The 89,282-nt window shown below is 69.7% G+C and carries 76 protein-coding genes and 1 tRNA gene; 31 read left to right on the plus strand and 46 right to left on the minus strand.

Annotated features, from left to right (window positions below; translation table 11 throughout):
- Positions 1-91 precede the first annotated feature (91 nt).
- The 6 genes from pqqB to ACZ63J_RS26845 form a co-directional block, all read right to left on the minus strand.
- Complete coding sequence (gene pqqB / locus ACZ63J_RS26820) at positions 92-925, minus strand: pyrroloquinoline quinone biosynthesis protein PqqB (protein ID WP_465439653.1); 834 nt, start codon at positions 923-925, stop codon at positions 92-94.
- Positions 922-1,986: a pyrroloquinoline quinone biosynthesis protein PqqE gene (pqqE, locus tag ACZ63J_RS26825; RefSeq protein ID WP_465406450.1), complete on the minus strand. Its 1,065-nt coding sequence runs from the start codon at positions 1,984-1,986 to the stop codon at positions 922-924. Before pqqE ends, pqqB begins: the two co-directional genes overlap by 4 nt.
- Positions 1,977-2,243 carry a pyrroloquinoline quinone biosynthesis peptide chaperone PqqD gene (gene pqqD, locus ACZ63J_RS26830; RefSeq protein WP_465406448.1) on the minus strand — a complete coding sequence of 89 codons (267 nt, stop codon included), beginning with the start codon at positions 2,241-2,243 and terminating at the stop codon, positions 1,977-1,979. Before pqqD ends, pqqE begins: the two co-directional genes overlap by 10 nt.
- Complete coding sequence (pqqC, locus tag ACZ63J_RS26835) at positions 2,240-2,929, minus strand: pyrroloquinoline-quinone synthase PqqC (protein WP_465336321.1); 690 nt, start codon at positions 2,927-2,929, stop codon at positions 2,240-2,242. Before pqqC ends, pqqD begins: the two co-directional genes overlap by 4 nt.
- Before the next feature lie 3 nt (positions 2,930-2,932).
- On the minus strand, positions 2,933-3,028 hold the full coding sequence (gene pqqA / locus ACZ63J_RS26840) for a pyrroloquinoline quinone precursor peptide PqqA (protein WP_465312752.1): 96 nt from the start codon (positions 3,026-3,028) through the stop codon (positions 2,933-2,935).
- A gap of 117 nt (positions 3,029-3,145) precedes the next feature.
- The gene (locus tag ACZ63J_RS26845) at positions 3,146-4,510 is read right to left on the minus strand and encodes a WS/DGAT/MGAT family O-acyltransferase (protein ID WP_465406446.1); all 1,365 of its coding nucleotides are present in this window, start codon (positions 4,508-4,510) and stop codon (positions 3,146-3,148) included.
- An 80-nt stretch (positions 4,511-4,590) separates the two neighbouring features.
- On the opposite strand from ACZ63J_RS26845, the gene ACZ63J_RS26850 reads away from it, so the two are divergent.
- From ACZ63J_RS26850 to ACZ63J_RS26875, 6 genes are all read left to right on the plus strand, one after another.
- Complete coding sequence (locus ACZ63J_RS26850; protein ID WP_465406445.1) at positions 4,591-5,769, plus strand: NAD(P)/FAD-dependent oxidoreductase; 1,179 nt, start codon at positions 4,591-4,593, stop codon at positions 5,767-5,769.
- A gap of 71 nt (positions 5,770-5,840) precedes the next feature.
- Positions 5,841-7,445, plus strand: a complete 1,605-nt coding sequence (locus ACZ63J_RS26855) for a thiamine pyrophosphate-binding protein (RefSeq protein WP_465406456.1) — start codon at positions 5,841-5,843, stop codon at positions 7,443-7,445.
- Positions 7,442-9,475 carry a hydantoinase/oxoprolinase family protein gene (locus tag ACZ63J_RS26860; protein WP_465406443.1) on the plus strand — a complete coding sequence of 678 codons (2,034 nt, stop codon included), beginning with the start codon at positions 7,442-7,444 and terminating at the stop codon, positions 9,473-9,475. Before ACZ63J_RS26855 ends, ACZ63J_RS26860 begins: the two co-directional genes overlap by 4 nt.
- Entirely contained in the window at positions 9,472-11,172 is a 1,701-nt protein-coding gene (locus tag ACZ63J_RS26865) for a hydantoinase B/oxoprolinase family protein (protein ID WP_465406441.1), read from the plus strand. The genes ACZ63J_RS26860 and ACZ63J_RS26865 overlap by 4 nt, the downstream gene beginning before the upstream one ends.
- Position 11,173: 1 nt before the next feature.
- The gene (locus tag ACZ63J_RS26870) at positions 11,174-11,959 is read left to right on the plus strand and encodes an SDR family NAD(P)-dependent oxidoreductase (protein ID WP_465406440.1); all 786 of its coding nucleotides are present in this window, start codon (positions 11,174-11,176) and stop codon (positions 11,957-11,959) included.
- 4 nt (positions 11,960-11,963) lie between these two features.
- Positions 11,964-12,644, plus strand: coding sequence for a GntR family transcriptional regulator (locus ACZ63J_RS26875; protein WP_465312746.1), 681 nt, complete (start codon positions 11,964-11,966; stop codon positions 12,642-12,644).
- Here ACZ63J_RS26875 and ACZ63J_RS26880 read toward each other — a convergent pair.
- On the minus strand, positions 12,596-12,850 hold the full coding sequence (locus ACZ63J_RS26880) for a hypothetical protein (protein ID WP_465406438.1): 255 nt from the start codon (positions 12,848-12,850) through the stop codon (positions 12,596-12,598). The genes ACZ63J_RS26875 and ACZ63J_RS26880 overlap by 49 nt on opposite strands.
- An 83-nt stretch (positions 12,851-12,933) precedes the next feature.
- Between ACZ63J_RS26880 and ACZ63J_RS26885 the strand changes: the two genes are divergently transcribed.
- A complete protein-coding gene (locus ACZ63J_RS26885) occupies positions 12,934-13,911 on the plus strand; it encodes a helix-turn-helix domain-containing protein (RefSeq protein ID WP_465406436.1) in 978 nt (325 codons plus the stop codon).
- Between the two features lie 3 nt (positions 13,912-13,914).
- Here the strand turns inward: ACZ63J_RS26885 and ACZ63J_RS26890 are convergent, their stop codons facing one another.
- Positions 13,915-15,888 carry an NPCBM/NEW2 domain-containing protein gene (locus ACZ63J_RS26890; RefSeq protein WP_465406434.1) on the minus strand — a complete coding sequence of 658 codons (1,974 nt, stop codon included), beginning with the start codon at positions 15,886-15,888 and terminating at the stop codon, positions 13,915-13,917.
- A 154-nt stretch (positions 15,889-16,042) separates the two neighbouring features.
- Between ACZ63J_RS26890 and ACZ63J_RS26895 the strand changes: the two genes are divergently transcribed.
- A complete protein-coding gene (locus ACZ63J_RS26895; RefSeq protein ID WP_465406432.1) occupies positions 16,043-17,227 on the plus strand; it encodes a CaiB/BaiF CoA transferase family protein in 1,185 nt (394 codons plus the stop codon).
- 3 nt (positions 17,228-17,230) lie between these two features.
- Here the strand turns inward: ACZ63J_RS26895 and ACZ63J_RS26900 are convergent, their stop codons facing one another.
- Complete coding sequence (locus ACZ63J_RS26900) at positions 17,231-17,839, minus strand: hypothetical protein (RefSeq protein ID WP_465406430.1); 609 nt, start codon at positions 17,837-17,839, stop codon at positions 17,231-17,233.
- A 142-nt stretch (positions 17,840-17,981) separates the two neighbouring features.
- Here ACZ63J_RS26900 and ACZ63J_RS26905 point away from each other — a divergent pair, with 142 nt between their 5' ends.
- On the plus strand, positions 17,982-19,241 hold the full coding sequence (locus tag ACZ63J_RS26905) for an aminotransferase family protein (RefSeq protein WP_465406429.1): 1,260 nt from the start codon (positions 17,982-17,984) through the stop codon (positions 19,239-19,241).
- A 3-nt stretch (positions 19,242-19,244) separates the two neighbouring features.
- On the opposite strand, the gene ACZ63J_RS26910 is transcribed toward ACZ63J_RS26905, so the two are convergent.
- A complete protein-coding gene (locus tag ACZ63J_RS26910; RefSeq protein WP_465406427.1) occupies positions 19,245-19,412 on the minus strand; it encodes a VOC family protein in 168 nt (55 codons plus the stop codon).
- 54 nt (positions 19,413-19,466) lie between these two features.
- On the opposite strand from ACZ63J_RS26910, the gene ACZ63J_RS26915 reads away from it, so the two are divergent.
- Positions 19,467-20,948 carry a recombinase family protein gene (locus ACZ63J_RS26915; protein ID WP_465406425.1) on the plus strand — a complete coding sequence of 494 codons (1,482 nt, stop codon included), beginning with the start codon at positions 19,467-19,469 and terminating at the stop codon, positions 20,946-20,948.
- 108 nt (positions 20,949-21,056) lie between these two features.
- Here the strand turns inward: ACZ63J_RS26915 and ACZ63J_RS26920 are convergent, their stop codons facing one another.
- From ACZ63J_RS26920 to ACZ63J_RS26945, 6 genes are all read right to left on the minus strand, one after another.
- The gene (locus ACZ63J_RS26920; RefSeq protein WP_465406424.1) at positions 21,057-22,829 is read right to left on the minus strand and encodes an AAA family ATPase; all 1,773 of its coding nucleotides are present in this window, start codon (positions 22,827-22,829) and stop codon (positions 21,057-21,059) included.
- A gap of 414 nt (positions 22,830-23,243) precedes the next feature.
- Positions 23,244-25,649: an FtsK/SpoIIIE domain-containing protein gene (locus ACZ63J_RS26925; RefSeq protein ID WP_465406423.1), complete on the minus strand. Its 2,406-nt coding sequence runs from the start codon at positions 25,647-25,649 to the stop codon at positions 23,244-23,246.
- The gene (locus ACZ63J_RS26930; RefSeq protein ID WP_465406421.1) at positions 25,642-26,553 is read right to left on the minus strand and encodes a hypothetical protein; all 912 of its coding nucleotides are present in this window, start codon (positions 26,551-26,553) and stop codon (positions 25,642-25,644) included. Before ACZ63J_RS26930 ends, ACZ63J_RS26925 begins: the two co-directional genes overlap by 8 nt.
- Positions 26,550-26,888 (minus strand): hypothetical protein, encoded by a 339-nt coding sequence (locus tag ACZ63J_RS26935; RefSeq protein WP_465406420.1) that lies wholly within the window; start codon positions 26,886-26,888, stop codon positions 26,550-26,552. Before ACZ63J_RS26935 ends, ACZ63J_RS26930 begins: the two co-directional genes overlap by 4 nt.
- Positions 26,885-27,217, minus strand: coding sequence for a WhiB family transcriptional regulator (locus tag ACZ63J_RS26940; protein WP_465406418.1), 333 nt, complete (start codon positions 27,215-27,217; stop codon positions 26,885-26,887). Before ACZ63J_RS26940 ends, ACZ63J_RS26935 begins: the two co-directional genes overlap by 4 nt.
- 397 nt (positions 27,218-27,614) lie before the next feature.
- The gene (locus ACZ63J_RS26945; RefSeq protein WP_465406416.1) at positions 27,615-29,111 is read right to left on the minus strand and encodes a hypothetical protein; all 1,497 of its coding nucleotides are present in this window, start codon (positions 29,109-29,111) and stop codon (positions 27,615-27,617) included.
- 245 nt (positions 29,112-29,356) lie between these two features.
- Between ACZ63J_RS26945 and ACZ63J_RS26950 the strand changes: the two genes are divergently transcribed.
- Complete coding sequence (locus tag ACZ63J_RS26950) at positions 29,357-29,797, plus strand: Imm1 family immunity protein (RefSeq protein ID WP_465406414.1); 441 nt, start codon at positions 29,357-29,359, stop codon at positions 29,795-29,797.
- Between the two features lie 932 nt (positions 29,798-30,729).
- Positions 30,730-31,017 carry a helix-turn-helix domain-containing protein gene (locus ACZ63J_RS26955; RefSeq protein WP_465439698.1) on the plus strand — a complete coding sequence of 96 codons (288 nt, stop codon included), beginning with the start codon at positions 30,730-30,732 and terminating at the stop codon, positions 31,015-31,017.
- 137 nt (positions 31,018-31,154) lie between these two features.
- Here the strand turns inward: ACZ63J_RS26955 and ACZ63J_RS26960 are convergent, their stop codons facing one another.
- The 7 genes from ACZ63J_RS26960 to ACZ63J_RS26990 form a co-directional block, all read right to left on the minus strand.
- Positions 31,155-31,574, minus strand: coding sequence for a VOC family protein (locus tag ACZ63J_RS26960; RefSeq protein ID WP_465406455.1), 420 nt, complete (start codon positions 31,572-31,574; stop codon positions 31,155-31,157).
- On the minus strand, positions 31,574-31,771 hold the full coding sequence (locus tag ACZ63J_RS26965; protein WP_465312740.1) for a hypothetical protein: 198 nt from the start codon (positions 31,769-31,771) through the stop codon (positions 31,574-31,576). The genes ACZ63J_RS26960 and ACZ63J_RS26965 overlap by 1 nt, the downstream gene beginning before the upstream one ends.
- A 133-nt stretch (positions 31,772-31,904) precedes the next feature.
- Positions 31,905-32,408 carry a GNAT family N-acetyltransferase gene (locus ACZ63J_RS26970; RefSeq protein ID WP_465406410.1) on the minus strand — a complete coding sequence of 168 codons (504 nt, stop codon included), beginning with the start codon at positions 32,406-32,408 and terminating at the stop codon, positions 31,905-31,907.
- Positions 32,409-32,439: 31 nt separating this feature from the next.
- Entirely contained in the window at positions 32,440-33,225 is a 786-nt protein-coding gene (locus ACZ63J_RS26975; protein WP_465406453.1) for an IclR family transcriptional regulator, read from the minus strand.
- A gap of 121 nt (positions 33,226-33,346) precedes the next feature.
- A complete protein-coding gene (locus ACZ63J_RS26980) occupies positions 33,347-34,042 on the minus strand; it encodes a 3-keto-alpha-glucoside-1,2-lyase-like domain-containing protein (protein ID WP_465406409.1) in 696 nt (231 codons plus the stop codon).
- A gap of 79 nt (positions 34,043-34,121) precedes the next feature.
- Positions 34,122-35,672 carry a PH domain-containing protein gene (locus ACZ63J_RS26985; RefSeq protein ID WP_465406407.1) on the minus strand — a complete coding sequence of 517 codons (1,551 nt, stop codon included), beginning with the start codon at positions 35,670-35,672 and terminating at the stop codon, positions 34,122-34,124.
- Positions 35,672-36,181, minus strand: a complete 510-nt coding sequence (locus ACZ63J_RS26990) for a PH domain-containing protein (protein ID WP_465406405.1) — start codon at positions 36,179-36,181, stop codon at positions 35,672-35,674. The genes ACZ63J_RS26985 and ACZ63J_RS26990 overlap by 1 nt, the downstream gene beginning before the upstream one ends.
- Before the next feature lie 174 nt (positions 36,182-36,355).
- Here ACZ63J_RS26990 and ACZ63J_RS26995 point away from each other — a divergent pair, with 174 nt between their 5' ends.
- Together ACZ63J_RS26995 and ACZ63J_RS27000 are read left to right on the plus strand one after the other, a co-directional pair.
- Positions 36,356-37,273: a proteasome assembly chaperone family protein gene (locus ACZ63J_RS26995; RefSeq protein ID WP_465312734.1), complete on the plus strand. Its 918-nt coding sequence runs from the start codon at positions 36,356-36,358 to the stop codon at positions 37,271-37,273.
- A complete protein-coding gene (locus ACZ63J_RS27000) occupies positions 37,273-38,004 on the plus strand; it encodes a class I SAM-dependent methyltransferase (RefSeq protein WP_465406403.1) in 732 nt (243 codons plus the stop codon). Before ACZ63J_RS26995 ends, ACZ63J_RS27000 begins: the two co-directional genes overlap by 1 nt.
- A 19-nt stretch (positions 38,005-38,023) precedes the next feature.
- Here ACZ63J_RS27000 and ACZ63J_RS27005 read toward each other — a convergent pair whose 3' ends face one another.
- A complete protein-coding gene (locus ACZ63J_RS27005) occupies positions 38,024-39,004 on the minus strand; it encodes an MCE family protein (protein ID WP_465406401.1) in 981 nt (326 codons plus the stop codon).
- A 69-nt stretch (positions 39,005-39,073) separates the two neighbouring features.
- Entirely contained in the window at positions 39,074-40,264 is a 1,191-nt protein-coding gene (locus ACZ63J_RS27010) for an FAD-dependent monooxygenase (RefSeq protein ID WP_465406399.1), read from the minus strand.
- 149 nt (positions 40,265-40,413) lie between these two features.
- Here ACZ63J_RS27010 and ACZ63J_RS27015 point away from each other — a divergent pair, with 149 nt between their 5' ends.
- On the plus strand, positions 40,414-43,488 hold the full coding sequence (locus tag ACZ63J_RS27015; protein WP_465406398.1) for an NACHT domain-containing protein: 3,075 nt from the start codon (positions 40,414-40,416) through the stop codon (positions 43,486-43,488).
- Between the two features lie 72 nt (positions 43,489-43,560).
- Complete coding sequence (locus ACZ63J_RS27020; RefSeq protein ID WP_465406396.1) at positions 43,561-44,208, plus strand: TetR/AcrR family transcriptional regulator; 648 nt, start codon at positions 43,561-43,563, stop codon at positions 44,206-44,208.
- On the opposite strand, the gene ACZ63J_RS27025 is transcribed toward ACZ63J_RS27020, so the two are convergent.
- Positions 44,203-44,478, minus strand: a complete 276-nt coding sequence (locus ACZ63J_RS27025; RefSeq protein WP_465312730.1) for a YggT family protein — start codon at positions 44,476-44,478, stop codon at positions 44,203-44,205. The two genes, ACZ63J_RS27020 and ACZ63J_RS27025, sit on opposite strands and share 6 nt — an antisense overlap.
- 231 nt (positions 44,479-44,709) lie before the next feature.
- On the opposite strand from ACZ63J_RS27025, the gene ACZ63J_RS27030 reads away from it, so the two are divergent.
- The 3 genes from ACZ63J_RS27030 to fxsT are packed head-to-tail and all read left to right on the plus strand — an operon-like array spanning position 44,710 to position 51,631.
- The gene (locus ACZ63J_RS27030) at positions 44,710-46,203 is read left to right on the plus strand and encodes a VMAP-C domain-containing protein (protein WP_465406394.1); all 1,494 of its coding nucleotides are present in this window, start codon (positions 44,710-44,712) and stop codon (positions 46,201-46,203) included.
- The gene (locus ACZ63J_RS27035; protein WP_465406392.1) at positions 46,200-47,237 is read left to right on the plus strand and encodes an AAA family ATPase; all 1,038 of its coding nucleotides are present in this window, start codon (positions 46,200-46,202) and stop codon (positions 47,235-47,237) included. The genes ACZ63J_RS27030 and ACZ63J_RS27035 overlap by 4 nt, the downstream gene beginning before the upstream one ends.
- Positions 47,234-51,631 carry an FxSxx-COOH system tetratricopeptide repeat protein gene (gene fxsT, locus ACZ63J_RS27040; protein ID WP_465406390.1) on the plus strand — a complete coding sequence of 1,466 codons (4,398 nt, stop codon included), beginning with the start codon at positions 47,234-47,236 and terminating at the stop codon, positions 51,629-51,631. The genes ACZ63J_RS27035 and fxsT overlap by 4 nt, the downstream gene beginning before the upstream one ends.
- A 27-nt stretch (positions 51,632-51,658) precedes the next feature.
- On the opposite strand, the gene ACZ63J_RS27045 is transcribed toward fxsT, so the two are convergent.
- From ACZ63J_RS27045 to ACZ63J_RS27110, 14 genes are all read right to left on the minus strand, one after another.
- Positions 51,659-53,425, minus strand: coding sequence for an HEXXH motif domain-containing protein (locus ACZ63J_RS27045; RefSeq protein WP_465406387.1), 1,767 nt, complete (start codon positions 53,423-53,425; stop codon positions 51,659-51,661).
- A gap of 60 nt (positions 53,426-53,485) precedes the next feature.
- Positions 53,486-53,662: a hypothetical protein gene (locus ACZ63J_RS27050; protein WP_465406385.1), complete on the minus strand. Its 177-nt coding sequence runs from the start codon at positions 53,660-53,662 to the stop codon at positions 53,486-53,488.
- Between the two features lie 156 nt (positions 53,663-53,818).
- Positions 53,819-54,259 carry a sugar 3,4-ketoisomerase gene (locus tag ACZ63J_RS27055; protein ID WP_465312723.1) on the minus strand — a complete coding sequence of 147 codons (441 nt, stop codon included), beginning with the start codon at positions 54,257-54,259 and terminating at the stop codon, positions 53,819-53,821.
- Positions 54,260-54,290: 31 nt separating this feature from the next.
- Positions 54,291-55,832: an amino acid adenylation domain-containing protein gene (locus tag ACZ63J_RS27060; RefSeq protein ID WP_465406383.1), complete on the minus strand. Its 1,542-nt coding sequence runs from the start codon at positions 55,830-55,832 to the stop codon at positions 54,291-54,293.
- Between the two features lie 26 nt (positions 55,833-55,858).
- Entirely contained in the window at positions 55,859-56,938 is a 1,080-nt protein-coding gene (locus ACZ63J_RS27065; RefSeq protein ID WP_465406381.1) for an acyl-CoA dehydrogenase family protein, read from the minus strand.
- Positions 56,931-58,118 (minus strand): acyl-CoA dehydrogenase family protein, encoded by a 1,188-nt coding sequence (locus ACZ63J_RS27070; protein ID WP_465406379.1) that lies wholly within the window; start codon positions 58,116-58,118, stop codon positions 56,931-56,933. The genes ACZ63J_RS27065 and ACZ63J_RS27070 overlap by 8 nt, the downstream gene beginning before the upstream one ends.
- Positions 58,115-58,369, minus strand: coding sequence for an acyl carrier protein (locus tag ACZ63J_RS27075; protein WP_465312719.1), 255 nt, complete (start codon positions 58,367-58,369; stop codon positions 58,115-58,117). The genes ACZ63J_RS27070 and ACZ63J_RS27075 overlap by 4 nt, the downstream gene beginning before the upstream one ends.
- Before the next feature lie 2 nt (positions 58,370-58,371).
- Positions 58,372-59,679 carry a type III PLP-dependent enzyme domain-containing protein gene (locus ACZ63J_RS27080; protein WP_465336350.1) on the minus strand — a complete coding sequence of 436 codons (1,308 nt, stop codon included), beginning with the start codon at positions 59,677-59,679 and terminating at the stop codon, positions 58,372-58,374.
- On the minus strand, positions 59,672-61,180 hold the full coding sequence (locus ACZ63J_RS27085; RefSeq protein ID WP_465406377.1) for a class I adenylate-forming enzyme family protein: 1,509 nt from the start codon (positions 61,178-61,180) through the stop codon (positions 59,672-59,674). The genes ACZ63J_RS27080 and ACZ63J_RS27085 overlap by 8 nt, the downstream gene beginning before the upstream one ends.
- Positions 61,177-62,244 (minus strand): acyl carrier protein, encoded by a 1,068-nt coding sequence (locus ACZ63J_RS27090; protein WP_465406376.1) that lies wholly within the window; start codon positions 62,242-62,244, stop codon positions 61,177-61,179. The genes ACZ63J_RS27085 and ACZ63J_RS27090 overlap by 4 nt, the downstream gene beginning before the upstream one ends.
- A gap of 264 nt (positions 62,245-62,508) precedes the next feature.
- A complete protein-coding gene (locus ACZ63J_RS27095) occupies positions 62,509-63,705 on the minus strand; it encodes an ABC transporter substrate-binding protein (protein WP_465406374.1) in 1,197 nt (398 codons plus the stop codon).
- Complete coding sequence (locus ACZ63J_RS27100; protein WP_465406372.1) at positions 63,702-64,946, minus strand: acyltransferase family protein; 1,245 nt, start codon at positions 64,944-64,946, stop codon at positions 63,702-63,704. Before ACZ63J_RS27100 ends, ACZ63J_RS27095 begins: the two co-directional genes overlap by 4 nt.
- A 138-nt stretch (positions 64,947-65,084) precedes the next feature.
- Positions 65,085-66,833: a DNA polymerase III subunit gamma/tau domain-containing protein gene (locus ACZ63J_RS27105; protein WP_465406370.1), complete on the minus strand. Its 1,749-nt coding sequence runs from the start codon at positions 66,831-66,833 to the stop codon at positions 65,085-65,087.
- Between the two features lie 1,236 nt (positions 66,834-68,069).
- A tRNA-Arg gene (locus ACZ63J_RS27110) sits at positions 68,070-68,142 on the minus strand.
- Positions 68,143-68,291: 149 nt separating this feature from the next.
- On the opposite strand from ACZ63J_RS27110, the gene ACZ63J_RS27115 reads away from it, so the two are divergent.
- Together ACZ63J_RS27115 and ACZ63J_RS27120 are read left to right on the plus strand one after the other, a co-directional pair.
- A complete protein-coding gene (locus tag ACZ63J_RS27115) occupies positions 68,292-69,380 on the plus strand; it encodes an epoxide hydrolase family protein (RefSeq protein ID WP_465406368.1) in 1,089 nt (362 codons plus the stop codon).
- Positions 69,381-69,557: 177 nt separating this feature from the next.
- On the plus strand, positions 69,558-70,478 hold the full coding sequence (locus ACZ63J_RS27120; protein ID WP_465406366.1) for a cation diffusion facilitator family transporter: 921 nt from the start codon (positions 69,558-69,560) through the stop codon (positions 70,476-70,478).
- Here the strand turns inward: ACZ63J_RS27120 and ACZ63J_RS27125 are convergent, their stop codons facing one another.
- Both ACZ63J_RS27125 and ACZ63J_RS27130 read right to left on the minus strand, forming a co-directional pair.
- Entirely contained in the window at positions 70,479-71,171 is a 693-nt protein-coding gene (locus ACZ63J_RS27125; RefSeq protein ID WP_465406364.1) for a DUF305 domain-containing protein, read from the minus strand.
- The gene (locus ACZ63J_RS27130; RefSeq protein ID WP_465336357.1) at positions 71,168-71,968 is read right to left on the minus strand and encodes a DUF3105 domain-containing protein; all 801 of its coding nucleotides are present in this window, start codon (positions 71,966-71,968) and stop codon (positions 71,168-71,170) included. The genes ACZ63J_RS27125 and ACZ63J_RS27130 overlap by 4 nt, the downstream gene beginning before the upstream one ends.
- A 196-nt stretch (positions 71,969-72,164) precedes the next feature.
- Between ACZ63J_RS27130 and argS the strand changes: the two genes are divergently transcribed.
- The 8 genes from argS to prfA all read left to right on the plus strand — a co-directional run bounded on the left by argS (position 72,165) and on the right by prfA (position 82,465).
- Entirely contained in the window at positions 72,165-73,826 is a 1,662-nt protein-coding gene (gene argS, locus ACZ63J_RS27135; RefSeq protein ID WP_465406362.1) for an arginine--tRNA ligase, read from the plus strand.
- Positions 73,827-73,829: 3 nt separating this feature from the next.
- Positions 73,830-75,260: a diaminopimelate decarboxylase gene (gene lysA / locus ACZ63J_RS27140; RefSeq protein WP_465406360.1), complete on the plus strand. Its 1,431-nt coding sequence runs from the start codon at positions 73,830-73,832 to the stop codon at positions 75,258-75,260.
- A 6-nt stretch (positions 75,261-75,266) separates the two neighbouring features.
- A complete protein-coding gene (locus ACZ63J_RS27145) occupies positions 75,267-76,580 on the plus strand; it encodes a homoserine dehydrogenase (protein WP_465336360.1) in 1,314 nt (437 codons plus the stop codon).
- Positions 76,577-77,638, plus strand: a complete 1,062-nt coding sequence (gene thrC, locus ACZ63J_RS27150) for a threonine synthase (protein WP_465406358.1) — start codon at positions 76,577-76,579, stop codon at positions 77,636-77,638. Before ACZ63J_RS27145 ends, thrC begins: the two co-directional genes overlap by 4 nt.
- Positions 77,635-78,519, plus strand: a complete 885-nt coding sequence (gene thrB / locus ACZ63J_RS27155; protein WP_465406356.1) for a homoserine kinase — start codon at positions 77,635-77,637, stop codon at positions 78,517-78,519. The genes thrC and thrB overlap by 4 nt, the downstream gene beginning before the upstream one ends.
- A 410-nt stretch (positions 78,520-78,929) precedes the next feature.
- Entirely contained in the window at positions 78,930-80,903 is a 1,974-nt protein-coding gene (gene rho / locus ACZ63J_RS27160) for a transcription termination factor Rho (protein ID WP_465406354.1), read from the plus strand.
- A gap of 181 nt (positions 80,904-81,084) precedes the next feature.
- Positions 81,085-81,315, plus strand: coding sequence for a 50S ribosomal protein L31 (rpmE, locus tag ACZ63J_RS27165; RefSeq protein ID WP_086863515.1), 231 nt, complete (start codon positions 81,085-81,087; stop codon positions 81,313-81,315).
- A gap of 79 nt (positions 81,316-81,394) precedes the next feature.
- The gene (gene prfA / locus ACZ63J_RS27170; protein ID WP_465312703.1) at positions 81,395-82,465 is read left to right on the plus strand and encodes a peptide chain release factor 1; all 1,071 of its coding nucleotides are present in this window, start codon (positions 81,395-81,397) and stop codon (positions 82,463-82,465) included.
- A gap of 13 nt (positions 82,466-82,478) precedes the next feature.
- On the opposite strand, the gene ACZ63J_RS27175 is transcribed toward prfA, so the two are convergent.
- Genes ACZ63J_RS27175 through ACZ63J_RS27190 form a run of 4 tightly spaced genes read right to left on the minus strand, consistent with a single transcriptional unit; the run spans position 82,479 to position 85,772 of the window.
- Entirely contained in the window at positions 82,479-82,859 is a 381-nt protein-coding gene (locus ACZ63J_RS27175; protein ID WP_465406352.1) for a VOC family protein, read from the minus strand.
- A 22-nt stretch (positions 82,860-82,881) separates the two neighbouring features.
- Positions 82,882-84,342 (minus strand): glycan biosynthesis hexose transferase WsfD, encoded by a 1,461-nt coding sequence (gene wsfD, locus ACZ63J_RS27180; protein ID WP_465406350.1) that lies wholly within the window; start codon positions 84,340-84,342, stop codon positions 82,882-82,884.
- A gap of 18 nt (positions 84,343-84,360) precedes the next feature.
- On the minus strand, positions 84,361-84,792 hold the full coding sequence (locus ACZ63J_RS27185; protein WP_465336365.1) for a GtrA family protein: 432 nt from the start codon (positions 84,790-84,792) through the stop codon (positions 84,361-84,363).
- Positions 84,789-85,772 (minus strand): glycosyltransferase family 2 protein, encoded by a 984-nt coding sequence (locus tag ACZ63J_RS27190; protein WP_465406348.1) that lies wholly within the window; start codon positions 85,770-85,772, stop codon positions 84,789-84,791. The genes ACZ63J_RS27185 and ACZ63J_RS27190 overlap by 4 nt, the downstream gene beginning before the upstream one ends.
- A 235-nt stretch (positions 85,773-86,007) precedes the next feature.
- Between ACZ63J_RS27190 and prmC the strand changes: the two genes are divergently transcribed.
- Positions 86,008-86,874 (plus strand): peptide chain release factor N(5)-glutamine methyltransferase, encoded by an 867-nt coding sequence (prmC, locus tag ACZ63J_RS27195; protein ID WP_465312698.1) that lies wholly within the window; start codon positions 86,008-86,010, stop codon positions 86,872-86,874.
- 322 nt (positions 86,875-87,196) lie between these two features.
- Entirely contained in the window at positions 87,197-89,167 is a 1,971-nt protein-coding gene (locus ACZ63J_RS27200; RefSeq protein ID WP_465406346.1) for a M6 family metalloprotease domain-containing protein, read from the plus strand.
- The last annotated feature ends 115 nt before the right edge of the window (positions 89,168-89,282 follow it).

Genomic DNA, 89,282 nt, shown 5'->3' on the forward strand with positions numbered 1-89,282 from the left:
CACCCGCTACGCCAAACGCGCTGCTTACTACCAGGCCGAACTCACCATCGCAGCGATCGTTCTTTGGCTCCGATGACTTACAGGACAGCGCCTAGAGCGAAAACTCCGTGCCGTCCGCCGGGAGCAGTGCGCCGGCGGTCAGCACTGTGGCGTGCTCGGGGGATGTCGGGTCCAGCACCGGGTTCGTGTTGTTAACGTGCGTTAACGCCCAGCGTGGTCCTGGCCGCTCGGTGATGTGGGCCAGGCTCGCGGTGATCGGGAGATGCCCCATCGCGAGCTGGTCCGGCCCGTCGACACCGGCCATTTCGTCCGGCGCGTAGAACGTGCCGTCGAGCAGCACCAGAGATGCACCCTCCACGAACGAGTCGAAGCCCGGCGGCCAGCTCTTCAGGCACGGCGCGTACACCAGCACACCGCCGGTGACGGGGTCCTCGATCCGGTAGGCGACCACCCACGGGCCGTCCTGCGCGGCTGCGTACTTCGGCCGCTTGTCACTCACCGGAAGGCACGCGACGCGCAGTCCCGGCAGGTCCTCCGGCGGCCGCCAGTCCCAGCCGCCGTAGCTGTCGAGGATTGCGCGCACCGGCGAGAGCCCCTGCCGCACCGCGTCGGGCGCCCACACCGGGAGGCCGCCCGACTCGCGCAGCATCAGCAAACCCAGCGAGTGGTCCAGCTCGGCGTCGGTGAGCAGCACCCCGCGCACCGGGATCTCGCGCGGGCCGGGCCCGGCCCGCAACGCCGGCGTGGAAAGGATCTGGGACCGGATGTCGGGTGAGCAGTTGAGGAGGTACCAGCCGGCGCCGTCGGCGCTCACCGCGACGCAGTCCTGCGTGCGCGGCGGGAGTCCGGACGTGCACAGCCGGCACGCGCAGTTCCACTGCGGACACCCGCCGCCCGCGGCGGTGCCGAGCAGGATGACCTTCACCGGCGCATGACCAGCTCGGACGTGCCCGGCCGGGACAGGATCAGGTCGACGACGTCGCGCCGCGGCGACCGCGAGCACACCGGGTCGGTTGCCGCGGCGTCGCCGGTGAGCAGGAACGCCTGGCAGCGGCAGCCGCCGAAGTCGAGCCCGCGGCGGTCGCACGTGCGGCACGGCCCGGCCATCCAGTCCTCGCCGCGGTAGGCGTTGAAGGACTCGGAGCGGTACCAGATGTCGGCGAGCGGGGTGTCCCGTACCGAGGACAGCTGCAGTGTCGTGATCGCCGACGCCGCCGGGCAGGGCAGCACGGTGCCGTCCGGCGCGACGGTCAGCTGCCGCGCGCCCCAGCCGTACATGCACGGTTTCGGGTACGGCTCGTAGTAGTCGGCGACGACGTAGACGATCTCCATCGTGCCGCGCAGCCGCGCGACGGCCGCGCGCACGATCGGCTCGGCGGCCTCGAGCTGGCCCGGCGTCGGCATCAGCGCGTCGCGGTTGCGCAGCGCCCAGCCGTAGTACTGGGTGTTCGCCAGCTCCAGCCGGTCGGCGCCCATCCGCTCGGCCAGGGCGATGATCCCGGCCAGCTCGTCGTGGTTCTGCCGGTGCAGCACGACGTTCAGCGACAACGGCAGCCCGGCCGCCTTCACGAGCGCGGCCGCGGCGAGCTTCCGGTCGTGCGCCTTGGCTCCGGCCAGCAGGTTCGCGCGCTCCCGCGTCGCGCCCTGCGCCGACAGCTGGATGTGCGCCAGGCCGCGTTCGACGAGGTCGTCCAGCCGTGCCGCGGTGAGCCCCAGCCCGGAGGTGACGAGGTTGACGTAGCAGCCGAGTTCGCTGGCGTGCGCCACCAGCTCCGGCAGGTCGGGGCGGGCCAGCGGTTCACCGCCGGACATGTGCACCTGCAGCACGCCCAGCTCACGCGCCTGCGAAAGCACCGAAATCCAGTCCTCGGTGGACAGCTCGGCGTCGCGCGACACGAGTTCAAGAGGATTGGAGCAATAAGGACAATGCAACGGGCAACGGTGGGTCAGCTCGGCGAGCAGGCCGAGTGGCGGGGTCACGTCCATGCGACGACCCGCCGTTCACCCAGCCGGGACAACACGTCGAGGACGTCGTCGGCCCGGACGCCGGAAAAGCGCTTTCCCAGGACCGTCGTGATTTCGGTGACGGATCGCGCTCCGTCGCAGAGTTCGAGCACTGCGGCCGCCGTCGCGTTCGGCACCAGGACACCTTCGGGGAACAGCAGCACGTGCGTCTCCCGGACGTGGTCGAAAGACAGCCGCACACCGCGGCGCAGCTGCGGGACGGACGCCGCGGTGATCATCCTGCCGCCCGTTCGATCGCGTCCAGCATGGTCCACAGGACGTCGCACTTGAAGGCCAGTGCGGCGATCGCGCGGTCCTGCTGCTCGCGCGTGACGCAGTGGCGGACCACGATGTCGAGAGTGTCCTTGCCCTCGCCGGAGACCTTGTCGATCCGGTTGGTGAAGTAGGCGAGGTCCGCGGGCGCGATCCACGCGTAGTTCGCCAGCATGTCCGCGACGCGCTGCTGCATCAGGTGCCCGGCGAACATCTCGGTGAGGCCGGAGGCGACGGCCTCCCACCACGGCTTGGTGCGCGCGAAGTTCACGTAGGCGTCGACGGCGAAGCGGACACCGGGGACGACGTGGCGCTGGTCGAGCACCTCGTCGCGGTCGAGGCCGACCGCGGCGCAGAGGCGCAGCCAGCGTTCGGCGCCGCCGTCCCCGGCGGTGGTGCCGTCGTGGTAGACGATCCGGTCGAGCCAGTGCCGCCGGATCTCCGGCAGGGGGCAGTTGCTGATGATCGCCGCGTCCTTCTGCGGCAGCGCCTGCTGGTAGTACCAGCGGTTGGCCGCCCAGACGCGCAACCCGCGCTCGGTCAGCTCACCCGCGTGCAAGCGGTGGTGGAACGGGTGCGTGCCCCAGTACCGGCCGGAAAGACCGCGCAGCTCAGCTGTGAATGCGCTTTCCGGCAATGGCTCGACGGTCATGGTTCAGTCCGCCATGCGGGCCGCGTAGGCGGTCACCTCCATGGGAGTTTCGTATTCGACGAAGTCGGGCGTGGTCCACACTTCGGTGCCTTCGGTCATTTCCTGCTCCTCTCGCGGAACTGATCTCCGCCACCGTAGGAGCGTGGAGAGCGAACTGGCCAGAGCAGTTCGGAAACTTTCCTTCCTATGGCCGAGTGTGGGTGCCGCTCACCGGTGCTACCTGACCGCGGCCTCCAGCTCGACCAGCGCCGTGTCGAGGTGCGTCAGGATCCGCTGCAGGTGCGGCACGCTGCGGCGGCAGCCGGTGACGCCGAAGTCGAGGTTGTCGCCGTTGCTGGTCAGCGTGATGTTGACGGCCTGGCCGTCGAGCAGCACCGACGCCGGGTAGATGCCGTCGAGCTGGGCACCGTTCCAGTACATCTGCTTGCGCGGGCCGGGCACGTTCGAGATCACCAGGTTGAACGGCGGGCGCGTGTTGTTCACGACGCCCGGGATGGGCGAGACGCCCAGCTGCGCGACGTTAACGGCCGATAACAACAGCGTCTGCAACGGCGTCAGCTCCGAGAACAGCCGCTTGCCGTTGCGCATGGACTGGTGGATCGTGACGAGCCGCTTGCCCGCGTCCGGCAGGTCGGTGGCGAGGTTGCACAGCAGCGCGCCGATGTTGTTGCCCGACGCTTCGCCGGGGTCGTTCTGGCGGCGCAGCGACACCGGCACCATCGCGACGAGCGGCGCGTCCGGCAGCGCGCGCTGTTCGATGAGGTAGTCCCGCAGCGCGCCGGAACACATCGCGAGCACCACGTCGTTGCGCGACACTCCGCCGGCGGTGGCGACCTTCCGGACGCGGTCGAGCGACCACGACTGTGCCGCGAACCGCCGCGCGCCGCCGATCGGGACGTTGAACATCGTCCGCGGCGCCTGCCCCGGCAGGGTCACCGTGTGCTCGCTGAACGCCTCCCGCGCCACCTTCATCGCGGCGGGCGCCAGGCCGGCGAGCTGGTTGACGGTCTTGCCCGCGGTCTCGAGGAGCGAGCGAGGGCTCTTGGCGGGCTTTTCACCGGGTTTGCGCCGGCTGCCCCACCACGGCGGGCAGTCCAGGTCACCCGGGTCGTCCGACAGCGTGCCCTGCAGCTGGCGCAGCGCGGAGACGCCGTCCATCAGCGCGTGGTGCACCTTTGTGTAGACGGCGAAGCGGCCGTCGGCCAGGCCTTCGATGAGGTGCGTCTCCCACAGCGGGCGGTGCCGGTCGAGGAGGGTGCTGTGCCAGCGTGACGTCAGCTCCAGCAGCTCGCGGACGCGGCCCGGCTGCGGCAGCGCCGAGTGCCGGAAGTGGTAGTCGAGCTCGAGGTCGGTCTCGGTCGTCCAGGCGACGTGCCCGAGTGTGTTGACCGGACGGGCCGGGCGGCGCCGGAACACCGACCGCATGTTGTCCGATTCGAGCAGGTTCCGGCGGACGTCGCGCAGGTAGTCCGGGCCCGCGCCGTCCGGTTTCTTGAACAGCTGCAGACCGCCCACGTGCATCGGATGCTCGCGCGTTTCGACCAGGAGGAACATCGAGTCGGTCACGGGCATCATCGCCATGGGACATCACCTTCCGCACTCGGCACGCCGACTCTACGCGCTCGGCGACCGTGGGTGGATCACGTTCTACATTGGCGAGTATGACCGTCCGCGGCGCTGGGGAAACGTCCTTGCCACCGATGGCCGAGTGCGTCGTGATCGGCGGCGGGGTGATCGGGGTGAGCTGCGCGTTCCGGCTGGCCGAGGCCGGAGTGGACGTCCTGCTGCTGGAGCGCGACGGCCTGGGCGAGGGCTCGACGGCGAAGGCGGCCGGCGGCATCCGCTCGTCGTTCACCAGCGGTGTCAACGTCGAGCTGGGCCTGCGCGGGCTCGCGGCGTACAGCGCTTTCTCCGACGACTTCGGCGTCGAGATCGACTTCAGGCGGGACGGCTACCTGTACCTGCTCACCGACCCCGCGGACGTGCCCGCATTCGGACATTGCGCAGAGCTGCAACAGGCGCACGGTGTCCGGAGCTACCTGCTCGAGCCCTCCGAAGCGAAGAGCGTCATGCCGCTGCTGGAGACGGACGGGCTGGTCGCCGCGCTCTGGTCGCCGGGTGATGCGAAGGCGACTCCGGACGCGGTCGTGCAGGGCTACGCGAGAGCTGCGCGCGCGAAAGGCGCGGAGCTGCGCACCGGCGTCGAGGTCACCGGCATCGAGCGGGACGGTGACCAGTTAACCGGCGTTAACACGACGGCGGGGTTCGTCCGGACCGGTGCGGTCGTGTGCGCTGCAGGTGCGTGGTCAGGGCGCGTCGGGGAGCTGGCCGGGCTGGACCTGCCGGTGCGTCCCTTCCGGCGGCAGGTCGTCTTCACCGGACCTGTGCCCGACCTGCCGGAACAAGTGCCGCTGACCATAGAGATGCCGTCCGCGTTCTACTTCCACCGGGAGGGTGCAGGTCTGGCGATGTCCGTTTGCGACGACGACGGCTTCCCGGGCTTCGACACCCACTACGAAGCCGGCGAGTGGCTGCCGCGGCTGGTCGAGGTGGCCGGGCGGCGGATTCCGGCCGTGCTCGACGCCGGGGTCCGGACCGCCTGGGCCGGGTTGTACGAAATGACGCCGGACCGCAACCAGATCATCGGGGAAAGCGTCCTCCTGTCGCGGTTCTTCTACGCGACCGGTTTCTCCGGCCACGGCTTCCAGATGGGCCCGGCCGCCGGGGAGCTCGTCCGGGACCTCTACCTGGGGCGACCGCCGGCCGTGGACATCGCCGGGCTCGACGTCCGGCGGTTCGAAGGCGCCGATACCGCACCGGCCGAGCGCAACATCGTCTAGGGGCTGATTGCCAGATCGTTCAACGATCTGGCAGTATCCGGGCCGTGGCTGTGAGTGGTGCTCGGGAGCTGGTGGACGCGCTGAAAACGCTCGGGACCGAGATCGTCTTCGGGCTCCCGGGAGTGCACAACCTGCCGTTGTGGGAGGCGCTCGCCGAGACCGACATCAAGCTCGTCGGGGTCCGGCACGAGCAGACCGCCGGCTACGCGGCCGATGGGTACGCCCGCGCCACCGGCAAGCTCGGCGTCGCGCTGGTGACCACCGGGCCGGGCGCGGCGAACACCCTCGGCGCGGTCGGCGAGGCCATGGCGTCCGCGGCTCCGGTGCTGATCATCGCCACCGACATCCCTTCGACGCTGCGGCGTCCGGGTGTTGTGCGCGGGGTGCTGCACGAGACGTCCGACCAGCAGGCGATGTTCGCGCCGGTGACCAAGGGCGGTTTCACCGTGCGGGCCGCCGACCAGATCGGCACCACCGTGCACCGCGCGGCGCGGCTCGCGTTGCAGCCGCAGAGCGGGCCCGTCTACCTCGGCGTGCCGACCGACTACCTGCGCGAGACGGTGCCGCACCGGCGTCCGCCCGCGCCGCACCGCAAGCCCGAGAGCGACGTCCCCGATCTCGCGCGGGCCGAAGCGATGCTGTCCGACGCGCGCAACCCGCTGATCTGGGCCGGGGGTGGCGCGCTGCGGTCGGGCGCGGGGGACGCGATCGGCGCGCTCGCCGAGAAGATCGCCGCGCCGGTGATCACCACCTTCGGCGCGCGCGGCCTGCTGCCGCTCGACCACCCGTGCCTGGCGCCGAACCCGGTGCACACGCCGGAGGTCGGGGAGCTGTGGGACGAGGCCGACGTCGTGCTCGCCATCGGCACCGACTTCGACGGCCTGATGACGCAGAACTGGCTGATGCCGAAGCCGCGGCAGCTCATCGCGGTCAACGTCGACGCCGACGACGCCGCCAAGAACTACCCGCCGGACCTGACGCTGGTCGGGGACGCGCGGGCGATCGTCGAGCGGCTGCTGCCGAAACAACGGCCGGGGCTGAACGACATCACGTTGCGGCTGGCCGGGATCGGCCGCCGGGTGCGGCAGCGGATCCGCGAGGAGGAGCCGCAGGCCTACGACTTCCTGTCCACTTTGGACGAGGTGCTGCCGACGAACGCCGTGCTCGTCTCCGACATGTGCGTCGCGGGGTACTGGATCGGCGGCTTCCACCGGGTGCGGGCGCCGCGCAAGCTCGCCTACCCGATGGGCTGGGGCACCTTGGGGTACGGCTTCCCGGCGTCGCTCGGCGCCGCCGCCGCGGGGGTCGGGCGCGCCATCTGCATCACCGGGGACGGTGGTTTCCTTTACGCCTGCGGAGATCTCGCGACGCTCGCGCAGGAACAGCTGCCGGTCACGGTGGTCCTGGTCGACGACGGCGGGTACGGCATGCTGCGCTACGACCAGGAACGCGAGGGGCTCCCGCGTCGCGGGGTCGACTGGGACAGCCCGGACTTCGTCGGCCTCGCGCGGTCCTTCGGGGTGCACGCCGACCGCGTGTCCGGGTTCGGGCGGGCGTTCCGGCGGCTGCTCGGGGAGTTCGTCGAGTCGGACGAGCCGAACGTGCTGGTGGTGAAGGCCAAGCTGAAGCCGCCGCTCAACACCTCGCCGCGGTGGTACCGGAAGGCCGCGGGATGAGGATCGGCGTCGACATCGGCGGCACGTTCACCGACCTCTGCGCGGTGGACGAGACCGGGATCGTTGCGGTCGGCAAGGTCCTGACCACGCACGACGAGCCGGCCCGCGCGATCGCGCAGGCACTCGACGCGCTGCTGGCGGACGCCGGGATCGTCGCCAAGGACGTCGAGCAGGTCGTGCACGGGACGACGCTGGTGACCAACGCGCTGATCGAGCGCAAGGGCTCGCGGACCGCGCTGCTCGCGACGGCGGGCTTCCGCGACGTCCTGGAGATGCGGCGCGAGCACCGGTACGAGCTCTACGACCTGCACCTCGAACTGCCCGCGCCGCTCGTGCCACGGCACCTGCGTTTCGACGTCCCGGAGCGGATTCTCGCCGACGGGTCCGTCCACACCGGACTCGACGAGGCGCACGTCGCGCGGCTGGGCCGGGAGCTCGTGGCACGCGGCATCGAAGCGGTCGCGGTCTGCTTCCTGCACTCGTTCACCAACCCGGCCCACGAACGGCGCGCCGCCGAGATCCTGGCCGAGGCGGCGCCCTCACTCAGGGTGGCGTTGTCGTCGGACGTCGTCCCGGAGATCCGCGAGTTCGAGCGCGCCTCGACCACGGTCGCCAACGTCTACGTCCAGGACCTCACCGAACGCTACCTGCGGGACCTCGAAAACCGGCTGCGGCGGCTCGGGATCAGCGGGGCGCCGCTCATCATGCTGTCCAACGGCGGTCTGGCCACTGTGGACACCGCGGCCCGGCACCCGATCCGGATCCTCGAGTCCGGCCCGGCGGGCGGGGCGCTCGCGGCGGCCGCGATCGGACCCGGCGACCTGCTGGCCTTCGACATGGGCGGCACCACGGCGAAACTGTGCCTGATCGCCGGCGGCGCGCCACTCGTGACGCACCAGTTCGAAGTGGACCGCAAGTACCGGCTGCTCCCGGGATCGGGGCTGCCGGTGCAGGTGCCGGTCACCGACATGATCGAGATCGGCGTCGGCGGCGGCTCGATCGCCCGGATCGACGCGCTCGGCCTGCTGACCGTCGGGCCCGACTCGGCGGGCTCCGAGCCCGGGCCGGTCTGTTACGGCCGGGGCGGCGCCGAGCCCACCGTGACCGACGCCGACCTGGTGCTCGGTTACCTCGACCCGGGGTACTTCCTCGGCGGCAGCATGACACTCGACGCCGCGGCCGCGCGGTCGGCCGTCGCGGAAAAGATCGCCGCGCCGCTCGGCGTGAGTGTCGAAGAGGCCGCCTGGGGCATCCACACGAGTGTCAACGAGGACATGGCGAACGCCGCGCGGGTGCACGCCGTCGAGCGTGGCCAGGACCCGGCGAAGCTGCCGATGTACACCTTCGGCGGCGCGGGCCCGGTGCACGGCGTGGGTGTCGCCCGCGCGCTCGGGGCGCCGTCGGTCGTCGCGCCGCCCGCCGCCGGAGTGCTCAGCGCGGCCGGGTTCCTCACCGCTCCGCTCGCGTTCGACTTCGTCCGGTCGGCCCGCGCGGCCGTGCACGACCTGGCGTGGGAGCAGGTCGACGCACTGTTCGCCGAGATGGAGGCCGAGGGCGCGGCGTTGCTCGCGAAGTCCGGTGTGGACGAAGTGACCCATCGCCGGATCGCCGAGATGCGCTATTCCGGGCAGGGGTACGAAATCCGCGTGCCGGTTCAGGACGGCAGCTGGCCGGACACCCTCATCGAGGAGTTCACGGCCACCTACCGCGCGCTCTACCGGCGCACCGGGCCCGAGGTCGGCGTCGAGGTGCTGAACTGGCGGGTCGTCTCGAGCGGGCCCGCACCGGACGTCACGTTGCGGCTCAAGACACGAGTGACCAGCGGTGACGCGCGCAAGGGCACCCGCAAGGCCTACTTTCCCGCCGCCGGGGGATTTGTCGACACGGCGGTCTTCGACCGGTACCGGCTCGAACCGGGCGTGCGGATCGACGGACCGGCCATTGTGGAAGAACGAGAGTCCACTGTGGTCGTCCCACCCGGCGCGCACTGCGTCGTCCGGGAGGACGCCGCGCTGGAGGTGACGGTGTGAGCGTCGACCCGATCCTGGTCGGACTGTTCGGCAACCGGCTGCACTCGATCCTCGCCGAGCAGCAGAACGCGCTGGTCAACACGGCTTTCTCCGCGGTGGTCCGGGAATCGCTCGACCTGGCCTGCGCGGTGTTCGACTCGCGCGGGGAGATGATCGGCCAGTCCGTCGGCGGCACGCCCGGCCACATCAACGCGATGGCCACCGGCATGCACCACTTCGTCGCGGCCTACCCGCCGGAGACACTCGAACCCGGTGACGTGCTGCTCACCAACGATCCGTGGCAGACCGCCGGGCAGATCAACGACATCACCGTCGCGACGCCGGTGTTCCGGCGCGGCCGGCTCGTCGCGTGGTTCGCGTCCTGTTGCCACGCGCCGGACATCGGCGGCAGGCTCGTCTCCGCCGAGGCGCACGAGGTCTTCGAAGAGGGCCTGCGGCTGCCGATCCTCAAGTTCCTGCGCGTGGGTGAGGTCAACACCGATCTGGAACGGCTGATCCGCGCCAACGTCCGGACGCCGGAGGAGACCATCGGCGACCTGTACGCGCAGGTCACCGGCAACGAGGTCGGTGCGGCGAGCCTGCTGCGGCTCCTGGACGAGTTCGGGCTCGACTCGCTCGACGACGTCGCCGCGGAGATCATGAACCGGTCCGAGAAGGCTCTGCGCGACGCGCTGCGGGAGCTGCCGGACGGCACGTACACCAACGAGATCGCTACTGACGGCTTCGACGACGAAGAAGTCGTCCTGCGGGTGACGGCCACTGTGGACGGTGACGAGATCCACCTCGACTTCGCAGGTTCGTCGCCGCAGAGCCGCCGGGGGATCAACGTCGTCCTGAACTACACGCGCGCGTACGCGTCGTTCGCCGTCAAGGCGGCGATCTCGCCGGAGGTGCCGCACAACGCCGGGTCGTTCCGGCCGGTGCACGTCACCGCGCCCGAAGGTTCGGTGCTGAACTGCCTGCCTCCCGCGCCGGTCGCGTCGCGCCACCTGATCGGGCACTTCCTGCCGTCGCTGCTGATCGGCGCGCTGCCCCGCACCGCGATCGCGCCGAGCGCCGACGCGCTGTGGATGACCATCTGGCGTGGTCCCGGGTTCATGCTCAACGTCTTCCAGACCGGCGGGACGGGCGCCCGGGTGGACAAGGACGGCCTGAACACCACCGGTTTCCCGAGCGGGCTGCGGTCGACGCCGACCGAGGTCATCGAGACGATGGCGCCGCTCGTCCAGCACACTCGGGAGCTGCGGGCAGACTCCGGCGGCGCCGGACGGTGGCGCGGCGGTCTCGGTCAGGTGACCACGATGGCGGTCCGTGGCTCGGAAGCGTGGAGTGTCAACGGGAACGTCGACCGGGTGCGCGCCGAAGCGTCCGGAGTGGACGGCGGCAGGCCGGGCGCGGTCGGCCGGTTCGGGCTGCGCGAAGGCGACGACTTGCCCGCGAAGAGCCGGGTGACGCTGGCCGCGGAGTCCGTTGTGGACGTCACGCTGCCGGGCGGCGGCGGGTACGGGCCGCCGTTCGAGCGGCCGGTGACAGCAGTGCTCGCCGACGTCGTCGAGGGGTACGTCTCGGTGGCGGCGGCGCGTGCGGTGTACGGCGTCGAGGTGCGTTACCTCGGGGAACCGGACGCGCTCGTCCGGCTGCCCGAGGACTACGAGGTGGACGACGAGCGGACAGCTCGGCTGAGGGCAGGGGAGTGACATGAGTCGGTTGGCCGGCAAGGTGGCGGTCGTGTTCGGTGGTGCGCGGGGCATCGGCCTCGCGACGGTGAAGGAGTTCCTCGCCGAAGGCGCCACAGTGTTCGCTTCGGACATCCGCGAACCCGCGGAACGGATCGACGGGTACCGCCACTCCATTGTGGACGCCACGGACGAGGACCAGGTCGCGGCGTTCGTCGACGGTGTGATCGCCGAAACCGGGCGGATCGACGTCCTGTTCAACAACGTCGGCGGCCACCTCGGCAAGCCGCTCGCCGACACGACGCTGGCCGAGTTCGACGGCATCTTCGCGCTCAACGTGCGCGCCGCCTTCCTCGGCACGCGCGCCGTGCTGCCGCACATGATCGAGCGTAAGGCCGGCAGCATCGTCACGACGTCGTCGAACGGCGGGGTGATGGGCCGCCCCGGCGACCCCGTCTACAACGCCACCAAGCACGCGCTGGTCGGGCTGACGAAGTCGATCGCCGTCGCCCACGCCCACCAGGGCATCCGCGCCAACACGGTGAACCCCGGCGCGATCGACACGGACATGCTGCGCGGCACGCTCAACTCGCCGGAGGAGTTCGAAACCAAGCAGCACCAGCTCGTCGCGAGCACCCCCGCGGCGCGCGTCGGCGAAGCCTGGGAAGTCGCGAAAGCGGTCGTCTTCCTGGCGAGCGACGAGTCGCGGTTCATCAACGGCGTGGTGCTCCCGATCGACGGCGCGAAGGCCGCGGGCGCGCTGCCGGGTAACCGCTACAGCCTCGATTTCGAGCTCGGCGTCAGGTAGCGCCGTGTCCGTCGATGCCTCGGGGCTGGAGAGCGAGCGGCACCAGCTCGAACGCAGTGGCACCGCCGAGCGGGTCGCCGCGATCCTGCGCCAGTACATCACCGACGGCGTGTTCGCCCCCGGTGAACGGCTGTCCGAGCCGGTGATCAGCTCGGCGCTCGGCGTCTCGCGCAACACGCTGCGCGAGTCGTTCCAGCTGCTGGCCCACGAGCGGCTGGCGGTGCACGAGCTGAACCGCGGGGTGTTCGTGCGCGAACTGACCGTCGAGGACATCGAAGACCTGTACGTCGTGCGCCGCGCTACCGAATGCGGGGCGCTGCGCCGCGCGGCCGAGCTGCCCGCGGTGGACCTCGGCCCGGTCGAGCAGGCCCTGCGGGACGGCCGGACGGCGGCGCGGGCCGCGGACTGGCCGGCGGTCGGCACCGCGAGCATCCACTTCCACCAGGCCCTCGTCGACCTCGCGGGCAGCGAGCGCATCTCCGCGACCATGCGCCAGGTGCTCGCCGAAACGCGGCTGTTCTTCGTCCTCAACGAGAACACGCGGGAGTTCTACGAGCCGTTCCTCGACTGCCACGAGAAGATTCTGCGCGACCTGCGGCGAGGCCGGTTCGCCGCGGCGGAGTCGGCGTTGGACCGCTACCTGCGTGACGCCGAAGCCCGGCTGCTCGCGCTCAGCGAGTCCTGAACCGTCGGGTAAACGATCGTTAACGTGTACAGCTCGCGGGACGTGACGGCCCGGTACGTCCCGTCGGCGCCGGCGGACCAGTGGTGCCGGGTCACCGTGCCGACGACGTGGGTGACCGCGTAGCCGAGGGGACGCGCCTCGGCGGCCGGCGCCCCGGCGAGGACCAGCGCGGCCACGGCGGCGGTGGTCTTCGCGCGGGCGAACATGCGTCCACTGAACCCTCCGCGAGCACCGGACCGGAAAGGATTCGAGCCGGTTCAAATCGGGCGGCCGGTGTTACCGTCGACCGGTGTTCACGCTGCGGGTCGACGCCGAGACGGTGGCCAGGACCCGCTTTTCGCCGTCCCCGGCTTCGGAGTCCCTGGCGTGGCTGAAGCTCACCGCCGCCGCGGGACGCCACCCCGTGTTCGGCGATCCCGGCCCGCTCGCCCGCGCGGCGCTCGCGCACCCGGACGTCGCCCTGCTCGCGGGCCTGCTGCCGCGCCCGGGTGACGTCTACACGCCGGACCTGCTCACCCCGCAGCCCGGCGCCGCCACCCGGCCCCGCGACCTGCTCGACGAGCAGCTCGCGCGGATCGAAACGACCGCGCCGGACGAGCTCGAGGAGCAGGTCTTCACCTACACCCGGGCGCACTGGAGCCGGCCGCTGCCGGTCACGACCCGCCGCGTCGCGGACTCGGGACGGCTGGCGCGACGGCTGGCCGCCGGCCTCGCGCGGTTCTGGCGGGAGGCCCTGGCCGAGGGCTGGGCCGAGCTGAACTCGATCATCGAGCAGGACATCACCCACCGCGCGAACACCATCACCCGCCACGGGATCGGCGGTGTGCTCGGCAGCCTCCACCCCGGCATCGGCTGGACGGGCCGCACGATCACCTTCGCCGCGACCTGGAACGGCGAGATCGACAGCACCGGCCGCGACTTCGTGCTCGCGCCCGGGGTGCTGAGCTGGCCGGGCTTCGCCGTGCAGGTCGACGTGCCCGGCCAGCTCGTGCTCTACTACCCCGCCCACCGCGTCGGGACCGGCCGCGACCACCGGCGCGGCAAGCTGGCGCAGGTGGTCGGCGCCGCCCGGGCGGCCCTGCTGGCCGACCTCGAGACCGCGAGGTCGACCGCGGAGCTCGCCACCCGGATCGGCTACGCGCCCGGCACCATCTCCTACCACCTCGGCGCGCTGCACCGCGCCGGGCTGGTCAGCAAGGTCCGTGACGGGCGGTTCGTGCTCTACCAGCAGACGCCGCAGGCCGTGGTGCTCCTGGAAGAGGCCTGAGACTCAGCAGGTAACTGTGGCGTTCGCCCAGTCGGCGTGGTCGTTGGTGTTGCCGTCCCCGCCGTCGTTCACCTCCAGCTCCAGCACCTGGACGCCGGAAAGCTGCGCGTCGAGCGGCTGCGCTTTGTCCCCGGGATGCATGACACCGGTGGCGGCCAGCTCCTTGCCGTCGCCGAGGAGGCGGAAGCCCGCGCTGCCGCCGGAGTTCTCGTCGTCCATGCCGACCAGCGCGCTGACCGAGGTGCAGGACGCGCCGACGTAGATCCGGACGCTCGACGGCGCGTGCGCGCCGATGCCGTCGTCGTAACCGGTGCCGGCGATGGTGATCCGGTGGCCGTCACCCGCCTTGCTCTCGCCGTTGCTGGTCCCGCGTTCGACCGGGCCCCAGCCGTTGTCGGAGGACATCCACGCGGCCTTCGACAACGCCGTCGTGCCCGCCGCGGGCCGCGTGACCAGCGGTGACGTGCCTTCCGACGTCAGCTCGCGCTTGCCCCACGCGGTCAGGTAGCTCGTCTTCGCGGTGAGTGTGACCCGCTCGCCGGTCGGGCCGGCGGGTTTGAAGGTGACGTCGTGCTGCCAGGACTTCCCGGGCAGGACGAACGGCGTGGTGAAGGAGCCCGGGCCGGCCAGCTGCCAGCCCGCGGGCGCCGTGATGCTCGTCCGGACGGCCGCGATCGGCGTGCTGCCGTCGTTGGTGACCTTCAGCGTCGCGGTCAGCGGCCGGTCGGCGGGCACGTAGTCCGGGGCCGGGAGGGCGAGCGTGGTCATCGGCGCCGCCGCCGGGTGCGTCGACGGCCAGACGCGGAAGACGGCCGAGCCGTGCGACGGGACGGCGGCGCGGAGAGTGCCCGCGGTTTCGGACTCGGTGCCGCTCCAGAGGTCGCGGACGCGATAGGTGTGGCTCTTGAGACCGAGGTCCTTCGCCGTGGTGCGCAGCTCCGCCGTCGCCGAGCCGCGATTGAACAGCACCACCGCGGCCGAGCCGTCGGACATCGGCTTCGCCCAGACCTCGGTGTCGCCGTCGTCGCGTATCTTGTGGCCCTGCGTGCCGGCCCAGTCCTGGTCCAGCGCGATGACGTCCCGGTTCTCCAGGATCTTCTTGGTGGCCGGCGACATCGCGGGCAGGTCGTTGCCGGCCAGCAGCGGCGCGTTCAGCAGCGCCCACAGCGCGAAGTGCGAGCGGTACTCGGCGTCGGTCATGCCGCCGTTGCCGACCTCGAGCATGTCCGGGTCGTTCCAGCCGCCCGGTCCCGAGTACTTCTCGAGCCCGACCTGCTGGTCGAGGATGCCGGTCATGCTGCCCCAGTTGTCGCTGATGTCGCCGGTGGTGCGCCAGAGCTGCGCGCCCGCGTCGCGGCCCCAGGTCCACGGGTCGTTCTCGCCCCATTCGCAGAGCGCGTAGATCATCGGGTGACCGGTCTTCTTGATCGCGTCGCCCATCTTCGTGTAGCGCTCGATCGCGTCGCGGCCCTCGTTGTTGCAGTTGTCGTACTTGAGGTAGTCGACACCCCAGTCGGCGAACGACTGCGCGTCCGCCTCCTCGTGGTCGAGCGCGCCGGGCATCGTCTTCTGGCAGGTCAGCGTGCCCGCGCTGGTGTAGATGCCGAGCTTGAGGCCGAGCCCGTGGACGTAGTCGGCGAGCGCCTTGATGCCGTGCGGGAACTTCTCGTGGTTGGGCTCGAGCTTGCCCTCGGCCGTGCGGTTCTGTTCGGCCCAGCAGTCGTCGATGTTGACGTACTGGTAGCCCGCGTCCTTCATGCCGGACGACACCAGTGTGTCCGCGGCGCCGCGGATCAGGTCCTCGTTGATGTCACAGCCGAACTTGTTCCAGCTGTTCCAGCCCATCGGCGGGCGCTCGCCGACGCGCTGCGCGGCGAAGTACTGGGGTTCGGCGGCCTGGGCGGGCGTGGCTTGGGCGACGGTGACGACGGTGGTGCAGGCGGCGAGCGTGGCCGCCAATCCAACAAGACGACGCATAGGTCCCTCCGGGAGTGCGCAACTTTGCACAGACTCACTCAACAATGAACAGGATGGGAGTGACTGTCGTCTACGTCCGTTAGTAGGTAATCCATTTCCCGGTCAGCGGGAGGTAGAAAGGGGGCCGGACGCCGAGCCCGACGAGGAGCCGTTGATGACCCCTGCCCCCTTCCGCCCGCTGGACGGGATCAAGGTCGTCGACCTCTCGCGCATCCTCGCCGGGCCGTACTGCACGCAGTACCTCGGCGAGATGGGCGCGGACGTCGTCAAGGTCGAGCCGCCGGGCCACGGTGACGACACCCGGGGCTGGGGGCCGCCGTTCGTCGGCGACGAAGCCGTCTACTACCTGGCGGCGAACCGGAACAAGCGCGGGATCGTCCTGGACCTCAAGAGCGACCGCGGGCGCGAGGCCCTGCGTCGGCTCGTCGCGGACGCGGACGTGCTCGTCGAGAACTTCCGGCCGGGGACGCTGGAGCGGTGGGGGATCGACTACGCCGCGTTGTCCGCGCTGAACCCGCGGCTGATCCACGTGTCGATCACCGGCTTCGGGCAGACGGGGCCGTACCGCGACCGCGCGGGTTACGACCTGGTGGCGCAGGCCCTCGGCGGCGTCATGTCCCTGACCGGCGAGCCCGACGGCGCGCCGGCGAAGGTCGGGCTGCCGGTGGCGGACCTGAACGCGGGCACGTGGGCGATCATCGCGGTGCTGATGGCGCTGCAGGCCCGGCACACGACCGGCCGCGGCCAGTACCTCGACGTGTCCCTTTTGGACAGTCAGCTGGCTTGGCATGTTTACGCGGCGGGCGCGTCGTTCTACGACACCCCGCGGCCGCGGCGGATGGGCTCGGCGCACCCGAGCATCGTCCCGTACCAGGCGTATCAGGTGGCCGATGGCTGGTTGATCATCGCGGTGGGCAGCGAGAAGCTTTGGCTCGCGTTCTGTGGGGTGCTGGGGTTGGACATCGCTTCGGACGCCCGGTTCTTGTCGAACGCGGCTCGGTCGGCGCACCGGGATGTGTTGAACGCGCTGCTGGAGCCGGTGCTGGCGACCCGCACGGCGGCGGACTGGCTGAAGGATTTCGACGCGGCGGGGATTCCGGCGGCTCCGATCAACTCGATCGATGATGTTTATGCGGATCCGTGGGCGGTGGCGCGGGAGCAGGTGGTGCGGCTGCCGCATCCGACCGTGGGGACTTATGTCGGGACGGGGTTTCCGGTGAAGGCTTCGGAGACTCCGGCTCGGGCGACGTCGGCTCCGCCTACCTTGGGGCAGCACACTGCTGAGGTGCTGGGCGAGCTCGGGTATTCGGCGGAGGAGATCGCGGAGTTCCTGGAGTGAGGTTCAGCCTGGGACGGGTCTCCAGTGGAGGAAGTCGGTCACGGTCCGCCGGTTTGCCGCCGTCCAGAGGAGCCGCAGGCTGAGCACCGTCAGGACGCCGCCGATCACCCAGGCGGCCAGCCCCGGGCCGACGGCCGGGTCGGACCAGGTGCGGCCGGAGTGCAGGAACCACCACGCGACGCAGCTGAGGGCCAGCACGGCGAGTGCGGGGAAGATGATTCCCATCGGGCTCGCTTGTGCGTATCGGATCATGCGCCGGAGGCCCAGTGGCTCATCGGGGGTTCGGCGAAGCCATTTCTCGTAGCCGATTCCGCCGGGCACCTGCGGATCGAGCTCGGTCCTGATGTACAGGGACACTCGCTCGATCAGCTGCGAGCACCCGACCCAGCGGGACGCGAGGATGTTGCTGCTGAACGGGATGATCAGCAGCAGCGGAATCCGGCTGGCCGAGGTGAAGGCGAAGCCGAACACCGCACCGCTCGTCGTGATGAGGAAGGCGGTCACCTTCCACTGCTGGTCCATCAGGTGGATGATCTCGGAACGCAGGGCCGAATACTCCGCCAGCGGGCCGAGGTGGGCGTCGTCGCTTCGTCGGCTGAATGGAATGCGCACCCACACCAGGTCGGCGAGGCCGCGTGGCTGTTACAGGTTGCCTTGCCACTCCGGCCAGCTCCGGCCGTCGAACTGTGCACGATGGAGTGTTCGCGCTTCCTGCTTCGCCCTGGTAGGGATGGGGCAGGACTGAGGAGGACCGATGTCAGCACAGCACGCCCTTTGGCACCCCTTCGCCGATATGGGCGCCGTCGACGGGGATCGGATGGTCATCACCCGGGGTGAGAGCTCGTACGTCTGGGATGACGCCGGGCGGCGGTACTTCGATGCCACTGCCTCGCTCTGGTACGCCAACTTCGGGCATGGGCGGCCCGAGATCACCGAGGCTGTCCGCAAGCAGCTGCAGACCCTCGACTCGTACAACCTGTTCGGCTACAACGCCAACGAGCCGGCCATCGAGCTGGCGGACCGGGTTGCCGCTCTCGCGCCGTCGCCGGGGTCGAAGGTCTTCTTCGGCTCGGGCGGTGGAGACGTCATCGACACCGCCGTGAAGCTCGCGCGCGCCTACTTCGCGCACACCGGGCGGCCCGAGAAGGTGCACGTCATCGGGCGGGCGCAGGGCTACCACGGCACCCACGGCTTCGGCACCGCCGTCGGCGGCATTCCCGCCAACGCCAAGGACGTCGGCCCGCAGCCGCCCGAGTTTTCGCATGTTCCCTTTGACAGTGCGGACGCGCTCGAAGCCGAGATCCGGCGGGTCGGCGCCGCGAACGTCGCCGCCTTCTTCTGTGAGCCCGTGATCGGGGCCGGTGGGGTTCTGCTGCCGCCGGACGGGTACATCGAAGCCGTTGCCGAGATCTGCCGGCGGCACGACGTGCTGTTCGTCGCCGACTGCGTCATCGCCGCCTGGGGCCGGCTCGGCACCTGGTTCGGCATCGACCGCTGGGCCGTCCAGCCCGACATGATCACCACCGCGAAGGGCATCACCGGCGGCACCATCCCGCTCGGCGCGCTGGTCGTCGCCCCGCGGGTCGCGGAACCCTTCTTCACCGGCGCGCCGGGCGCACCGATCTTCCGCCACGGCGCGACGTACGCGGGGCACCCCGTCGCCTGCGCGGCCGGCCTCGCGACGCTCGACATTTACGAGCGCGACGGCCTCATCCCGCGCGGCCGCGAACTCGAGAAGCCCCTGGCCGACGCCGTGTCCGGCGTGAGTGACCACCCGCTCGTCGCGGAGGTGCGGGCCGGGCTCGGGTTCCTCTCCGCCGTCGAGCTGACGGCCGAGGTCATGGACGCGGATCCGGGCGCGCCGGTGAAGCTGCAGCGCGCGTGCCGGGACGAGGGTGTGATCGTCCGCAACCTGGGACGCGGTGTCGCGGTGTCGCCGCCGCTCATCGCCGCCGAGCCGGAGCTGGACCTGCTGGCCTCGGCGCTGCCGAAGGCTCTGGACCGCCTGCGCTGACGTTCACGACACGCAGAACTCGTTGCCCTCCGGGTCGGCCACCGTCACCCAGCTGTGCGGCCCCTGCCGCCCGCGGTGCAGATACGTCGCGCCGCGGGCCTTCAGCTTCTCCAGCGTCGCCTCGACGTTGTCCGCGCCGACCCAGACGTCGATGTGGACGCGGTTCTTCACCGACTTCGCCTCCTCCAGTTGTCATAGAGACGTAACCGGCGCACGCTCGAGGCCATGACCAGGTACGTTGCCATCGTATGCAGGCTCAGCCCTCGCCCAGACGGGTTATATGAGGGCGTCGACCTTCAGGAGCGCTGGGGACGCGAGTACGCCGCCACCAAGTGGCCCGGAGTGCCCGTTGAAGTGTTCGCCGACGCCGGGGTCTCTGCGGCCAACGGCGACAACCGGCCGCAGTTTGAGCGCTTCCGCGAGTGGCTGAACGCGGGCAAGGTTGCTCATGTGTGGGCAGTCGAGCAGTCCCGTCTTGAGCGCCGTGAAGTCGAGTGGTTCCGGCTCGCCGCAGAGATGGAGGCCGCTGGCGTTGACGAGCTGGACACGAACCGGGACGGAGTGGTTCGCGTACGCGACGCTGTTGCGGGGATCAAGGCGGTCTTGAATGCAGATGAAGTCCGGAAGCTCAAGAAACGCCTTAATGACCGCCTCGCCGAAAACGCGGCTAACGGAGTGCCTTCCGGAAGTGACGTGTTTGGCTACCGGCATTCCGTGATTACTGGGCCGGATGGTGAGAAAGTAAAGTCATATGTAATTGAACAGCGTGAAGCTGAAGCTGTACGACAGGCCGCTGAATGGGTTTTGTCCGGATGGTCGTTGTCAAAAATTGCCACCGAGTTGCATGCTCGCGGGTTGCGCGGCGTGCATGGCGGGCAATTGCGCAATGAATCTATTCGCAACATGGTTACCCTTCCGACAGTGGCAGGACAGAGAGTGTACAAGGGGAGAATTGTAGGTCGAGGAAACTGGGAAGCGATTCTAGACGAGCGGACATGGCAGGCGTGCAAGCTTAAGTTGTCGCAGCCGCGGCGAGTGGTACGCAAAGACGGAAAGGAATACCCTATCGGAAGTGCTCACCGCGGAAATTCGACCGGACGACGTTATCTCTTGACTGGCGGGCTTGCGGTTTGCGGCGTCTGTGAAGCGCCGCTGATTGCATCAATTAAACAGTTTAAGAAGGGAAAATCAAAACCGTATTACAACTGCCATCCCAACAAGATTCGTCCAAATGGTGAACCTGGTGGTGGATGTGTCGGGATTCTTGGTTTGGAACTTGAGAATTATGTAGTGAAGCGTCTGTGGTCTGAGTTGGACAAGGTAGAATTTCTCGAAGCGGTCGACACTGATGCGCACGCAGGTCGGAGGGCGAAGATTGAGTCCGACTTGGAAGAGATGGATCGCCAGCGTGGCGAGTTGGCGCGAAAGTGGGCTCAACCTGGCGGGCTTACTGACACTGAGTGGGAGAGTGCGCGGCGAGGGATTGCTGAAAGTGAGCAAAAGCTTCGTGTTGAGTTGACTGAACTTCCGCCGCCTCGGTTGGGCGTCGACATCGTGAAGGTGCGTGCGGCATGGCTAGACATGACCTTGGATGAACAGCGCGAATTCGTGCGTCTCTTTATTCGAACGGTGATCGTCCGGAGGGCGCGCCCGGGCACGGTAGCGTTCGACGACGGCAGGATTGATATCAGTTGGCAGTCGGCGTGAATAATATTCTTTAGATATGGGTCCCGGCAATCGACGTTGCCGGGACCCTGCTAGTTTGAGAGTATTAAGGCACGTTCCGCCTTGATGTGGATTCAGCTGAATTAGTGGTCACTTAATCCCATTTGAGTGTCGAATAAATTCGACAAGCTCCTCGATGGTGTCGGACAGTCCAAATCTTGACATGTTGACCGACAAATCGCGCTTGCAGTATTCGTGAGCGATCTTGACCTTGTTTGGGCTAGTCGACTTGGTGGATTCCAGTGGTGAACTCCACTGGCCTCCGGTGTACGTCAGCGTCTCCTTGGGGTGAACAGTGGAAAAGCTCTCCGCCAGCAAGTCAAGGGCTAGGTAATTCTCAATTTCTCGACATTTTGTAATCCAGCAGTATCCTCGCTGGGAATCTTGAAATTCATCTTTTATGCGGGTCTTCGTGTCGCGAATATCTTGGTCTGCGGCTTGCTTATCACTATCAATCACGATCGAGGAAGCGCGACTTATGCTTCGTAGTGAGATGAAGTCGGTGACTTCTTTATCGCTTACCGACAAGTGGCTGAGTAGCTTTCCGCCGTAGAACATGATAGAAAAATGTACCGCTTCTAATAGCTCTGGTGCAACTTTCGCAAGCCAATGAAGTAGGTAGATTCTGTCGGATGGACCTTCGACCCATATAACCGAGTTTGCCTGCAGGAGGTCCGAGGGCTTATAGCCTAGATCTGCGCAGATATCATAAGCCGAACCGGGCGAGCTAGCCCGTGCTACCTCGGTTTTCCCATCTCGGTTCTGCACGTGGTAGACGGCTGCATTCTCATAGTCCAACATGTGTGCTGAATGGGTAGCAATAAAGTACTGATTCTTAGTTGTTTGATAGAGGTAGTTTAGTAACTTCCTCTGCAAGGTAGGATGCAGGTGAACCTCAGGTTCTTCGATGCAAACTATTGCGTCTTCGATGATGGTGGCGGCTGCCGCCAAGATTACAACCTGATGTATTCCTGTTCCGAGGTGTTCGAGAGGAAGGATTCTATCCGACTGAGATACGTGAATAGTTCCCGCATCATTTGGTATCTCGATCGTCACTGAATCATCTTCAAGAACCGTTCTGACGAAGTTGCTGATCTCCTGAAATTTCTTCTTGTCGCCGATCTTGTCTATGCTAGGGCGTTCAAGCTGTTGGAGAATTCTGATGAGACCTAGTCCGGCCGGCGAAAAAACTGGAGGTTCTTCTGGATCTGCGCTCGGACGAATCTGCCGGAATGCGTCGATTGTCTCAACCTGCCAGGGGTTGGCCTGAAAAGTGAAGAACTTGCTGAATATCCCAGATAGGTTGCTCTCAATACTTGAAGACGTTTGGGTTAGCGCAGAAGAAACATCTTCTACTATGCGCCCTAGGCCTTCCGAATTTAAGGCTCGACCGATTCGTTCGCGCTGGCTCTGCGATAATGTCCAGTTGGCACGCTGGCCACTTCCGGGCATCGCTGGGTTGTATTCAAACTCCAGCCACGCTTCGCTCTTATTGGCATCAGGACTTATGTCCGCAGACCAAAAGCTAATGATTCTAACAAACGCTTCAATTGTAGCGCTGCGCAAGATGCTTTTGTTTGCGGAATTGAATACAGCTTGAATGCGATCTTCGCTTACGTCGATAGCCAAGGCTAGTTTCGGTGAAGACTCTCCAGGGTTCGACATTGGGCGATCCAGGCTGGCAGGCGATGCTGGCTCTCCGGTTAGATATCCCGCCAAGAAGCGAAGAACGTTGGACTTTCCTGCGTTATTCTGCCCTGCAATTAGGTTCACCTTACTGAGCTTGGAAAAATAAGAGAAATCCTCTGCAAAGCTTCGGTAGTTGGCGATCCCAAAGCCAGTTAGTCGAGAAATTTCTAACACCTCCTTTATGCTCTGTGGGATCGAATCATCTGCGAACTGCTTGGCTATGTCAAGTTGGAGTCGTCTGGGCTTCGAATACGTTATCTTGAGCAAGGTGGATGCTGGCTGGGCTGACGATTGTGCAACGGTTGGCCTGGAGGATGCGTGCCGGTGTTCCGGACGCTCATCTTCGGGTAGTGCGAGACGACTGAACCCCGCTAACCAAGGCTGCCGGGGTTCAGCCGTGCTCGGAGCTAGTCGGTAACTGTCTCTGCCTCGCGTCGGTAGATGTCATCAGGTCGTCCGTTCTGGCGGGCGAGTGCCGATCGCACGATGCGTGCTGCTCTTCCTAACGTGAGCGGATCGTCAAGAGCACGAGACTGCTTCAGAGGCGACCGCGTGCGCAAAGGTCCGGGATCCGCCTCGGCGGGCCGCTCAGAGCCGCTCAGAGCTCTCACCTCCCCGCCTGCCAGCGCTGGGGCCGGACTCGGAAGGGGAGGGACCGGGCCACGCCCCCGAGTCAACCTGGTTTCGGGCAGGTTCCGAAGTCGGCCGACCGTGGGTCCCTGAAGTCCCTGAGCGGGGTTTGCGCTGGTCAAGGCCAGTGTATCGGTATAGAGGTCCAGTAGGGAGAACTCCCTGGCTCCCTGTTGAGGCTGGGCCTGGCTCCCTGCGGTCCCGGTCCCGGTCCCGATCGGCGAGCGCGATGGAAACGTCCTCGGCGCGAACGACCTTGTTCCCATCCGACTTGACCGTTGCGATGCCGTGCGTGGAGAGCGCGGCCGTGAGACTCCGGAACGTCCATCCCTCGTACTCGCCCGGATTTTGTTGGGCCAGGCGCGTGAGGATCACCTGAGTCCGGACCCGACGCTCCCCTTCCATCACCGCTTTGATGTCGGCCAAGTGGTCGGCCACGGGGGTCGTCTTGAGTTGCGGCCGTGCGCTGGACTCGACCGCCCGGCCCACCTCCTCGATCAACGCCATGGCCCGGCCGATGACCGGAGTCACGTCGTCGGTCCCGTCCTCGAACGGAACGTAGAACGTGCGGACCAGCTCGAACGTCTCATCGGTGATGCCGACTGCGACGCAGGTTCCTCGGTCGGTGTTGATCCGCAGCTCCGTCGCGCGGATCCCGGCTGCGTACTTTCCCGAACCCAACAACCCGTCGTTGGCCACCTGATCAGCCACGGAGAACGCGACTCCACACGAGACGTTGCGGGTGATCTCCCGCGGGATGCTGTCCTTGGTGGGCGACTGGGTGGCCAGCAGCAGCACAATCCCGTACTTGCGTCCTCGCTTGATCAGCCTGACGGCCAGTTCGGCGGCTTTCTTGCCGAACTTCGGGTGCTGGAACAGCTCGTGGCACTCGTCGATCCCGCACACCAGCGGGTGCAACCCAAGCCCGGCCTTGTCGGCGAGCTTGCGCGAGACCTTCGGCGGGCGGCCCGGCTGCTCTCCCAGGATCTTGCCGCGTCGCTCCATTTCGGTCAGCAAGTCCGCCAACGCGGCTGTGGCCGCTTCGGCCACGCTGTCGTCCATCCCCATCCGGTAGCGGGACAGCCGGGGCCGGAACGGTTCGAAGTCCGGGGACTCGCCCATGACGAACGCCCACAACTCCGCCGTGGGGTCCAGTGCCGCGCCGAGCAGCAACGTCCGCAACGCGGCCGACTTTCCTTGCCCGGGACGGCCGCCGATCAGCCAGTTGACCCCGACCAGCGGCGCGTTGATGACCAGACCCCGTTGCGACAGGCCGAACGGGACGCCCTCGAACACGTCGACCTGTCCATCGGCCACCAGCGGCCATCCGCCGGCCCCGCCCCGCAGGACGCCCTTGTCGGCGACCCACAGGTCAAGGATGCCGTCCTCATCTCCCTTGGTAGGCCAGGTTTCCAGCGACGCCCGCCCGAGGTTCGCGGCCAGCTTGGACCGGCGCGTGGCCACCATGTCGGCGGTCACTCCCATCGGCAACCGGACCTGCGCGAAGGTGCCGTCACCGTCCTTACGGGCGGCTACGGTGTAGACCAGCTCTCCGCCTTTGGCGTAGAAGCGGTCCAGCGGACTGATACCCAGGTGCGCCAACGCCTTGCTGATCATCCGCTCGTCGATCCAGGAATCGGCGTCGTCGCGGTCGGGCCGGACCAGCCACCCGGCACCGGGTGTGCGGTCGCGTCCCTCGAACGCGGCGGCCACCGCCCACGCCACCGGTGCCACGACCAGCAGCAGCGGCACCACCACCGCCAGCGCCGACCACACCGTCTCCACTCCCGTGTAGACGTTCGCCAGCCACGGCCACATGTCCGCCCGGTCCATCACCGAGTCCACCAGCCACAACACCGCAGCCACCGGAGCGGCGAACCGCGCCGTGATCACGCACCGCCGCACGAAGATCCCGAGCTTCGCCCACCGCGCCGTGGCGTCGGACCGGATCAACTCCTGCGCCGCACGGCGCGCGTCGGCGTCCCCGGCCAGCCGTGCCCGGCGGGCGTCGGCGCGAAGATCGGCGTAGGTGGCCCAGTTCCAGAACTTGACCAGCCACCGCCAGTTCCCGCGCAGCACGAACCACACCAGCCGGACGACATCCTGCGGGATCTTCCGCGCCCGGTAGCCGGCCAGCGACCGCGCCCGGACCATCGGCCCGGACCGCCAGAGCCGCCCGGCCGCGTCGGTGACCCGCCGCCACACCGATACCCGGCGACTGGCCGCCCGGCCCCGGGGTTGGGGCAACGTGTCGTCGATCAGCTCACCGTCGAGCACCGGGCCGACGCGTTCGACGTCTCGCCCGCCAACGGGGGTCAGCGCGGTGTGCTGGTGTTCCTGTCCCTCCGAGTTGGGTTCAGTCATCGCCTGCCACCCCCGTGCCGGTCTCGGCGGAGAGCGCGGCGGCAAGCCGGGAGGACAAGCCGCGGGAACACCCCGAGACTTGGCGCACCCACGCCGGGGTGATCTCCACACCAGGCGTCCACGCGGTGCGGGCGTCGGTGAGGTAGTCGGCGAACAGCTTCCGCCGGACCGGACGCGGCACCTCCGGTGCCGGTGCCGACGGTGCCGGTGCCGGTGCCGGTGCCGGTGCCGACGGTTCACGATCCGCCGCATCCGGCGCGCCCGCCGGTCCGGTCGGTTCGTGAACAGACGTGTTCGGTTCGTGGACCGGCGCGGCCGGGTTCTCGAGCACGACCGGCCCACCCGGCTCCGCCCGGTCGGTGGCGTCCATGAACGCCACCGCCACCGCGTCGGTGAGCTTGTCCCGCAGGTCCGTGACCGCCTCGGCGGCCACGAACACCACCAGCGGCGGAACCGAGTGCAGCACCACCCCGGCCGGCGAGCCGGAAACCCACGATGACCAGGTGTTCATCACATACGTAGCGGCCAGCGTGAGCCACTTCGCCGCCCGCACCCACACTCCCGTGTGGACCTGATACCGGGCGATGACCTGCTCGGCCCGCAGGATGGCCAGCAGGACCAGGCACACGGTCGGGTCCAGCAGCCACGCCGTCAGCCACGGCAACGACCACACGGCCGAACCGGCGGCGGCGAACCACTGCACGTTGGCCGTGGTGAACGCCAACCCGAGCACGATCCCGGACCAGCACAGCCGATCCACCTGAGACCGGACCCGCTCCACCCGCAACGCCACCACATCCGGGTGGGTCTGCCAGCGGCGGACGTCAGCCGCCTCCGCCGCGTCGGCTGCCAGCCGCCGCGCCCGGCCCGCCACCGTCGCCGTGTTCTCCTCGGTCGTGGTCATCGGCGACCACCACCCCGGCGGCGGGTGCTGGTGGTGTCCATGGACGTGACCGTCAGGACACGCGTCAGGACATGGGCCGCGATCAGGTCCGGCACTCCGAGGACCACCAGGACCAACGTCGGGTTGTGCACGTGCGTGATCACCAGCCACTGAACGCCCGTGAACGCGGCACCGGTGAACAGCACCCGCCCGGCCAGCGACACCAACCGCGAGCTTGCCCGGGCCGCGTCGGCGGCCCGGCGGGCCTTGCGGGCGCTGTAGCGCCAGACCACGAACAGCGCCAGCAGCACCCCGACCCCGGCCACGATCTGTGTCGGCGTGAAGTTGACCGTCATCGCGCCTCACCACCCCGGCGACGGAGCCATACCGGGTACAGCGCGCGCCGGTCGGTGTCGGGCAATGCGCCCCACACCCCGACCGTGTCCGGCCCGGCCGTCCGCAAGTCCAGCTCGCGGCACTCGTCGATCACCGGGCACCCAGCGCACATCCCGGCGGCCAGCTCCCGGTCCGGCGAGTCCTCACCGGACAGCTCCGGCATGTCGGCCCGGTCGAACGCCCAGAAACACAGGCCGTCCCTGGTCACCACGTCCTGAAGCACGTCGTCCGGCACGTCGGCGTACCGGTCAAGCTGGGAAGCCATCTCCTCGTAGTCGTAAGCGGTCATCGCGCACCGCCGTCAAGGACACGGCGCAGTTCGCCAGCCGGAACGACCAGCCGGGAGCGGCGACGCTCGACGCGGAGCGCGCCGCGCCGGATCGCCGAACACACGCGAGACTCGGAGACGCCCAGGCTCCACGCGGCTTGTCGGATGGAAAGAACCGCCGAAGCATCGGCGTTCTGAATTACGGACTTCATTGGTTTAACCCTTACTCTTGGCTTCGACCTGCGATTTTGCGGGCCGATGCCATCAAGTAAGCCGCCAATATGAAAGATCTACTATGTCAGTACTTGAATAAAAGATTTCTTAAGTGAATATCCCCAGGTGAAGGCCGGGTTCGAAGTGCACGATATTCCGGAAAAGAATGTTTATTGGCGCGAGTATTCTCCGTCAGAATATCTTGCTACTGGGCGCGCTTGATGTCCGCGAACAGCTCCCGGAAGTCCGCGCCTGCGCCCGCGCCATAGGTGTCCAGCTCGTGCTCAAGCTCTGCAGACACCATGAGCAGGGTTGGGCGGCTCTGACGGCCGTTCTGAAGTGCTTGGATGCCCAGTGCGGCGGCCTCGTCGACGTCCCCTCGCCTGGCGGCGATCACGGCAAGCGTGAGCTGCGCTTCGGCGATGCGCATGGGTGCCGTCGGAACACCCTCGGAGTTGACGCTACGCCGCATGACTTCGTCGGCATTGCGCTGCGCGAGCTGGTCTTCGCCGACGAGCCGGTAGGTGTCCATCGCGTAGAAATCCCACTTGTCCGGGTCAACCACAAAGTGGTTGTCCGGCCGATCCGGGTAGGGCAGTCGTCCCAGGAGTTCACTGCCGTTGTCGAGCGCCGTATGAACTTCCTCGACCATTCCCATGCGCGCGTACGCCTTGGCCTGCTGGCCGTATAGCTGGACCGCGACCGAGTGTGAAGGTGCAGCCAACGTGCCGGATTCAGCAGCAGGAATGACGGCGCGGTAGTTGCCCGCCGTCAGATGGAACCACGCCAGCATTTCGTGTGCCCACCCGACGATCCCGGCGTCTCCGGCTTCCTTGCCGAGTTCCAGTGCCATGCGTCGTGTTGCTTCGGCCGACTTCGCGTCACCCACGTCATACTCAAGGCATCCCACTAGTAGCGCGAGCATCCCGGCCTTGGTGAGCACGTCACGGTGTTGCCCAAGGGTCAGGCGGTTGTCGAGCAGTTCGGTCATCTTGCCGAGCCACTGCTTGCCGGTCGTCATGAGCTGACGGGCATCAGCGTGCGGGTAGTCACAGCACAACTGCTCAACTGTGATGTCCAGAGCGTCTATTGTGGACGAATCGATCGCTGACGCACGAACCCGTCGAAGTAGTTCGAGAGTGTCCATGCCCGTGTTCACCACGAGAAGTTCGTCTCGTGTCTCAGGAGTGACCAGGCCGCCGGTCGGTGAGTTTCCGGACTTCGGACGCTGGCTCGCCGCGAGGTGCTGAAACCTCAACCGGCTTTGCCCTGGAAAGTCGAACCACAGTAGATGTTGCGGCAGGTGGAGGATCTTGGCGTAGTTTCGGAGCGTTTCGAGGTTTTGCTCGGGTTTGCCGTTCTCCAGTTTGCTCACCTGCGCCTGCGTGAGCCCCAGCCAGCGGCCCAGCAGCTCTTGGTTTAGCGCCTTTCCGTGCAGTTGAAGGTGGCGCGGGTGGTTCCGGTAAGCCTTGAAGACCTTGCCGATGTGCTGGCTCTCGAAAGCCGCCCGAAACTCGTCCGTCTCGAAGAACTCGTTCCGTAGCTGCACGGGAGGTGTTCGGAGTTGGTCGCGTTGATCCCGGTGACACTTGCTGCACAGACGCGCAGTGTTGTCGGCGGCGAGCGTCGTCCCGCACCCCTGGCAGCGACGACCACTAGAAGTGCCGGCCGCGCGGTTCTGCGATCCGCCGGGTGAGCTCATCGCGCCCCCTCTCGCCACTGGTGCCATCCTCCCTCTGACCAGCGTACATAGGGCGACCGGCTCTCACCAGCGAGTGAACCACGCGCGGGCGGAATGTCCCTCCAGCCTGGTGATATGCCGCTGTGGGCATGTCGCATGCCCACAGCGATATAGACCGGACTACTGCGCAGCGTGACGGTGGGTAAGCGAGCCCCGGCGCGACCGGGGACTGACCAGCCTTCCTACTGAACGGGTGACTTGGACGCATGCTTCTCACGGCATCGCTTACGACCGGCGTAGCCCGTGTCACGAGCGGAGTGCTGGAGTCAACTCGGCTAATCGACGAAATACTCAAGACGGATCACGTCGATTGGGAAACCACGCTCATAGTTGGTGACGTCGAGTTTCACTGCACCAAGGACGGTCCTTACCCTGATCACCAGCTTCGTGTCAGTGTCCGGCCTTCGGCCGGGTTCGCTGCGCTGAACTACATGGACAACAACGATCCAAGAATGCCGATTGCCAACTCTTTCAATCCGAAACGTCCGCTGCCGGAAGTAAGCCTGATTTTCAATGGCACAACTGGGGCTGTGTTCCCGCGCACGGCGGCTATTCCGGTTGCGGACGCGCGCCAGGCATTGATCGAGTGGTTGTCGACCAGAGTCCGCCCAACCTGTATCGAGTGGCGTCCTTATGACTCATACTGATTACCTCGACCAGTGGTCGAAAATAGCCCATTGTTCATCGCTCGCAGAGTGTAAGAAGCTTTACGTGACGTGGAGTCGCTGCCTTGTTGACGGCCGAGACCACGCGATCATTGATGAAGATTTCGCGCGCGGTGTGCGAGAGCGGACGGGAAGTTTCGACACTCTATGTGGGCATCGATTGTTAATAGCATCGAGCCTCATGCCTGCTGGCGCGCCCTGCGCGCGGTGTCGTGCTTATATCGCCGCGCGATCGACCCGACGATATGCGGATGAACGTAAGCGAAGAGGTTTATGGAGTCGATTCTTTCGGCTCCCATGGTCGTCCGTCAACGCGTCCCTCCTACGCGATGGCGGGCCTGAGAGTCCGGCGGGGGCGGGCGGCCCCTCGACAACGCCCGCCTCTGCCGGACACTGCGTGCTGGGAGGCGGGCAATGACAGTACGGCTCCTCTTTGGGCGTCCGCGTCCGGGTGTTGTCAGTGAGTCACGCCGAGTGGTTCACGTCTTCGAGGTTCCGGATCAGGAAACTAGCCCGGATAGGTTGGTTGCGTTCTGTGCCACTTCATTCGGCCCTGGCGAGCTGGAGCTGCTCGATCAGCCCGCAGGCATGCCCTGTGAGTCGTGTCTGCGGCGAACGCCGGTCCCAGAAAACACGGCGTCGGGCGAATCCGCGACGCCGCTTCCACGGCTTGCGTTGGAGATCGAACAGAAGGCTGCTGACTCGACGATGGATGATGACTTTCGGCTTCTAGCGTCGCGAAAACTTGCTCCCGGCGAGAGAATGACTGATGAGGAGTTGGCTGCCGCGCGGCGTGTGGTCGATCACTACTGGCCACGTTTTCGATCGCCTGTCCCGCTGCCGAAACGATGGCGCTGATGTTGTGTTCGATTAGAGGAGAAGGTTTGAGGTGAGGCATCGTGACGGAAGACGATGTGGCCCATCTTTGTAGACGCTACAAAGCTGGAGCTACGATCGAGGTACTTGCGTCGGAATTTGGACTTAGCTACCGGCGTGCGCGGGAAACCCTGATCAGTTCCGGAGTCAAGTTGCGACCACCGCGAATCCGTGTCCCACGCTGCCCTCCGGGTATGGTCAACATGTATGTGCACGGAGCATCAATTCGCGCCGTCGCCGCTCGATACGATCGAAGTTATGGCCAAACTCGCAACATGCTGCGGCACTCCGGCGTGACGTTGCGTCCGCCTGGCAGGCAAACATGATGGCGAACCTAGCTGGCCCTATAGACAGCTCTCTCCCGAGTTGAGCTGCCAGCCTCTCTCCGGTCGGTGCGGGGCGGCTCACCCGCGTCCAGTGGACAAACGATCTGGCCAGGCGGCGTCAGAGCCGCGCTGACGCCTTAAGAGATGCAGAACTCATTGCCCTCCGGATCCTGCACGGTGACCCACTGGTGGGGACCTTGGCGGCCCCTGTGCAGGAAGGTCGCGCCGCGTTCGAGCAGCTTGGCCAAGGTCGCCTCGACGTTGGCCTCGCCGACCCAGACATCCAGGTGGAGCGGGTTTTTGTCGGTTACGTCTTTATGACGTTTCGCCTCCGGCACCTCCTGGAACAGGATCCGGCGGGGTGGTGAGTCCGGGTGCCGGATCGCCGCCCCCGCCCGCCAGACCAGCGACCCGCGGTGGGTCCTGGTCTCCTCTTCCTTCGCGTACCCCTTCGTGATCATCTCCCGGACGAAGTCCGGGTCGGTCGGTTCGACGGACCAGCCGAGCGTCTCGGCCCACCAGTCGGCCAGCACGTGCGGGTCGGCCGAATCCACCACTACCTGGAAGTCATGCGCCATACCGGCACGTTAACGACCGAGTCCGACATTTTCCGGAGGCTCGGGTCCTCGGGCACGACCGTGAAGCGCCACTTGTCCACGCCGCCGCCCATGATCTCGGCGTACCGGCGGGCGCCGTCGGCGTTGGCGAACCGCACCTGCTGGCCGTTCATCAAGTGGGTGATCTTGACCGCCACAACAACCTCCCGAAGTCTGTGGGCCGGCCCGCGGAGCTTCCCCCTCCGGGACCGGCCCGCACAGTAGAACACATGTTCGACCGGGTGCGCCAGTGGATCCCCCGCCCAGGGGAGGAAAGGGCAAAGTCGCAGGTCAGAGTGGTCGGATCATCGCCACGCGCGGCCACGCGTCCAGGCCGCGGGCGGCCTCCGCACGACGGATCTCCCGCAGGCCGGCGCCGATTTCCGCGTCCTCGAGGACCCGGAACCGCAGCCGCTCGTAGTACGGCGCGTTCCACGGAACCGCGGCGAACGTCGTGAGCGTCAGGGCCGCCAGACCGCGCTCGACGGCCCACGCGGCGAGCGTCTCGATCAGCGCGCCGCCGAGGCCGCGCCGGGCGTGGCTGGGCCGGACGGACACCTGCTCGACGTGCGCGTGCCCGTCGACGACCTCGGCGACTAGGTAGGCCACCGGCCGGTCGGCGTCGTCCACGGCCACCCAGGCGCGCCCGGCGGACTGGTACACCGCCAGCTCGGCCACCGAGCCCGGGTCGTCGTCGGCGATCGCGGCCATGTCGACGTCGCGGAAGAGGCTGCCCGCGGCACGCTCGATTTCGATCAACGCGGGCAGGTCTTCGGGGCGCGCGAGCCGGATCACGATCGCATTCGTACGCGCCCGGCCGGGATTTTCACAGCGAATAAGACGAAACGGTCCGCTGGATCCGGGTCGCGTACTCCTGCAGGGCGGTGATCGCGGCTTGCCGGGCCTCCTCGGTGATCCGCGCGGCCGGGCCGGCCACGCTCAGCACGGTCGGCCGCCGCCCGTAGGTGGGCACCGGCACCGAACACGCCCACACGCCTTCGTCGATTTCCCCGGAGCTGACCGAAAACCGGTTCTCCAGCGCGTGCTTGAGCTCGTCGCGCACGGCCGTGCCCCGCCGCTCGACGACCGTCGCCAGCCGCCGTTCGAGCTCGATCTCCGGCAGCAGCGCAAGCAGCATCTTCCCGGACGCGCCGACGCCGAGCGGGACCGAATGCCCCGGCTCGAACGTGAACCGCATGGCCCGGTCGCACTCGACGCGGTCCGCGCACACGGCGGCGTCGCCGAACTGCTGGAAGAGCATCACCGTCTCGCCGAGCTCGCGCGCGGCTTCCTCCATGGCTGGCTTCGCCAGCCGCACGAGGTCGTTCGCCAGCTGCGCGGCGCGCGCGAGCGGCATCACCTGGCTGGTGAGGTGGTAGTGCCCGGCCCGGCCCTCCTCGAGCAGCTGCAGCTCCTTGAGCAGTGCCACGTAGCGGTAGGTCGTCGCGACCGGGGTGCCGATCGTCGCGGCGAGCTCGGCGACGCTGGCCTCCCAGCGGCGCTCGGAAAAGGCGAGGAGCAGCTGGAGGACCTTCCGGGAACTGCTGGCGCCGGGGGTGCGGCGGGGTTCGGTGGTGGCGGAACCGTCGACGGTACTGACGGCAGGCGTCATCATGACCTCTCGGTGAGACAAAAACGACCTTCGCTATCACACGGGGTGAATAAATTAGCACGTTGTGTGAAAGGAAAGCCAGCAATCCGCCGACGGCCCCACCATTCGAGAAAACCGCGGGTCAGAGCGTGAGGAACTCGCCCGGTTTCGTCACCACCGGTGACTCGACGTAGAGCCCGCGGTACTCGTCCTGGATCCCGGAGTTGTGCACCTGCAGCGCGAGCGGGCCGACGCGCCCGGCGGTCTTGTCGGTGAACTGCAGCACTTCGACACCCTTGCAGGTCACGGCCGTCCCGGTGAGCGGACAGCAGGCCATCCGCGCCACGCCCGTCGCCTGGTCGCCGATCAGCTCGCACTGCGCCCACTTCTTGATGTCGATCGTGGGGTGCGAGAGCTGCTTGAACAGTTTGCCGCCGCCGTCGTTGTGCCCGGGCCGGTAGTCCCAGTGCCCGCCGTTCGGCGGCTGGAACTGGATCGCGCTCAACGCGTCGCGGATCGGGTCGGTGGTGCCCCAGATCAACACGGTCGGTTTGTGGTTGCCCTTGACCTGCCGGACATTGAATATCCACCGAAACGTGCCGACCTGCTGTTTGTTGTAGTACAACCAGCCGCGCGCGGTGCCATTCCCGTGGATGACGCCGTCTTTCGCCGACCACAGGCCGGCTTTCGACGACGTCCAAGAACTCAGGTCGGTGCCGTTGAACATCGGCACCAGGTTCGGGTCACCGTAAGGGTTGTCCGCCGCCTGCGCGGCCGGGGCGAACACCGAGGCCGCGACGATCCCCGCGGCCAGCACGCCAAGGAGCTTCCGGAACATCCTGCCGTCCTCTCGACGAACGTGATGGGCATTACGTTCGGACGGCGGATTTGACGCTACGAGCCGCGCGGGTGAGGCGTCAACCGCGATCCCGCTGACCGGTCAGGAACGGCGTCAGCAGACCCGGCATGGCCTGGTCGGCGAGCGTCAGCCCGTCGGCCTCGGCGACGTTGAGCACGCGGTAGTGGCCCTTGCCCGCGGCGACCGGCGCGATGACCGTGACCAGCCCGGCCCGGCGCTGGAAGTACGAGCGCTCGACGACGACCCCGGTCATCCCGTCGCAGCGGACCGCCGCCGTGCCGCGGTCCAGCGAGCCCGAGCGCGTCACCAGGTACCGGCCGGTGAACGCGTGCCCGAGGCCGCGGTAGCGGTCCCAGCCGACGAGCAGGGCGAACGGCAGCAGCACGAGCGCGGCCTGCCACGGCCAGTCCGGCAGGGCGCCGAGCCACGCGAGGCCGTAGAGCGCGGCGGCGAGCAGCAGCACGCCGGTGACGGCGCGGGAGAGCCGCCGGTACAGCGCCCGGCGCGGGTGGCGCGTCAGCGGCGTCGCGACCGGGTCCTCGCCGAGCACTTCCGCGACGACTTCGTGCGCTTTCGCCAGCGGCGCGGGCGGGAGCAGCAACCCGCCGCTCTTGTCCGCGCCCTTGCCCTCGCGCAGGCCACCGGCGATGGCGACGCAGCGCGCGCCACCGGCCAGCCGCAGCGGCAGCGGCTCGCGGATCTCCACACCCCGCAGGCGGTCCTCCTCGATCGACACCGAGCGCGTCGTGATCAGCCCGCGCCGGATGTGCAGCGTGCCGGCGGGCTCGCGGGTCAGCCGGAAGTTCCAGAACGACAGCACGTACCCGCCGACCGACAGCACCGACACGAGCACCAGCAGCCCGGCCGCGGCGAGCACCAGGCTCAGCCACGTCGGCGTGTCCGCGAAGTGCCCGACGACCGCCCGGACCAGCGAGAACTGGATCGGGTCGAAGTGCAGTTCGTGCGCGAAGTGGTACACGGTGCCGACGGCGGCGCCGACCACCGCGAGCCCGGACAGCGTGAACGGCGCGTACCGCAGCCACTTCTTGTCGACGGCGGCGACGAGCTGTTCCGGCGGCGCGGCGGGCTCCTCCGCGGAGTCGGCCGCAGGTGCTTTGCGGTGCAGCAGGAGCGTCCGCAGCCGCTGTGCCTCCGCCACGGTGACGGCGTCGAGGACCAGCTCGTCCTTGCCCGGCCCCTTGCCGTGCGAATGCCGCCCGGTGCCGATCCGCGCCGCGGCCAGGGAGAACAGCCGGTGCTTCGGCTCGGAGGTGACGTCGACCGTGCGGATCCGGTCGCGGGGGATCGCCCGTTGCTTGCGCAGCAGCAGCCCGGTGTGCCATTCGACCTGCGACGCGGTGATCCGGTAGCGCGAGGTCAGCACGTGCGAGACACCGGTGAACACGGCGATCGCGGTGAAGACCAGGCCGATCCACTGCCACGGCTCGCCGTGGCCGAACAGCAGCGCGCCCAGCAGCACCGGCAGCGACTTCACCAGGTCCAGCACCGGCCGGATGAGCAGCATGCGCCGGTCGAGGTGGTGCCACGGCGCGTCCTGCGTGCCTTCGGCGGGCAGGACCACAACGGCTTCGGTGGCTTCGGTGCTCATCAGGTCGCGTCCCCCCGGATCGCCTGCGTCGTCTTCGTGAGCTCGTCGGCCAGCTCCAGCGCGCGGCCGTGGGTCAGCCCCGCGATGCGCAGCGGGCCTGCCGCGGACGCCGTCGTCACGGTGATCTTCGCCAGCCCGAAGAGCTGCTCGAAGGGGTCACGCTCGATGTCGACGGTCTGGATCCGCGAAACCGGCGCGATCCGCCACTGCTGCTTCAGCCAGCCGGCCTGCGTGTAGACGGCCTCGTCGGTGACCTCCCAGCGGTGCACGCGGTAGCGCCACTGCGGCATGACGATCAGGTGCAGCGGCGCCAGCACGGCGGAGATCACCAGCGTGACGTCGAGGAACGCCGGTGGATCGTCGCTGGTCACCACGATGACGGTCTGGATCCCGAGCAGCACGATCCAGAGGATCGCGGCGGTCGCCGTCCAGTAGCCGATGGCCCGGCGGCTGACCCGGTGCGCCGGTGGCCGCAGCCGCAACGCCGTGTTCGTGGTGTGTTCGCTCACGGGCTCAAGCGTGCCCGATCGGTGGCTTGTGTGCCCAGGACATGTGTCACGATGCCGATCCGGTCCGGCCTCGATCGCGTGCCGTTACGATCGGCGCCACCGCCGGAGGAATGGAATTCCCTCGCGCGTGTGTTGTGCTTTACGGAGAGAAGTAGCTGCGAGCAGGAGGACCCGGTGGGATTCGATCCCGACGATCTCTACGAGGTGGACTCGGACGTCCCCGACCTGACCGGGGCGGTGCTGCTGCACCACTTCGAAGGGTTCATGGACGCCGGCTCGGCGGGCCGGCTCCTGGCCGAGCACCTGCTCGGCGGGGACCACCGGGTGGTCGCGCGCTTCGACGTCGACCGGCTCATCGACTACCGCTCGCGGCGGCCGACGATGACCTACGCGGTCGACCACTGGGAGGACTACGACGCGCCCGAGCTGGTCGTGCACCTGCTGCACGACGCCGACGACACGCCGTTCCTGCTGCTGTCCGGCCCGGAGCCGGACCACGACTGGGAGCGGTTCTGCGCCGCGGTCCGCAACCTCGTCGAGCGCTGGGGTGTCCGGCTGACCGCCGGGTTCCACGGCATCCCGATGGGCGCGCCGCACACCCGCCCGCTCGGCGTCACCGCGCACGCCACCCGCAAGGACCTGGTCGGCGAGCACCAGCCGCTGCCGAACCGGCTGCAGGTGCCGGGCAGCGCCGCCGCGCTGCTGGAGTACCGGCTCGGCGAGTGGGGCCACGACGCCATCGGCTTCGCCGCGCACGTGCCGCACTACCTCGCGCAGTCGACGTACCCGGGCGCGTCGCTGATCGTGCTCGACGCGCTGAGCCGCGCGACCGGGCTGAGCCTGCCCGAGGGTGAGCTGCGCGCGGCCGCGGAACTGGCCGACGCCGAGATCAACCGCCAGGTCGCCGAGTCCGACGAGGTCGCCGACGTCGTCCGCGCGCTCGAGCGGCAGTACGACACGTTCATCGAGGCGTCCGAGAAGGGCAGCCTGCTCGCGGAGTCCGTCGAGCACATGCCGACCGCCGAGGAGCTCGGCTCGCAGTTCGAGCGCTTCCTGGCGGAGCAGAACGGCGGCGACGGCCCCGAGCGCTGATGGCGCGCTACGACGAGATCGGCGTCGGCTACGCGCTGGGGCGGCGGACCGACCCGCGCTGGCTGGCGCCGGTGCTCGACGCGCTGGGTGACGCGCGTTCGGTCGTCGACGTCGGCTCCGGAACCGGTTCCTACGAGCCGCCGGGGCGCGCGGTCGTCGCGGTCGAGCCGTCGGCGGAGATGATCCGGCAACGCCGTCCCGGCGCCGCGCCGGTCGTGCGCGCGGTCGCCGAAGCGCTGCCGTTCGCCGCGGGCGCGTTCGACGCCGCGCTCGCGGTGCTGACCGTGCACCACTGGCCGGACTGGCGTCGCGGCCTCACCGAGCTGCGCCGCGTCTCGCGCCGTCAGGTCGTCCTGGCGTACGACACCGCGCTGCACAACAACTTCTGGCTGGTGCGCGAGTACGTGCCGGAGGTCGCGGCGCTGGAGTCGTCCCGGCCGTCGGCGCCGGAGATCGCGGACTTCCTCGGGGCGGCTTCGGTGGTCGAGCTGCCGGTTCCGTGGGATTTCACCGACGGCGTCTTCCCGGCGCACTGGCGACGTCCGGAGGCCTACCTCGACCCGGCGGTGCGGCGCGCGTGCTCGGCGCTCGCGCAGACCGCGCCGGACGCCGTCGCGCGCGGAATCGCGCGGCTGCGGGCGGACCTGGAGTCGGGCCGCTGGCACGCCGAGCACGCGGAGCTGATCGACCGGCCGGAGTGGGACGCGGGGTTCCGGCTCGTCGTGGCCTGATCCGTCCACAGTGGACGGTTCAGCCGTGGCAGCCTTCCTCGTTGAGCGGGCCCATCGACGGCAGGACCAGCCCGCACAGGTACCCGTCGATCCACCGGCCGTTCCCGGAGAGGTTCACCGCGAGCCGGACCAGCGGCGCGAACCCCTTGATGCCGGCGGCGAGCGCGTCCTGGTTGCGCTGCAGCATCGACGTCAGCTGGTCGAGCTGGGTCAGCAACGGGTCGAGCTGGGCATTGTTGTCGTCGACCAGCCCGGACAGCTCGGTCGCGAGCTGCCGCGAGCCGTCGAGCAGGGTGCTGATCGCCTGCTCGCGTCGGCTCACCTCGGACAGCAGCTGGTTGCCGTCGGCGAGGAGCTGCCGCACGGCGCTGTCGCGGTCGACGAGCGTCTGCGAAACCACCCGGGTGTTGGCCAGCAGCGTGCCGAGCTGGTGGTCGCGCGACGCGAGCGTGTCCGACAGCCGGGACAGCCCGGTGAGCGCGGCCCGGACGCTCTGCGGGGTGTTCGCCAGCGTCGCCGAAAGCGTGTCGAAGCTCTTCGCCAGCTGCGTGGTGTCGATCCGGTCCACAGTGGACGAAAGGTCGCCGAACGCCGTGAGGATGTCGTAGGGAACGCTCGTGCGGGAGCGCGGGATCGGCACGTCCGGGTCGAGCGTGCCCTCGCCCTGCGGGTCGAGGGCGAGGTACTGCTGGCCCAGCACGGTCTTCAGCCGGATCGACGCGCCGGTCGTGTCCCCGAGCCAGGCTCCCTTGGCCTGGAAGGAAACCAGCACGTGGTCGCCGCTCAGCTCGATGTCCGCGACCCGACCGACCTTGACCCCGGCGACGCGGACGTCGTTGCCCTTGGCCAATCCGGCTGCTTCACTGAACTCGGCGGCGTAGGTGGTGCCGTCGCCGACCACCGGCAGCGACCGGACGTCGAGCGCCGTGACCACGCCCAGCGTCAGCACGGCCAGGCCGACGAGAGCCGTCCTGACCGGGGCGTCCGGACGTATTGACATGGCGGCAAGAGTGACGCAGGCCACGCCGGGCCGCCAGCCGAGTCCCCCGAAGAGACGAAGATCGTCAGCTCACGCGGCGGTGAGCGCCGGGTACTCACGATATTCCACCGCGTTGGCCGCGCGGTCGGTCATCCAGAGGAACACCTTGCCGAACAACCGCGTGTTCAGCATCCGGTAGCCGCGGTTGCGGCTGCGGATCTTCGCGACGGTGCGCGGGGCGAGGAAGTTGCCCGAGCCCTTCCCGTTCTTCTGCCCGACGGTGGCCGGCTTGCGCAGCCGCTCCTCGTACTTCGCGAACGCCGTCACGTGGTCACCGCCGGCCGCGGCGAGCTCGCCGGCCAGCACCTGCGCGCCCATCATCGCGAGCCCGGTGCCGGACCCGCCAGGACCGGCGCACCAAGCGGCGTCACCGAGGAGCACGACCCGGCCCTTGGACCAGCGGTCGAGGTGGATCTGGCTGATCGAGTCGACGTAGAGGTCGTCCGTGGTCGGCAGCGCTTCGAGCAGCTTCGGCGTCTCCCAGCCGGTGTCGGCGAAGAGCTGCGCGACGAGCGCGCGCTGCTCGTCGGTGGTGCGGCGGCGGAACTCGACACCGTCGGCGGCGAAGACGAGCGCGACGTGCAGCCGGTCCGGCAGCCGGTGGCTGCCGACGGTCAGGCCGCGGCCGGGCTCGTTGTACATGACGCTGCTGTGGTCGAGGCCGAGGTGGTTGGGCGCGGTGAACCCGGCGATGCCGAACCCGAGGTCGCGCCGGAAGTCCGTCTCGGGCCCGAAGGCGGCCGCGCGCACTCCGGAGTGGACGCCGTCGGCCCCGACGACGAGGCCGAAGGTCCGTGGCGCGCCGTGCCGGAAAGTGACTTCGACGCCGTCCGCCGTCTCGGTCAGGCTGGTGACGCGGTCACCGAAGACGTATTCGGTGTAGTCCGCGGTGTGCTCGTAGAGGATCCGCGCGAGGTCACCCCGCAGGATCTCGACCTCCCCGCTCCAGGCGGCGCCGGGCACGGTGAGCGCCGGCCGCGCGTCGAGGCCGAGCACGGTCTGGTCGCCCATGGCGGTTTCGTGGCTGCGGACGTCGTCGAGGATGCCCATGGCGTCGAGCAGCTTGACCTGCTCCCCGCGGAAGTCGACGGCCTGCCCGCCGGGCCGCAGCGCGGGCGCGGTCTCGACCACGGTGACGCGGTAGCCGCTGCGGTGCAGCCAGAAGGCCGCCGACGGGCCGGCGATGCTGGCCCCGGACACGAGCACGGTCTTGGCGGTCATCGGAAGTTCCTCTCGGTCGGTGCTGATGACCGAAGAGTGCGGGAGACCGCTGACGGCCCTCGCACGATCCGCTGACGGCCAGGTGTAACCCGCTCGCCCGGGCGGGCGACTTCCCCGGGGAGTTCAGGTCCCAGGGGAGGGTGGTGCTCGTGACAGCCCGCGCGGCGGCGGAGCCGAGCTACGTCGACGTCCTCACCGGCGAGTGGGGCGTGCCGACCGTCATCATCGGCGTCCTCGTGCTCGTCGTGTTCCTCCCCAAACTCGTGCTGGGGCTCAAGGCGCTGGCCACCGCGATCTGGTCGCCGCTGCGGTACCTCTGGCCCGGGCTGTACACCCCGGCCGCCCGCGCGGAGATGCGCTCGCGCCGCCGGCTCGCGAACCTGTTGCTGCAGAACCTGGACCTGCTCGAAGCGGAGCTGCAGTGGCAGGAGTCCGCCTTCACCGACTTCCGGGCCACTGTGCAGTCGCTCGACACTCCCCGGCAGATCCGCGGGCGGCTGCTGGGCATCCGGAAGGTGAAGACGACCTACCGCACCAAGTCGCTGATGAAGGCGCTGGCCCGGGAGAAGAGCAGGCTGGTCCGCCTGGAAGGGCGGCCGGGCTCGGGCAAGAGCGTGGCGATCAGGCACTACGCCCGGATCCTGCTCACCGAAGCGAAGAGCCGCCGGGTGCGGTTGGCGCCGCTGGCCATCTGCGTGAGCCTGCGCGACTTCGACGTGCCGCCGCGCGAGGTGACGGCGCCGGCGTTGCGCGCCTACATCGCGCGCCAGGTGAACCCGCACGAGTCGAAGGAGCTCGCGGACTACCTGCGCGACAAGCTGGACGAGGACATCCAGCGCGGGCACGTGGTGCTGCTGCTCGACTCCTTCGACGAGATTCCGGCGGTGCTGGGCAGCGTCAGCGTCAACCGGACGGTGGCCGCCTACGTCGACGCCATCACGGCGCTGATGGGCGGCGGCGAAGCGCTGTGCGTCGTCACCTCCCGCGAGTACCACGGCCCGCGCGTCCCGAGCTGGACCCGGCTGGAGCTGCTCAGCCTCTCGGAGGCCGAACAGGTCAAGCTCCTGCGCTCGCTCGGCGTGGCCACGGCCCGCATCAACAGCATCGGCCACCTGCTGCACGACGCGCGTGCGGGGTTCGCCGCGGACCTGCGCAACCCGCTCTACCTCACGTTGTTCGCGCAGTACCTGAACTCGCACCGCGAACTGCCGTCCCGCCCGAGCGAGCTGTTCGCGGACTACGTCGCCCGGCGGATCGCGCAGGTCGGCGAGGACGATGACGGCGCGTCGGAAGTTCTCCTGCGGGCCGTCGAAGGGTTCGCGGCCGAGCTCACCCGCCGGACGGACACCGGGCTATCGGCGGAGGAGTCGATCCTGCGCAAGCAGATCCTGCGGAACTCGGGCGGGCGGGAGCTCCCGGTCGACCGGATCGTCGAAATGGCCCGGGAAAGCGGGCTCTTCGTGCGGAACCCCGAGGTCGGGAACCGGCCGGCCAGGATCGCGTTCGTGCACCGGCGGGTGCAGGAGTACTTCGCGACGCTGTACGTCATCGACCACCCGGCCGAGCTGAGCCCCGAGGAGCTCGTGACCAGCGTCAAGTGGCGGGAAACCGCCGTCGCGCTGCTCCAGGTGGGCACCCCGGCGGACGCCGAGCTGCTCAAGTCCGTGCTCGAAACGCTGCTCCGGGAAGAGCTGGCGGCCACCCGGGAAGCCCAGGACGTCGGCGCCGACCTGTGGACGCCGAGGTGCTTCCATGTGCTGGAGCTGCTGGTGTCGGCGTACGGCGGCGACCCGCGGGTGATGTCGGACAGCCTGCGTTCCGTGGTCACCGAGCTGGTCACCATCGGCTGGAAGCGCGGCGGGATCGGCGACCGGAAGTTCGCCCTCGACTGCGTCCCGCTGAGCTCGGACGAAGCCCGTGGCTGGATGGTGGAGGAGGCTTTCGCCGGCACGAGCGTCTGGCTGAGGCTGGCGGCGCTGCGTAACAGCAGCGACCTGCACCCGCTGCCCGACCGGATCAACCTCTCGATCCGCCGGCTCCTGATCAGCCTGATGACCGGGGGCCAGATCACCCGGGAAGCGGCCCTGCTCGACGGCGATCTGCGGCGGCTCTACCAGGGAGAGCTCTTCGTCCGGCAACGGCGGCTGCTCGCCGCGTCGCCGTACCTCGTCATGGTCGTCTGCCTGGCGAAGGTCGCCCTCGACCTGAGCACGCTCGAGCGTCCCATGCGGTGGACCGACCTGCGCTACGAGTCCATCTACTGGTTCGTCGTCCCACTTGCGCTCTTCTGGATCTTCCAGTCGTCGGCCCCGCTGTCCTACCCGGCGAGCAGCAGGCTGAGGCGGTTCTTCGGGCGGTCGATGCGGTGGATGTTCAACTGGCGGCTGGAGGAGTCCCAGACCGACTCGATCGCGTTCGTCATCGTGGGCATGGCGGCCTTCGTCGCCTTGGTCGGCTCGGTCTTCGCGGTCGTGGGCATCTTCCAGGGGGCCGTCCTCGTCAACGTCCTCAAGCTGACGCTGGGCAACCTCTTGATCCTCTACGCGATCGCGTGGGGGCCGACGCTGCTCCTCGCGGCCCGGTACGACCGCCTCGGCAGCCGCCCCCTCCTGCACGCTCCGCTGCTGCCCCTCCAGTACGTGCGCGAAGGGCTTTCCTTGCTGCACGTGAACTTCAGGGCGCTGCTCGTCGGTCTCCTGTACGCGCTCGTGGGGCAGGCGATCTTCGTCGCGGCCGTCTACGGCGTCCTGTACGTCCTGGACCATTTCGCCGGGGTGGCGGGTCACGTGATCCGGAGTGTGCTCGTCTACGGCATGGCCTTGCTCGCGCCGGTCGGGCTCGTCTGGCTCGGGCTGCGGGAGTTCCTGGCCCACCGCCGGGTCCGGCGGCGCGCCGGCGGCACCGGGGATCTGACCCCGCAGCTCTTCCTGGAGGAGCTCTCCCTCTTCGTCGACCCGCTGGAGGCCGCGGAGTTCATCCGGATGCTGCGGGTGCACCGGACCGACAGCGTCCGGCAGCTGCCCCGCGACTTCGTCCGGCGGCTCGCCCGGACGATCGAAATGCAGACCGCCGCCCACGGCGAGGTCGTCCTGAACGGCGTTGCCGACGTCGACATCGCCGAGGCGATCCGGGCGGGACAGATCACGGCCCGGCACCTCGTGAGCTGGCGGCCGGAAGTGCTCGACGAGCTCGGCGCGCTCGACGAGTCGCTGCGGGAACGCTGACGTACCCGCTGCTCGGGTGGCCGCGTGGCCATTGGGCCGGTGGTGCCCGGTTCGAGTGGTTAGCATGGCGCGGTGGACCGCTCCGCCGCAGGCCGGATCCAGGACGGCGAGGAGATCGTCGAGGCGCGCATCTTGGATGCCGCCGCGCACCTCATCGCCGAGGACGGGTTCGGCCGTCTCAAGCTCGGGGGCGTCTGCGCTCGCTCGGGGTACGCGCGGTCCGTCATCTACCAGCACTTCGGCGACAAAGACGGGCTCGGGCAGCGGCTCGTCGAGCACGCCGTCGAGGAGTTCACCAACGCCTACAGCGAGGCGGTCGCGGCCCGGACCGGCGCGGCGACCGCGACGCCGATGGACATGCTGCGCGCGCTGCTGGACATCATCTTCGAGCTGATCCGCACGATGCCGACGCTCAACCAGGCGTTCCTCGCCCTCTGGGGCGACGCGGCGGCGGAGAACTCGGCCCTGCGCGGCGCCCTGACGGAGGCCGACCGCCGCTTCCGGTTCGCGATCGCCCAGACGGTGGCCAGCGGCGTCGCGGACGGGACCATCACCGGCGTCCGCGACGCGGACTCCTACGCGTCGGCGCTGCTCGCCCAGCTGCGCGGCATCTCGATGCAGGCACTGGTCGACCCGGACGGCGTCGACCTCCGAGGCGTCCGGGCCGAGCTGGAACGCGGCATCGACCGCCTGTCCGCGGGCTTCCGCGGCTCGTTATAGGGCGAACGCGATCGACCGCAGCACCAGCACGGCGATGAAGACCAGCGTGAAGGCCAGATCGAGCGAAATCCCCCCGATCCGCACCGGTCGCACGACCCGCCGCACCGGCCCGATGACGGGTTCGGTGGCCGAGTAGGCCAGCCCCCGGGCCCGCCGCGCCCACGGCGGGCTGTCGGCGACCATCCCCACCCAGTCCAGCACCATCCGCGCGATCAGCACCAGCATGTACAGGGTCAGCGCGAAGCCGAGCAGTGTCCCTAGCGCACCCATGGTTCCCTCCGTCCTTCTTCACGGTGACAACGTGTGAACGGGGCCGGTGGTGCCTGATCCGTCCGGTTCTCAGCTTTTCGACAGGTTCGGCGCCCGCAAATGATCTTCGCGGTACTTCTGTCGTGCGAAAACGAAGTCGTCGTCAATCCCACCGAAAGGGTGGGGCGACATTGTTACCTGACATCGCTACCATGGTCGGTCTGTCCCCATAGTGAGGCGGAGGGGCTTGCCATGGCGGGTGAGACACCGGACGGCGGTGTCCTGTGGTCACTCGTCGAAGCTTTGCACCGGGTGTCGTGCCTGGTCGATCTCAACAGCAGGCGGCTCGTGCTCCAGATCCTTTCCGACGAGCTCGGGTATTCGTTGCCGGTTAACGAATACCCGCAGACGAACCTGCATTTGTTCGCCATCGTGGAGGCGTGCCGCCAGCGGCCGGACGGCCTCTCGGCGTTGCTGAACGTGCTGGAGAAAGTCGAGCCGGGGACGATCGCGATGTCCGCGGTCCGGCAGATCATCGGCGACTTGACGACGCTCGAAACCTGGTCGGCCGAAGAGCGGCGGCAGCTGTTCCGCCTGTTGTCCGGGGTGGCCGTCCCCGACGTCGCCGAGATGTACGCGCTGGTCGGCGGGGACGGCGCGCCGCAGCTGCCGCCCGGAGCGTCCCTCGAAGACGCCTTTCTGCTGCTGGACACTCTGAACTCCGGCCCGGACGGGCTGCCCAAGAGCCTGATGCTCGTCGAGCGCGTCGCGGCGAGGCTGCGGTTCGACCTGGCGACGGAAGTCCGCGATTGGGTCAAGGACAAGACCGATCGAATGAACCTGACCCAGGAGATGTACGCCTTCCGCAGCCGGCTCAAGAACCCGGCGCCCGCCGGGTCGCCGGGGCCGCGGTCCGAGGCGTACCTCGTGTTCCTGCTGCAGCTCGACGGGCCGACCGGCGACCGGTACCGGCTGTCGCACTGGCGCCAGCTCGACGTTTCCGAGGGCTGGCACCCGGAACGCGGCCAGGACTACACCGGCGGGCTGGAGCAGATCAAGTACCGGGTGGCGGTGCTGGCCGAACAGGTCGAAGGCGAATGGGCGCCGTACGACCCGGACATCCGCCTGGACTTCGTCCTCAGCCGCGACCTGCTCCACCTGGACGTCGACCAGTGGCAGTGGGAGGCGGAAACCGACGTGCCCGAGCCCCTCGGGTGCCACTTCCCGCTCGGCGTGCGCAGCCTGGAGCGGATGAAACTGCGGAAGTGGCACCGAGCCTGGTTCGTCCGCTGGAAGGAACTGAAGGCCCAGGCCGGCGACGGTGGTCCCATCGCGCTGGAATCCGGGTTCTGGAGCCTGCACGACGAGACGCGGAACCTGCGTGAGCTGACTTCCCGGTTCGAAGCCACACCGCACCTCGTCGCGTTTGTGCTGAGCGCGCCTCCCCGCCCGTTCACGGCGGAGAGTGACGAGATCACGGTCGGCCTTCGAGCGGGTTTTCCCATCATGGTCTGGCACCGAGAAGATTGCCGTTCGGAGGAATTTTCCCACATCGTGAAAGAGCTATTGCACGCCGAAGACGCCCATCACCTGCTGGAGCGTCTGCGGCTCATCAGGCTGTCCGCCTTCGCCGAAGGTGCGGAAGGAACGCACGTCGGGAGCAGGCTCGCGCTGCTGTACGACGATCCGGAGCGGATCGTCGTGCCGCAGCGGCCGGGAGCCCCGGAGGCGGTGCCCACCGCATGACTGCAGCCGAGCCGGCGAACCAGGCCGAAGACTGGCGGGTGTACCGCGGAACCGGGCTCCCGGACGGCGCCGCGGACTCCTTGCCGAGCCCGCCGCCCTGGCGGCAGTTCGGTGGTGAGGGGAACGTCAGCCGCCCGGAGGACGACAACGGCGACGGCAGCCGGCGGATCGGGCGGCTGCGCACGCAGCCACGGGTTCCCGATCCGCAGGAAGTGGCGATGGTGAACGCGGCCATCCACCTGCGCCGGCCGCTGCTGGTCACCGGCCGCCCGGGCACCGGGAAATCGACTCTGGCCTATCTGGTAGCCACCGAGCTCGGGCTCGGGCCGGTGCTGAAATGGCCTATTTCAAGCCGGACGAAACTGAAGGACGGGCTCTATCTCTACGATGCCATCGGCCGGGTCCAGGCGGCGGGCGCGCATCTGAAAGAACGGTCCGACATCGGCGACTACATTCGCCTCGGCCCGCTCGGAACCGCTTTGCTCCCGTTCGAAAAACCGCGGGTCCTCCTCATCGACGAACTCGACAAGAGTGACATAGACCTGCCGAACGACCTGCTCAACGTCTTCGAGGACGGCGAGTACGAAATCGACGAGCTCGTCCGGCTCGCCAAGCAGAAACCGGAAGTCTCGGTCCTCACCCACGATCGAGGGGGAACGGCCGACGTCAAGGATGGCCGGGTCCGGCCGCGCGCTTTTCCGATCGTTATTCTCACGAGCAATGGTGAACGAGAATTCCCGCCCGCGTTTCTTCGGCGGTGCCTGCGGCTGGAAATGAGCCCGCCGACGTTCGAACAACTGGGGCAGATGGTGGCGGCGCAGTTCGGGGAAACCGACGACGTCGACATTCCGGGAATCATCGACCAGTTCCTCGAACGCAGCCGGCGTGTGGGCGGACTGGCCTCCGACCAGTTGTTGAACGCCGTTCACCTGGCCGTGCGGCTCGCGACGTCGGGCGCCTACCAGACCGACGAGGACTGGACGGAGCTCCTCGAGGCGATCTGGCACCCGCTGTCGTCCTTGGAGGCGGAATGACCGCCGACGAGCCATCGCCTCCCGAGGTGCCGCAGCCGTCGCTGCGCAGCCGGGACCTGACGTGGCGGGAAGTCCGGGACGCCCTCTGGCTCGCGGGGCGCTTCGGTGCGCTGCAGCCACGCGAGAAGCCCGGCAAGCCGGGGGAGCCCGAGCCGGTCGCTCCCGAAGCCGTCGCGGAGGAGAACGCCGCACCGGAGCCCCAAACCGTCGACCCGCCCGAACAGCGGCCGGATCCGACTCCGCCGCGGCCGGAGCCGGCGTTCGCCGACGCGCCCCCGTTCGGCAAGCGTGGCTGGGAGCCGGGACCGCCCGGGTTCCTCACCGGCGCGGGCGCCACGCCCGACGACGGCCGGGAAACCGCGTCGACGCACTGGGCGGCCGCGCCGTCGCTGCCGCACGCCCGGGAGATCACGCGGGCTCTCCGGCCGCTCATGCGGGCCTCACCCTCGCCGTGGGCCACGGTCCTGGACGAGGAGGCGACCGCGGTCCGCGCCGCGGACGACGGGATGTGGCTGCCGGTGTGGCAGCCGGACCTGTGGCACCGGTTCGAACTGTCCCTCGTGGTGGACACCGCTCCCTCGATGGAGATCTGGCAGCCCACCGTGGCCGAGTTCCGGGACCTGACCCGACGGCAGGGCGCGTTCCGGGACGTGCGGGTGCACCTGATGGACAGCTCGGAGACGGTGTCGGGCGATTCCGTGCTGCGCGCGGAAGGACCCGGCGGCGCGAGCTACCGCGCCCGTGACCTGGTCGACCCCACGGGCCGCCGGCTCGTTCTCGTCTTGACCGACGCGATCGGCGCGAACTGGCACGACGGCGTGGCGCACGAAATGCTGGCCCGCTGGTCCGAACGGATGCCGGTCGCGGTCGCCCACGTTCTGCCGCAACGGCTTTGGACCTGGGGCGGGCTCTCGCCGAGCCGGCTCCGGCTGTCCGCGACGGCTCCCGGTGTGCCCAACCGCCGGTTGCGGGTGCGGCCCCGTGAGCCGATGCCCGGCGACCCGTCCGCGTCGGCCGACGGCGCGGTCGCGGTGCCGGTGCTCACCCTCTCCGAGGCGTGGCTGGGTGACTGGGCCAGGCTGGTCTCGACGGCGACCACGATCGAGACGACGGCCGTCCTCGCGCACCGCGACCACCGGAAGCGGCTCTCCGGCGGTCCGCCCGTCGAGCCGCCGGAAGAGCTGACGCCGCGCAACCGGGTCCTCCGGTTCCGGACTTACGCGTCCGCGCAGGCGTTCCAGCTGGCCGGCCTCCTCGCCGCGGCGCCGCTGAACCTGCCGTTGATGCGGCTGGTCCAGCGGGTGCTGCTGCCGAGTTCGGGACTGCCGGCGCTGGCCGAGGTGCTGCTGGGCGACCTGCTCCACGGGATTCCGCGGAACGGCGCTTCGCGGGACCCGGCCGAAGTGACTTTCGAGTTCCGCGAAGGTGTGCGGGCCGAGCTCCTTTCGGGTGAAAGGCGGGACACCACGGCCCGGGTCGCCCGCGTGCTGGGGCAGTACGCGGGATCCCGGATCGCGGCGCTGCGCAACTACCGCGACGCCGTGGACGATCCCGACACGACGTCCCGGCTCGAAGCGTCCCCGGAGAACGTGCCTTACCTGCGTGTTCAAGAGACGGTCTTCCGCGCTTTGTCCGGAAGATACGCCCGTCGCGCGAAAAAACTGCGTGCTGACCTGATGCCACGGAACGGTGAGCTGGTGAGCGGGCCCACGGCGGGGTCCGCTACGCTGCGGCAAAAACCTGTTTCTGTATCAATTCAGAGCGAGGATGAGGATCCGAACTTGACCACGACCGACACCCTGGAGCAAGCGGGTGCCCCTTCCGGAGGAGACGACGCCGTGACCATTCCCGCATCGACCGTCTCGGGTGCAGGTTCGCAATCGGCTCGGATGCGGCCGCAGATCTGGGGAACCATCCCGCTGCGCAATCCGGACTTCGTCGGCCGGGCCGAACTGCTGGATCAGCTCCGGCACCGGCTCGTGCAAGCCGGCGGGGCGACCGCGGTCCTTCCCGAAGCCCTCCATGGCATGGGCGGCGTCGGAAAATCGCAGACCGTCGTCGAATACATTTACCGGCACGCCAACGAGTACGACGTGATCTGGTGGATTCCCGCGGAGCAGCCATCGCAGATTTCGAGCAGCCTCGTCGAACTGGCCAAACGCCTCGGGCTGCAGGTGCCGGGCACGGCGGACGCGGCGGTGCCTGGCGTTCTCGAAGCATTGCGGCGAGGGGAGCCGTATTCCCGCTGGTTGCTGGTCTTCGACAACGCGGACCGGCCGGACATGGTGAGCCCGTTCTTCCCCGCGATCTCCGGCGACACGGGGCATATCGTCGTCACTTCGCGGAATTCGCAGTGGTCCGGAGTCGCGCGCACGGTCGAGGTCGACCTCTTCACGCGTGAAGAAAGCAAGGAACTGCTCCGCAAGGCCGGCGGGGAAATCAGCGAACAGGACGCCGACGAACTCGCGGACGCGCTGGGTGACCTGCCGCTGGCTGTCGAACAAGCGGCGGCGTGGCGGGCGCAGACCGGCATGCCGGTCGCCGAATACCTGCAACTGCTGGACCAGAACCTCGCCGAGCTGACGACGGAGTTCGAAACCGCCGACTACCAGCGTTCGGTGGCCGCCGCGTGGAACGTTCCGCTGGCGAAGCTGCGCGCCTCGCACCCGGCCGCCCTGCAGCTGCTTCAGGTCTGTGCTTTCTTCGGACCCGAACCCATTTCGCGAAACCTCTTCACGGCGGTGCGCAACGCGCCGGTGCCGGAAGCGCTCGGCGACGCCCTGAGCCAGCCGATCAAGCTCAACCTCGCGATCCGGGAGATCAGCCGGTACAGCCTGGCGCGGCTGGACCACCGGAGCAACACCCTCCAGCTGCACCGGTTGGTGCAGACCGTGCTGAAGAACCAGTTGAGCGAAGCCGAACGGGACGAGATGCGGCACGCCGTCCACGTGCTGCTGGTGCACGGCGACCCCAACGACCCGGAGAACTCGGCCAACTGGAAGACCTACTCCGAGCTCCTCCCGCACGCCGTGGTGTCGCGGATGGTCGACTGCCGGTCCGACGCGTGGGTGCGCCGGATGATGGTCAACCTGGTCCGCTACCTCGTCAGCTACGGCGACTACGAGGGTGCGCGGGCGACGTCGCGCGAGGCGCTCACCACCTGGCAGGAAATGTTCGGGAACAGCGATCCCGACACACTGTCGATGGCTCGGCTGCAAGGGGTGTCGCTGTCGCGGCTCGGCAAGACGGAAGAGGCGCGAGAGCTCAATGGGCGCACCTATGAGCTGGTGAAGGAAACGATGGGGGAGGACAACGAGCTCTTCCTCAGCGTCGCCGGCACCGTGCGCCAGGACATGCGAGCGCTCGGACGGTTCGAACGTGAGCTGGAGATGGGCGAGGACATCCTCGAACGCTCGAAGCGCGTGCTGGGCGAGGACGACCCGGCGACGCTGGCCACGGGCAACAACCTCGCCGGAACCCTGCGCCTCATGGGGAAGTTCTTCGAAGCCCGCGACCTGGACGAAGACGTCTGGCGACGCAAGAAGATCGTGCTCGGCGAGGAACACGTCGACACGTTCCTGACGTTGAACGCGCTCGCGATGGACCTGCGCGAATGTGGAAAGTACGTCGAGGCTTGCGAGCTCCAGGAGCAGACGCTCAACCGGCAGCGCGAGGTGGTCGGCGCCGACCACCCGCGGACGATCGGCGCGATGCGCAACCTGGCTGTCGCCCGGCGGAAGGCGGGTGACCACCAGGGTGCGTTCGAACTCTCGAAGGAGTGCGTGCAGCGCTACCGGCGTCGCCACGGTGACGAGCACCTCGACACCATCACGTCCGAGATGTGCATGGCCGCCGACCTGCGGCACCAGGGTGACCTGGCGGGCGCGCTCGAGCTCGGTGAATCAAGCCTCAGACTGTTCGCCGACACCCAAGGCGCGGAACACCCGTTCACCCTCGTGGCGGCCATCAACCACGGCATCACACTGCGGTTGATGGGCAGCCTCGAGAAGGCTTACGAGCTCGACAAGAAGACGGCCGCTTCGCTGCGGAAGGTGTTCGGTGACGACCACCCCTCCACGATGGTGTGCGTCACCAACCTGGCCAGCGACCTCTTCGCGCTCGGCGAGATCGAAGCCGCGCACGAGCTCGACGCGGCCAATCTGGAGCGATCGGCCCGGGTGCTCGGGCAGGATCACCCCGCCACGCTGGCGATCGCGGTCAACCTGTCGATCGACCTGCGTGCCATGGGAGGGGAAAGGGACGACGAGGCCGCGATCCTGCACACGAACACCTTGGAAGGGCTGCGGATGGCTCTCGGCGAAGGACACCCGGCCGTGGCCGCCGCGGTGAAGTCCGAACGGGCCAACTGCGACACCGACACCATGCAGCTCTGAGTCCGTGCTGCCGCCCGTGCCCGCCGCTCAGCCGGCGGGCACGGAGCCGGTCAGCCACGCCACCAGCTCGACCGGCCGATCACACGGGTCGTCGAGGCGGAGGAGTTCGTCTCGCACCGCGAACACCAGGTGAGGTGCGGTGATGAGCGCGTTCGACCGGCCGCGAGCCGCCATGGTGAGGCCCAGGCCGAGCCAGGCTTGGTCGTCGCGAGGGTTCGCCAGGATCGTCGTGAGGTAAGAGGTCTGCGCCGCGTCGTGGTCACCGGCGGCGTAGGCAAGATCGGCCGCGGAGAGGTTCCGACGCCGGACAGGCAGGCCCAGCCAGCGCAGTCTCAGCAGTTCAGCGCGCGGCGACAGCACCACGGTCTTGCGGCATGGCGTTACTTCGGCGGGCTCATCCGGCGGTCGCGGTGGCTCATCACCGTCGCGCCAGGCTTCGGCCGCAACGGCCACCCAGGTCTCGTCAGGTCTGAGATGGCGGAGGCGCCACGTTGCCTGCTGCTCGTCGGCCACCTGAGCCACGATTTCGTCGAGTTCGACCGGGACGGCGGTGCTTTCGGCCGAGGTCAACCGGTCGGACAGGGACTCCATGAAGCGGCGGCCGAGACCGGTCAGCGCGCCCGAGGCCAGCAGCGCGTCGGCCGACTGCCGCACCTGCTGACGTCGATAGGCGTAGGTGAACTGCGCGTGCCGCAGGTCAGCTTCGTGCTGACCGAGCTGGACCTGCCAGAACTCGACCTCGGTCAGGAACGCGAAGATCCCGTGCAGGAGACCGCTCGCGGGCCGAGGATCGTCGCGCCACGGTGCGTACAGCAGTTCTTGGAAGTCCGGCTCGAGCAGCTCGACGAGATCGAGGAGCGCGTTCATCTTGGAATGCTGGAGTTCGTGGATGAGTGTTTCGGCCAGATCCACCGCGGAATTCTTTGTCGTCAACGCGATCGCGCCGAAAGCGATGGAAGAGGACGCGCCGGTGAGCGAGCCCTCGCTTTCGAGAGGGACGAGGGTGGTCATCCCACTGGCCAATTCGACGGCGAACCCCGGATAGCGCGAGGTGATGATCTGCCACGCTTCGCCGAGGAGCTTGAGCCATTCGGCGTATTCCTGTTGTTCCAAGGGGCGCGGGGCGATCGGCGCCGAAAAGGTCCGGTACGGTCCGCGGTCGTCGATCTCCACCGACAGCCGGCTGTGGCGGAACTCCACGGTGTGCCGGTTCGCCGGGAAGAAACCGGGGCTCGGCAACGGCGGGACGAACTCCACGAACGCGTGCCCGCCGGTCGCCCGCACGGTTCCCGACCCGTCCGAAGCCACTTCGAGGACTGCCTTGCCCAAGGGGAACGTCGTCGGAAGCTTCACCTGGCCGACCGTCGGGAACGTGGTCACGCCGTGCACGACCGGGACTTCGACCGTGCAGGGAATGCCGCAGCGCAGGGCCGCGGCGCCGGCGAGCGAGCCGAAGTAGCCCAGATCGGTCCGCAGCGGGGTGCTGTCGGTCGGCACCCCGGACAGCTTCCGGAGCGACCGGACCAGCCAGACGCCCGCCGACGGATGGAGCAACAGTTCATCGACGATTTCGGGGCGCCTGCGCTCGGCGGCGACAAGGATGGACCAGGCCGGTGCCGGCGTGCCGGGCGAGCCGGCGGCTTCCAGCAGCTCGGTCAGCGCCCGCAGTTGCAGTTTTCGCCGGCTGAGCTGCCCGGCCCGCAGGTGCCCGATGGCGAGTTCTCCCGCCGGCCCGGCGGAGAGCTGAGCGAAGAACGGCCACGGCAGTTGGTGCCGAGGTAGCTCGACCGCCATCCGGTATGTCTCCTTTTCGCCGGTCCACTCGAAGTGAATCGCGGAGCTCCCAGGTGCGGGTCAGAGCTTGGCCTGTGCTTGCACCTGAATTTCGTCGACGTTGACGCGTTTCGAGCTGTCGAAGACTTTTCTGATGGCGGAATCCAGCGACGGCGTGCGGATGGTGCGCATCTCCCGGAGGGAAACCCTGGTGAGATCGAGCAATTCCGTGCGCACTTCCGAATCGGTTGACCTCACGCCGACCAGCCTCCCTTGACGATCGCGGTGTCCCAGTATGCCTGACGGACAAGCATGGCGGAAACCGTCGACCGGCGGGTATCCAGCCGGTGGTCACTGTGGGTGCAGGCGAGGCCGCTCCCGGGCCCTCGAACGCCGGCCCAGGAGCCCCGCCCGCTAAGCGGCCAGCCCCTGCGCCGCCTCGTGGAACTCGTCGTAGTCGCGGTAGTAGTCCGCCTCGTCGTACTCCTCGGAGGCCAGGCACAGCAACACCGCTCCCGGGGCGAACTCCGTGACGTCGCACCACACCATCGGGCTCACGTACAACCCCCGGCTCGGGTTGTCCAGCACGTACGTCGCCTGCTCGAAGCCGTCGTTCGCGACCACCGTGAAGCTTCCGTGGATCGCGATCAGGAGCTGGCGCAGCTCGCGGTGGCCGTGGGCGCCGCGGGACGCGCCGTCCGTGATGTTGTGGAGGTAGAACGCTCGGCGGACCTCGAACTCGATGTCGTGGCGGGGCTGGATCACCGTCAGGCGGCCGCGCTCGTCGGCGTGCTCGGGGAAGTCGATGATTCGGCAGGGCTCGATCCTGCCGATCACGGGCTGGTTGTCGGCCATGGGTCACCTTTCCTTCGCGTTGACGGGATCCTCACGCGGCCTCGGGCGTGGCCAGCCGGGCGGCCACCACCGCCCGGTCGACCTTGCCGTTCGGGTTGAGCGGCAGCTCGTCGAACGCCGTCGCGTGGCGCGGCACCATGTAGGCGGGCAGTTTCGCCCGCACCCCGGCGAGCAGGGCCTCGGCGTCCTGGACGCCGCCGGTGTACGCGGCCTCGAGGTCCAGCTCGCCGTTCGGGCCGGCCAGCGCCACGACCACCGCGTCCCGCACGCCGGGCCGCGCCCGCAGCGCCGCCTCGATCTCGCCGAGCTCGACCCGGTAGCCGCGGATCTTGACCTGGTGGTCGAGCCGGCCGTGGTGGACGAGCTCGCCGTCGGAGACGCGGACGCGGTCGCCGGTGCGGTACCAGTGCTCGTCGGTCAGCGGCGCCGATCCGTCGTAGACCGCCGCGCGCTCGCCGTCGAACGTGACGAACCGGCCGATGTTGTCCGCGGGGTCCAGGTACCCCGGAAACCGCTGCGGCCCGCGCATGCACAGCTCGCCGTCTTCCGCCGGCACGCCGTTCTCGTCGACGACCAGGGTCTCCAGCGCCGGGTACGCCGTCCCGATCGGGACCGTGCCGTTCGCCGGCCGCGGCCACGCGCCGAGCTCGCCGGGCAGGCGGTAGCCGGTGCAGGTGATCGTCACCTCGGTGGGGCCGTAGCTGTTCTCCAGCGCGCTGTCCGGCGCCGCCGCGCGCCACGCCTCCGCCTGGCTCGTCGTCAGCGCCTCCCCGCAGAACACGCTCCACTTCAATGTCGGCATGCTGCCGGGGGCCAGGCCGCGCAGCCGCTGCGCGAACGAAACCACCGACGGCACCGAGCACCAGTGCGTGATGCGCGCCCGCTTCACGAACCGCGCCGGCGCGAGGACGTCGTTGCCGGTGGGCACCACCAGCGTCGCGCCCGAACCCCACGCCAGGAACATGTCGCGCACGGACGGGTCGAAGGTGAGGTCGAAGATCTGCGACACCCGCGCGTCCGGGCCCACGCCGTACAGCGGGATCACGTAGTCGAGGTAAGCGGAAACGTTGTGGTGCCGGATCGGCACGCCCTTCGGGGTGCCGGTGGACCCGGACGTGAAGAGGATGTAGGCGAGGTCGTCCGGACCAGCCGCGGAGCGCGGCAGCTCGGGCGGAGTCCCCTCACGGAGTTCGGCCAGCTGAGGGTCGATCCGGACGACGGGCGCCGGGAAGTCCGGGACGTCTTCCTGCGTCAGCACCAGGTCGAGGCCGGCCGCCTGGGTGATCGCGGCGTTGCGGGCCACCGGGAACGCCGGGTTCAGCGGGACGACGGTCGCGCCGAGGCGTTGCGCCGCAAGGTATCCCGCGTAGGCCAGCGGGCAGCGCGCGGCCAGCAGGCCGATCCTCGCCGGCACCCCGCCGTGCTCGGCGACGAGCACCGCCGCCAGTCGCCGGACCAGCGCGTCGAGCTCGGTGTAGCTGAACTGCTCGCCGGCCACCTCCAGCGCGGTCCGGTCGCCGAACCGCGCCACGGTGGTGGTGAACCAGTCGTCGAGCGTGCGGGTGTCGGTCATGGGTTCCCTCCTCGGCTGGGCCGTCATCAGGCCGTCTCCGCCAGCAGCGCGTCGGCCGCGTCCGCGACCCCGGACAGCACGACTTCGGTGACACCGCCGCCGATCCCGAAGACCGCGGCCTGGGCGCGCAGCCACTGCGCGCCGCCGGTCGCGAAGCCGTCGGCGCCCTGCAGCTGGGCGCAGTCCGCGAGCACCCGCTCGGCGGTCAGCCCGGCACTGGCCTTCAGCAGTGCGGCGGCCGAGCCGTCGTACCGCGTCGCCACGCGGTCGCCGAGCTCGTGGCACAGCGCGTGCAGCTGCCGCACCGCCACCACGGACGCGGCGAACCGCTGCCGCACGCTGTCGTTGCGCCACAACGGTTCGTCGGACCGCGCGGGGTCTTCGAGCCGGCTCTTCGTGGCCGTCAGCACTCGCCGGCACAGCGCGACCGCCCACAGGGCGCCGGCGAGCCGTTCCACGGCGATCTGGCGGGCGAACCCGGCCAGGCCGCGGCCCGGGCGGCCGACCAGGTGCTCACGCGGCAGCCGCACGTCCTCGAAGGTTACGTGCCCGACGCCGGCGCCCTCGAACAGCTCGGTGTCCGCTTCGCACGCGGTCACCCCGGCGGCCGACGCCGGGACCAGCACCCACGTGAAGTTGGTGAAGTGCCGGCCGGGGCGGTGGCGGGCCAGCACCAGGAACTGGTCGGCCTGGGTGGCGTTGGTGATCCAGCGCTTGCCGCCGGTCAGCACGAGCTCGTCGTCGCCGATGGTGACCTCGGTGCCGAGCGCGGTCAGGTCGGAGCCGGCGGTGGTGTCGGTGGCGGCCAGCGCCGTCACCGACGTCCCGGCGAGCGCGTCCGCCAGCGCCGCCGCGGCCGGGCCGGAGCCGGTCGTCAGCAGCGGCACCGCGGTGGCCACCTGGACGCACACCGACAGCGTGGCCCCGACGCTCACCTGAGCGTCCACTTCGGACAGCAGACGGCCGAGGCCGGTGGGGTCCACGCCGAGCGCCGGGTCGCCGCCGCGGTACGCCGACCGCAGCGCGCCGGACGCGCCCAGCGCGGCCCAGACCTCCCGGCCGCCGCCGGTCAGCGCGTCACCCGCGTCGGGCCGCAGCTCAGGCAAGACGCACCTCCGGGTCGAGCAGGGCCAGCCGGCCGTCCGCGAGCCGCAGCCGGTCGTTGCTGTAGTTCAGCGCCGCGGACCGCAGGTCGCGCAGCGACCGCTCCAGGCCGGTGGGCGAGTCCTTCAGGTAGCCGTGCTGCAGGCCGACCGCGTCGATCAGGTCCTCCACCGCGGCGTGGCACTGCTCCGCGGCGGTGACCTTCAGCGCGTTCAGCAGGAGCTGGTAACGCGGGCGTGACAGGTCGTCGGCCTCCGCCACCCGTTGCGCGGTCTGCCGCAGCAGGGCGTGCACCGCGTCCACCCGCTGCCGGGCCGACCCGAGCCGGCTGAGCAGCAGTTCGGAGTCGAGGTTGAACCGGCGACGGCTTTCCCGGGCGCGCAACAGCGTCAGCACTCCCGACAGCGCGCCGCACGCGGTGCCGAGCCAGCTCGCCGACCACCCGAGGTGGGCCAGCGGCCCGAAGACCTCCGACGCGATCTTGGCGAACCCGCCGTGCTCCCCGACGACCTGGTGCGCGGGCAGCCGTCCGTCCAGCCGCAGCGGTGCGCTGTGGCTCGCGCGCATCCCCATCGGCTGCCAGTCGCCCGACGCGGTCAGCTGCAGCTGGTCCCGGTGCGCGTACACGAGCGAGACCTGGTTGGGCGACGTCGCGCCGGGACTGCGCATGGTGACGAGGAAGCCGTCCGCGTGCGTCCCGCCGGTCACGATCGGCGCGAACCGGTCCACGACCAGGTCGCCGCCGGACTCTTCGAGCTCGGCCTGCGCGGTGCGCAGGTGCCCGCCCTTGCCGGCCTCCGTGGTCACCGACGCCAGGTAGACCCGGCCCGCGGCGATCTCGGGCAGCAGCTCCGCGCGCAGCCGCGGGCCCGCGTGCTCCACCACCGCGGCGACCTGCTGGCAGTGCATCGCGAAGATCATCGCCACGGACATGTCGGCGCGCCCGAGCTCGATCGCGGCGTCCAGCAGGTCGGTGACGCCGCCGCCGAGGCCGCCGTGGTCGCCGGGGACCAGCAGGCCCAGCAGCCCGGTCGCCCGCAGCTCGGCCAGCGCCTCCACCGGGAACGTCGCTTCCCGGTCGTGGTGCGCCGCGTGCTCGGCGGCCACCGCGGCCACGCGCTTCGCGAGGGCTGTGACGCTCGCCGGCGACGGCTCGGCCAGGGCCACCGTCGCGTCGCTCATGCCGCTTGCTCGCCGGGGGTGCCGAGGGCGGCCTGCACCGCGTTCCACAGGCTGCCGGCGGTGGCGAAGGTGGCGTCGGTGAGGTCCTCGTCCGGCAGCGAGACGTCGAAGACGTCCTCGATGGCGAACAGCAGCTCGATGGACTGCATGGAGTCCAGCCCGAGCTCCCACAGCTTCGACTCGGGGGTGATCTCCCGCCCGTCCAGGAACCTCAGGAATCGGGTGAGCAGCTCGGTGAATCGCGGGTCCATGATCATTCCTTTCCTGTGGCACCAAGGCGAATCGGGTCACGCGCGAGGTGCAGCCGGGAGGCGTGGACAACGGGCGAGCCGGGCCGGTCACCGTCGATGACGAGCTCCGCCGGGGCGGGGTGGCCGAGGAAGCCCAGCAGGCTCGCGTGCAGGCCGTAGGCCCCGGTGTTGGGGACCGCCAGCAGGTCGCCGGGCACGAGCCGGGGCAGCGGGGTGTTGCGCGCCCAGGTGTCCAGGGGGGTGCACAGCGGGCCGACGACGGTCGTCTCGACCGCGTCGCCCCGATCGGGTGCGTCGCCGACGGTGAGCAGGTGGGGGACCAGGGGCGGCAGCCGGCGCAGGCCGGACATGCCGCCGAGGTGGTTGATGCCGGACTCGAGGACCACGATTTCCCGGCCGTGGGACCGTTTTGCGTCGAGCACGGCGGTGACGAGCGTGCCCGCGGTGCCGGCCAGGTAACGGCCCGATTCGAACGCGATCTCCGGGCTGCCGGTGCGCCAGCCGGGCACGCCGTCGTCGAAGAGCTGCTCCAGCCGTTCGCGCAGCCCGGCGAACTCGACCGCGGCGCCGGCCCGCGCGAACGGCGCGCCGAACCCGCCGCCGAGGTCGAGCACCTCGATCGTCGCCCCTTCCGCCTCCAGCGCCGCGACGAGACGCGCGGTGGTGCGCAGGGTGTGGCCGAACTGGGCGACGAGGTCGTCGGTGCCGACCAGGTTCGTGCCCATGTACAGGTGCAGCCCGACCACGGCCGCGTGCGGCCGGCCCGCGAACCGGCCGGGTTCGGCGAGCACCCAGCCGGTGTCCGCGCCGAACTGGGACGGCACGCCGGTCATCGCCAGCCGCTGGCCGGGGGTCGGCTGGTCGTCGTTGACCCGCAGCAGGCAGCGCGCCCGGACCCCGAGGCCCGCGGCGATCCGGTCCAGCTGGTCCAGCGCCGCCGGCGAGTCCACCGAGAACGTTCTGACGCCCGCGCGCAGGGCCGCCGCGACGTCGGCGTCGCGCTTCCCGGGCCCCGTGTAGAGGGCCTTCGCCGCCGGCCAGCCCGCCTCGATCGACGCCGCCAGCTCACCCGGCGAGCACACCTCGGGCTCCGCGCCGGCCTCCCGCAGCTCCCGCAGCAGCGCCGGGTGCGGGTTCGCCTTCAGCGAGTAGTAGAGGCCGCAGCCCTCGGGCAGGGCGGCCCGCAGCCGGCGCGCGTTGCGCCGCACCTCGGCCAGGTCGTACACGTACGCGGGGGTGCCCACCTGCGCGAGCGCGTCCCGCACCGACGGGGTCAGGGTGAGCCGCTGGTCCAGCACAGCCTCAGACATGCCGCGCCTCCTTGATCAGGCTGGCGAGCGCCTTGCGGTCGACCTTTCCGTTGCGGGACAAGGGGAGTTCATCGATGACCACGCAGCGGCGGGGGATCTTGAACTCCTCGATCTGCTCCCGCATGCCGGCCAGGACCTGCTCGGCCGTCAACGACCCGGTGACCACCAGCGACGCCGGCTCGCCGTCACCCGGCGGCAGCACCGCGGCCGACGCGCAGCCGGGCACCCGGCGTGCGGCGGCCTCCACCTCGGTCGCGCTGACGCGGAAGCCGCGCTCCTTGTAGATGTCGTCCCGGCGACCGGAGAAGTAGAGGTAGCCGTCCTCGTCGACCCAGCCGTAGTCGCCGGTGCGCAGCTGCGGGAACAGCCCGTCGGCCTTGGGAAACCGCTGCTCGGTCAGGTCGGGACGCCGCCAGTAGCCGGCCATCACGTTCGGCCCGCGCACGACGATCTCGCCGACCTCGCCCGGCGGTTGGCGCCGCCCGACGTCGTCCACGACGAACACCTCGGTGCCCGGCAGCGCGCGTCCGCTCGAACCCGGGCGGGCCAGGTCCTCGTCCGGGGGCATGATGGTGGCCCGCTTGCACTCGGTGAGCCCGAACATCAGCTGCACGCGCAGCGTGGGAATGGCCGCGCGCAGGGAAACCAGCGCCTCGGACGGCATCGCCGCGCCCGTGTTGGTGATCAGCCGCAACGCCGGGGCCGGACCGCCGCGGGCCAGCAGCCGGGCGAGCGCCTCCGCGACCGCAGGCACCGCCGCCAGCACCGTGGCGCCGGCGCGCACGAGGTTGCGGGCCAACGCCGGCCCGACTTCCGCCGGCTGTCCGAGCCAGACGTGCGCCCCGCTGGCCGCCCCGAGGAACAGCTGGTAGAGCCCGTAGTCGAAGGACAGCGGCAGCGGCGAGTACACGACGTCGTCGTCCTGATAGGACAGTTGCGAGTGGATGGCGAGCACCGCGAAGACGGCCTGCTGGTGCGTGCTGACGACGGCCTTGGGCAGCGACGTCGTGCCCGAGGTGTAGATCAGGCACACCGGGTCGACCGGCAGCGGCTCCTGGCCGGCCGGCGGCGTCCAGGGCCGCGGTTCGCCGGTGAACGCGGCTTCGGCCAGCTCCTCGGTGCCGATCGCGTCGATGCCCTTGGCGCGAGCGTCGTCGACGACCGACTCGTCGGCCCCGACGACCAGGACGGGCTCGCAGTCGTCGAGCACGTGGGCGAGGGGACGGCCGCGGACCTGCTCGTGCAGGAGGGTGAACGCCACCCCGACGCGCGCCGCCGCGTACAGCAGCGCGGGAGTGAGCGGGGTCGAGCCGGCGACGACGACCATCCGGTCGCCGCGCCGCAGACCGCGGTCCGCGAGCCGGTGGGCGAGCCGGTGGCTCGCGGCCGCCAGCTCGGCGTGGGTCAGGGTGGTCCCGCCGCTGGTCACGGCCGGCCGGTCGGGCCGGCGGGCGGCGGCGTCGTCCAGCAGCTGCGCCAGCAGGGTCGGCTGGGAGTTCACGCGGCTCCTTCCGTGGCGCCGGCCAGCCGGCACAGCCCGTCGAGGTGGTGCAGGTTCTCCGGCAGCAGGTCGTCCGGGTCGAACTCGACGTCGAGCCGGTCTTCCAGGCGCGCCACGACCTCGACCAGCCGCACGGAGTCGAACCCCGGCAGCAGGGTGAGCTCGGGCTCGGCCAGCACCCGCTCGGTGCTCGTGCCCAGCACGTCGGCCACGATCGCGGCCACGGTGTCGCGGAGGTCGTCCGGCGAGGCCGCGCCGAACACGTCCCGGTCGGCGGCCAGCGCCTGGCCGAGCCGGTCGAGCAGCCCGGTCGGCTCCCGGCGGCCCCGCTCCACGCGGCGGGCGGCCAGGTAGGTCTGCTCGGTCAGCAGGTCCCAGGCGCGCAGGTGGTCCTCGGCCGCGCCGGCGCCCGAAAACGCGGCGTGCAGCTTGCGGGACCGGGTCAGCAGCCAGGTTTCGAGGGTCAGCCGCTGCAGTGCCGCGGCCCGGTCTTCGTGCCGGGCGTAAGCGTCCAGGTAGGACGCCGGATCGGCGATGTCGACGACCGGGGTGGCATCCGGCGCGCTCGCGGCGGGCGCCAGCGCGACGACGTGGTCCGCGGTGGGGAGCTTTGCCCAGTCGGTCGACCAGTGGCCGGGCACGGCGTTGCCCCACGGCGTCTGGTTCCGGTAGGCGTCGGTGATCTCGGCGCCGGCGGGGCTGTTCTCCACCAGGAAGCTGTGCTCCATGTGCTGCTGGCCGTAGTACGGCGTCCAGGAGAGGTCGTAGGCGTCGGCCACGACGTAGAGCTCGCCGTACTGGAGCGCCAGGTCCGCGAGCTCCGCCGCCGGGACGTCCCGCCAGTGCTCGGTCACCCGCAGGCCCAGGAACTCTTCCGCGTCGGCGAGGTGGGCGGCCAGGCTCGGCTCGACGGTCGGCAGCCCGTCCGGGCCGGCCGCGGGCCGGAACCGCAACGCGGCGCCCAGCGCCAGGTGGGTGTCCGGACCGTGGTGGCGGTCGGCGACCACCGCGAGGTTGGCCTGGAGGCAGTCCAGCAGCTCCGCGCGGACCGTGAGCTCCGTCATCGGACCCGCCTCCCTGCTTCGCCGGCGGAGCAGGCGGACGACGGTGGGCTTTCCTGCTGCACGAGCGTCATGTCCACTCCCAAGTCTCAGCGCTTCAGGTCGCGGGCACCGACCGGAACCCGGCCACCGGCGTTGGGGAAGCGGTGGATCTCGCCGTCCGCCGGCGGATCCCCGAGCTCCGGACCTCACGATCGAGCCTGTTCGGCTCCCTCTGATTCTTCTGAACCCCCGCCGTGGGGGTCTACTCCTGGAGTGTCTTCGGCCTCACCGGCCGGTGAGGCCCGCCGCGATCGCGGCTTGCAGCTGCGCGACGTCACCCGTCGAGGAGAAGGAGTTCACCGCGAGGACGACCGGCATCACCCGGTCCGGGGAGGTCGCCGAGCCGTGCATGCACGACGGGACGAGCCGCAGCCGGTGGAGGTCCGCGATCGCCGCCCGCTGGTAGGGCGGGTAGTCGGCGGGGTCCGCGTCCCGGCGGATGGGGACGGATCCCTTGCGGGTGTTGAAAGCCCGCTGCCCTTCGAGGCCGGCGACGGTCTGGAGCCAGCGGTTCGCGCCCGCCGCGTTGGGGGCGTTCTTGGGCAGGACGAACCCGTCACCGAGCCACTGGAACGTCCCCTCGGCGCCCGGGAACGGCTGGTACGTGTAGTTCGTGAGGCCGTTGTCCTCCAGCTCGGCGGCCACCCAGTCGCCCATGAAGAAGTAGCCGGCTTTCCCGTCGCTCAGCAGCTTCGCCGCTTCGGTCCAATGCAGACTGTCGCGGTCCGGGTTGGAGTACGACAGCAGCTTCTTGTAGTCCTCGAGCACCCGGGTGATGTCCGCGTGCGCCCAGTCGGCGTCCGCCGTCCAGAGGGATTCGAAGCGGTCAGCGCCGAGTTCGCCGAGCAGGAGCCCTTCGAGAAGGTCGAGCTGAGTCCAATGTGGACCGAGCGCGAGCGGGTGGTCGAGGCCCGCGGCGCGCAGCTCGTCCAGGTGGTGGACGAGCTCCGCGAGGGACGCCGGCCGGGCGGTGAGCCCGGCCCCGGCCAGCGTGTCCCCGTTGCCCCACAACAAGAGGCGGTGGATGCCCGTCGGCAGGCAGTAGATACTCCCGTCGACCGAGAGGCCCTCGAGCAGCCCCGGCGGCAGGAGATCGGTGAGGCCCCACCGCGCGAACTGGTCGTCCAGGTCGGCGAGCGCCCCGGCGGCGACGTGGTCGGTCACCTCGCCGCCGGGGTGGACCTGGAAGCTGTCCGGCGGGTCGCCGGCCCGCAACCGGGAGGTGAGCGCCGCCACCGGGTCCGCCGCCCCGTCCCCGGAGAGGACGGGGTTGACGAACTCCAGATCGGGCGACCGGCGGGCGAACACCTCCACGAGGGAGTCGACCGCGGCCTTCTCGACGACCCGTTCGGGATCATCGTCGGTCGCCCAGGCGTAGACCTCGACCTCGCGGTCGTCCCGGTGTGCGGGCTCGGTGCTCATGCCGCGCTGCGCTCCTCACCCGCGTCCGGCGACTTCGGGCCGGGCGTCTCGACCGCCTTGAGCGGCGCGGTCTTCTTGCGGCCGAACTTGCGCATCATCGGCGACTCGACGAAGCGGAACAGGATGAAGCCACCGAGGATGCTCAGCGCGGCCATGCCGAGCAGGACCAGGATCGCGACGGGGGTGGAGAACTGGCCGCCGGTGACGCCCCGGAACCAGAAGACCGTCACGATCTGGACCATGTAGAACCCGAAGGAGATCTGCCCGAGGAAGACCCAGCGCTTGCCGTTCACCCGGGTGCGCGCGCCCCGCAGGTCCGCGCTGGCGAAGGCGGCGATCACGATCCCGATCGGCGCGAGGGTGATCAGGTTGATCGCCAGCTGCACCGGCGCGTACAGGGCGACGAACCAGGCGACGACCATGATCACGGTCGCGACCAGCGGGCCGACCTGCTTCGGCCACTTGCCCGCGGCGACGATGCGCGCCAGGAACATGCCGGTCAGGAACTCGAAGATGCGCCCGACGGGGAAGAGGTAGGCGAGCCAGTACTGCGTCGGGGACATCGGGTCCGGCGAGCCGGCGGCCGGGCCCTCGATGACGGTGTTGACCAGGAGCTGGTAGATCCCGAGGCCGGCGAGCATCGCGACCGCGCCGATCCACAGGCCGCGCGCCTTCAGCCGGAAGAGCGGCCGGACGAGCAGCGGGAAGGTCAGGTAGAAGAGCAGCTCCGCGCAGAGCGACCAGGCGGGCACGTTCATGGCCTGGCTGATCTCGTAGGTGGGGAACCACGACTGGATCAGGAACAGGTTGGGCAGCCACACGCGCCAGCTGACCACGCCACCGGCGAACAGGATCATGACGGCGATCCACATGACCACGTGGTTCGGGAAGACCTTCACCAGCCGGCGGCGGATGAACGACCTCGCGGTGGTGGTCGGCCGCGCGGACCAGGTGATGACGAAGCCGCTCAGCACGAAGAAGAAGGACAACCCGATGTAGCCGCTGAAGGCGAAGGTCGTCGCGTACCACGTCGCTGCGCCGGTGTCGGCGAACGGGCTGACCGACGCGAACGTCGGGCCGAGCGGGCTCATCATCAGCCCGGTGTGGAAGAGGAACGTCATGATCGCGGCGATGAACCGCAGCCCTGTCAACGAGTTCAGCGCCTTGGCCGGCGTCGCCGTGCCCCCGGAGCCTGGGCCGACGGGCACTAGCCTCGCCGCGCCGCCATTGCTGTCACTCACGACCTACTCCTTCACGCTGGCCGGTCGGTTCTTTGGCGGAACCGTACGATTCCGGACGCGGCGAAGACGTCTCCACGTTTGCTCTGGGAGGAGATCGAAGGTGAGGTCACGGGCTGACCAGGGCTTCTGCCTCGGCGATCACTCGTACGGGACCATGCGGACCCGCATGTGCAGCAGCCACTTCCCGTCGGAGTACATCTCGCGGCGGGCTTCCCGGGCGACTCGCTCGTCCGGCACCTCCACGCGCCCGGTGTAGCCGCGCTGCCTCAGCGCTTCGGCCTGGCGACGCACTCCGTCCTTCGACTTCGGCCGGCGGGTGATGCCCGTCTTCCGGTCGACGAGCACCCGGGCGTCGATCGCCGGATCGGTTGACACCCGTTCGTGACCGTCGAACTTGGTGCGGTACAGCTTGCCGTCGCGGATGTAGTAGAGCGCGGGTGCCTCGCCCGGCCGTGCGCCGGGTGCACTGTCGTTGTAGGCCCGCTCGGTGGGGCGCATGTGCGCGTTTTCCGGGACGTAGTGCACCCCTTTGGGCACCTGATCCGGTTCGACCGGGCGCCAGAGCTTGGGCTTGTTCGGCAGAGTGGGCACGGCGGCGGGGTCACCGGGCCGAACGGTCTTGGTCCCGCCGCGCGTCGTGGCGCGGGAGGTCTTCGTCGAGCCGCGTTGAGCCGGCGCCGGACGCCCGCGTGCCGCCGTCGACGTTCCGGGCGAGGCCTGCGGCCGCGCTGCTTCGGCAGCGGGGCTCGTTCGTGTCGTCTCCGTGGCTTTGGGGGCGCGCGGCACGGCTTCGGCCGGTGAAGCTCCGGACCGTGCGGCGCCGGCGCGAGGCGAGACCGGTGCCGGCTCGGCGGCCATCCCGCGAGGCATCCGCGCCCCGCCGCGCCCGCCGGCCATCGGCCCGGTCATCGCCGGCGACATGCCGCCCTCGGCGGCGAGGGTCTTCAGGGCCGAGACCCCGCCGCCTCCGGCCGAGGGCTGCCGTCCGTTGTTCAGGTTGGTGGCGAGAGCGTCGAGGAGGAAGTTCTGGTCGCAGTCGATGTCGTTGCAGGCGATCAGCACTGCCTGGGCGGCTCGCCGGGTCTTCGCCTGCTCGTCGTCCCCGCAGAGGGGTGACCCCGGACTGCCGGCGCACTGGGTGGCGTCGCGCCGGACGTAGTCCTTCATGGCGGGAATGAGCTTCTCCGTCGACGGTGCCCGGCCCTGGAGCTTGAACCCGTTGACACTCACGTCGCCGGTGCGCAGATCGGTGATCTTCGTGACGCCGTCGCCGTAGTCTTCTTCGTACTTTCCGACCCCGGCGGCCCCGCGATCGACGACCCGCCCGTGCGCCACCTCGTCGGCCTTCGGGGGCCGCTTCCGTTCCAGCTCGGTGGCCCGGGCAGGTTTCGGCGCGTTCTGCGTGGATTCCCCGGCGGACCGGGCCGCCTTCTTTTCCCGCGCGGAGACCACGGCTTGCTTGCCGCCCCCGGAATCGCGCCCGGCCGAAGTGTTTTTGGCGGCTTCCGCCCGTGGTGCGGCTTTCTTCTTCTCCTGCGCCGAGACCACGTACTGCTTGCCCCCACCGGAGTTCTGGACGGGCGGCGTGCTCTTGGCGGCCTCCGGTCGCGGAGCAGCCTTCTTTTCCTGGGCCGATACGACAGCCTGCTTGCCTCCGCCCGACCACACGGCGGCCTTCGGCGCCGGACTCGGCGCGCCCCCTCCCTCCGGCGCCCTCGGAACGAGCGGACCGGCCTCAGCCGCCGCGGCACCCATGATTCCGAGCGCGCCCGCGATGAGCCCCCCGGACACGAGGTGGAAAGCAATCCTGCGTGGGTCGAACTTCGTATCCTGCACAACCGTCTCCTCACCCTGCCGGCGAACCGAGGTTAGGAACGGTCGGTACATCGCCGGTACAGCCGAAGTACGCCTGCTGATCGACCACGTCGACCCCGGTCGACCGAGGCAGGTCGCGTACCGGATCATCGCCCGGCGGCGGAACCGGCGCCTCGGATCGGCCTGGCCGGACCGCCCGGACAACTGATCCGCCGCCGCGAGCGCGACGACTCCGGCGGCCGGCGAGCACACGGCCGCGCCCCGGGTTCCTGCGCCGTGCCGCCATCACCCTGGCCGAGCGGGGCATCCACTGGATTGCGCAGGTCACGATCGGCAACCCACCACCGCCCCATTCACCGTCGCCGGAGAACGGGCCTGTGCCCGCGGTAGGAGACCGGATGGACATCGCGCAGCTTGCGGTGCCGGGCCTGATCGGCCGGTTTGGTGCCCGTTCCGGCCCGGCCCGCCGGTCTCCGTGGCTCCCCGCGTCCTCAGCCGGCGCCGAGGCTTTCAAGATGTCGGCGGCGGCCGACCGGTCCGCCTTGCTCAGCGAACCGGTCAGCGTCGACGCGAATGCTCCTCGCAGGCTTTCCCTGACGCGGCCCGTGCATGTTTCGGCCGTTTGGCGAGCGCCTCCAGCACGCGGGAAAACTCCGTCAATCCGGTTCCTCGCAGATCCAGCCCGGACTGGCTGCCTTCGGCCATTCCGCGCCCACCGCATCGAACAACCGACGTGCGCCCACCGGTATGTGGGACAGCTCGTCCTGACCCATTGCGGAAGCCGCCTTTCCAGGAGGAGACCGAGCCCGGACAGAACTGTAGTGGTGTACGGCGACCGGCCCCGCATGCCCGTTCGCCGATCCGGAACCGGAGGGATATTCCACACCAGCCAAGGAAAAGCGGAATGCGCCCGCCGGGAGCCCATGACGAGGGGCCGGGATCCCCCTCACCTGCGCGGTAGCGGCAGAACCTCGCTCCACTCGGCTACCGGTCCATTCCTCGGCTCGCTGCCGGCACGGCCGTTCCGAGCCAAGCGGAGCGGCAAATCCCGAGGATCACCTATGCCCAGCCTCGCAGTGCCGCGCACAGGACAGCCTTCACAGAGGAGGCGCAGGAGCGGTCCCGCGGCCACATGACCTGCGCCACACCGCCGCCAGCATGGCCCCCACGCATGATTTCAACCCAAGGTGACCACGCTGGGGGTCCGGGGGCTCGCCCCCGGCGGGGGTCTGGGGGCTCGGCCCCCAGAAAACACAAAACCCGAGATCCGGTTCGCGCAATCCGCGAACAGACCTCGGGCATCTCGGGTGCCCTCGGCAGGATTCGAACCTGCGACACCTGCCTCCGGAGGGCAGTGCTCTATCCCCTGAGCTACGAGGGCCCATCGCTGGGCGACTCGGAAAGCTTAGCGTATCGTCCGCGGCCCGCGCGGGCAGGTGGGGCGATGGGTGATCCCGCTGGTCAGCGCAAGGAAGTTGATCCACTCACCCGCACGTCGCTAGCGTGGGAGCCTCACCCGAAGGAGGCGAGATGGCCGAACCCTTCCAGGTACCTCTCGACGAGGTCGACATCGCCGATCTGCGGGAGCGGTTGCGGCGGACGCGGTGGCCGGAGGCGGAGACCGTCGGCGACTGGTCGCAGGGGGTTCCGCTGGCCTATGTGCGTGAGCTCTGCCGGGACTGGGGCGAGGAGTACGACTTCGGGTTCGCCGGGCGGCTCAACGCCTTTCCGCAGTTCCGGGCGAGCGTCGACGGGGTCGGGGTGCACTTCCTGCACGTCCGGTCGCCGCACGCGGACGCGCTGCCGCTGGTGCTCACCCATGGGTGGCCCGGGTCGGTGCTGGAGTTCCTCGACGTCATCGGGCCGCTCACCGAGCCCGAAGATCCCGCCGACGCCTTCCACGTCGTCATTCCCTCGCTGCCCGGGTACGGCTGGAGCGACAAGCCCGCGCTGAAGATCGCGCGGGTCGCCGAGCTGTGGGACGCGCTGATGGTGTCGCTCGGCTACGACCGCTACGGCGCTCAGGGTGGTGACTGGGGCGCCGCCGTGACGAACGCGCTCGGGCGCTCGCCGCGGGTGGCCGGGGTGCACGTCAACTTCGCGCCCGTGCGGCTCGAGCAGGACGATCCGACGCCGCAGGAGCGCAAGGCGCTCGCCGACCTGCAGGAGTTCCGGCGGACCGGGGCGGGCTACTCCGCCGAGCAGGGCACGCGGCCGCAGACGCTCGGGTACGGCCTGACCGACTCGCCGGCCGGGCAGGCCGCCTGGATCGCCGAGAAGTTCTGGGCGTGGACCGACAACAAGGGCCACCCCGAGGACGCCGTCGACCGGCAGAAGATCCTGGACGCGATCTCGGTCTACTGGTTCACCGCCACGGCGACCTCGTCGGCGCGGATGTACTGGGAGAACAACGACCGCGACCTGTCCACAGTGGACGTGCCGGCCGGGGTTTCGGTGTTCCCCAAGGAGATCGTGCGGCCGTCGCGGCGGCAGGCCGAGCAGCGCTACACCGACCTGCGCTGGTTCGAGGAGCTGCCCGTCGGCGGGCACTTCGCCGCCCTCGAGCAGCCGCAGCTGTTCGTCGAGCAGGTCCGCGGGTTCTTCCGGCTGGTGCGCTAGCCGCGGGCGACGTCGAAGCGTGACCGGTCCACCAGGCGGGAAACCCCTCCTGGTGGATTGGTGACGAACAAGCCGCGGAGTAGCTTTCGGATGGGTGAACTTAGCCTCACCTCTGTTGCACATATGCGCATTCGACTATATGTTTGGCCTCGGAACGACACGCGGAGCGGAGGCGAGATGGGACACGGCCACGGGCACGGCCACACGAGCGCGCCGGCGAGCGCGTCCGGACGATACGTGCGCAGCCTGACCGTCGCGCTGGGCATCGGCGCCGGCTTCATGGTGCTGGAGTTCGTCGTCGGCTTCACGACCGGCTCGCTGGCCCTGATCTCCGACGCCGCGCACATGTTCACCGACGTCCTCGGGGTCGGCATGGCCCTGACCGCGATCGTCCTGGCGCGGCGCAGCGGCCCCACGGTCAGCCGCACGTTCGGGCTCTACCGGGCCGAGGTGCTGGCCGCGCTCGGCAACGCGATCCTGCTGTTCGGCGTCGCGGGATACGTCCTGGTCGAGGCCATCGGCCGGATCAGCGACCCGCCGGCGGTGCCCGGCCTGCCGGTGCTGCTGGCCGCGTCGGCCGGCCTGCTGGCCAACGTCGTGTCGTTCGCCGTGCTGCGCTCGGGGGCGAAGGAGAGCCTCAACGTCCGCGGCGCGTATCTGGAGGTGCTGGCCGATCTGATCGGCTCGGTCGGCGTCCTGGTCAGCGGCGTGCTGACGCTGCTGACCGGCTGGCGCTACGCGGACCCGATCATCGGTGTGGCGATCGGCCTGTTCGTGCTGCCCCGCACGTGGGCCCTGGCCCGCCGCGCGCTGCGCATCCTCTTCCAGCACGCACCCCACGGCGTCGACGTGGGCGCGATCAACGCCGAGCTGGCCGCGCTGCCGGGGGTCGCGGACGTGCACGACCTGCACGTCTGGACGCTGACGTCCGGCATGGAGGTGGCCTCGGCGCACCTGACGCTGGCCCCGCCGGCGAAGCAGTCGGACGTGCTGACGGAGGCGCAGAACCTGCTGGCCTCGCGGTACGCGATCGAGCACGCGACCTTGCAGGTGGAGGCGCCGCAGTGCGCGCGGCGCTGCCAGGAGCTTTCCTGGTAGTCAGGGGAGCGGCTGGGCGCCCCGGCTGGAGAGCATCAGCTTCATCTGGTCCATCTCCGCACCCTGCGACGTCAGGATGCTCCGCACCAGGGCCTGCAACGCCGTCAGGTTCGAATGGCCCGCCGCGTACTGGGCCATCGCCGTTCCGCCCTGGTGGTGGCGCAGCATCAGCTGGAGGAAGTACACGTCCAGCTCCTTGCCCGACAGCGAGCGCAGCTTGGCCAGCTCCGCCTCGGTCGCCATGCCCGGCATCAGGGCGCCCGCCGCCGGGTTGACCGACGACGTGCCCATCGACATGCCCGGCATGCCGGACATCGGTTCCGTCATCCACTTCATCGGCGCGCCGATCGCCTGTTCCGGCTGGTCCCACAGCATGAGCCAGCCCTTCATGCGGCCGACCTGCTCCAGCTGCGTGCGCTCGATGTCGAACGCCAGCTGGCGGATCTCCGGGTCGGTCGAGTGGTCGCGCGCCCAGCCGGCCATCGTGACGGCCTGCAGGTGGTGCGTCGACATGTCCTGGGCGAACCCCACCTCGACCGACCCGGCTGCCGGAGTGGCGGCAGCCGAGCCGTTGTCGAGGGTGCGGGTCAGGAACATCCCCGCGGTCGCGCCGATCAGCAGGACCGCCAGCAGCGCGCCGCCGATGATCACCCAGCGCGACCACGTGGGCGGCCCGGGGGCCTCCGAAGTCACTTGGTGGCCGGGGCCGACGGCTGCTGGCTCATCCCGCCGGTCTGCTGGTCGGTCTGCGCGTTCGGCGTGCCCTTGTAGTCCATCGGCTTCGCGTCCGGGCCCGGCTTCGACGGGTCGAACGGCGGCGGGTTGTCCGGGTCGAACTGGCCCGGGCCGAGCGCGTCACAGGAGGCGCCGACCTCGGGGTAGACGCCGTTCGGGTTGCTCCGCAGCGCCGCGATGAACTCGTCGATGCGCGGGTCGTCGGCCTTGTCGACCTTCAGCTGGTGGCCCCACGACTGCAGCGAGACCGCCTTGTCGAGGCCCGGGTACGGCGACATCATCGTGTACGGCTTGCCCTCGACGCGGACCTTGAGCAGGTTCAGCGCGTCACCCGTGATCTGCTGCGGGTTGTAGGCGATCCACACGGCGCCGTGCTCGAGGCCGTGCACCATGTTCTCGGTGCGGACGGCGTTCGGGTACACCGTGCCGGTGCAGGTGGCCCAGTACCCGTCGTGCGGGCCGCCGAACGGCGGGGTCTTGTCGTAGGCGACGCGCTCGGTCGGGAGCACGTGCACACTGCCGGTGTAGGTGGCCGTCACCACGCCGGGGATGCGCTTGGAGGGGTCCGGGTCGGACGCGGTCGGCGCGAAGGACGCGGCGGCCGCCTCGCGGTCGGACTGCTCACGCTTCGGCGCGGACGCCACCATGTAGTACGTGATCACGGCGCCGGCCAGGGCGACGATGGCGATGACCGCGACGATCGTGCCCCACGGCGTGCCCTTCTTGCTCACGACGGAACCGCGGGCCGCCTTCACAGCCGACCCCTTTTTCCGAGTTGTCCGGTTCGCCATGGCTCCCGCGTTCTCCCTCTGGTGGCTGCGGACGGATTCCCGCCCGGGCCAGTGTAGAGACCGCGCGTCTGATCACCGTTAACGCCTCACACGGACGCCCGCCGTGACGTGGCCGAGACCGCTGAAAGCGCCCGACCTGGGCACACCTAGAATTCGCGGAGTGACTCCCGCCGCTCTCGCCGACCTGGTCCGCAGCTCCGCCGTGCAGGTGCTCGCCGCACGCGGCATCACCGACGCCGTGCTGCCGGAGCAGGTGACCATCGAACGCCCGCGCAACCCCGACCACGGCGACTACGCGACGAACCTGGCCCTCCAGGTGGCCAAGAAGGCCGGGCTCAAGCCGCGCGACTTCGCCGACGCGCTGGCCGAGGCGGTCTCGGCGGACGAAGGCGTCGCCTCGGCCGAGGTGGCGGGCCCCGGCTTCCTCAACTTCCGGCTCGCCGCGGCCGCCCAGGGCGACATCGTGCGCCAGGTGCTCGACGCCGGCGCCGCGTTCGGCCGCGGGGACGCGCTGGCCGGCACGAAGATCAACCTCGAGTTCGTCTCGGCGAACCCGACCGGCCCGATCCACCTGGGCGGCACCCGCTGGGCCGCGGTCGGCGACGCGCTGGGCCGGGTCCTGGGCGCGCAGGGCGGCGAGGTCACCCGCGAGTACTACTTCAACGACGCCGGCGCGCAGATCGACCGGTTCGTCCGGTCGCTGGTCGCCGCCGCGAAGGGTGAGCCCGCGCCGGAGGACGGCTACGCGGGCGGCTACATCAACGACATCGCCGCCGAGGTCATCAAGGCCGAGCCGAGCGCGCTGTCGCTGCCGGAGGAGCAGCGGCACGAGACATTCCGCCGGATCGGCATCGAGCTGATGTTCACCGAGATCAAGCAGAGCCTGCACGAGTTCGGCACCGACTTCGACGTCTTCTTCCACGAGAACTCGCTGCACGAGTCGGGCGCGGTCGACGCCGCCGTCCAGGAGCTGAAGGACTCCGGCAACCTCTACTTCGAGGACGGCGCCTGGTGGCTGAAGTCGAAGGAGTACGGGGACGACAAGGACCGCGTCGTCATCAAGCAGGACGGCAACCCGGCCTACATCGCCGGTGACCTGGCCTACTTCAAGGACAAGCGCAACCGCGGCTTCGACCTCTGCATCTACATGCTCGGCGCGGACCACCACGGCTACATCGCGCGCCTCAAGGCCGCCGCCGCCGCGTTCGGCGACGACCCGGCGACGGTCGAGGTGCTGATCGGCCAGATGGTCAACCTGGTCAGCGACGGCAAGCCGGTCCGGATGTCCAAGCGCGCCGGCACCGTGATCACCATGGAGGACCTCGTCGAGGCGGTCGGCGTCGACCCGGCCCGCTACGAGCTGATCCGCTACTCCGTGGACTCCAGTTTGGACGTCGACCTGGACCTGCTGCGCAAGCACTCCAACGACAACCCCGTCTACTACGTCCAGTACGCGCACGCGCGCCTGTGCACGATGCTGCGCGGCGCCAAGGACCTCGGCCTGGAGTCCACGGAGGACGTCGACCTGAGTCAGCTGACGCTGCCGGTCGAGGGTGACCTGATCCGCACGATCGGCGAGTTCCCGGAAACCGTGCGCCGTGCCGCCGAAATGCGGGAGCCGCACCGGGTCGCGCGCTACCTGGAGGAGCTGGCGGGCGCGCTCCACAAGTTCTACGCGGTCCGTGAGGCCCGCGTGCTGCCCAAGGGCGACGAGGAGGCCACCCCGGCCAACCACGCCCGGGTGGCGCTTTGCGAGGCGGCGCGCGTGGTGCTCGCCAACGGCCTCGCGCTGGTTGGTGTCTCCGCTCCGGAACGGATGTAAGAAATGGCGCACCCCGCGGGCCCCCGGCACGCCGACGTCTACCCCCACGCCGACACCTCGGGGCTGCAGCCCTCGGGAGTCGAAGAGCTCGACAAGCTGCCCGCGAAAGTGTGGCCGCGCAACACCTTCCGCGGTGGTGACGGCGTCGTGCGGATCGCCGGCGTCGACGTCCGCGAGCTGGCCGAGCAGCACGGCACGCCGCTGTTCGTGGTCGACGAGGCCGACTTCAAGTCCCGCTGCGCGGACTACGCCGAGGCGTTCGACGACCCGTCGCTCGTGCACTACGCGTCCAAGGCGTTCCTCTCCATCGAGATCGCCCGCTGGGTGGCCGAGCAGGGGCTGAGCCTGGACGTCTGCAGCGGCGGCGAGCTCGCCGTGGCGCAGCGCGCGAACTTCCCGGCCGACCGGATCACCTTCCACGGCAACAACAAGTCGCTCGCGGAGCTCGAGGCCGCGATCGTCGCGGGGGTCGGCACGGTCGTGCTCGACTCCTACTTCGAGATCGCCCGGCTGGCCGACATCGCCGCGCGCCACGACATCACCCAGGCGGTCCTCATCCGGGTGACCGTCGGCGTCGAGGCGCACACCCACGAGTTCATCGCGACCGCGCACGAGGACCAGAAGTTCGGGTTCTCGCTGGCCTCCGGCGACGCCGCCGAGGCGGTGCGCCGGGTGCTGAACTCGCCGTCGCTCAAGCTGGTCGGCCTGCACAGCCACATCGGCTCGCAGATCTTCGACGCCGACGGCTTCGAGGTCGCCGCCCGCCGCGTGGTCGGGCTGCTCGCCGACCTGGCCAAGGAGCACGGCCCCGAGCTGCTCGACCAGCTGAGCCTGGTCGACCTCGGCGGCGGCTTCGGCATCGCCTACACCGACAAGGACAACCCGCCGCCGCCCGCGCAGATGATCACGCAGATCCGCGAGATCGTCCGCAAGGAGTGCGCGTACGCGGGCCTGCCGGTGCCGCGCATCGCCGGTGAGCCCGGCCGCGCGATCGCCGGCCCGGGCACGGTCACGCTGTACGAGGTCGGCACCATCAAGGACGTCTCGCTCGGCGACGACCTGTCGCGCCGGTACGTCAGCGTCGACGGCGGGATGAGCGACAACATCCGGACCGCGCTCTACGACGCGGTGTACGACGTCCGGCTCGTTTCCCGGTCCGCGGGCGACAACGAGCAGCCGGCGCAGGCCGTGCTGTCCCGGGTCGTGGGAAAACACTGTGAGTCCGGCGACATCGTCGTACGAGACTGCTGGCTGCCCGACACGCTGGCTCCCGGCGACCTGCTGGCCGTCGCGGCGACCGGCGCCTACTGCTATTCGATGGCGAGCACGTACAACCGGCAGCCGCGCCCGGCCGTGGCCGCCGTGCGCAACGGCAGCGCCCGGCTGCTGCTGCGGCGGGAGACGACCGACGACATGCTGCGCCTGGAGGTCTGAGCACCAGTGTCTGCCCCAGAGGAACGACCGTCCATCAGGGTCGCCCTGCTCGGCTGCGGGACCGTCGGCGGCCAGGTCGCCCGGCTGCTCACCGAGCAGGCCGGGGAGCTGGCTGCGCGGGCGGGCGCGCCGGTCGAGCTGGCCGGCATCGCGGTCCGCCGCCCGGACAAGCACCCCGAGCTGCCGCCGGAGCTGCTGACCGCGGACGCCGAGAAGCTCGTGACCAGCGACGACGTCGACGTTGTTGTCGAGCTGGTCGGCGGCATCGAGCCGGTGCGCGGCTGGCTGCTGGCCGCGCTCAAGGCCGGGAAGTCGGTGGTCACGGCGAACAAGGCGCTGTTGGCCGAGCACTCCGCCGACCTGTTCGAAGCGGCCGACGCCGCGGGCGCCGACCTCTACTTCGAGGCCGCCGTGGCCGGGGCCATCCCGCTGCTGCGCCCGCTGCGCGAGTCGCTGGCCGGTGACCGCATCACCCGCGTGATGGGCATCGTCAACGGCACCACCAACTACATCCTCTCGGCGATGGACTCCACCGGCGCCGGGTACGCCGAGACGCTCGACGAGGCCAGCCGGCTCGGGTACGCCGAGGCCGACCCGACCGCCGACGTCGACGGGTACGACGCCGCGTCGAAGGCCGCGATCCTCGCCTCGCTCGCGTTCCACACCCGGGTCACGGCCTCGGACGTGCACCGCGAGGGCATCGCCGACGTCACGGCCGCCGACCTCGGCGCGGCCCGGATGCTCGGCCGCACGGTGAAGCTGCTGGCGATCTGCGAGCGGGTCGCCGACGACGACGGGGTCGAGTCGGTGTCCGCCCGCGTGCACCCGGTGATGATCCCGCGCAGCCACCAGCTGGCCGGCGTCGGCGGCGCGTTCAACGCCGTCTACGTCGAGGCGGACGCGGCCGGCGAGCTGATGTTCTACGGCCAGGGCGCGGGCGGCGCGCCGACCGCGAGCGCGGTGCTCGGCGACCTCGTCGCGGTGGCCCGCAACCGGGTCGCCGGCGGCCGCGGCCCGCGCGAGTCCGCGCACGCGGCGCTGCCGGTGCGCCCGATGGGCCAGACGCCGACCCGGTACCACGTAAGCCTTTCCGTGGCCGACCGCGCCGGTGTGCTCGCGCAGGTGGCGCAGGCGTTCGCCGCGAGGGGCGTCAGCATCGCGGCGGTGCGCCAGAGCGACGTCGGCGACCGCGCGAGCCTCGTCGTCGTGACGCACCAGGCGCCCGACGCCGCCTTGCAGTCCACTGTGGACGAGATCGCGCGGCTCGACGTCGTGCACGAAGTTGTCAGCGTCATGCGGGTGGAAGGCGAAGACCAGTGATCAGGCATCCCTGGCCCGGAATCATCGAGGCGTACCGGGACCGCGTCCCGGTCCCGGACGGCGCGCAGGTCGTCACGCTCGGGGAGGGCAACACGCCGCTGCTGCCCGCGCGGCACCTGTCCGAGCTGACCGGCTGCGAGGTGCACCTCAAGGTCGAGGGCGCCAACCCGACGGGCTCGTTCAAGGACCGCGGGATGACCGTGGCCATCACGCACGCGCTCGCCAGCGGGCTCAAGGCGGTGATCTGCGCGTCGACCGGCAACACCTCCGCCTCGGCTGCCGCCTACGCCGCTCGCGCCGGCCTGACCTGCGCCGTGCTGGTGCCGCAGGGCAAGATCGCCATGGGCAAGCTCGCCCAGGCCGTGCTGCACGGCGCGCGGATCCTGCAGGTCGACGGCAACTTCGACGACTGCCTCGAGCTGGCCCGCAAGACCGCGGCCGACTACCCGGTCACGCTCGTCAACTCGGTCAACCCGGTGCGCATCGCCGGCCAGAAGACCGCCGCCTTCGAGATCTGCGACGTGCTCGGCGAGGCGCCGGACATCCACTGCCTCCCGGTCGGCAACGCCGGCAACATCACGGCGTACTGGGCGGGGTATTCGGAGTACGCGAACGACGATGTGGTGAAGAACACCCCGCGGATGTTCGGCTTCCAGGCGGCCGGCGCGGCGCCGCTGGTGCACGGCGAGCCGGTGCGCGACCCGGACACGATCGCCACCGCGATCCGGATCGGCAGCCCCGCGTCGTGGACCGCCGCGGTGAAGGCGAAGGACGCCTCCGACGGGCTCTTCGAGGCCGTCACCGACGAGAAGATCCTCGAGGCGTACCGGCTGCTGGCCGGGCGCGAGGGCGTGTTCGTCGAGCCGGCGTCGGCCACCAGCGTGGCGGGCCTGCTCGCCACGGCCGCCGACGGACGGCTGCCGCGCGGCTCCCGCGTGGTCTGCACGGTCACCGGCCACGGCCTGAAGGACCCGCAGACGGCGCTGGCGGGCAACGTCGAGGTCGAGCCGCTGGCCGTCGACCCCTCGGCGGTCGCGGCGGCGCTGGACCTGCGATGACCGGGTTCCGCGTCACCGTCCCGGCGTCCACCGCGAACCTCGGGCCGGGCTTCGACGCCTTCGGGATGGCGCTCGGCCTCTACGACGTCGTCGAGGTGCAGGTCGTCGACGCCGGGCTCAAGGTCGAGGTGGTCGACGCGGGCGCGGGCGGCGTCGCGGACGTCCCGACCGACGAGACCCACCTGGTGGTGCGCGCGATCCGGCGGACCTGCGCGCACCTCGGGGTCGAGCCGCCCGGCCTGCACCTGCGCTGCTTCAACGCGATCCCGCACGCGCGCGGGCTCGGCTCGTCCGCGGCGGCCGTCGTGTCCGGCGTCGCCGCGGGGTATGCGCTGGCCGGCCGTCAGCTCGACGACTTCGGCGCGTTGCAGCTGGCCGCGGGCTTCGAGGGGCACGCCGACAACGCCGCGGCCAGCCTGGTCGGCGGGCTCGTCGTCGCCTGGTGCGAGGGCGGGGAGTTCCACGCCGAGCGGCTCGCGCCGCACGCGTCGATCCGGCCGGTCGTGGCCGTGCCGTCGGTGCGCTCGGCCACCGCGACCACCCGCGGCCTGCTGCCGGCGGCGGTGCCGCACGCCGACGCCGCGCACAACGCCGGCCGCGCCGCGCTCGCCGTGCACGCGCTGACGGCGAAGCCGGAGCTGCTGCTCGCGGCGACCGACGACCGGCTGCACCAGCACTACCGCGCGCCCGCCTACCCGGCGAGCGGCGAGCTGGTGGCGACGCTTCGTGCACGCAGCGTGGCCGCCACCGTCTCCGGCGCGGGCCCGACCGTGCTCGCGCTGACGACGACGGGAATATTGCCGCCAGAGGTCGACGTTGAGGGCTTCGACGTCTTCGAGCTGCCCGTGGATCTCACGGGTGTGCAGGTTGCGGCTCAGTAAAGGCTGGGTCACGTGGCCGCGGCCGGTCCCGCCACGCGGGGGGTGGTTGTTGCACCCGGCACCGCCGCGGTCTACCCTCGGGGGCGTTCGATCACCGTGCGTTTCCGCACCCGATGTCGGTCCCGGGAAATTTCCCGGATGGCATCCTTCGTCGATCCGCCGAATCCGCACCGCCTGGCAAGCGGGGTAACGCGGAGGGACGCAGGCGGGTTTCCGGTCTCGGCGGTGTCGGATTCCGCATCCTCCGAATGGAGGACGCAAACCCCTGTGGTGGAGGCGCTCCAGCTGTGTTTCGCACGGCCGAAGAGCTCATCTCCCGTATCGGGGGGCAGTTACGCCGGTTCGCGATCAGAAGCGAGCGGCAGTCCGCTGATCCGCCTGGAGGCGTGGATCGGTCAGGAAGGACATGTGTGAGCAACACCGATCTTTTGAGCGACGTGGGTAGCAGCGCCGCGGAGTCGAACGGCAGCACCCCCGCTCCCAAGAAGACGGTCGGCGGGTTGACCGGTAAGACCGTGGCGGAACTGCGTTCGCTGGCTGGGGAGCTCGGCGTCGGCGAGACGACGGGCATGCGCAAGGGCGACCTGATCGCCGCGATCCGCGAGCGTCAGGGCAAGTCCCGCAAGCGTGCGGCCGCCGAGACGCTGCCCCTGGAGGGCGTCGGCGAGCCGGTCAAGGCTCCGAAGCGCGAGCCCAAGGCCGAAGCGCCGTCGGCGCCGGCCGAGACCAAGCCGGAGCCGCAGGCCGAGGCCCCGGCGGCGAGCGCGCCCGCGGTGGACGCCCCGCCGCAGGAGCGCCCGCAGCAGGACCGGCAGGACAAGCAGGACGGCCCGCAGGGCCAGGACGGCCAGCCCGAGGAGGGCGGCCGCAGCCGGCGCCGCCGCGGGTCGAACCGCGCCGCCGGCGCGCCCGAGGGGCAGGGCGGCGACCGTCAGCAGGGCGAGCGCCAGCAGGGTCAGGGCGGCGACCGCCAGCAGGGTGGCGGGAACAACAACCGCGACCAGCAGCGTCAGGGCGGCGGCAACCGCAACGACAACCGCCAGGACGGCAACCGTCAGCGCAACCAGCAGGACGGCGGCAACCGCGGCGGCGGGCAGGACAACCGCGACAACCGCGCCCAGCAGCAGGACGACGACGAGGAAGGCGGCCGCCGCGGCCGTCGCTTCCGCGACCGTCGTCGCCGGGGCAGTGGCGGCGGCCAGCGTGACGGCGGTTCGCCGGACACCGAGATCCGCGAGGACGACGTCCTGCTGCCCGTCGCGGGCATCCTGGACGTGCTCGACAACTACGCGTTCGTGCGCACGTCCGGCTACCTCGCCGGCCCGAACGACGTGTACGTGTCGCTCTCGCTGGTCCGCAAGTACGGCCTGCGCCGCGGCGACGCCATCACCGGTGTCGTCCGCCAGCCGCGTGACGGCGAGCAGCAGCGGCAGAAGTTCAACCCGCTGGTGCGCGTCGACTCGATCAACGGCCTGGAGCCGGACGAGGCCAAGCGGCGTCCCGACTTCACCAAGCTGACCCCGCTGTACCCGAACGAGCGGCTGCGCCTCGAGACCGAGTCGCACAAGCTCACGACCCGCGTGATCGACCTGATCATGCCGGTCGGCAAGGGGCAGCGCGCCCTGATCGTGTCGCCGCCGAAGGCCGGTAAGACCACGATCATGCAGGACATCGCGAACGCGATCTCCACGAACAACCCCGAGTGCCACCTGATGGTCGTCCTGGTCGACGAGCGTCCGGAAGAGGTCACCGACATGCAGCGCTCGGTGAAGGGCGAGGTCATCGCCTCGACCTTCGACCGGCCGCCGTCCGACCACACGTCGGTCGCGGAGCTGTCGATCGAGCGGGCCAAGCGCCTGGTCGAGATGGGCCACGACGTCGTCGTGCTGCTCGACTCGATCACCCGCCTCGGCCGTGCGTACAACCTGGCGGCCCCGGCGTCCGGCCGGATCCTGTCCGGTGGTGTCGACTCGACCGCGCTCTACCCGCCGAAGCGGTTCCTCGGCGCGGCGCGCAACATCGAGAACGGCGGCTCGCTGACCATCTTCGCCACGGCGATGGTGGAGACCGGGTCGACGATGGACACGGTCATCTTCGAAGAGTTCAAGGGCACCGGTAACGCGGAGCTCAAGCTCGACCGCAAGATCGCCGAGCGCCGGGTGTTCCCGGCCGTCGACGTCAACCCGTCGGGTACTCGTAAGGACGAGCTGCTGCTCTCGCCGGACGAGCTGGCCGTGACCGTGAAGCTGAGCCGGGTGCTGCACGCGCTCGACTCGCAGCAGGCCATCGACCTGCTGATCTCGCGGCTGCGCAAGACGAAGACGAACGTCGAGTTCCTGATGCAGGTCTCGAAGACCGCCCTCGGCGGCGGCGAAGACGACTGAGCGCGTACGCCGGAGGCCTCCCCGCGGTCGGCGCGAGGAGGCCTCCGGCGCGTTCGGAATACCAGGTCAGCGGGGTGCGTTCCAGTGATCGTCAGCCCGTCTGGCAGAATTACCCGCTGAAGTCCGGCGCCGGTTCACCCCGTGGACGACTGGGGACCCGGAGCCAACGAGAGAGGACACCATGAAGAGCGGCATTCACCCCGAGTACGTGGTCACCGAAGTGAACTGCGACTGCGGAAACAGCTTCACCACGCGCAGCACCAAGACCAGCGGCAACATCCACGTCGAGATCTGCTCGAACTGCCACCCGTTCTACACGGGCAAGCAGAAGATCATGGACACCGGTGGCCGGGTCGCGCGCTTCGAGGCTCGCTACGGCAAGCGGCAGAAGAAGGACGCCGACGCCAAGTAGCTTTTTTCACGGCGCCCACCCGCACGCGCGGGTGGGCGCCGTTGCTTTGTCCGCACAACCGAGCTGAGAGGTGGCAGAGGTGGATTCGAGCTCGCTCAAGGGGCTGCTCGCCGAGCACGCGGAGCTGGAGACGCAGCTCGCGGACCCCGCGGTGCACGCCGACCAGGCGCGTGCCCGCAAGCTCGGCCGCCGCTACGCCGAGCTGACGCCGGTGGTGCGGGCCGTCCACGAGCTCGACACGGCCCGCGACGACCTCGCGGCCGCGCGGGAGATGGCGTCGGAGGACGCGGAGTTCGCCGCGGAGGCCGAGGAGCTGAGCGCGAAGATCCCCGACCTGGAGTCGAAGCTCACCGAGCTGCTGCTGCCGCGCGACCCGTACGACGGCTCCGACGTCGTGATGGAGATCAAGTCCGGCGAGGGCGGCGAGGAGTCGGCCCTGTTCGCCGGCGACCTGCTGCGGATGTACCTGCGCTACGCCGAGCGCCACGGCTGGAAGGCCGAGGTCCTCGACTCGGTGGACTCCGACCTGGGCGGCTTCAAGGACGTCACGCTCTCGATCAAGACGAAGTCGGCGGTCGTCGACGGCGTCTGGTCCCGCCTGAAGTTCGAAGGCGGTGTGCACCGCGTCCAGCGCGTGCCGGCGACGGAGTCGCAGGGCCGGATCCACACGTCGGCGTCCGGGGTGCTGATCTACCCCGAGCCGGAGGAGGTCGAGGTCGAGATCGACCCGAACGACCTGCGCATCGACGTCTTCCGTTCGTCCGGCCCGGGCGGCCAGAGCGTCAACACGACCGACTCGGCGGTCCGGATCACGCACCTGCCGACCGGCATCGTCGTGTCGTGCCAGAACGAGAAGTCCCAGATCCAGAACCGCGCGCGGGCCCTGCAGGTGCTGCAGGCCCGCCTCCAGGCGATCGCGGAGGAGGAGGCGGCGGCCAAGGCGTCGGACGCGCGCAAGTCGCAGGTCCGCACGGTCGACCGCTCGGAGCGGATCCGGACGTACAACTTCCCGGAGAACCGCATCTCGGACCACCGGGTGAACTACAAGGCGTACAACCTGGACCAGGTCCTCGACGGCGACTTGGACGGTGTTCTGGACGCACTGGCGACGGCGGACCGCGAAGAACGCCTGGCGGCCTCGGCCGGCTGACGCGCCTGGCTGGTCAGCGCTGTTCGCCGACCAGCCAGCACAGGCAGAAGGGGTGACCGGCCGGGTCGGCGTACACCTGGAAGTCGTCGCCGGCCGTCGCTCCGGACGCCGGCTTCAGCACCGTCGCGCCCAGCGCCGTGACCTGCTCGTGCGCCTCGGCGAAGTCCTCGACCCACAGGTCGAGGTGCACCTGCTGCCCGACCGGGCCGGCCGGCCACTCCGGCCGCCGGTGATCCGGCGCGAGCTGCACGCCGACACGCGGGGCGCCGTCGACCAGCACCATGTGCCAGTCGCCGTCCTCGTCCACCTGCCCGCCGAGGACGCCCGCCCAGAAGTGGCTCTCGGCCGCGAGGTCGGCCGCGTCGAACGTGACGACCTGGTGCTTGATTCGCATCACCGCAGTCTGCCAAAGGCGGTCAGCGGACGGCGGGCGATTCCGGTTCGCGGAAGGCGTCGAACACCTCGGTGACGGGCTCGTCCTCCTCCGGCGTCGATTCCTTCGAAGGCGACACCGGCTTCGGGAAGAAGCTGATCACCCCGAACACCAGGGCCAGGAACGTCGGGAACAGCGTCAGCAGCTGGTGCTTCACCCCCTCGACCCCCTCACCGAGTGCCGAGAGACCGAACTGGCCCACCGCGAACAGCAGCAGGAAGAACACGACGATCCCGAACTCGCGCCGGTGGCGGCGGAACGCGCGGATGCCGGCCCAGCCGATCAGCAGCCAGAACGGCACCAGCACGAACAGCCCCAGCGGCGCCGCCAGCGCGGACAGCCCGGAGAACACCGGCACGCGGAACTCCTGGGCCATCTGCGGGAACCCGGCCGACTCGGCGAAGCTGCCCAGCCGGGCCGGCCGCGCCGTCAGGGTGTCGACCGCGCCCTGCTGGAGGATCTGGGCCGTGCGCAGCGGGTGGGACGCGTAGTACTGGACCACGTTGCGGCGGCTGATCTTGTCGCGGAAGCCGTTGTAGTCCGCGTCCGTCCACGGGCTCGCTTCCCACCAGCCCTTGCCGATGAACTTCTTCGCGCTCGGCGGCAGGCCCAGCGCGTCCAGGTCGGCGTCGGTGTTGTGCTTGCCGTCCACGATGCTGTCGAACACGACGTGGAACATGTTCGCTTCGCGGTACTCGGCGTTCGCCGGGTCGCCGTGGGACTGGACCAGCGCCGTCCCCGCGCCGACGACCACCAGCACACCCAGCGGCAGCACCCAGCGCGCGAAGCCCCGCTTCCCGAGCGGCCGGACCAGCACCAGCGCGAGCACCAGCAGCGGGATCAGCAGCAGCGTCTGCGACTTCGCGTTGATGCCGATCAGCGCGCCCACGACGGTCAGCGCCGCGCCCCAGTAGCGCCACGCGCCCGCACGGTGCATCAGCAGCAGCCCGCCCGTGGTCAGCAGCATCCCCACGAACCCCGCGCCCTCGCTGAGCACCGACGCGAAGTAGCCGAAGAACGCCGAGTCGGCCATCACCAGCAGCAGCAACACCGCCGCGACGACGCGGTAGCGGGTGCTCAGGTCCAGCGCGAGGACGGTCGCCGCGACACCCACCGCGACCAGCACGCACGTGATCGCGCCGAGCACCAGCAGGTTGAGCTCCGCCGACGAGCCGAGCACCTTCCCCAGCTTGCTCGCGAACCAGTCGAGCCACGCCTGGCTCGAGATGTAGTCGCTCTTGCACGCCGACCCCGGGCCGTAGCTGAAGTGCACGTAGAACTCGGACTTCAGCTCCGGGTGCCGGCCGCCGAGGTCGCACAGGAGGCGCCAGCCGTCGCCGTTGTCCGCCATCCCGACCGGCCTCGGCACGAGGAACCGGAGGAGGAGGACACCCAGCGAAAGGACGAAGACGCCCAAGCCGAAGCGCAGTTCACGGGATCGCACTCGGAACAGCGTACGAGATCACGCAGAGTCGGCGGGCGCTGCACCGGGAACGGGCGAAACGGGCCGGTGCCGGAACACCACGTAGTGGTAGAGCAGGTAGTTCCAGAACAGCCCGACGACGATCGCCGCACCCTTCGGCACCAGCAGGTTGACCCCCGGGAACAGGTGGCTGACCAGCGTGATCACGCCGAACTGGACCACCCAGAGCCCGAACGCCGTCACGCCGAAGAACAGCAGCGCCTGGCGGCGGATGTCGCCGTCCTTCGCGCGGAAGGTGAAGTTCCGGTTCAGCGTGAACGACAGCAGCATGCCCGCGGTCGTCGAAATGAAGTTGGCCAGGAACGTCGGCACGCCGAGCGTCGCCAGCAGCGCGTACCCCAGCGCGTCGACCAGGGTGTTGCCGATCCCGACGATCCCGAAGCGGACCTGCGTCGCGGTGACGAACCTCATCGGGCGGCGCTCCGGTTCTCGGCGGGCTGCCCGGTGCGCACCGACGCCACCGTGTACAGCGGCCGGTTCTGCACCTGCGAGTACGTGCGGCCGACGTAGCTGCCGAGCACGCCGAGCATGATGATCTGGATGCCGCCGAGGAAGAACATCGCGATGGTGATGAACGCCCAGCCGGGCACCGCGGTCTCCGGCGCGAACAGCTTCACGCCGACGACGTAGAGCACGCCGAGGAAGCTCAGCAGCGAGATCAGGTACCCCATCCGTGTGATCATCCGCAGCGGCGTCGTCGAGAACCCGAGGATGCCGTCGGCGGCGAAGCGCAGCATCTTCGTGAGCGGGTAGCCGGTGACGCCGGCGTGGCGCTTGTCGCGGTCGAACAGCACCGCCGTCTGCTTGAACCCGACGTAGCTGACCAGGCCGCGCAGGAACCGGTCGCGTTCGCGGTACTTGCGCAGCTCGTCGACGACCTTGCGGTCGACCAGCCGGAAGTCGCCGGTGTTCTTCGGGATGTCCACCGCGGCCATCTTCCGCAGGAACCAGTAGAACGCGCTCGCGGTGAACCGCTTGAACGGCGGGTCCTGGCGCGACCGCCGTTGCGCGTAGACGACGTCGTAGCCCTCTTCCCACTTCTCGAGCAGCTCGAGCGCCACCCGCGGCGGGTCCTGCAGGTCGCTGTCCATGATGATCACGGCGTCCGCGTCGACCAGGTCGAGCCCGGCGGTGACGGCCATCTGGTGCCCGAAGTTGCGGGACAGCTCGACGACCGTGACCCGGGCGTCGCGCGCGCCGAGCTCGGTGAGCCGCTCCAGGGAGGCGTCGCGGCTGCCGTCGTCGACGTAGACGAAGCTGAACTCGTACCGCCCGGCCAGCGGCGCGGTGACCTCGTCGACCGTGCGGTGCAGCAGGTCGACGTTCTCTTCCTCGTTGTAGATCGGGAAGATGAACGCGACCCGGCGGCGCTGGGCCGGCTCGTTCGGCACGGGCACTCCCGGAGGTCGGTGTCACGGTCATCTTAGGAACCGCCGGCCGCTTCGCCAGCCACGGTGTCCGGTTCCATTCTGGCGGTGACCGCTGTTACGCGGGCGTTTGTCACGCGCGTGAGCCGGGCACGGCCCGCGCGGGTGCCTCGATACGCTGGACGGCGGAGGACCGGCGCGTGTCCTGACGGGGGAGTTCCGCCTGGTGTGCCAGGCTTGACGAGGTGAAGGACGACGAGTGAATCGGCAGCCGCTGCGCCTGGCCATCATCGAGGCCACCCGGATTCTCGAGCGGGCCGGTGTCGCCTCACCGCGGTTCGACGCCGAGGTGATCGCCGCGCACGTGCTCGGGGTCGAACGCGGGCGGCTGCCCATGGTGCCGCTGGTCGACCCGCCGGTGATCGAGGCCATCGGGCAGCTCGTCCAGCAGCGCGCGAAGCGGATCCCGCTGCAGTACCTGACCGGCTGGGCCGCGCTCGGGGAGATCACCGTCGCGGTCGGGGCCGGCGTGTTCGTGCCGCGGCCGGAGACCGAGCTGCTGCTCGAGTGGGGCGTCAAGTTCCTGCAGGGCCGGGAGTACCCGGTCGTGGTGGACCTGTGCACCGGCTCCGGGGCGCTCGCCCTGGGTGTCGCGCACGCCCGGCCGGACGCGGTCGTCTACGCGGTGGACGTCGACCCGCAGGCGCTGGCCTGGGCGCGGCACAACGCGGACGTCCACGCCGACGCCGGCAACACCCCGATCCGGCTGTACTCCGGTGACATCGGCGACCCGACGATGTTCGCCGAGCTCGACGGCCTGGTCGACCTGGTGCTGTGCAACCCGCCGTACGTCCCGGAGGGGACCCCGGTGCCCCCGGAGGTCGCCGAGCACGACCCGCCGCGCGCGGTGTTCGCGGAGGAGAGCGGCCTGGCGGTGATCCGCCACGCGATCGCGGCGGGCGCACGCCTGCTGCGCCCGGGCGGCGGCCTGGCGATCGAGCACGACGACACGCACGGCTCGGCGGTCCCGGCCCTGGTGCGCGCGCGGCGCGTGCTGACCGGCGTTGAAGACCACGCGGACCTGACGGGGCGCGCGCGGTTCGTCACGGCGCGACGGCTGGGCTGAGCGGCGACGCGGCTGGCCGGTCTCGGGGTTTGGCTGACGGTCACGCGGCCTCTTTCGAGCGGCCCCGCGGCCTTGGCTGACCGAGGCCCCGCGGGGGCGCCCCCGTCTTCGACGTTACCGGCGGGCACCGACAGCTCCGGCGTGCCCGGCAGGCGCGCACCCCGCGTTGTCCACAGCGCGGGCCGGCTGACAAACCGGCCAGACTTTCGTCGTGGGGCAAGCGGGTAAACCTCCCTCCGCGGCAGAACGGGGACAGCTCGGCTCAATACGGTCGATCACCGGGACCCACCTCCCCCGTGGGTGTCCAGTGAAGGAGCCGCAGATGCGTTCCAGAACCCCGAAAGCGCTCGCCCTGCTCGCCGCCGTCACGGTCCTGACCGGGCTCGGCACGGGCACGGCCGCCGCCGAGCCGCTCACCCGCGGCTGGCCGGCGCCGATCGACGCCGCGCACTGGGAGAACCAGGACCACATGACCTGGTCCGACTACCGGAAGGTGCCCGGCACGAACTGGGCCGACCCGAGCCTCAAGCCCACCCAGCGCACCTTCAAGGGCGCCGTCGTCCTCGCCGACTACCCGGACCAGGACTTCGTCGTCACGAAGCCGGCGAACTCGACGATCTTCGGCAACCCGGGCCCCGCCGCCGCGAACATCCCGCGGGCCGGCGTCGCGAAGTACTACCAGGACTTCCTCAACAAGCCCGAGGCGCTCAACAACGGGCACACCATCAACGAGTACTGGATGGAGGACTCCGGCGGCCGGTTCGGCGTGCAGCTGACCGCGTTCGGGGCGTACCGGATGCCCGGGAAGTCCTACGAGTACGGCATGGAGTTCCAGCCGAGCGCCTGCCCGCCGAGCGCCAACTGCGACCGGGACATCCGCACCGACGCCAACGCCGCCTGGCGCGCCGACGTCGGGGACACCGCGAACCAGTTCGACTTCGTCTTCTACCTCTCCGCCGGCCAGGACGAGAGCTCGACCTGGCAGGAGTTCGGCGAGATGAAGTTCGGCGCCAAGGAGAACGTGCCCGACGCGTTCGGCCCGCCGAACCACGACCTGCCCAATTACGCGGCGACCCGTTACGTCCCGTGGACGTCGTGGGCGTCGGCCGCCAGCATCTGGCCGAACGCGCAGGACGGCAGCTCGGTGCAGGCCGAGAGCTCGGGCCAGTCGACCTACGCGCACGAGTTCAGCCACATCCTGGGCATCGGCGACAACTACAACAACCCGTTCGGGGTCCCGCCGTCCCGCAGCTACAGCGGGCCGTGGGACATGCTTTCGCGCGGCACGTTCAACGGGCCCGGCGGGCCGCACACCCGCTGGCAGATCCCGGCGACGCAGGGTAGCTCGATGGGCGCCCAGCACCAGCTGCGCAACAAGCTGAAGCTCGGCATCGTCGACCCGGCGGACGTCCTGCAGCTCGACCGCGACGAGCTGGCGAAGACGGGCCCGGTCAGCGCGCGCCTGACCGCTCGGGAGACCGAAGCGCAGCCCGGCGCGTTCACCGGGCTGAACATCAAGCTCACCGGCGGGGACAAGGCGCCGAAGTGCGACCGCGCCAAGGACCCGTTCTGTGACGGCGGCGGGTACGACAACTACACCGTCGAGGTGGTCGACCGGATGGGCGCGGACTCCTTCGCGCCGGACTCCGGCGTCATGATCACCAAGACGAAGAACAAGGACAACGCGCCGTTCGACTGGGTGATCGACGCCAACCCGCAGGACATCGGCATCACCGACTACACCAAGCCGGACGGCACCCCGGTGAAGATCACCGTCGGGGACTACCGGCAGCTCAACGACGCCCTGTTCAAGGCGGGCACCGAGGCGGCGAGCCCGTACGAGTACACCGACCAGGCGAACCGGCTGCGGTTCCTGGTCACCGACCTCGCCCGGGACCGCCGCGGCATCCTGTCGTACACGGTCACGGTCGCCTCGCTGGACGGCGCGGGCAGCCAGGCGCGCGGCGCCGCGGTGACCCCGGCGCTGCCGGCGTTCACCCGCGACGGGCTCGCGACCTGCGACTTCGGGCTGCTCAACACGGGCTCGGCGCGCGGCGCGAAGGCGCCGTACGACACCGACACCTACCGGCTGAGCGTCTCGACGGACGCGAAGGGCTGGCAGGTGCGGCTGCCGAACGAACTGGCGACGGCGAAGTTCGGCCAGTTCACGAAGGTCGCCGCCTTCGCGAAGCGCGGCGGCGGTGACCTAGCCGCCCGGGTGAAGCTGACGGCGACCTCGGTGAGCGACCCGTCGAAGACCGCGACGGCGAGCTGCACGGCGTTCGGCTTCTGACCGCGGCCCGGGGGGGGGGGGGGGGGGGGGGGGGGGAACCCTGCCAAACCACAGAGCAAAAAGGACGCCCAAAAAGGGGGGGCCAGACGGAGAAAAGCGGAAAACCCCGAAGAAA

Source organism: Amycolatopsis sp. NPDC104863 (assembly GCF_055582965.1).

Excerpts from the sequence above, each read along its gene's own strand:
- pqqE (WP_465406450.1), bottom strand. The coding sequence starts at position 1,986 with ATGGACGTGACCCCGCCACTCGGCCTGCTCGCCGAGCTGACCCACCGT.
- pqqD (WP_465406448.1), bottom strand. The coding sequence starts at position 2,243 with ATGATCACCGCGGCGTCCGTCCCGCAGCTGCGCCGCGGTGTGCGGCTG.
- pqqC (WP_465336321.1), bottom strand. The coding sequence starts at position 2,929 with ATGACCGTCGAGCCATTGCCGGAAAGCGCATTCACAGCTGAGCTGCGC.
- pqqA (WP_465312752.1), bottom strand. The coding sequence starts at position 3,028 with ATGACCGAAGGCACCGAAGTGTGGACCACGCCCGACTTCGTCGAATAC.
- ACZ63J_RS26845 (WP_465406446.1), bottom strand. The coding sequence starts at position 4,510 with ATGGCGATGATGCCCGTGACCGACTCGATGTTCCTCCTGGTCGAAACG.
- ACZ63J_RS26850 (WP_465406445.1), top strand. The coding sequence starts at position 4,591 with ATGACCGTCCGCGGCGCTGGGGAAACGTCCTTGCCACCGATGGCCGAG.
- ACZ63J_RS26860 (WP_465406443.1), top strand. The coding sequence starts at position 7,442 with ATGAGGATCGGCGTCGACATCGGCGGCACGTTCACCGACCTCTGCGCG.
- ACZ63J_RS26870 (WP_465406440.1), top strand. The coding sequence starts at position 11,174 with ATGAGTCGGTTGGCCGGCAAGGTGGCGGTCGTGTTCGGTGGTGCGCGG.
- ACZ63J_RS26880 (WP_465406438.1), bottom strand. The coding sequence starts at position 12,850 with ATGTTCGCCCGCGCGAAGACCACCGCCGCCGTGGCCGCGCTGGTCCTC.
- ACZ63J_RS26890 (WP_465406434.1), bottom strand. The coding sequence starts at position 15,888 with ATGCGTCGTCTTGTTGGATTGGCGGCCACGCTCGCCGCCTGCACCACC.
- ACZ63J_RS26895 (WP_465406432.1), top strand. The coding sequence starts at position 16,043 with ATGACCCCTGCCCCCTTCCGCCCGCTGGACGGGATCAAGGTCGTCGAC.
- ACZ63J_RS26905 (WP_465406429.1), top strand. The coding sequence starts at position 17,982 with ATGTCAGCACAGCACGCCCTTTGGCACCCCTTCGCCGATATGGGCGCC.
- ACZ63J_RS26915 (WP_465406425.1), top strand. The coding sequence starts at position 19,467 with ATGACCAGGTACGTTGCCATCGTATGCAGGCTCAGCCCTCGCCCAGAC.
- ACZ63J_RS26925 (WP_465406423.1), bottom strand. The coding sequence starts at position 25,649 with ATGACTGAACCCAACTCGGAGGGACAGGAACACCAGCACACCGCGCTG.
- ACZ63J_RS26930 (WP_465406421.1), bottom strand. The coding sequence starts at position 26,553 with ATGACCACGACCGAGGAGAACACGGCGACGGTGGCGGGCCGGGCGCGG.
- ACZ63J_RS26935 (WP_465406420.1), bottom strand. The coding sequence starts at position 26,888 with ATGACGGTCAACTTCACGCCGACACAGATCGTGGCCGGGGTCGGGGTG.
- ACZ63J_RS26940 (WP_465406418.1), bottom strand. The coding sequence starts at position 27,217 with ATGACCGCTTACGACTACGAGGAGATGGCTTCCCAGCTTGACCGGTAC.
- ACZ63J_RS26945 (WP_465406416.1), bottom strand. The coding sequence starts at position 29,111 with ATGAGCTCACCCGGCGGATCGCAGAACCGCGCGGCCGGCACTTCTAGT.
- ACZ63J_RS26950 (WP_465406414.1), top strand. The coding sequence starts at position 29,357 with ATGCTTCTCACGGCATCGCTTACGACCGGCGTAGCCCGTGTCACGAGC.
- ACZ63J_RS26975 (WP_465406453.1), bottom strand. The coding sequence starts at position 33,225 with ATGACGCCTGCCGTCAGTACCGTCGACGGTTCCGCCACCACCGAACCC.
- ACZ63J_RS26980 (WP_465406409.1), bottom strand. The coding sequence starts at position 34,042 with ATGTTCCGGAAGCTCCTTGGCGTGCTGGCCGCGGGGATCGTCGCGGCC.
- ACZ63J_RS26985 (WP_465406407.1), bottom strand. The coding sequence starts at position 35,672 with ATGAGCACCGAAGCCACCGAAGCCGTTGTGGTCCTGCCCGCCGAAGGC.
- ACZ63J_RS27000 (WP_465406403.1), top strand. The coding sequence starts at position 37,273 with ATGGCGCGCTACGACGAGATCGGCGTCGGCTACGCGCTGGGGCGGCGG.
- ACZ63J_RS27005 (WP_465406401.1), bottom strand. The coding sequence starts at position 39,004 with ATGTCAATACGTCCGGACGCCCCGGTCAGGACGGCTCTCGTCGGCCTG.
- ACZ63J_RS27010 (WP_465406399.1), bottom strand. The coding sequence starts at position 40,264 with ATGACCGCCAAGACCGTGCTCGTGTCCGGGGCCAGCATCGCCGGCCCG.
- ACZ63J_RS27025 (WP_465312730.1), bottom strand. The coding sequence starts at position 44,478 with ATGGGTGCGCTAGGGACACTGCTCGGCTTCGCGCTGACCCTGTACATG.
- ACZ63J_RS27030 (WP_465406394.1), top strand. The coding sequence starts at position 44,710 with ATGGCGGGTGAGACACCGGACGGCGGTGTCCTGTGGTCACTCGTCGAA.
- ACZ63J_RS27035 (WP_465406392.1), top strand. The coding sequence starts at position 46,200 with ATGACTGCAGCCGAGCCGGCGAACCAGGCCGAAGACTGGCGGGTGTAC.
- fxsT (WP_465406390.1), top strand. The coding sequence starts at position 47,234 with ATGACCGCCGACGAGCCATCGCCTCCCGAGGTGCCGCAGCCGTCGCTG.
- ACZ63J_RS27045 (WP_465406387.1), bottom strand. The coding sequence starts at position 53,425 with ATGGCGGTCGAGCTACCTCGGCACCAACTGCCGTGGCCGTTCTTCGCT.
- ACZ63J_RS27055 (WP_465312723.1), bottom strand. The coding sequence starts at position 54,259 with ATGGCCGACAACCAGCCCGTGATCGGCAGGATCGAGCCCTGCCGAATC.
- ACZ63J_RS27060 (WP_465406383.1), bottom strand. The coding sequence starts at position 55,832 with ATGACCGACACCCGCACGCTCGACGACTGGTTCACCACCACCGTGGCG.
- ACZ63J_RS27070 (WP_465406379.1), bottom strand. The coding sequence starts at position 58,118 with ATGAGCGACGCGACGGTGGCCCTGGCCGAGCCGTCGCCGGCGAGCGTC.
- ACZ63J_RS27075 (WP_465312719.1), bottom strand. The coding sequence starts at position 58,369 with ATGGACCCGCGATTCACCGAGCTGCTCACCCGATTCCTGAGGTTCCTG.
- ACZ63J_RS27080 (WP_465336350.1), bottom strand. The coding sequence starts at position 59,679 with ATGTCTGAGGCTGTGCTGGACCAGCGGCTCACCCTGACCCCGTCGGTG.
- ACZ63J_RS27090 (WP_465406376.1), bottom strand. The coding sequence starts at position 62,244 with ATGACGGAGCTCACGGTCCGCGCGGAGCTGCTGGACTGCCTCCAGGCC.
- ACZ63J_RS27095 (WP_465406374.1), bottom strand. The coding sequence starts at position 63,705 with ATGAGCACCGAGCCCGCACACCGGGACGACCGCGAGGTCGAGGTCTAC.
- ACZ63J_RS27105 (WP_465406370.1), bottom strand. The coding sequence starts at position 66,833 with ATGTACCGACCGTTCCTAACCTCGGTTCGCCGGCAGGGTGAGGAGACG.
- ACZ63J_RS27115 (WP_465406368.1), top strand. The coding sequence starts at position 68,292 with ATGGCCGAACCCTTCCAGGTACCTCTCGACGAGGTCGACATCGCCGAT.
- ACZ63J_RS27120 (WP_465406366.1), top strand. The coding sequence starts at position 69,558 with ATGGGACACGGCCACGGGCACGGCCACACGAGCGCGCCGGCGAGCGCG.
- lysA (WP_465406360.1), top strand. The coding sequence starts at position 73,830 with ATGGCGCACCCCGCGGGCCCCCGGCACGCCGACGTCTACCCCCACGCC.
- thrB (WP_465406356.1), top strand. The coding sequence starts at position 77,635 with ATGACCGGGTTCCGCGTCACCGTCCCGGCGTCCACCGCGAACCTCGGG.
- rpmE (WP_086863515.1), top strand. The coding sequence starts at position 81,085 with ATGAAGAGCGGCATTCACCCCGAGTACGTGGTCACCGAAGTGAACTGC.
- ACZ63J_RS27175 (WP_465406352.1), bottom strand. The coding sequence starts at position 82,859 with ATGCGAATCAAGCACCAGGTCGTCACGTTCGACGCGGCCGACCTCGCG.
- ACZ63J_RS27185 (WP_465336365.1), bottom strand. The coding sequence starts at position 84,792 with ATGAGGTTCGTCACCGCGACGCAGGTCCGCTTCGGGATCGTCGGGATC.
- ACZ63J_RS27200 (WP_465406346.1), top strand. The coding sequence starts at position 87,197 with ATGCGTTCCAGAACCCCGAAAGCGCTCGCCCTGCTCGCCGCCGTCACG.